General features: G+C 59.3%; 99 protein-coding genes, 1 other RNA gene and 2 pseudogenes (2 of these 102 running past the window's edge). 63 read left to right on the forward strand and 39 right to left on the reverse strand.

All coding sequences use genetic code 11. The features are described from left to right. From ACTG20_RS11020 to ACTG20_RS11070, 11 genes and pseudogenes are all read left to right on the forward strand, one after another. Positions 1-777: pseudogene (locus tag ACTG20_RS11020) on the forward strand (ABC transporter ATP-binding protein); it begins 236 nt to the left of the window's first position. Beyond that, on the forward strand, positions 774-1,742 hold the full coding sequence (locus tag ACTG20_RS11025; protein ID WP_194496110.1) for an ABC transporter permease: 969 nt from the start codon (positions 774-776) through the stop codon (positions 1,740-1,742). Before ACTG20_RS11020 ends, ACTG20_RS11025 begins: the two are co-directional and overlap by 4 nt. A gap of 35 nt (positions 1,743-1,777) precedes the next feature. Continuing rightward, positions 1,778-2,605, forward strand: coding sequence for an ABC transporter permease (locus ACTG20_RS11030; protein ID WP_019444920.1), 828 nt, complete (start codon positions 1,778-1,780; stop codon positions 2,603-2,605). A 29-nt stretch (positions 2,606-2,634) separates the two neighbouring features. Beyond that, entirely contained in the window at positions 2,635-4,065 is a 1,431-nt protein-coding gene (locus ACTG20_RS11035; RefSeq protein ID WP_040069353.1) for a gamma-aminobutyraldehyde dehydrogenase, read from the forward strand. Between the two features lie 152 nt (positions 4,066-4,217). Beyond that, positions 4,218-5,012, forward strand: a complete 795-nt coding sequence (gene phhA / locus ACTG20_RS11040; protein WP_194496111.1) for a phenylalanine 4-monooxygenase — start codon at positions 4,218-4,220, stop codon at positions 5,010-5,012. Between the two features lie 63 nt (positions 5,013-5,075). Next, the gene (locus tag ACTG20_RS11045; RefSeq protein WP_019444917.1) at positions 5,076-5,414 is read left to right on the forward strand and encodes a 4a-hydroxytetrahydrobiopterin dehydratase; all 339 of its coding nucleotides are present in this window, start codon (positions 5,076-5,078) and stop codon (positions 5,412-5,414) included. Continuing rightward, positions 5,411-5,533, forward strand: coding sequence for a 4a-hydroxytetrahydrobiopterin dehydratase (locus ACTG20_RS11050; RefSeq protein WP_320628420.1), 123 nt, complete (start codon positions 5,411-5,413; stop codon positions 5,531-5,533). Before ACTG20_RS11045 ends, ACTG20_RS11050 begins: the two co-directional genes overlap by 4 nt. A gap of 148 nt (positions 5,534-5,681) precedes the next feature. Beyond that, positions 5,682-7,229, forward strand: coding sequence for a transcriptional regulator TyrR (gene tyrR, locus ACTG20_RS11055; RefSeq protein ID WP_194496112.1), 1,548 nt, complete (start codon positions 5,682-5,684; stop codon positions 7,227-7,229). Between the two features lie 189 nt (positions 7,230-7,418). Next, positions 7,419-7,976 (forward strand): YfiR family protein, encoded by a 558-nt coding sequence (locus ACTG20_RS11060; RefSeq protein WP_139463091.1) that lies wholly within the window; start codon positions 7,419-7,421, stop codon positions 7,974-7,976. After that, positions 7,973-9,202 carry a diguanylate cyclase domain-containing protein gene (locus tag ACTG20_RS11065; RefSeq protein ID WP_026034875.1) on the forward strand — a complete coding sequence of 410 codons (1,230 nt, stop codon included), beginning with the start codon at positions 7,973-7,975 and terminating at the stop codon, positions 9,200-9,202. Before ACTG20_RS11060 ends, ACTG20_RS11065 begins: the two co-directional genes overlap by 4 nt. Before the next feature lie 35 nt (positions 9,203-9,237). Further along, positions 9,238-9,726, forward strand: a complete 489-nt coding sequence (locus ACTG20_RS11070) for an OmpA family protein (protein WP_005333642.1) — start codon at positions 9,238-9,240, stop codon at positions 9,724-9,726. A 96-nt stretch (positions 9,727-9,822) separates the two neighbouring features. On the opposite strand, the gene ACTG20_RS11075 is transcribed toward ACTG20_RS11070, so the two are convergent. Continuing rightward, a complete protein-coding gene (locus tag ACTG20_RS11075; protein ID WP_005333641.1) occupies positions 9,823-10,560 on the reverse strand; it encodes a TerC family protein in 738 nt (245 codons plus the stop codon). A gap of 120 nt (positions 10,561-10,680) precedes the next feature. On the opposite strand from ACTG20_RS11075, the gene ACTG20_RS11080 reads away from it, so the two are divergent. The 3 genes from ACTG20_RS11080 to ACTG20_RS11090 all read left to right on the forward strand — a co-directional run bounded on the left by ACTG20_RS11080 (position 10,681) and on the right by ACTG20_RS11090 (position 13,937). Next, positions 10,681-11,796 carry an ATP-NAD kinase family protein gene (locus ACTG20_RS11080; RefSeq protein ID WP_194496113.1) on the forward strand — a complete coding sequence of 372 codons (1,116 nt, stop codon included), beginning with the start codon at positions 10,681-10,683 and terminating at the stop codon, positions 11,794-11,796. 99 nt (positions 11,797-11,895) lie between these two features. Next, positions 11,896-12,174 carry a YfcL family protein gene (locus tag ACTG20_RS11085; protein ID WP_005333639.1) on the forward strand — a complete coding sequence of 93 codons (279 nt, stop codon included), beginning with the start codon at positions 11,896-11,898 and terminating at the stop codon, positions 12,172-12,174. Between the two features lie 98 nt (positions 12,175-12,272). Beyond that, complete coding sequence (locus ACTG20_RS11090) at positions 12,273-13,937, forward strand: AMP-binding protein (protein WP_439987646.1); 1,665 nt, start codon at positions 12,273-12,275, stop codon at positions 13,935-13,937. A 109-nt stretch (positions 13,938-14,046) separates the two neighbouring features. On the opposite strand, the gene ACTG20_RS11095 is transcribed toward ACTG20_RS11090, so the two are convergent. The 3 genes from ACTG20_RS11095 to ACTG20_RS11105 form a co-directional block, all read right to left on the reverse strand. Then, a complete protein-coding gene (locus ACTG20_RS11095; RefSeq protein ID WP_139494229.1) occupies positions 14,047-15,210 on the reverse strand; it encodes a trans-sulfuration enzyme family protein in 1,164 nt (387 codons plus the stop codon). Positions 15,211-15,343: 133 nt separating this feature from the next. After that, positions 15,344-16,381, reverse strand: a complete 1,038-nt coding sequence (locus ACTG20_RS11100; RefSeq protein WP_194496115.1) for an isopenicillin N synthase family dioxygenase — start codon at positions 16,379-16,381, stop codon at positions 15,344-15,346. Positions 16,382-16,806: 425 nt separating this feature from the next. Continuing rightward, complete coding sequence (locus tag ACTG20_RS11105; RefSeq protein WP_043824628.1) at positions 16,807-17,445, reverse strand: NAD(P)-dependent oxidoreductase; 639 nt, start codon at positions 17,443-17,445, stop codon at positions 16,807-16,809. Positions 17,446-17,546: 101 nt separating this feature from the next. Here ACTG20_RS11105 and ACTG20_RS11110 point away from each other — a divergent pair, with 101 nt between their 5' ends. Beyond that, positions 17,547-18,437: a LysR family transcriptional regulator gene (locus ACTG20_RS11110; protein WP_194496116.1), complete on the forward strand. Its 891-nt coding sequence runs from the start codon at positions 17,547-17,549 to the stop codon at positions 18,435-18,437. A 124-nt stretch (positions 18,438-18,561) separates the two neighbouring features. Here ACTG20_RS11110 and ACTG20_RS11115 read toward each other — a convergent pair whose 3' ends face one another. From ACTG20_RS11115 to ACTG20_RS11130, 4 genes are all read right to left on the reverse strand, one after another. Continuing rightward, complete coding sequence (locus ACTG20_RS11115; RefSeq protein WP_005352600.1) at positions 18,562-19,464, reverse strand: LysR family transcriptional regulator; 903 nt, start codon at positions 19,462-19,464, stop codon at positions 18,562-18,564. A gap of 100 nt (positions 19,465-19,564) precedes the next feature. Further along, complete coding sequence (locus tag ACTG20_RS11120) at positions 19,565-20,824, reverse strand: MFS transporter (RefSeq protein ID WP_194496117.1); 1,260 nt, start codon at positions 20,822-20,824, stop codon at positions 19,565-19,567. Beyond that, on the reverse strand, positions 20,821-21,720 hold the full coding sequence (locus tag ACTG20_RS11125; RefSeq protein WP_194496118.1) for a pirin family protein: 900 nt from the start codon (positions 21,718-21,720) through the stop codon (positions 20,821-20,823). Before ACTG20_RS11125 ends, ACTG20_RS11120 begins: the two co-directional genes overlap by 4 nt. 59 nt (positions 21,721-21,779) lie before the next feature. Continuing rightward, the gene (locus ACTG20_RS11130; protein ID WP_111900615.1) at positions 21,780-22,517 is read right to left on the reverse strand and encodes an isochorismatase family protein; all 738 of its coding nucleotides are present in this window, start codon (positions 22,515-22,517) and stop codon (positions 21,780-21,782) included. 192 nt (positions 22,518-22,709) lie between these two features. On the opposite strand from ACTG20_RS11130, the gene ACTG20_RS11135 reads away from it, so the two are divergent. Next, the gene (locus tag ACTG20_RS11135) at positions 22,710-23,645 is read left to right on the forward strand and encodes a LysR substrate-binding domain-containing protein (protein ID WP_194496119.1); all 936 of its coding nucleotides are present in this window, start codon (positions 22,710-22,712) and stop codon (positions 23,643-23,645) included. A gap of 6 nt (positions 23,646-23,651) precedes the next feature. Here the strand turns inward: ACTG20_RS11135 and ACTG20_RS11140 are convergent, their stop codons facing one another. Next, positions 23,652-24,560, reverse strand: coding sequence for a LysR substrate-binding domain-containing protein (locus ACTG20_RS11140; protein WP_115521839.1), 909 nt, complete (start codon positions 24,558-24,560; stop codon positions 23,652-23,654). 275 nt (positions 24,561-24,835) lie between these two features. Here ACTG20_RS11140 and metE point away from each other — a divergent pair, with 275 nt between their 5' ends. Continuing rightward, complete coding sequence (gene metE, locus ACTG20_RS11145) at positions 24,836-27,100, forward strand: 5-methyltetrahydropteroyltriglutamate--homocysteine S-methyltransferase (RefSeq protein WP_194496120.1); 2,265 nt, start codon at positions 24,836-24,838, stop codon at positions 27,098-27,100. A gap of 175 nt (positions 27,101-27,275) precedes the next feature. After that, the gene (locus tag ACTG20_RS11150) at positions 27,276-28,025 is read left to right on the forward strand and encodes a substrate-binding periplasmic protein (RefSeq protein WP_194496121.1); all 750 of its coding nucleotides are present in this window, start codon (positions 27,276-27,278) and stop codon (positions 28,023-28,025) included. A 36-nt stretch (positions 28,026-28,061) separates the two neighbouring features. Here the strand turns inward: ACTG20_RS11150 and ACTG20_RS11155 are convergent, their stop codons facing one another. Further along, complete coding sequence (locus tag ACTG20_RS11155) at positions 28,062-28,925, reverse strand: LysR family transcriptional regulator (protein ID WP_040069378.1); 864 nt, start codon at positions 28,923-28,925, stop codon at positions 28,062-28,064. A gap of 167 nt (positions 28,926-29,092) precedes the next feature. Here ACTG20_RS11155 and ACTG20_RS11160 point away from each other — a divergent pair, with 167 nt between their 5' ends. The 4 genes from ACTG20_RS11160 to pflB all read left to right on the forward strand — a co-directional run bounded on the left by ACTG20_RS11160 (position 29,093) and on the right by pflB (position 36,039). Then, on the forward strand, positions 29,093-30,526 hold the full coding sequence (locus tag ACTG20_RS11160; protein WP_158109222.1) for a glycoside hydrolase family 1 protein: 1,434 nt from the start codon (positions 29,093-29,095) through the stop codon (positions 30,524-30,526). Between the two features lie 193 nt (positions 30,527-30,719). Beyond that, the gene (gene ycaO / locus ACTG20_RS11165; protein WP_194496122.1) at positions 30,720-32,480 is read left to right on the forward strand and encodes a 30S ribosomal protein S12 methylthiotransferase accessory factor YcaO; all 1,761 of its coding nucleotides are present in this window, start codon (positions 30,720-30,722) and stop codon (positions 32,478-32,480) included. A 381-nt stretch (positions 32,481-32,861) separates the two neighbouring features. Beyond that, positions 32,862-33,710 carry a formate transporter FocA gene (focA, locus tag ACTG20_RS11170; RefSeq protein WP_005333620.1) on the forward strand — a complete coding sequence of 283 codons (849 nt, stop codon included), beginning with the start codon at positions 32,862-32,864 and terminating at the stop codon, positions 33,708-33,710. A 46-nt stretch (positions 33,711-33,756) separates the two neighbouring features. Beyond that, positions 33,757-36,039 carry a formate C-acetyltransferase gene (pflB, locus tag ACTG20_RS11175; protein WP_005352571.1) on the forward strand — a complete coding sequence of 761 codons (2,283 nt, stop codon included), beginning with the start codon at positions 33,757-33,759 and terminating at the stop codon, positions 36,037-36,039. Between the two features lie 166 nt (positions 36,040-36,205). On the opposite strand, the gene ACTG20_RS11180 is transcribed toward pflB, so the two are convergent. The 3 genes from ACTG20_RS11180 to ACTG20_RS11190 form a co-directional block, all read right to left on the reverse strand. After that, complete coding sequence (locus ACTG20_RS11180; protein ID WP_440008008.1) at positions 36,206-36,577, reverse strand: hypothetical protein; 372 nt, start codon at positions 36,575-36,577, stop codon at positions 36,206-36,208. Positions 36,578-36,704: 127 nt separating this feature from the next. Then, positions 36,705-37,139, reverse strand: a complete 435-nt coding sequence (locus tag ACTG20_RS11185) for a YcgN family cysteine cluster protein (RefSeq protein WP_164979952.1) — start codon at positions 37,137-37,139, stop codon at positions 36,705-36,707. Between the two features lie 412 nt (positions 37,140-37,551). Beyond that, the gene (locus ACTG20_RS11190; protein WP_005333614.1) at positions 37,552-38,037 is read right to left on the reverse strand and encodes a cell division inhibitor; all 486 of its coding nucleotides are present in this window, start codon (positions 38,035-38,037) and stop codon (positions 37,552-37,554) included. A gap of 230 nt (positions 38,038-38,267) precedes the next feature. On the opposite strand from ACTG20_RS11190, the gene ACTG20_RS11195 reads away from it, so the two are divergent. Together ACTG20_RS11195 and ACTG20_RS11200 are read left to right on the forward strand one after the other, a co-directional pair. Then, the gene (locus tag ACTG20_RS11195) at positions 38,268-38,465 is read left to right on the forward strand and encodes a DUF4250 domain-containing protein (protein WP_005333612.1); all 198 of its coding nucleotides are present in this window, start codon (positions 38,268-38,270) and stop codon (positions 38,463-38,465) included. A 375-nt stretch (positions 38,466-38,840) separates the two neighbouring features. Then, the gene (locus tag ACTG20_RS11200) at positions 38,841-41,315 is read left to right on the forward strand and encodes a glycogen/starch/alpha-glucan phosphorylase (protein ID WP_194496123.1); all 2,475 of its coding nucleotides are present in this window, start codon (positions 38,841-38,843) and stop codon (positions 41,313-41,315) included. Between the two features lie 63 nt (positions 41,316-41,378). Here ACTG20_RS11200 and ACTG20_RS11205 read toward each other — a convergent pair whose 3' ends face one another. Next, a complete protein-coding gene (locus tag ACTG20_RS11205; RefSeq protein WP_194496124.1) occupies positions 41,379-42,761 on the reverse strand; it encodes an SLC13 family permease in 1,383 nt (460 codons plus the stop codon). A 161-nt stretch (positions 42,762-42,922) separates the two neighbouring features. Next, the gene (trxC, locus tag ACTG20_RS11210; protein WP_069555989.1) at positions 42,923-43,357 is read right to left on the reverse strand and encodes a thioredoxin TrxC; all 435 of its coding nucleotides are present in this window, start codon (positions 43,355-43,357) and stop codon (positions 42,923-42,925) included. A gap of 187 nt (positions 43,358-43,544) precedes the next feature. On the opposite strand from trxC, the gene ACTG20_RS11215 reads away from it, so the two are divergent. From ACTG20_RS11215 to ACTG20_RS11230, 4 genes are all read left to right on the forward strand, one after another. Continuing rightward, on the forward strand, positions 43,545-46,349 hold the full coding sequence (locus ACTG20_RS11215; protein WP_194496125.1) for a hybrid sensor histidine kinase/response regulator: 2,805 nt from the start codon (positions 43,545-43,547) through the stop codon (positions 46,347-46,349). 166 nt (positions 46,350-46,515) lie between these two features. Next, positions 46,516-48,252 (forward strand): ABC transporter transmembrane domain-containing protein, encoded by a 1,737-nt coding sequence (locus ACTG20_RS11220; protein ID WP_194496126.1) that lies wholly within the window; start codon positions 46,516-46,518, stop codon positions 48,250-48,252. After that, the gene (locus ACTG20_RS11225; RefSeq protein WP_005361118.1) at positions 48,249-50,000 is read left to right on the forward strand and encodes an ABC transporter transmembrane domain-containing protein; all 1,752 of its coding nucleotides are present in this window, start codon (positions 48,249-48,251) and stop codon (positions 49,998-50,000) included. The genes ACTG20_RS11220 and ACTG20_RS11225 overlap by 4 nt, the downstream gene beginning before the upstream one ends. Before the next feature lie 166 nt (positions 50,001-50,166). Beyond that, entirely contained in the window at positions 50,167-50,640 is a 474-nt protein-coding gene (locus ACTG20_RS11230; RefSeq protein ID WP_162506367.1) for a DUF4442 domain-containing protein, read from the forward strand. A gap of 33 nt (positions 50,641-50,673) precedes the next feature. Here the strand turns inward: ACTG20_RS11230 and ybcJ are convergent, their stop codons facing one another. After that, a complete protein-coding gene (gene ybcJ / locus ACTG20_RS11235) occupies positions 50,674-50,907 on the reverse strand; it encodes a ribosome-associated protein YbcJ (protein ID WP_005361116.1) in 234 nt (77 codons plus the stop codon). A 260-nt stretch (positions 50,908-51,167) separates the two neighbouring features. Here ybcJ and ACTG20_RS11240 point away from each other — a divergent pair, with 260 nt between their 5' ends. The 3 genes from ACTG20_RS11240 (at position 51,168) to pdxY (ending at position 53,629) form a co-directional block, all read left to right on the forward strand. Beyond that, positions 51,168-51,731 carry a VC2662 family protein gene (locus tag ACTG20_RS11240; RefSeq protein WP_107684906.1) on the forward strand — a complete coding sequence of 188 codons (564 nt, stop codon included), beginning with the start codon at positions 51,168-51,170 and terminating at the stop codon, positions 51,729-51,731. Positions 51,732-51,815: 84 nt separating this feature from the next. Continuing rightward, positions 51,816-52,592 (forward strand): DUF429 domain-containing protein, encoded by a 777-nt coding sequence (locus tag ACTG20_RS11245; RefSeq protein WP_194496127.1) that lies wholly within the window; start codon positions 51,816-51,818, stop codon positions 52,590-52,592. Between the two features lie 173 nt (positions 52,593-52,765). Continuing rightward, entirely contained in the window at positions 52,766-53,629 is an 864-nt protein-coding gene (gene pdxY / locus ACTG20_RS11250) for a pyridoxal kinase PdxY (protein ID WP_194496128.1), read from the forward strand. 106 nt (positions 53,630-53,735) lie between these two features. Here the strand turns inward: pdxY and ACTG20_RS11255 are convergent, their stop codons facing one another. From ACTG20_RS11255 to ACTG20_RS11265, 3 genes are all read right to left on the reverse strand, one after another. After that, complete coding sequence (locus tag ACTG20_RS11255) at positions 53,736-54,854, reverse strand: glycerol dehydrogenase (protein WP_194496129.1); 1,119 nt, start codon at positions 54,852-54,854, stop codon at positions 53,736-53,738. 488 nt (positions 54,855-55,342) lie between these two features. Continuing rightward, the gene (locus ACTG20_RS11260) at positions 55,343-55,735 is read right to left on the reverse strand and encodes an NUDIX hydrolase (RefSeq protein WP_194496130.1); all 393 of its coding nucleotides are present in this window, start codon (positions 55,733-55,735) and stop codon (positions 55,343-55,345) included. Further along, positions 55,732-56,319 carry a class IV adenylate cyclase gene (locus ACTG20_RS11265; protein ID WP_194496131.1) on the reverse strand — a complete coding sequence of 196 codons (588 nt, stop codon included), beginning with the start codon at positions 56,317-56,319 and terminating at the stop codon, positions 55,732-55,734. Before ACTG20_RS11265 ends, ACTG20_RS11260 begins: the two co-directional genes overlap by 4 nt. Before the next feature lie 299 nt (positions 56,320-56,618). Here ACTG20_RS11265 and ACTG20_RS11270 point away from each other — a divergent pair, with 299 nt between their 5' ends. After that, positions 56,619-57,464, forward strand: a complete 846-nt coding sequence (locus ACTG20_RS11270) for a DUF5718 family protein (RefSeq protein ID WP_194496132.1) — start codon at positions 56,619-56,621, stop codon at positions 57,462-57,464. Positions 57,465-57,522: 58 nt separating this feature from the next. Further along, a complete protein-coding gene (locus ACTG20_RS11275; protein ID WP_194496133.1) occupies positions 57,523-57,963 on the forward strand; it encodes an acetyltransferase in 441 nt (146 codons plus the stop codon). Between the two features lie 78 nt (positions 57,964-58,041). Here ACTG20_RS11275 and ACTG20_RS11280 read toward each other — a convergent pair whose 3' ends face one another. Further along, positions 58,042-58,362 (reverse strand): DUF4377 domain-containing protein, encoded by a 321-nt coding sequence (locus ACTG20_RS11280; protein ID WP_129503911.1) that lies wholly within the window; start codon positions 58,360-58,362, stop codon positions 58,042-58,044. Positions 58,363-58,454: 92 nt separating this feature from the next. Next, a complete protein-coding gene (locus tag ACTG20_RS11285) occupies positions 58,455-59,741 on the reverse strand; it encodes a citrate synthase (RefSeq protein ID WP_005333572.1) in 1,287 nt (428 codons plus the stop codon). Positions 59,742-60,183: 442 nt separating this feature from the next. Here ACTG20_RS11285 and sdhC point away from each other — a divergent pair, with 442 nt between their 5' ends. The 9 genes from sdhC (at position 60,184) to ACTG20_RS11330 (ending at position 71,526) form a co-directional block, all read left to right on the forward strand. Continuing rightward, positions 60,184-60,561 (forward strand): succinate dehydrogenase cytochrome b556 subunit, encoded by a 378-nt coding sequence (gene sdhC / locus ACTG20_RS11290; RefSeq protein ID WP_021231296.1) that lies wholly within the window; start codon positions 60,184-60,186, stop codon positions 60,559-60,561. Next, entirely contained in the window at positions 60,555-60,899 is a 345-nt protein-coding gene (gene sdhD / locus ACTG20_RS11295) for a succinate dehydrogenase, hydrophobic membrane anchor protein (RefSeq protein ID WP_005333558.1), read from the forward strand. The genes sdhC and sdhD overlap by 7 nt, the downstream gene beginning before the upstream one ends. A 1-nt stretch (position 60,900) precedes the next feature. Next, entirely contained in the window at positions 60,901-62,667 is a 1,767-nt protein-coding gene (sdhA, locus tag ACTG20_RS11300; RefSeq protein ID WP_013723668.1) for a succinate dehydrogenase flavoprotein subunit, read from the forward strand. A 16-nt stretch (positions 62,668-62,683) separates the two neighbouring features. Beyond that, complete coding sequence (locus ACTG20_RS11305; protein ID WP_005333549.1) at positions 62,684-63,400, forward strand: succinate dehydrogenase iron-sulfur subunit; 717 nt, start codon at positions 62,684-62,686, stop codon at positions 63,398-63,400. Positions 63,401-63,515: 115 nt separating this feature from the next. Continuing rightward, positions 63,516-66,323 carry a 2-oxoglutarate dehydrogenase E1 component gene (gene sucA / locus ACTG20_RS11310; protein ID WP_194496134.1) on the forward strand — a complete coding sequence of 936 codons (2,808 nt, stop codon included), beginning with the start codon at positions 63,516-63,518 and terminating at the stop codon, positions 66,321-66,323. A 35-nt stretch (positions 66,324-66,358) separates the two neighbouring features. Beyond that, a complete protein-coding gene (gene odhB / locus ACTG20_RS11315; RefSeq protein ID WP_194496135.1) occupies positions 66,359-67,549 on the forward strand; it encodes a 2-oxoglutarate dehydrogenase complex dihydrolipoyllysine-residue succinyltransferase in 1,191 nt (396 codons plus the stop codon). Between the two features lie 171 nt (positions 67,550-67,720). Then, positions 67,721-68,887: an ADP-forming succinate--CoA ligase subunit beta gene (sucC, locus tag ACTG20_RS11320; RefSeq protein ID WP_005361097.1), complete on the forward strand. Its 1,167-nt coding sequence runs from the start codon at positions 67,721-67,723 to the stop codon at positions 68,885-68,887. Continuing rightward, on the forward strand, positions 68,887-69,759 hold the full coding sequence (gene sucD / locus ACTG20_RS11325) for a succinate--CoA ligase subunit alpha (RefSeq protein WP_005333542.1): 873 nt from the start codon (positions 68,887-68,889) through the stop codon (positions 69,757-69,759). Before sucC ends, sucD begins: the two co-directional genes overlap by 1 nt. Positions 69,760-70,173: 414 nt before the next feature. Next, positions 70,174-71,526 carry an autotransporter outer membrane beta-barrel domain-containing protein gene (locus ACTG20_RS11330; RefSeq protein ID WP_194496136.1) on the forward strand — a complete coding sequence of 451 codons (1,353 nt, stop codon included), beginning with the start codon at positions 70,174-70,176 and terminating at the stop codon, positions 71,524-71,526. Positions 71,527-71,862: 336 nt separating this feature from the next. On the opposite strand, the gene ACTG20_RS11335 is transcribed toward ACTG20_RS11330, so the two are convergent. From ACTG20_RS11335 to ACTG20_RS11375, 9 genes are all read right to left on the reverse strand, one after another. Beyond that, complete coding sequence (locus ACTG20_RS11335) at positions 71,863-72,459, reverse strand: acetate uptake transporter (RefSeq protein ID WP_021230311.1); 597 nt, start codon at positions 72,457-72,459, stop codon at positions 71,863-71,865. A gap of 224 nt (positions 72,460-72,683) precedes the next feature. Continuing rightward, positions 72,684-75,686: a DUF748 domain-containing protein gene (locus tag ACTG20_RS11340; RefSeq protein ID WP_439987651.1), complete on the reverse strand. Its 3,003-nt coding sequence runs from the start codon at positions 75,684-75,686 to the stop codon at positions 72,684-72,686. A 52-nt stretch (positions 75,687-75,738) separates the two neighbouring features. Continuing rightward, positions 75,739-76,500: a substrate-binding periplasmic protein gene (locus ACTG20_RS11345; RefSeq protein ID WP_439987652.1), complete on the reverse strand. Its 762-nt coding sequence runs from the start codon at positions 76,498-76,500 to the stop codon at positions 75,739-75,741. A 36-nt stretch (positions 76,501-76,536) separates the two neighbouring features. Continuing rightward, entirely contained in the window at positions 76,537-76,947 is a 411-nt protein-coding gene (locus ACTG20_RS11350) for a MerR family transcriptional regulator (protein ID WP_005336945.1), read from the reverse strand. Between the two features lie 2 nt (positions 76,948-76,949). Beyond that, positions 76,950-77,900: a hydroxymethylglutaryl-CoA lyase gene (locus tag ACTG20_RS11355; protein ID WP_439987883.1), complete on the reverse strand. Its 951-nt coding sequence runs from the start codon at positions 77,898-77,900 to the stop codon at positions 76,950-76,952. Positions 77,901-77,914: 14 nt separating this feature from the next. Then, positions 77,915-79,909: an acetyl/propionyl/methylcrotonyl-CoA carboxylase subunit alpha gene (locus ACTG20_RS11360; protein ID WP_194496141.1), complete on the reverse strand. Its 1,995-nt coding sequence runs from the start codon at positions 79,907-79,909 to the stop codon at positions 77,915-77,917. Beyond that, positions 79,906-80,760 (reverse strand): enoyl-CoA hydratase-related protein, encoded by an 855-nt coding sequence (locus ACTG20_RS11365; protein ID WP_194496142.1) that lies wholly within the window; start codon positions 80,758-80,760, stop codon positions 79,906-79,908. Before ACTG20_RS11365 ends, ACTG20_RS11360 begins: the two co-directional genes overlap by 4 nt. Positions 80,761-80,771: 11 nt before the next feature. Beyond that, the gene (locus ACTG20_RS11370) at positions 80,772-82,391 is read right to left on the reverse strand and encodes a carboxyl transferase domain-containing protein (RefSeq protein WP_194496143.1); all 1,620 of its coding nucleotides are present in this window, start codon (positions 82,389-82,391) and stop codon (positions 80,772-80,774) included. Beyond that, positions 82,388-83,530, reverse strand: coding sequence for an isovaleryl-CoA dehydrogenase (locus ACTG20_RS11375; RefSeq protein ID WP_100645989.1), 1,143 nt, complete (start codon positions 83,528-83,530; stop codon positions 82,388-82,390). Before ACTG20_RS11375 ends, ACTG20_RS11370 begins: the two co-directional genes overlap by 4 nt. Positions 83,531-83,835: 305 nt before the next feature. On the opposite strand from ACTG20_RS11375, the gene ACTG20_RS11380 reads away from it, so the two are divergent. The 9 genes from ACTG20_RS11380 (at position 83,836) to ACTG20_RS11420 (ending at position 92,087) form a co-directional block, all read left to right on the forward strand. Then, the gene (locus ACTG20_RS11380; RefSeq protein ID WP_194496144.1) at positions 83,836-84,993 is read left to right on the forward strand and encodes an acyl-CoA dehydrogenase family protein; all 1,158 of its coding nucleotides are present in this window, start codon (positions 83,836-83,838) and stop codon (positions 84,991-84,993) included. A gap of 140 nt (positions 84,994-85,133) precedes the next feature. Continuing rightward, entirely contained in the window at positions 85,134-85,916 is a 783-nt protein-coding gene (locus tag ACTG20_RS11385; protein WP_005336930.1) for an enoyl-CoA hydratase, read from the forward strand. Between the two features lie 18 nt (positions 85,917-85,934). After that, positions 85,935-87,047, forward strand: coding sequence for an enoyl-CoA hydratase/isomerase family protein (locus tag ACTG20_RS11390; protein ID WP_194496145.1), 1,113 nt, complete (start codon positions 85,935-85,937; stop codon positions 87,045-87,047). Positions 87,048-87,098: 51 nt separating this feature from the next. Continuing rightward, on the forward strand, positions 87,099-88,001 hold the full coding sequence (gene mmsB, locus ACTG20_RS11395; protein ID WP_194496146.1) for a 3-hydroxyisobutyrate dehydrogenase: 903 nt from the start codon (positions 87,099-87,101) through the stop codon (positions 87,999-88,001). Between the two features lie 52 nt (positions 88,002-88,053). Beyond that, on the forward strand, positions 88,054-88,833 hold the full coding sequence (locus tag ACTG20_RS11400) for an SDR family NAD(P)-dependent oxidoreductase (protein ID WP_194496147.1): 780 nt from the start codon (positions 88,054-88,056) through the stop codon (positions 88,831-88,833). A gap of 358 nt (positions 88,834-89,191) precedes the next feature. Next, a complete protein-coding gene (gene arcD / locus ACTG20_RS11405; RefSeq protein WP_005336921.1) occupies positions 89,192-90,628 on the forward strand; it encodes an arginine-ornithine antiporter in 1,437 nt (478 codons plus the stop codon). A gap of 105 nt (positions 90,629-90,733) precedes the next feature. Continuing rightward, positions 90,734-91,522: a sulfite exporter TauE/SafE family protein gene (locus ACTG20_RS11410; RefSeq protein ID WP_005360120.1), complete on the forward strand. Its 789-nt coding sequence runs from the start codon at positions 90,734-90,736 to the stop codon at positions 91,520-91,522. Between the two features lie 102 nt (positions 91,523-91,624). Next, positions 91,625-91,721, forward strand: an RNA gene (gene ffs / locus ACTG20_RS11415) — signal recognition particle sRNA small type. Between the two features lie 84 nt (positions 91,722-91,805). Continuing rightward, complete coding sequence (locus ACTG20_RS11420; RefSeq protein WP_234915344.1) at positions 91,806-92,087, forward strand: hypothetical protein; 282 nt, start codon at positions 91,806-91,808, stop codon at positions 92,085-92,087. Between the two features lie 133 nt (positions 92,088-92,220). Here the strand turns inward: ACTG20_RS11420 and ACTG20_RS11425 are convergent, their stop codons facing one another. From ACTG20_RS11425 to ACTG20_RS11435, 3 genes and pseudogenes are all read right to left on the reverse strand, one after another. Beyond that, positions 92,221-93,345, reverse strand: a complete 1,125-nt coding sequence (locus tag ACTG20_RS11425; protein WP_234915345.1) for an MFS transporter — start codon at positions 93,343-93,345, stop codon at positions 92,221-92,223. A gap of 96 nt (positions 93,346-93,441) precedes the next feature. Beyond that, positions 93,442-93,891 (reverse strand): annotated as a pseudogene (locus ACTG20_RS11430) (cyclophilin-like fold protein). Between the two features lie 82 nt (positions 93,892-93,973). Next, complete coding sequence (locus ACTG20_RS11435; RefSeq protein ID WP_194496149.1) at positions 93,974-95,110, reverse strand: alpha/beta hydrolase; 1,137 nt, start codon at positions 95,108-95,110, stop codon at positions 93,974-93,976. A gap of 209 nt (positions 95,111-95,319) precedes the next feature. On the opposite strand from ACTG20_RS11435, the gene ACTG20_RS11440 reads away from it, so the two are divergent. Beyond that, positions 95,320-96,204, forward strand: coding sequence for a LysR family transcriptional regulator (locus ACTG20_RS11440; RefSeq protein ID WP_021230264.1), 885 nt, complete (start codon positions 95,320-95,322; stop codon positions 96,202-96,204). A gap of 214 nt (positions 96,205-96,418) precedes the next feature. On the opposite strand, the gene ACTG20_RS11445 is transcribed toward ACTG20_RS11440, so the two are convergent. Further along, complete coding sequence (locus ACTG20_RS11445; RefSeq protein WP_194496150.1) at positions 96,419-98,245, reverse strand: ATP-binding protein; 1,827 nt, start codon at positions 98,243-98,245, stop codon at positions 96,419-96,421. A gap of 8 nt (positions 98,246-98,253) precedes the next feature. Next, the gene (locus ACTG20_RS11450) at positions 98,254-98,745 is read right to left on the reverse strand and encodes a molybdopterin-dependent oxidoreductase (RefSeq protein ID WP_005351410.1); all 492 of its coding nucleotides are present in this window, start codon (positions 98,743-98,745) and stop codon (positions 98,254-98,256) included. Between the two features lie 338 nt (positions 98,746-99,083). Between ACTG20_RS11450 and ACTG20_RS11455 the strand changes: the two genes are divergently transcribed. The 6 genes from ACTG20_RS11455 (at position 99,084) to ACTG20_RS11480 (ending at position 105,235) form a co-directional block, all read left to right on the forward strand. Continuing rightward, positions 99,084-99,368, forward strand: coding sequence for an STAS domain-containing protein (locus ACTG20_RS11455; protein ID WP_440008010.1), 285 nt, complete (start codon positions 99,084-99,086; stop codon positions 99,366-99,368). Positions 99,369-99,429: 61 nt separating this feature from the next. After that, positions 99,430-99,846, forward strand: coding sequence for a hypothetical protein (locus ACTG20_RS11460; RefSeq protein ID WP_139442702.1), 417 nt, complete (start codon positions 99,430-99,432; stop codon positions 99,844-99,846). A gap of 18 nt (positions 99,847-99,864) precedes the next feature. Continuing rightward, positions 99,865-101,970, forward strand: a complete 2,106-nt coding sequence (locus ACTG20_RS11465) for an SLBB domain-containing protein (protein ID WP_005360128.1) — start codon at positions 99,865-99,867, stop codon at positions 101,968-101,970. 105 nt (positions 101,971-102,075) lie between these two features. Continuing rightward, entirely contained in the window at positions 102,076-102,639 is a 564-nt protein-coding gene (locus tag ACTG20_RS11470; RefSeq protein ID WP_439987653.1) for a capsular biosynthesis protein, read from the forward strand. Between the two features lie 23 nt (positions 102,640-102,662). Next, positions 102,663-104,153, forward strand: coding sequence for a SpoIIE family protein phosphatase (locus tag ACTG20_RS11475; RefSeq protein ID WP_194496152.1), 1,491 nt, complete (start codon positions 102,663-102,665; stop codon positions 104,151-104,153). An 80-nt stretch (positions 104,154-104,233) separates the two neighbouring features. After that, positions 104,234-105,235 carry a glycosyltransferase family 4 protein gene (locus ACTG20_RS11480; RefSeq protein ID WP_194496153.1) on the forward strand — a complete coding sequence of 334 codons (1,002 nt, stop codon included), beginning with the start codon at positions 104,234-104,236 and terminating at the stop codon, positions 105,233-105,235. Between the two features lie 289 nt (positions 105,236-105,524). Here the strand turns inward: ACTG20_RS11480 and ACTG20_RS11485 are convergent, their stop codons facing one another. The 3 genes from ACTG20_RS11485 to ACTG20_RS11495 are packed head-to-tail and all read right to left on the reverse strand — an operon-like array spanning position 105,525 to position 108,497. After that, complete coding sequence (locus ACTG20_RS11485; protein WP_005333398.1) at positions 105,525-106,160, reverse strand: sugar transferase; 636 nt, start codon at positions 106,158-106,160, stop codon at positions 105,525-105,527. After that, on the reverse strand, positions 106,157-107,350 hold the full coding sequence (locus ACTG20_RS11490) for a glycosyltransferase family 2 protein (RefSeq protein ID WP_042083499.1): 1,194 nt from the start codon (positions 107,348-107,350) through the stop codon (positions 106,157-106,159). The genes ACTG20_RS11485 and ACTG20_RS11490 overlap by 4 nt, the downstream gene beginning before the upstream one ends. A gap of 31 nt (positions 107,351-107,381) precedes the next feature. Further along, entirely contained in the window at positions 107,382-108,497 is a 1,116-nt protein-coding gene (locus ACTG20_RS11495; protein WP_194496154.1) for a glycosyltransferase, read from the reverse strand. A 157-nt stretch (positions 108,498-108,654) separates the two neighbouring features. On the opposite strand from ACTG20_RS11495, the gene ACTG20_RS11500 reads away from it, so the two are divergent. The 3 genes from ACTG20_RS11500 to ACTG20_RS11510 all read left to right on the forward strand — a co-directional run bounded on the left by ACTG20_RS11500 (position 108,655) and on the right by ACTG20_RS11510 (position 112,236). After that, positions 108,655-110,070: a GumC family protein gene (locus ACTG20_RS11500; RefSeq protein ID WP_194496155.1), complete on the forward strand. Its 1,416-nt coding sequence runs from the start codon at positions 108,655-108,657 to the stop codon at positions 110,068-110,070. A gap of 295 nt (positions 110,071-110,365) precedes the next feature. Beyond that, positions 110,366-111,196: a DUF2971 domain-containing protein gene (locus ACTG20_RS11505; RefSeq protein ID WP_194496156.1), complete on the forward strand. Its 831-nt coding sequence runs from the start codon at positions 110,366-110,368 to the stop codon at positions 111,194-111,196. 395 nt (positions 111,197-111,591) lie between these two features. Beyond that, positions 111,592-112,236 carry a tetratricopeptide repeat protein gene (locus ACTG20_RS11510; RefSeq protein WP_194496157.1) on the forward strand — a complete coding sequence of 215 codons (645 nt, stop codon included), beginning with the start codon at positions 111,592-111,594 and terminating at the stop codon, positions 112,234-112,236. 85 nt (positions 112,237-112,321) lie between these two features. On the opposite strand, the gene ACTG20_RS11515 is transcribed toward ACTG20_RS11510, so the two are convergent. Next, entirely contained in the window at positions 112,322-113,167 is an 846-nt protein-coding gene (locus ACTG20_RS11515) for a DUF1194 domain-containing protein (protein ID WP_120414146.1), read from the reverse strand. Between the two features lie 157 nt (positions 113,168-113,324). On the opposite strand from ACTG20_RS11515, the gene ACTG20_RS11520 reads away from it, so the two are divergent. Both ACTG20_RS11520 and ACTG20_RS11525 read left to right on the forward strand, forming a co-directional pair. Beyond that, the gene (locus tag ACTG20_RS11520) at positions 113,325-114,092 is read left to right on the forward strand and encodes a hypothetical protein (protein ID WP_194496158.1); all 768 of its coding nucleotides are present in this window, start codon (positions 113,325-113,327) and stop codon (positions 114,090-114,092) included. Next, a protein-coding gene (locus ACTG20_RS11525) for a hypothetical protein (RefSeq protein WP_439987658.1) crosses the window boundary here: on the forward strand, positions 114,079-114,328 show its 5' portion. It continues 197 nt past the right edge of the window; the window shows 250 of its 447 coding nt (coding positions 1-250); it begins with the start codon at positions 114,079-114,081; the stop codon falls past the right edge of the window. Before ACTG20_RS11520 ends, ACTG20_RS11525 begins: the two co-directional genes overlap by 14 nt.

Here is a 114,328-nt window from a genome sequence, read left to right on the forward strand (position 1 = left end):
GTGTTTCAGGACTACGCCCTGTTTCCCAACATGGATGTGCGCGACAACATCGGCTATGGCCTGATGCTCAAGGGGGTCGCCAAGGCACAGCGTTACCGCAAGGTGGACGAGATGCTGGAGCTGGTGCGACTGCCTGGGGTCGGCAAGCGCCGCCCAAGCCAGCTCTCCGGCGGCCAGCGCCAGCGCATCGCCATCGCCCGGGCGCTTATCAACCAGCCACGCATCCTGCTGCTGGATGAACCGCTGGGGGCCCTCGATCTCAAGCTGCGCGAGCAGATGCAGCTGGAGCTCAAGGCGCTGCAACGCCAGCTGGGCATCACCTTTATCTTCGTCACCCACGATCAGCAGGAGGCGCTCTCCATGAGCGACCGGATCTGCATCTTCAGTCAGGGCAAGATCGAGCAGATTGCCGCCCCCGATACCATCTACGACGCCCCAGCGACGCCGTTTGTGGCCCGCTTCGTCGGTACCGTCAATCTGTTCGAAGGGGAGCAGGCCAGACGACTGTGCGGTGACGGCAGCCAGATGATGGTGCGCCCGGAGCGGATCCGGCTCGCTGAGGCGGGCGCGCCGGGCTGGTCGGGGGAGATCCGCGAGGTGGAGTATCTGGGCCCCTTCGTCCGTTATCGGGTTGATCTCGGGGAGCAGCTCGAGATCATCGTCAATCACCCCAACGAGGGGCAGGCCCGTCTGGCCCGTGGCTGCAGGGTCAGCCTCAGCTGGCCGGAGCAGGCCATCCATCGCCTGAGCGGCGCCCATCAGGGGGCGCAGCCATGAGTGCCCCTCACAGTGCGAGTCTTGCCATGAACCATCAGCCCGAACCTGCCCGTTTCAGGCCGCTGCGGCGCCTCTCGACCCTGCTCTATGGTCGGCCCGGCCTGCTGCTGGCGATCCTGCTGGGGCCGCCGCTGCTGTGGCTCGGCATCATCTATGTCGGCTCCTTGCTGATGCTGCTCTCCAACTCCCTGTTCGGGCTGGACGAGTTCAGCGGTCAGGTGCGCCACGAGCTGGGGCTGCAAAACTTCGTCGCCCTGCTGCGACCGGAGAATCTGGATGTGATCGGCCGCACCGTCGGCATGTCGCTGCTGGTGACCCTGGCCTGCGCCCTGCTCGGTTTTCCGGTTGCCTACTACATGGCACGCTACACCAGTGGCAAGACCCGGGCGCTGTTCTATGTGGGGATCATGCTGCCGCTCTGGTCCAGCTATCTGGTGCGGGTCTACGCCTGGAAGCTGATCTTGGCCAAGGAGGGGGTAGTGAGCTGGCTGGCGGACAGCATGGGGTTGGAGTGGCTGCTCGATGCCATCCTCTCCCTGCCGGTGATCGGTGGCCCGTCGCTCTCCTTCTCGCGGCTCGGCACCTTTGTCGTGTTCGTCTATGTCTGGCTGCCCTTCATGATCCTGCCCATTCAGGCGGCGGTGGAGCGTATACCACGATCCCTGCTGGAGGCGAGCAGCGATCTGGGGGCGACACCCGCCCAGACCTTTCGCAACCTGATCCTGCCGCTGGCGTTGCCCGGTGTGGTGGCGGGCTCCATCTTCACCTTCTCGCTGACCCTCGGTGATTACATCATCCCCGGCATCATCGGCAACTCGACCATGTATATCGGTCAGGTGGTCTACATGCAGCAGGGGACGGCGGGCAACTTGCCCTTTGCCGCCGCCTTCTCGCTGGTGCCGATCCTTATCATCGCCATCTATCTGGCGATTGCGAAACGACTGGGGGCTTTTGATGCGCTTTGAATCAATCGCTTTGAACCGGCAGCAAGGAGGCCGTCATGTCAGCTAGCTCAATGAGCCGTCAGGGAGAGCGCCCTTCGGGCCTGCTCAAGTACGCCGCCATCGGTGGCCTTCTGTTCCTGCACTTTCCCATTCTGTTTATCTTCCTCTACGCCTTCACCAGCGAGAGCAAGAGTTACCAGTTTCCGCCTCCCGGGCTCACCCTCAAGTGGTTCGAGGTGACCCTCAATCGCCCCGATGTGTGGCGCGCCATCCAGCTGTCGCTGGAGGTTGCTGGGCTGGCGACGTTGGCAGCCATGATCCTCGGCACCTTGGCGGCAGGGGCCATTGCCCGCAGCCGCTTCTTCGGTCAGGAGGTGGTGTCGCTCTTGCTGGTGCTGCCCATCGCGCTGCCCGGTATCGTCACCGGTATCGCGCTGCGCTCGGCCTACGGCCTGATGGAGATCCCGTTCAGCTTCTGGACCATCGTTATCGGCCACGCCACCTTCTGTGTGGTGGTGGTCTACAACAATGCGCTGGCCCGTTTTCGCCGCACCAACCAGAGCCTCATCGAGGCGTCGATGGATCTCGGGGCCGACGGCTTCCAGACCCTGCGCTACGTGATCCTGCCCAATCTGGCCACGGCGCTGCTGGCGGGGGGCATGCTGGCCTTTGCCCTGAGCTTTGACGAAGTGATCGTCACCACCTTTACGGCGGGCCAGCAGACCACCCTGCCCATCTGGATGTATCAGGAGCTGATCCGTCCCCGTGACAGGCCGGTCACCAACGTGGTGGCCCTCATCATAGTGGCCTTCACCACTATCCCTATTTTGCTTGCCTACTACCTCACTCGCGACACCCATGATGTCGCTGGCAGTGGCAAATGATGACTCAACGCGTGCGCAAGGATGCAACCATGAAACTCTCTACCCAACTCTTGATTGATGGCCAGTTTGTGACCGGCGAGGGGCAGGCTGAACCCATTCTCAACCCGGCCAACGGCGAACAGATCGCCGCCGTGCCCGAAGCCTCGTTCGAACAGGTGAACCGGGCTGTGAACGGTGCCCAGCGCGCCTTCGCCCAGTGGAGCCGCACCACCCCGGCAAGCCGCAGCAACCTGCTGCTGCGTCTGGCGGATCTCGTTGAGCGCCACGCCGAGGAGTTTGCGGCGCTCGAATCCCTCAACTGCGGCAAACCCTATCTGGCGGTGCTCAATGACGAGCTGCCTGCGGTGGTGGACTGCTTCCGCTTCTTTGCCGGGGCGGCCCGCTGTCTGCAAGGGCCGCTGGCGGGGGAGTATCTCGAGGGGCACACCAGCATGATCCGCCGCGACCCCATAGGTGTTGTGGGCAGTATCGCCCCCTGGAACTACCCGCTGATGATGGCGGCCTGGAAGATGGCGCCGGTGCTGGCGGCGGGCAATACGGTGGTGCTCAAACCCTCCGAGCAGACCCCGCTCACCGCCTTGCGTCTTGCCGAACTGGCCAGCGAGATCTTCCCCCGCGGCGTTATCAACGTCATCTGCGGGCGGGGGGAAAGCGTGGGGGCACCGCTGGTGGAGCACCCGCTGGTACGGATGGTGTCGCTCACCGGTGATATCGCCACCGGCCAGAAGATCCTGCAAAGCGCCGCCCGCACCATGAAGCGCACCCACCTTGAGCTGGGGGGCAAGGCACCGGTGATCATCTTCGACGATGCTGATCTGGAGGCGGTGGTAGCGGGCATTCGCACCTTCGGCTTCTACAATGCAGGGCAAGATTGCACCGCCGCCTGCCGTATCTATGCCCAGGGCAAGATCTACGACAAGTTTGTCGCCGCCATGACCGATGCGGTGGCCTCCATCAAGGTGGGAAGTCAGTACGAGGAGGGTGTGGAGATGGGGCCGCTTATCTCGGACAGACAGCGCAACCGGGTCGCCAGCTTTGTCGAGCGGGCCCAGAGCAGCGGTCATGTGGAGGTGACGGCGGGGGGCAAAATCCGTCCCGGCAACGGCTTCTTCTTCGAGCCGACCCTGATTGTCGGGGCCCGGCAGGAGGATGAGATCGTGCGCCGCGAGGTGTTTGGCCCCGTGGTGTCGGTGACCCGTTTCAACGACGCCGAGCAGGTGGTGCAGTGGGCCAACGACTCGGACTATGGCCTCGCCTCGTCGGTCTGGACCAAGGATTTGAGCCTCGCCAGCAAGGTGGCCAGCCACTTGCAATATGGCTGCACCTGGATCAACACCCACTTCATGCTCACCTCCGAGATGCCCCACGGCGGCATGAAGATGTCGGGCTACGGCAAGGATCTCTCCCTCTATGCGCTGGAGGATTACACTGTGCCGCGCCATATCATGGTCAAGCTGTAGTGGGGATTGGTTAGCGGGTTGTCACAATTTATTTACAACTGTTTCAGGCAGCCGACTCATGGGTCGGCTGCTTTTTTTGTTGCCATTTCGTTACATTGAAGCCGTGATGAAACGGCAAGGCGCCTGATGTGGCGCCAGAGGATGGAACCGCTATGGCAACCTTCTACACCGCCCACCAGCCGGATGCTGACGGGGTGATCCACTACAGCAACGAAGAGCATGGCACCTGGCAGATCCTGATCGAACGTCAGTTCGCCGCTCTTGCTGGCAAGGGGGGTGACGAGTATCTGGCCGGTCTCGACAGGCTGGGGCTGCCCCGTGATCGCATCCCCCAGCTGGCCGAGATCAACGCCGTCTTGCAGCCTGCGACCGGCTGGTCGGTGGCGGCGGTGCCTGCGCTTATCTCGTTCGATCGCTTCTTCGCCCTGCTGGCCAATCGCCAGTTTCCGGTGGCGACCTTTATCCGGCGCCGGGACGAGCTCGACTACCTGCAAGAGCCCGATATCTTTCACGAGATCTTCGGCCACTGCGCCATGCTGACCAATCCGGCCTTTGCCCACTTCACCCACCTCTACGGTCAGTTGGGGCAGCAGGCGAGCAAGGAGCAGCGGGTCTTTCTGGCGCGGCTCTACTGGTTCACCGTGGAGTTTGGCCTGCTGGCGACACCTGACGGGCTGCGTATCTACGGCGGCGGCATTCTCTCCTCCATCGGCGAGACCGCCTATGCCCTTTCCGGGAAGCCGCTGCTGCAACCCTTCGATCTACTGACCGTGCTGCGCACCCCCTATCGCATCGACATCATGCAGCCCACCTATTTTGTGCTGCCGAGTCTCGATCATCTCTACCAGTTGACCGGGGAGGAGATCATGGCTGCTCTGGCCGAGGCCAGTCGGCTTGGCCTCTATCCACCACGTTTTGAGGTTCCCGCTGGCAAACAGGCGAGCTGACCAAAAGCAAACAACCCTATTTCATTGTCATTAATTTTTCATTAATTCAAGCAGGAGTAACCCATGTCCGAACTGGCCAGCCAACAGTGTGAAGCGTGTCGCGCCGATGCCCCCAAGGTGAGCGATGAGGAGCTGCGCGAGCTGATGCAGCTTATTCCCGACTGGCAGCCGCTGGTGGAGGAGGGGGCGCTGCAACTGCGGCGGGAATTTACGTTTCGCAACTTCAAGGAAGCGCTGGCCTTTACCAACCGCCTAGGGGAGCTGGCGGAAGCGGAGTTCCATCATCCGGCCATCCTGACCGAGTGGGGGAAGGTGACCGTCAGCTGGTGGACCCACAAGATCGGCGGATTACACCGCAACGACTTTATCATGGCTGCACGCACGGATGAGCTGCTGAAGTGAACGCCACCACTCATCGAGTGAGCGATATGGTGACCGTCAGCTGGTGGATACATAAGATCGGCGGTTTGCACCGCAACGACTTCATCATGGCGGCGCGCACCGATCAGTTGCTCCGGTAATCGCACCCCACACCAGCGTCATCGGTTGACCCGGGCCTGCCTGCGAAAGCGGGGCAGGCCCGCATTTTTATGGGCTGGCGCTCGCACTGGGGGGATCGAGACTGTATTATCCGCTCATTCATAGAGTTAGCTAGGAAGTGTGTCCCGAATGCGTCTTGAAGTCAGCTGTGAAGACCGCCTGGGCCTGACCCGGGAACTGCTCGACCGCTTGGTGGAGCACAATATCGATCTGCGCGGCATCGAAATCGATACCTCAGGCATCATCTATCTCAACTTTCCCGAGCTGGAGTTCAGTGATTTTCAGCACCTGATGCCGGAGATCCGCCGCATTCCCGGCGTCCACGACGTCAAGACCATCCCTTACATGCCTTCCGAGCGAGAGCACCACGAGATCGAGGCGCTGCTCAAGGCGCTGCCGGATCTGGTCTTCTCCCTCGACAGCAAGGGCAAGGTGACCCAGGCCAACCAGTCGGCCCTCACCACCCTCGGCTTGCCGGTGGAGGAGGTGCGCGGCGTGGCGCTTGGTTCGCTGGTCAAGGGTTTTTCCTTCACCCGCTGGCTGGAGGCGAGTGAGATCAAGCCGCAGACCTGCAAGCTCAGTTTCAATGGCGAAGAGTATCTGGCAGATCTGATGCCGCTGTTCGTGGCAGAAGCCCGCGGCAAGCAGGCGCTAGCCGGTGCCGTGGTGGTGCTCAAATCTGCCCGGCGGGTCGGCCTGCACTTCAGCGCGCTCCATGCGGTGGAAGTGGGGGGCTTCGAGCATCTGCAGGCCGAGAGTCCCAAGATGAAAGAGGTGCTGTCGCAAGCGCGCAAACTGGCGATGCAGGACGCGCCGCTGCTGATTGTCGGTGAGACCGGTACCGGCAAGGAGCTGCTGGCCCGTGCCTGTCACGGGGCCAGCCTGCGCTCCAGCCACCCCTTTATGGCCCTCAACTGCGCCGCCATGCCCGATAACGTGGCCGAGAGCGAGCTGTTTGGTTATGCCCCCGGCGCCTTTGGCAACAACACCGAGGGCAAGCGCGGCGTGCTGGAACTGGCGAGCGGCGGCACCCTGATGCTGGACGAGATCGGCGACATGTCTCCCCATCTGCAGACCAAGTTTTTGCGGGTGTTGCAGGATGGGGTATTCCGCCGGGTCGGTGACGAGCAGGAGGTGAAGGTCAACGTGCGTTTCATCTGCACCACCCAGAAGCAGTTGCTGGATCTGGTGCACGAAGGAACCTTCCGCGAGGATCTCTACTATCGCCTCAACGTGCTCAGTCTGGCGCTGCCCCCCCTGCGCGAGCGCAAGGCAGACATCATGGTGCTGGCCCAGCAGTTTGTCTCCCGCTTTGCCAGCGAGTTGCAGCGACCCCGTCCGCGCTTTACCCGCAACATGGCCGACTACCTGACCGCCTACCGCTGGCCGGGCAACGTGCGTCAGCTGCGCAACTGTCTCTACCGTGCCATGACCCTGCTGGAAGGGGATGAGCTGGGGCCCGAGCAGATCGACCTGCCGGTGGCGGCCGATACCATGCCGCTGATCGACGAGTGGTTTGAGGGGAATCTCGACGATGCGGTGAAGCGCTTCGAGAGCCAGCTGCTGGCCCGGCTCTATCCCGCCTTCCCATCGACGCGCCAGCTGGCCAAACGCCTGGGCGTGTCGCATACCGCCATCGCCAACAAGCTGCGGGAATACGGCATCAGCAAGAAGTGATTTCCGTCTTGTTGCCTGCCACCTGAGAGCCCGTTACCAGACGGGCTCTCCGTTTTCTTTACACGAACTCGGTAGATGATGGCGGGGTGAGACTTGTCAGGCCAGTGTCAGCCAACTTACTATCTGGGTTCATCTACCCGAACCGCAATGCCATAGCAGCGGTATTGTCAAGGCGACTACCTCCCGATCATGCTGTTACTCTTTTCCCTTCGTTTAACTGCCCGTCTGGCGCTCCTGTTGGTTGCGTTTGGCCTGCTGTTGCCCCGCGCGCTGGCGGAAACGGCCGCAGAGAGCCGGGCGACGGCGGTCAGGGAGCTGGTGCTCGATATCATGAGTTACACCCGCTGGCCCACCGAGCCTGCGGTGCTGCGTATGTGCGTGGCGGCGCCGACCGAATATGCCGGCGCCCTCTTTACCATCGATCGTCAGGCCAATGGCCGTACCGTGCAGGTCCATCGTTACGAGGCGAGCGATCCGGCCATCAGCGATCACTGCGATGTGCTCTATCTGGGGGTACTCGACGAGCCGACCCGGATTGCGCTGTTTGCCCGCCTGCAGGGGCACCCTGTGCTCAGCATCAGCGAATATAACCACGACTGCTCCACCAGCTCGGTATTCTGCCTGCAGACCTCGCCGGACAGCGTGCGGGTGCGGTTTAAAGTGAACCTCGATGCCTTGGCCCTGAGCGGCGTGCGGGTGCATCCCGCGGTGCTCAAGCTGGCCCATGCCGACAAGGGGGTCCCATGAGACGACAGGTGAGCGCGGCTCCCCGCCGTCTGACCCTGCGTCAGAGCCTGGGGCGAACCCATCTGGTGGCCGCCATTACAGCCGTCAGCGTGGCAGGACTCTTTTTTACTCTGGTGGCCCTGCTGGTAGTGCGTTTTTACGCCGACCACAATCTGGAGCTGGTAGCCCGCGCCATCAGCTACAGCGCAGAGGCGGCGGTGGTGTTCCACGATGAGGAGGCGGCGAGCGAGGCGCTCAGTGGCATCGTTGCCAAGGAAGAGGTGGCCCAAGCCACTATCGTGCTGACCAATGGCCAGCTGCTCGCCAGTTGGGAGCGCCCCAGAAGCAACCCGCTGGTGACGCTCGAAGACTATCTGGCCCAACTGCTGATGCCGGGGCCAGTCAAACTCCCCATGCTGCGGGGTGGTGAGCAGATCGCCACCATCGAGCTGCGCGGCCACGGTGAATATCTGTTGCTGTTTTTGCTCTCGGCGCTGCTGGTGATGGTGGTTTGTCTGATGCTGAGCGCCATGGTGGCACTCTATGTGGCTGACCGGATGCAGGTCTCCATCACCGCACCGCTGCGCAAACTGGCACTTGTCGCCCACTCGGTACGCCGACAGCGCACCTTGGGGATGCGGGCGCCACCAGCCGATATCGTCGAGATTAACGAGCTGGGGGATGACTTCAACTCCCTGCTGGACGAGCTGCAAGCCTGGCAGGCCCAGCAGGCCCGCGAAAATGCCAGCCTGCTCCATCAGGCGACTCACGATGCCCTCACCGGACTGCCCAATCGCGCTCTGTTTGAAGCGCGGCTCGCGCAGGCCATCTCCCTCGGCGAGCAAGAGGGGTTTGCGCTGCTCTATCTCGACTGCGATCGTTTCAAGCAAATTAATGACACGCTGGGGCACAACGCCGGTGACGATGTGCTGATCGCGCTCTCAAGACGGGTGCAACATCAGCTGCGTCCGGATGATCTGGTGTTTCGCCTCGGTGGTGACGAGTTTGCGGTGCTGGTTGGTCCACTCCAGCGACAGCATGAGGTGGAAGAGGTGATTGGCCGCATCCAGCAGGCGATGAGCGAACCGGTGGCGCTGCGTGACGGTCGTCAGCTGGTGGCTGGGGTGAGTGTCGGCTTCGCCGTCTATCAGGCGGGTATGAGTGCCAGCGTGCTGTGTGATCAGGCCGATGCAGCCATGTATCTGGCGAAACGGGCGCGCCGCAGCGAACAGCAAACCATCGCCTGACTGGCAAGAATAACAACATAAACAAGGAGCAAACCATGAAGATCACCCACCTGTTGAAAGTGACCCTGCTGGGGTTGATGTTGTCGCTGCTGGCCGGTTGTCAGAGCGCGCCCAAGGGGTTGACCCCGGAGCAGATCGCCGTGCTCAAGGAGCAGGGCTTTTATCTGACCGATGAGGGGTGGACGCTGGATCTGGCCAACCGGGTGCTGTTTGCCAACAACGTGGGGGCGCTCAATCCCCAGACTCGCCAATCCGTTGAAAAACTCGGTAAAACACTGCTTGGCGTAGGGTTGGACAAGGCGCGGGTGGATGGCCACACCGACAATACCGGCGAGAGCAGCTACAACCAGCAGCTCTCCCTGAAGCGGGCCCAGTCGGTGGCCGATGTGCTGGTCTCGGTCGGCATGAAGCCAGCCAATCTGGAGATCCATGGCCGTGGCGAGACCATGCCGCTGGCGGATAACAAGACCAGAGAGGGCCGGGCCGCCAACCGCCGGGTTGCCATCGTCATCAGCGATCAATAACCCTTTCATCGTTTCGTTACCCATAAAAAAAGAGCGCCCGACCGGCGCTCTTTTTGATCGCGACAGCTGGGGTCGCGAGGGCATGTGGGGGCAGGGTTACTGCGCGCTATTTTGCCCGTTATTGTCGTGATGACTGCGCAGGCGGATGTTGATCATCTCCACCACCAGCGAGAAGGCCATGGCGAAGTAGATGTAGCCCTTCGGAATATGCAGGTCCATCCCCTCGGCCATCAGGGCGAAACCCACCAGGGTGAGGAAGGAGAGGGCCAGCATCTTGATGGTGGGGTGGCTGTCGACGAAATCACCGATGGATTTGGCGGCAAACATCATGATAAAGACGGCGATCATGATGGCCAGCACCATCACCGGCACGTGATCGGCCATACCGACTGCGGTGATCACCGAGTCGAGGCTGAACACGATATCGAGGATGGCGATCTGGATCAGGGTGCTGATAAAGCCCGAGGCCGCTTTGCTGACGCTCTCCGGCTCGGCCGCCCCTTCCAGGGTGACGTGGATCTCGTGAGCACTCTTGCCGATGAGGAACAGGCCCCCCAGCAGCAGGATCAGGTCGCGGCCGGAGATGGCTTCACCCAGCACGGTGAAGAGCGGATCGGTGAGGCGCATCACCCAGGCCAGCGAGAGCAACAGCAGGATCCGGGTACCCATGGCGAGCCCCAGACCCAGAATACGCGCTTTTTGACGCTGCGCCTCCGGCAGGCGACCGACCAGGATGGAGATAAAGATGATGTTGTCGATGCCCAGCACGATCTCGAGCAGGGTAAGGGTGGCGAGTGCGACCCAGGCAGAGGGATCAAGAACCCATTCCAGCATGATTGAACCTTGGTTGAAAATTGGTTGGAAAATTGAAGCAGCGCATTCTAGCAGGGGCGCCACTGCTTGTCCCAGAGGGGGGAAAAGATAAAAATAGTGGCCATCGCAAGGGAGGCAGGCATGTTTCGATTAGGGTTCATTATTAATCCGGTCGCCGGGATTGGCGGCGCAGTGGGGCTCAAGGGCAGTGACGGCGTGGTAGCCGAGGCGCTTGCTCGTGGTGCCGTGCCCAAAGCGCAGGAGCGGGCGCGGCAAGCCTTGTTGCCACTGTGCGAGCTGAGCGTCCCGTTCGAACTGCTGACGGTGGCGGGAGAGATGGGGGAGACGGTAGCCCGATCTCTGGGACTACCCTGTCGGGTCATCTATCAACCGGCCGGGGAGAGTACCTCGGCCGGTGATACCCGCCACGCTGCCGGGCTGATGCGCGAAGCCGGGGTCGATCTGCTGCTGTTTGCCGGTGGCGATGGCACGGCGCGGGATATCTGCGCCGCGGTGGGGGAGTCCTGCCATGTGCTCGGCATTCCCGCGGGGTGCAAGATCCACTCCGGCGTCTACGGGGTGACGCCCGCTGCAAGCGGGCGGGTGGTGGCGCGGATGATCGCAGGGGAACTGCTCAGCCTGATCGATGCCGAGGTGCGCGACATCGACGAGGAGGCGTTTCGCGCGGGCAAGGTGCGGGCCCGCCACTACGGCCAGCTGAAGGTGCCCGGTGATCTGCGTTACGTACAAGCGGTAAAACAGGGGGGCAAGGAGTCCGAAGAGCTGGTGCTGGCGGATCTCGCCGCCGGTGTGGTGGAGCAGATGGAGCCCGATACCCTCTATCTGATGGGCTCCGGCAGCACGGTGGCAGCCTGTATGGCTGAGCTCGGTCTGGAAAATACTTTGCTCGGTGTGGATCTGGTGGAAAATGGCCGACTTATCGGGCAGGATCTCAGCGCCGCCGAGATCCTGACCCGGATCCGCGGCCGTCGCTGCCGACTGATCATTACCCTGATAGGCGGACAGGGACATCTGTTCGGGCGCGGAAATCAGCAATTGAGTCCTGAGGTGATTCGGTGTGTCGGGCTGGAGAATATCCAGGTGCTGGCAACCAAAGCCAAGCTTGCCGCCCTTGCGGGCAGGCCGCTGCTGGTGGACACCGATGATCCCGAATTAAACCGGGCGTTGCGTGGTTATCTGCGAATAACCACGGGATACAAGGATCAGGTCATCTACCCGGTGGCCAACCCGGAATAGGACGCCAAGGACGCTGCTGGCCTGGCGCCAGAGAGCTGCAATCAACCGGATTGCGGTTCCATACCCCCGAATTTTTTGCCGCAAATGAGGCTGCGTTACATGACGATTCACGATTTTGAGCACAAGTTGTTGGGACTGATCGACAGCATGGTTGCCACCGCGACCGACGATGAGCTGTTTGCGGGGGGTTACCTGCGAGGTCATATCTCATTGGCCGTTGCCCGGGCCGAGCTGGAAGGCAAGACCCTGGTGCGGGACGTCAAGAGCTATGTGCTGCGCAGCCTCAACGAGGCGATCTTGCAAGGTGAGCTTTCTGAAGAGGATGAAAAACTGGTGCAGGCGATGTGGAGTCGTTTGCAACAAGATGCAGAAGCTTGATCGGATACACAATTCAAACTGAAGTTTGAGTTTATCCTTCCCCTGAAGTTAGTGAAAGGTTAATAATAAGTTTCGCCTTTTGTTTCAGGGATTAAACTATGGCCTCCTCCTCACGCATTGCCAATAAACTGCCGCTCGAGATGCTCTATCACTGGGAGCGGCAGTGTCCTGATCGAACCTACCTGCGTCAAACGATCAACCGCGAATATGTCGATTTCACCTGGGGTGAAGTGGCCGATGAAGCGCGGCGGATGGTGACGGCCTTGCGTCACCTCGGTCTGATGGCCGGTGACAAGGTGGCGCTGCTCTCCAAGAACTGCGCCCAGTGGTTTATCGCCGATCTGGCGATGCAGATGGGGCAGTATGTGAGCGTGCCCATCTACCCGACTGCCAACGTCGACACCATCGAATATGTGCTGCGCCACAGCGAGGCCAAGGCGATCTTCGTCGGCAAGCTGGATGACTGGAAGAGTCAGGAGGCGGGCGTACCCGCCGATCTGCTGCGTATCGCCTTCCCCTACGACACCATGCCGGCCAGCCACCAGTGGGATGACCTGCTGGAGGCGCACGAGCCGATCCCTGACAGCCCGGTGCAGGCCTCTGACTCCCTGCTGAGTCTTGTCTACACCTCCGGCAGCACCGGCAAGCCGAAAGGGGCCATGCTGAGCGTCGAGCGCTACGCCTGGTCGTGCGAGAAGCTGGTGGAGACGGTGAGCCTGAGCCAGGCCGATCGGGGCTTCTCCTACCTGCCGCTGGCCCACATTACCGAGCGGGTCTACATCTACGGCGGTAGTCTCTATGGCGGCGCTACCATCGCGTTCCCTGAATCCCTCGACACCTTTATCGAAGATGTTAAACGCTGCCGTCCCACCGTCTTTATCTCGGTGCCACGGCTGTGGGCCATGTTCCGCATCAAGATCCACGAGAAGCTGCCCCAGAACAAACTGGCGTTGCTGCTCAAGATCCCGCTTATCTCCGGTCTTATCAAACGCAAGCTACAAAAGGGATTGGGGCTGGATCAGGCCCGGGTACTCGGCTGCGGCTCCGCGCCTGTCTCCCCTGCGCTGCTTGAGTGGTATCTGAGCATTGGCCTCAAGGTGACGGAAGCCTGGGGCATGACCGAGAACCACGCCTACTCCACCATCAACTACCCATTCCGCGCCGACAAGATCGGCACCGTCGGCAAGGCGGGGATCGGGGTGACGATCAAGATCTCCGACGAGGGGGAGATCCTTTGCCGCTGCGAAGGGATGATGCTGGGTTACTACAAGGATCCCGAGCACAGTGCCGAGGCCATCGATGCCGAGGGGTGGCTCCACACCGGCGATATGGGCAAGCTGGACAAGGAGGGTTATCTCACCATCACCGGCCGGATGAAGGATGTGTTCAAGACCGCCAAGGGCAAGTATGTGGCGCCGGTGCCCATCGAGGGGCTGCTGGGGCAGGAGCCCATTATCGAACAGCTCTGCGTGATTGGTTACGGCATGCCCCAGCCCATTGCGCTGGTGCAGCTGGCCGAGAGTGCCATGAAGGGCAATCGGGAGGAGGTCAACGCCAGACTGGAAGCGGCGCGGGTACGGGTCAACGATCAGCTGGAATCTCATGCCAAAATTCGCGGCATTCTGGTAGTGAAGACTCCCTGGAATATCGAGAACTGCGTGCTGACTCCCACCATGAAGATCAAGCGTCACCTGCTGGAGCAAAAGTACGCCCAGGTCGGGGATCGCTGGCTCTCATCCCAAGTGGTGGTGTGGGAGGAGTAAATCCCATTTTTCCATAGCGCGACAAACAACAACGGCCCTTGATGGGCCGTTGTTGTGTTTGGGGCATTTCACTCGCCGCTGTTTTGTCGGCGAGTAAAAGCGCGCCCGGTTAGATCTGCGCCAGCGCGGCGGCCAGATCGGCGATCAGATCGTCCGCATCTTCCACCCCGATGCTGAAGCGGATGAGGTCGTCGTTGACCCCGGCGGCGAGGCGGCTCGCCTCGTCCATGGCGGCGTGGGTGGTACTGGCCGGATGGCAAGCGAGACTCTCGAGATCCCCCAGACTCACCGCCTGCACGAATAGCTGCAGGTTATCGAGCAGGGTGGCGCAGCGCTCAAACCCGCCTTCAAGTTCAATACTCACCATGCCGCCAAAGCCGCTGGCGAAGGCGCTGAGAGCATCGTGGCCTGGATGGTTGGCAAGCCCCGGGTAGATCACCTTCTTCACCGCCGGATGTGCCGCCAGAAACTCGGCCACTTTCTGGGCATTGTGCAGGTGGGCATCCATCCGCAGCGGCAGGGTCTTGACCCCACGCTGCAGCAGGTATGCCTCCTGCGGGCCGATGGGGGAGCCGATATGCTTGAGGGCCACGGTGCGGATCGATTTCATCAGGGCGTGAGAGCCCGCCACCACCCCGGCGATGATGTCGCCGTGGCCGCCCAGATATTTGGTGCCGCTGTGCATCACCACGTCGACCCCAAGTTCCAGCGGACGCAGCAGGTAGGGGGTGAGGAAGGTGTTGTCACATACCGTAATGGCGCCCACCTTGCGGGCCGCTTCCACCACCAGCCGCGGATCCACCACCTTGAGGGTGGGGTTGGTCAGGGTTTCGAACAGTACCACCTTGGTAGCAGGGCGGATGTTGGCCAGCAGATCCCGATCGCTCTCGTAAGCGGTGATCTTGATACCGGCGCGGCTGAAGGTCTGCTTGAGGAACGCATCGGTGCCGCCGTAGAGCGGGCCGATATAAGCCACCTCATCGCCGCTGTCGGCCAGGGCATACATGATGGCGCTCACCGCCGCCATGCCGCTCGCCACCACCAGCGCTTCGTCGGCCCCTTCCAGCGCCGCCAGTTTCTGCTCCAGCTCGGCAGTGGTGGGGTTGCCAAAGCGGCTGTAGATAAAGCCGGGGGCCTGACCTGCGAAACGATCCTTGCCCGCTTGAGCGTTGAAGTAGCTGAAGGTGCTGCTCTGGTAGAGCGGGGTGGTGAGGGCGCCGGTCTGGGGGTCGATCCGTTGGCCGCTGTGTACGCTCATGGTCTTGAATTTCATCGTGTTGCTCCGTGATGGCCAGGCTCTGGCCATGACTTGTTTTGTTGTTCGTTGCCTGTTGTTTTTGTCAGCGCGGGTATGTGCATGCGGCTTGTGGCTCATGCATATACCCACCTGTGGATCTCTGCGTTGCTTAGGCCGGTACCGCTTCGCTTTCAGTGCGCGGGAGGCGAGCGGGTTCCCCATAGTGGCGGGCCGCCACATCCGGGTGGGAGCGCAGCCGCCCTTTCAGCACGTTCTCCCCCACCTGATTAAAGAGCGGGTTGGTCGGGTCGCTCTCCGGCCCTTGCGCCTGCGCTGCCAGCGCGGGGGAGAGGGTGAGCAGTGGCACGGTGGCATCGAGCCGCGCCGCCATAAAGAAGGCGCAGGATAGGCGCGAGACACCGGGCGGCGGGCTTACCACCCGATGCAGGGTCGCCTTGAGATAGCCGTTGGAGGCCAGCTCCAGCAGCTCGCCGATATTGACCACCAGCGCTCCCGGAAGGGGGGGGGCGGAGATCCAGCCGTCGGCCGTCTCGACCTCAAGCCCCGAGTGATTATCCTGCATCACCAGCGTCAGGTAGCCGGGATCCTTGTGGGCGCCGACCCCCTGACTGCTGCCACCCGCCTCTTGCCCCGGGTAGTGAATCAGCTTCATATGCTGATAGGGGGCGCCGCGAATACTGTCGTCAAACACGTTGGCCGGTTGCTCCAGCACCTCGGCGAAGGCAGCGAGCAGGGTGAGGGTGATGTCGCTCAGCCGCTCCTGCCACGCCAGCAGATGGCCTTTCATCTCGGGAAAAGTAGTCGGCCACTGGTTGGGGCCGATCAGCCGCTGCCAGGGTTCACGGACCAGGGCCGCAGGCAGAACCTGGGCCTCATTCATGATATCGAATTGCTCCCGCAGATCCGGCCGCTGGCGCGTTAGCTCGGCACCGACCCGGTTGTAGCCGCGAAAGTGGGGGCTGTTGACCATCTGCACCGCCAGCTTCTCCTGCTCCGGCAGAGCAAAGAAGCGCTCTGCCAGCGCCAGGGTCTCTAGCATCTCAACCTTGCTCAAGCCGTGGCCGACCAGATAGAAAAAGCCCACATCGCGGGCGGCCGCGGCCAGCCTGGCCAGCATAGGGCGACGCACCTCGGGCGCCCCCTTGAGGGCAGCCAGATCGATGATCGGCAGTGGTGAATGTTCCATGTGCACCTCCTCACTCTTTCGTTATCTCTGGCGCCATCTCTTGCACTGCCTCCGCTGTTGGCAGACCTGATAAGCGGCAAACGGGATGGCGCGACAGTGTGGCGCCATCTGGGATAAAGGGGATGCTACTGTTCGGTGTTATAAGACGGAAACAACAAATTATTCTTAGTTATATACAAAATTCGAAATGGAATTCGGCGCCTGATGGGCTGAAGGTTTTTTGCGCAGCCATTGCGGGGTAAAGGGGCAACGATGAGGGAGAGAGTGATAACCAGAGGCAAGCTGCCAGCGGCAAAAATGACCAAAACAGAAAATGGCCAAAACAGAAGAGAGGCGGATGCCTCCCTTCTGGTTGAGCGGTTTTTCACCTGACCGAAAGCACAGGCGAGTGACCGCGTATTCTGGCCTTAACCGCCTGTTGGCTCTCAGTAACCCAGGGTAAAGCGCTGGCGCTGGTGAGCCGGTTTTTCCACCTCGTTCAGCACGCCATCGGCCAGATCACCGGCGGTGATCCCGGCAGGCTGTTCGCCGCTGAACAGCACCTGATCGCCACCAATCCGATAGCCGCCTCGCTTCTCGCCCGGTTCGAGGAACACCGGGGGAGAGACAAAGCGCCAGTCGAGGGTGGTTTCACGACGCAGGGCGGTAAGACCGTCGCGGGCCGCCAGTGCCCCCTGTTTCCACTCGGCCGGAAACTCAGGGGTATCCACCAGTTGCACGCCGGGGGCAACCTCCAGACTGCCGGCGCCACCTACTACCAGCAGCCAGCTGTTGGCCGCTTTGGCTGCTGCGACGATCGCGTTGGCGCCCTTGAGGTACTGGTCGTAGATATCCGGTGTGCTCCAGCCCGGGTTGTAGGCGCTGATCACCCGATCGTGCCCCTTGAGCACCTCGGCCAATGCCTGCGGGTTTTGGGCATCCACCGCCACGGCGGTGACCTGCGGATGGGCGGCCACCTTGCTGACATCGCGGACGATGGCGGTGACATGATGGCCGCGGCTGATAGCCTCGTTCAGGATGGCTGAGCCGACAAAACCGCTGGCACCGATCAGGGCAATCTTCATGGGGAACTCTCCTTCACTGTTGGAATGGGGCTATCCTACGCCGCCATTTATGATTTAATAATCACCTCAAAAATGTATTCACTTATAAGCTGGATTTAATAATGGAACAGCTCAGACGTTACGCCATCTTCGCCGCCGTGGTGGAAGCGGGCAGCATGACAGGGGCGGCCAAATCCCTTGGCATGACCCCCTCCGCCGTCAGTCAGCATATCAGCCAGCTCGAAAGCCTGCTCGGACTGCTCCTGCTCCATCGCTCCACCCGTCGTCTCAGTCTGACCGAGGCGGGAGAGGTGGTGTGGCAAGGGTGTCGGGCGTTGCAGCAGACTCTGAGCGAGACCGAGCTGCGCCTCTCGGAGGTGCGCGACGCTCTGCTCGGGGAAGTGCGGATCACTGCCCCGGTGGGGATGGCGGGCCAGCCGCTGGCTCTGGCCCTCTCACCGCTGCTGCAGGCCCACCCCGGCCTCACCATCCAGATCATCGCCGACGACGAGAAACGGGATCTCATTGCCGAGCGGATCGACGTGGCATTGCGGGTCGGCACCTTGCCCGACTCAACCCTGGTGGCCCGCAAGCTGGGCCAGACCCGGATGTTGCTCTGCGCCGCCCCCGCCTATCTGGCGCGCAAGGGAGCGCCGCGCATGCCCGACGATCTGGCGACTCACGACTGGCTTTGCGGCGACATGCTGGGCAACGGTTTGCTGCTGCTTGACGAGAAGGGGGGCGAGCATAGAGTGAGGTTCAAGGCCAAGGTGCTCTGCAATAACGTGTTGCCCCTGCGCCAGTTTGCGCTGGCGGGGCAGGGGATCTCGCTGCAACCGGAGGGGGAGATTGGCGAGGATCTGGCGCAGGGGCGTCTGCTCGAACTGCTGCCCGGTTTTCGGGTGCAGCCGATGGAGATCCACGCCATCACGCCGCAGCGGGAGATCCCGGAGAAGGTGCGGCGGGTGGTGGAGGCGCTGCGCAGCTATTTCGGCACGACGATGTCGTCATGAGCTGCGCCTTAATGGTTGAGAAAAGGCGCCCGATTATCCTGAAGGGGGATTATCCATAAGGCGGTTTGTCGAGAAAGGCGATAGCCCGGATGAGGAGATGGGCATGCTTGACTGTTAAGCATACTTAAAACGAACTAACGGCCCGCACCTGATCTTTGAGCCAATTAAGCCCGGTATCCTGACCGGAGCTCTTGTGCCAACTCATGTAGACGGGGCAATCCTCCGAGAGCCAGGGGAGGGGATAGCTGGCCAGATCCAGCGCTTGCCCCAGCTTCTCCATATGCCACTGGCTGGCGACGCAGAGCCAGTCGGTACGACTCACCAGATGAAGGGCGGTGAGCAGAGAGTCGCTCTCGTAGGCAATCTGGCGCGGCGGCAGCGGCGCCTTGGTCAGGGTGTTGAGCAGCAAGCTGTCGAGCCGCCTGGTTTGCAATACCACGTGTTTTTCGTTGAAGAAGGTGGCCATGTCGGGGGCTTGGCGGATCCTGGGGTGATCCTTGCGGCAGGCGATGCGCAGGGCCTGGGACATGATCTGCTCGTTTTCGATCCCCTGCTCCGCCATCGGCTTGGTGGCCAGCACCAGATCCACGCTGTGCAGATAGAGGCTGTTCTGGCGCAGGGCTTCGTCCTGCACCTGGGTGTTCCACTCCAGCTGACAGTTGGGGGCTTGGGTCTGCAGCAGGTTGTTGAGCTCCGGCAGGAAGAAGATATCGATATCGGGCACCCCCGCGATACGAAAGGTGCGGCGACTGGTCTGGGGATCAAAGAGATCGGTGCGCTGCAGGCTGCGCTCCATGTCGTGCAGCGGCACCATGATCTCGTGGTGCAGACTGAGCGCTCGCGCCGTGGGGGTGATGCCGCGCCCCTGGCGGACAAACAGCGGCTCGCCCACCAGGGTAGTCAGGCGGCTGATGGCCTGACTGATGGCCGAGGGGGTCATCTCCATCATCTCGGCGGCCGTGGTGACACCACCATAGCGGATCACCGCATCGAGGACGCGAAAGAGATTGAGATCGACTTGAGACATGGTGGCTACCGTTAAGCATGATTAAACAGTTAACATACTGAACAGCCTCTTGTCCGGCCAGCATTCCCTGCGATAACTGTGATGTTTCCCTCTCTATTCGTCATCTTCCATCTTGCCGCGAATGCGATCGAGCCTGTTTTGCAGTCATGCTTGAGTCCGGCAGGTGGCCCGCGGCATAGAGCAGCGCGACCAGCAGCAAGCCGCCCAGAAAGAGCCAGCGAGCGCTTCCCCAATGGCCGCTGTCCGTCATCAGGGCCGCCAGCAACAGGGGGCCAAGCAGCTGACCGAAGTTGGCGAGCTGGACAAAAAAGCCCTGCACGATGGCCAGTTGCACCGGCCCCTGACTCACTCCCTGCGCAGACGAGAGGATGGCTGGCGGCGCCATACCGCCCGCCAGGGAGAGGGCGAGGCAGAGCCCATAGGCCCACCAAGGTGACAGGCCGGGCCAGAAGGCGAGCATGCCACACAGCGCCATCAGGCCCAGTGCCCAGCTGATGAGCCGATCTCGTGCCACGCCCCGGCGCAGCAGCAATGCCCCCATCAGGTTGCCGGGAATATTGGCGACCACCGCCAGCGCCGAAAGCAGGGCGATCTGGCTTTGGCCAATCCCGGGGCTGCCTCGCAACATGGTCGGCAGCCAGACAAAGAGCGCCCAGAGCATCAGGCTGTAGAGCGTGAACGCCAACCCGTATCGCCAGAGTGCCTTCTGCCGGAGCACCGTGAGTTGGCGCAGCGGGTGACCCGAGTTGATCGAGTTTTGGGGTGCCCAGACCCGCAGTTTATCTGCTGAGCGACTGGCGAGCAGAAGCAGCAGGGCAGAGAGTTGCGGGATCATCAGGATCAGCCAGGCCAGTCGCCAGCCACCTTGTGCCGTGAGCCAGGGAGTAAGCAGCATACCCGCTGCCGCCCCGAGAGGCAGGTTGACTGCCCACAGGCTTATGGCCAGCCGTTTATCCTCCTCCCGGGTCACCGCCACGATAAAGGCGGGCATGGCCACCGAGACCAGCAAAAAGCCAATCCCCTCGACAATGCGCGACAGCAGCATCATGGTAAGCCCGGTGGCGGGCAGCGCCAACGCACCGCCTGTGACGATAACCAAAAGCCCGACAACCCCGGTTTGCCGCCCACTCCAGCGGGTCAGCAACAGGCCGAGAAAGAGACTGCAGAGGATCGCCAGCGTATTGAAAGCTGAGGCGAGATAGCTGGCTTCAACCAGTGTCAGCCCCAGCTCGTTGCGCAGTATGCCGAGTACGGCGGGCACTTTGCCAAGGCAGAGGGCGCCGCTGGCACCGGCAAAAATGGCGAGGAAGACCAGAGGCCAGCGCGTGCTTTGTGGCTGGTGGCCAGCGAGCGTGCTCATGGCCGATATTGGCCGTTGCGCAGCCACTCATCGTTGAGTTGACCAAATTCGCCGCGCTGATAGGCATGCAGCCGATCTGCAATGGCGTCGTGGCTGTTCATGACGAAGGGGCCATGTTTGACCAGGGGTTCATTGAGCGCCTGGCCTGAGAGCAGCACGAAGTGGCAGGGCTCGGTGGCCTCAAGCTGCAGAGCCACCGCCTCGCCGCCATCGGCAGAGAGGCTGACACCCATCCCGTGACCTGCCGGGATCAGGTGCCGCTCTCCCTCCGCCTGCAGGGTCAGCGATCCGGTTAGGGGATAGATCATGGCATTCCTGCCTGCCGCCAGCAGATGGGTGAAGCGGCTGCCGGGCGCGCAATGGCCATCGAGCAGGGTAAAGGGTTGGGGCAGTTCTGCCGAGTGTGGTGCCGTTATCCCGTTGCTGTGGCCTGCGACCACCCGTACTCGCCCCCCTTCGCCATGAAACTCGGGGATGGTGGCTGCGGCTGCGTGGACGGCAAAAGGCGACATCATCTTTTGACGGGCAGGCAGGTTGACGAAGATCTGCAGGGCGTGGACATAGGGCGATGCCCCTTCCGGCTGCTCGGTATGCACGGCCCCGCGCCCGGCCGCCAGCCAATGCAGCGCTCCCGGTTCGATGGGGCCCTGATTGCCGAGGGAGTCGTAGTTGACGTGGGGGCTCGTCGAATCCTCGAACAGATAGGTGACGGCAGAGATCCCGGCGTGGGGATGGGGCTCGAAGGTGGGGGCGGTCATCTGGAAGTGATCCACCATCACCACGGGGTCTATCAGACCGTTGAAAAAGTGTTCGCCAAAATGGCTGGCTGCAAAGCCGCTGCCAATGCGCAGCGGTTGGCCCTTGACGGGGGCGGAGAGAGTCAGGCGTCTGGTCATCGATATAACCTCTTGAAGACAAAAGAAGCCTTCAGTCATCTGACCGAAGGCGGGGCGAGTTACGACTTCTTGGCACCCTCTTGCATCTGCCACACCAGGGTGGCGAAAGGCATGTCGAGGGCGCTGTAGACATCGTGCGCCTTGGGGTCGACGTTGCTGCGCAGCATCTCGACCGCGGCGGAGGCGTAGTCGGTGACCGGGATACCGGCCCCCAGCAAGCGTTGCAGACCCGTGGTGCGCTTGGCTTCGTTGAAGGTGCCGGAGGCATCGAGCACCACCCGGGCATCATAGCCGGCAGCCTTGGCAGAGAGGGCCGGGAAGCTGGCGCAGATCTCGAGGGATACCCCGGCGATGATCAGTTGTTTGCGGCCGGTCTTCTCAATGGCGGCGCGCACGGCAGGATCGTCCCAGGCGTTGATGACGGTGCGGTTGATCACCTTCACATCCGGCAGGGCACTGGTCAGTTCAGGCATGGTGGGGCCCCACATGCCATCGGGCATGGTAGCGGTCACGATCACCGGCACGCCGAGGGCGCGGGCGGCGTTGGCCAGCGCCACCACGTTGTGCTTGAGCTCGCCCACCGTGGTGTCGCGCACGCCGCTCAGCAAGCCGACCTGATGGTCGACCAGCAGCAGTACCGCATTGTCTCGGGAGAGCATCTCCAGATAGCGGTTGGGTGATACTGTCGGATGGCTGGCAGCCTCGGCGGCCATGGCCGGTGTCGCTGTGGTGGTCAGCGTGGCGGTCAGGGTCGCCAGACCGAGCAGGGTGGCAGAGCAGATTTGTCGCAGTTTCATGGTGAACTCCTTGTGATATTGGAACAGTCAAACGGCCCTTGCTGGTGGGGCGGATTGCCCGCGCAGCAACCGTCTGATGGGGACAGGGCCATTATGATGGCTGCAAAAATGGCGACAATCTGGTGAAATAGGTTCTTATCGTTCTATTGGTGGAACGATGTGAATGCACCTCACCCTGACCAAGGCTGCCCGATGACACCACTGGAACTTGATTTGAATGATCTCTATCTCTTCACCCATGTGGTGCAGCGACAGGGATTCACTGCCGCCGCGCGGGCGCTTGGGGTGCCCAAGTCGCGGATCTCGCGCCGGATCCGGCTGCTGGAGGAGCGGCTGGATGCCCGGCTGCTGCAACGTACCTCACGCCAGCTCAGCTTGACCGATGCCGGTGAGGTGCTCTATCGCCACTGTCAGGCGATGCTGGCCGAAGCGCAGGCCGGAGAGGCGGCTGTGCGGCAACGGCAGCAGGAGCCGAGCGGTCTGGTGCGCATCAGCGTGCCCATTACCATTGCCGATGCGCTGCTTGCCCGCTTGCTGCCCGCTTTTATGGCGCAATACCCCAAGGTGAGGCTCGCCGTGCAAGCCAGCAATCGGCAAGTGGATCTGCTGGAGGAGGGGCTGGATGTGGTGATCCGCGGGGTGGCCTTCGAGCAGCCCCCCTCCAGTCTGGTGCAGGTGCCGCTCTGCACGGTGCAGTGGGGCGTGCTGGCGACCCCGGCGTGGCTCTCGCGCCACAATGCGCTGGCGCATCCACGCCAGCTGGAAGGAGAGGATGCCCTGCTTTTCAGCTCGCTTGAGCGTCAGGCCGATCTGCTGCGGCTGCGGCACGACAGTGGGGAGAGTGAGGAGGTGGCGGTCAATGTGCTGCTGCGCAGCGACAATGTGCAAACCCTCAAACAGGCGGCGCTGGCGGGGCTCGGGATGGTGGGCTTGCCACTTTACGCCTGCGTGAGTGAGTTGGCGGATGGGCGGCTGCAACAACTGCTGCCCGAGTGGCGTCCCAAAGATGGCAAGCTGGTGATGCTCTATCCCGCGCGGCGCGGTCTGTCACCGGCGGTCAGGGCCCTCATCGACTTTATCAAGGCGCAGTTGCCTGCACTGCTGGCAGAGGTCGGTCAGCCACGCTGAGGAGGGCTATCCCTCCATCTTGCGGCGAATGCGCTCGAACAGGCTCTGCAGGCAGGCTTGATCCCGATCGGCGGCCCGCACCGCGCCGTACATATGGCGACGGATACCGCTGCCGAGGGGGCGGGCGCAGAGCATCCCCTGTCTGACAAACTCGTCGCTGGCCCAGCGTGGCAAGGCGGCGACGCCGAGGCCGGCGGCGGCCATCTGCAGCATCACCGAGGTGTTGTCCACCGGCTTGCAGCGGGCGGGCTCCACCCCGGCGGGTTGCAAAAAGCGGCTGAAGATATCCATGCGGCTGCGCTCCACCGGATAGACCAGCAGCACCTCCGGCCCCAGATCGCCCGGCTCGATGCGGCTCTGCTGGCAGAGGGGATGATCCGGCGCCATCACCAGAGTCAGATCGAAGGCAAACAGCGGCTCGAAGTGGAGATCGCCGCGGGCCTGCACGTCCGAGGTGAGCAGCAGATCGAGCTGGCCGCCTAGCAGGGCATTGATGGCATCAAAGCCCGGCACTGACTCCACCTCCAGGTCCACCCCAGGCCACTGGCGGCGAAAATCGGGCAACAGCGGCAGCAGCCACTGTATGCAGCTGTGGCAATCGAGCGCCAGATGCAGCCTGCCCGCATCGCCGCTCTGCAGGGCCTGCAACTGCTTCTCGGTCTGGGCCAGGGCGGGCAGTACCTGACGGGCGAGGACGAGCAGCTGGCTGCCGGCTGCGGTCAGTACCAGCGGGCGGCTTTTGCGCAGGTAAAGCTCCAGATTTAGGCGGGTCTCCAGCTCTTTGAGCTGGTGGGAGAGGGCGGACTGGGTGAGGTTGAGGGTCAGCGCCGCACCGGCCAGCGAGCCCTGCTCGGCCAGCGCGGTCAATGTTTTCAAGTGTTTGATCTCTATCCCTGCATTGCTTGGCACTGCCATAAGATGGCTCCTTGTGAGATTGCGTCTGGCGCTGAGGTACGGTCGGCGGTGGCCTGCTGCGCTTCTTGACTCCTGCACCTCTTGCACCTGTAAAAATCGGCCTCTGTATCCTCGCGGTGAACCTGATTGGCGGTCAGTTGAGGATTATTTGAGAGCCACTTGAAGAGGATTCAATAGCCAGCGTCACCTTATCTTGTCATTTTGGATGTGTAAACATCTGGATGGCTAAATCATCCAGTTTCCCATCAGATGAATGAGCATAAGGAAATGAACCTATGACACGAGCACACACCCTGGGCTTCCCCCGTATCGGCGCCAAGCGCGAGCTGAAATTTGCCCTCGAATCCTACTGGCGTGGCGAGACCACTCAGGCCGAACTCGTTGCCGTGGGCAAGACGCTGCGTAAGCGCCACTGGCAGGCCCAGCACGGCGCCGGGGTCAATCTGCTGCCGGTGGGTGACTTTGCCTGGTACGATCAGGTGCTCGGTACCAGCCTGCTGGTGGATGCGGTGCCTGCCCGTCACCGTCATGGCGAGACCGATCTCGACACCCTGTTCCGGGTGGCCCGCGGCCGTGCGCCGACCGGCCCGGCGGCGGCCGCCGCCGAGATGACCAAATGGTTCAACACCAACTATCACTATCTGGTGCCGGAATTCAGCCGTGATCAGCGCTTCAAGCTGGGCTGGAACCAGCTGTTTGACGAGGTGGAAGAGGCTAAAGCACTGGGGCTGCCGGTCAAGGCGGTGCTGCTGGGACCGGTCTCTTATCTGTGGCTCGGCAAGGAAAAAGAGAGCGGCTTCTCCCGCCTTGAACTGCTCGATCGCCTGCTCATCGTCTATCAGGAGATCCTGGCCAAGTTGGCCGCCCAAGGGGTGGAGTGGGTGCAGATCGACGAACCGGCGCTGACGCTGGACTTGCCGGACGAGTGGCGGCTGGCTTACCTCAACGCCTACGAGCGCCTGAGCGGCCCCTGCAAGCTGCTGCTCACCACCTATTTCGGTTCGGTGGCCCATCAGCGCGACATCATCACCAGCCTCAAGGTAGATGGCCTGCATCTGGATCTGGTGGCCGCCCCCGAGCAACTGGAGACCCTGGTGCCGCATCTGCCCGCCCAGTGGGTCATCTCAGCCGGGGTGATCAACGGCCGCAACGTCTGGCGTGCCAATCTGGCCAAGCTGGCGCCGACTCTGAAGGCACTGAAAGCCAAACTCGGCGAGCGGCTCTGGGTGGCCTCATCCTGCTCATTGCTGCACAGCCCGGTGGATTTGACCCTGGAGCAGGAGCTGGATCCCCAGACCCGCAGCTGGTTCGCCTTCGCCTTGCAAAAATGTTTCGAGCTGGGACTGCTCAGAGAGTATCTGGATGGGGGCGAGCTCGACAAAATCACCGCCTACAGCCAGCCCATCGTGGATCGGGAGTCCGACAGCCGGGTGCACAAAAAAGCGGTGCAGTCACGGCTCGCCAGCCTCACCAACAGCGATTTTGATCGCCACAGCCCCTATCCGGTCAGGGCCGAGCTGCAGCGCTCGGATCTCAAACTGCCGCTGCTGCCCACTACCACCATCGGCTCCTTCCCGCAGACCTCGCAGATCCGGGTATTGCGGCAGGATTGGCGCGCTGGTCGCATCGATGACAGCGCCTACGAGGCTGGCATTAAGGCTGAGATCCGCGATGCCATCGCGCGTCAGGAGGCCATCGGGCTGGACGTGCTGGTACATGGCGAGGCCGAGCGCAATGACATGGTGGAGTATTTTGGTGAGCTGCTGGATGGCTTTGCCATCACCCGCTTCGGTTGGGTACAGAGCTATGGCTCCCGCTGCGTCAAGCCGCCGGTGATCACCCGTGACATCGACCGCCCGACTCCCATGACGCTCGAATGGACCCGATTTGCCCAGAGCCTGACCGACAAGCCGGTCAAGGGGATGCTGACCGGTCCTGTGACCATCCTCTGCTGGTCCTTCCCGCGCGAAGATGTGAGCCGCGAGCAATCGGCCCTGCAAATCGGGCTGGCTATTCGCGACGAGGTGGCAGATCTGGAAGCCGCCGGCATCAAGATCATCCAGATCGACGAACCGGCGATCCGTGAAGGCTTGCCCCTGCGCAAGCAGGATCATCAGGCCTATCTCGATTGGGCTGTGCGCGCCTTCCGTCTGAGCGCAAGCCCGGTGGCGGACAGCACCCAGATCCACACCCACATGTGCTACAGCGACTTCAACCTCATCATCGAGGCGGTGGCGGCGCTGGATGCGGACGTGATCACCATCGAGACCAGCCGCAGCCAGATGCAGCTGCTCGAAGCGTTCGAGCGCTTCAACTACCCCAACGAGATTGGCCCGGGCGTCTACGACATCCACTCGCCGAACGTGCCGAGCCAGAGCTGGATTGAGGGGTTGCTGCGCAAGGCGGCCAAACAGCTCCCGGCCGAGCGGCTCTGGGTCAACCCGGATTGCGGCCTCAAAACCCGCGGCTGGGAAGAGACAGAGGCCGCCCTCAAGGTGATGGTTGATGCCACCAAGGCGCTGCGGGCCGAGCTGGCGTAACCGGCAAACCGTGACCGCCATCGGTAAGGTGGCGTGCTGACAAACGAACGAGAGAGGGGAAGCCATTGCTGCCTCTCTCTTTTTTCGTTGGCCACTTTTCCACTGGATCCTGAACCTTGCCGCAGCCTGCTTTGCACTAGGCTCAGAGTTGGCAGAAGTGGATGGAGTCGCGGCCATGAGAGTCAGTCTGGGGAGCGCAATCCTGTGGGGATTGCTGATGTGGCAGAGTGCATGGGCGGCGCCAGCGGCTGAGTTGAAGCTGGTCTACTTTGACGACTTTGCCCCATATTCGTGGCGTGACGAACAGGGGAATATGCGCGGGCTGATGATCGACGTGATGGATCGGGTGGCTGCACAGATGGAACTGCGGGTACGCCATGAAGGTTATCCGTGGCAACGGGCGCAAAAACTGGTGCGGATGGCGCAGGCCGATGGCTTTGTCACCATCGCCACTCAGGAACGGCGCAGCTATACCCTGGTTGTGGAAGAGCCGGTCACCACCACTGTGCTAACCATTTTTACCCAGCGCGCCCATCCCCGCATGGTGGAGTTTCATCGAGCCAGCCGCTTGAGCGACTTCAAATCACTTACCTTTCTCGACTATTTCGGTAACGGCTGGGGCAAGGAGAATCTGGCGGGCTTCACCGTTCATCACACCATCAATGTTGATAATGTCTTCAAAATGCTGGCGGCGGGTCGGGGGGATCTGATGGTGACCGACCCACTGGTGGCACGCTTCAAACTCAACCAGCTGGGATTGTCCGGGCAGGTGGTCGAGGTGCCGCTGCAGCTTGCCTCTACCCCGTTCAATCTCTGCATCGGCAAGCACTCCCGCTTCAATACCCGGATAACCGAGTTCAACCGTGCCCTGCAACAGCTGCGACAAAGCGGCGAGTTGGCGCGTATCGTCGAACGCTATCGTTGATGCGCGGCCGCCATCTGCTGTTTGCCAACGGCGTGTTTATCTTGGCGCCATATCGGCGATGGTTGCCCAGAAGGCATCGATCAAGGGCCCCTTGCTGTGGGGCGGACGGATAAGGCCAATGGTCCAGCAGGCTTCCCCGTCTCTCAAGGGGAGGGTGAGGACATCCGGGTGCTCTATGGTGGTGGAGGAGGGAACCAGGGTCCAGGCGATCTCTGCCGCCGCGGTGGCGACGCCAGCGGCGAAGTCGTTGACGTACTGGATATCGCGAAAACGCAGCCCGCTCTGGGCCAGATAGTTCATCAGGTGATCGTAAAACGACGGGGCCTTGTCCCGACGCAGGATCGCCAGCGGCTTGTCCACCAGATCCGCCAACTCCCTCACATCGCGGTAGCTGGCGGGCAGCACGGCGACAAAGTGGGCTTCGACCACTGGCAGGGCGTGCCACCCCTTGGGGGCGGGCAGGCGGCAAAAACCGAGATCCAGCTTGCCTTCACTGAGCGCCAGTAGCTGGTGGTGGGTAGAGAGGTCGTTGAGCTCAATGGTCACTTGCGGCCGCTCGGCGCGAAAACGGGCGATGGCGGCGGGCACCAGGATTTTGGTGGCCACGCCAAAGCCGATGCGCAGGGTGCCGACATTGCCCGCCAGCACGTCGCGGGCGGTGCGCGAGAGCTGCTCGCTCTGGATGACCACAGCGCGGGCATCCTCATACAGCGCCCTGCCCAGTCCGGTGAGGCGAGTGGTACTGGCGTTGCGCTCGAACAGCTCGCCGCCCAGCTCCTCCTCCAGCCGCCTTATCTGTTTGCTCAGGGCCGACTGGGTAACGTGCTGGCGTACCGCCGCCTGGCCGAAGTGCAGCACCTCCCCCAGAGTGACGAAGGCTTTCAGATCCCGTAGCTCCATCAGGGCTCCTTTCATTCCTGTTGGGAATGTTGAGTGGTCAAATTTGTCATTGGACGGAATTTTAGAAGTGTTGGATGCTTATGCCAATTCATTTCGGATGCCCCGGCACGGGGGCGCCGAGTTATCAGAGATGGCTGACACCATCAGCGCAGAAGGAGCAACACCAGATGCATCACCACAAGTTCAACGACTTCCCGAGCGATTTTCTGTGGGGCGCCGCCTCCGCCGCCTATCAGGTGGAGGGGGGCTGGAATGCCGATGGCAAGGGGCCCTCGGTGTGGGATCTCTTCACCAAGCTGCCGGGCAAGACCTTTGAGGGGAGCAACGGCGATGTGGCGGTCGATCACTACCACCGCATGGAAGAGGACGTGGCGCTGATGGCCGAGATGGGGCTCAAGGCCTACCGCTTCTCGGTGAGCTGGCCGCGCATCTATCCCACCGGTCGGGGGGAGGTGAACGAGGCGGGGCTGGCCTTCTACGAGAAGCTGATCGATACCCTCTTGGCCCACCAGATCGAGCCGGTGCTGACCCTTTATCACTGGGATCTGCCGCAGGCGCTGCAAGATGAGTACGGCGGCTGGGAAGACCGACGCATTATCGAGGATTTCGAGCGCTACTGCGTGACCCTCTATCAGCGTTTTGCCGGCAAGGTGAAGTACTGGGTGTCGCTTAACGAGCAGAATTACAACCTGACCAATGCCTATCAGCTCGGCACTCATCCGCCGGCCGTGCAGGATCGCAAGCGCTTCTTTGCCGCCAACCATATCGCGTTTCTGGCCAACGCCCGAGTGATCAAGGCGTTTCGCCAGCATGTGCCAAATGGCCTCATCGGCCCGAGCTTTGCCTACTCCCCTGCCTATCCGGCGTCGTGCGATCCGAAAGATATGCTGGCCTATGAGAACGCCGAGGAGTTCAACAACCTCTGGTGGCTGGATGCCTACTGCTTTGGCCGCTATCCGCAGGCGGCGCTCGCTTACTTGCGGGAAAACGGTGAGGCGCCGGAGATCCTGCCGGGCGATATGGAGCTGCTGCGAGAGGGGACGCCCGACTACATCGGCGTCAACTACTACTACACCCTGACCTACACCGATAACCCCTTGGGTGGTCAGACCCTGCAGCGGATCAACACCACCGGCAAGAAGGGGACTACGCCATCGAGCGGCATCCCCGGCCTCTACAAGACGGCGCCCAATCCGCACCTTGAGACCAGCAACTGGGATTGGGCCATCGACCCGACCGGGATGCGCATCGCGTTGCGTCGCCTCTCTTCCCGCTATGGTCTGCCGCTGATGATCACCGAGAACGGCCTTGGCGAGTTCGACAAGCTGGAGGCGGGCGACAAGGTGAACGATGTGTACCGCATCGATTACCTGCGCAGCCACGTCAAGGCGTGCCAGGAGGCGATGCAGGATGGGGTGGAATTGCTCGGCTACTGCGCCTGGTCGTTCACCGACATCCTGAGCTGGCTCAACGGCTATCAGAAGCGCTACGGCTTCGTCTATGTGGAGCGTGACGAGCAGGGGGGCTCCCTTCGCCGGATCAAGAAAGCGAGCTTCCACTGGTACAGCCAGGTGATTGCGAGCCAGGGTAAGCAGCTCTGACGGTTTATCGCGTCGCGTAACAAGCGGGCCCGGGCAATCCCCGGGCCCGCGCTGTTTGTGGCGGGGGAGAGGGGGCAAGCCGGTTTCTCTCTGTGCGACTCACCCCTGTTTGCTGATTTTTGTCCTGCCAAAGCCGCCGACCCCTGCTATTATCTGCGGCCGAACATGAGCCAATAAAAATCAGGATATCGTGATGACTGACCACACTTTTATTCCCGGCAAGGACGCGGCGCTGGAAGACTCCATCGAACGCTTCCAGACCAAGCTGCAAGCCTTGGGCTTTGATATTGAAGAGGCCTCCTGGCTCAACCCCGTGCCGAACGTCTGGTCGGTGCATATTCGGGACAAAGAGTGCGCCCTCTGCTTCACCAACGGCAAGGGTGCCAGCAAGAAGGCGGCCCTCGCGTCTGCCCTTGGCGAATATTTCGAGCGTCTCTCCACCAACTACTTCTTCGCCGACTTCTATCTGGGCGAGCAGGTCGCCAACGGCGATTTCGTTCACTACCCGAACGAAAAGTGGTTCCCCATCGAGGGTGACCAGTTCCCGGCCGGTCTGCTCGACAGCTTCACCCGCAAGTTCTACAACCCGGACGGTGAAGTGACCGCCGACATGCTGGTGGATCTGCAGTCAAACAACGAGGAGCGTGGTATCGTCGCGCTGCCGTTCGAGCGTCAGTCCGATCACGAGACCGTCTACATCCCGATGAACATCATCGGCAACCTCTATGTCTCCAACGGCATGAGCGCCGGCAACACCAAGACCGAAGCGCGCACTCAAGCGCTCTCCGAAGTGTTCGAGCGCCACGTGAAGAACAAGATCATCGCCGAGGCCATCAGCCTGCCGTTGATCCCGGACGAGGTCATTGCCCGTTATCCGGGGATTGCCGCCTCCATCGCCGCCCTCGAAGCGGAAGGCTTCCCCATTTACAGCTTCGATGCTTCTCTCGGTGGCCGCTATCCGGTCATCTGTGTGGTGCTGCTCAACCCGAGCAACGGTACCTGCTTTGCCTCCTTCGGCGCCCACCCGCGCTTCGAAGTGGCCTTCGAGCGGACCGTCACCGAGTTGCTGCAGGGCCGCGGTCTCAAGGATCTCGACGTGTTCGTGCCGCCGTCATTCGACAACGAGCAGGTAGCGGATCACCACAACCTCGAGACCCACTTCATCGACTCCTCGGGCCTCATCAGCTGGGATCTGTTCAAGCAGGATGCGGACTTCGAGTTTGCCGACTGGGACTTCCGTGGCACCTCGCAGGAGGAGTTCGATCACCTGATCGGCATCTTCCATGAGCTGGAGCAGCCGGTCTATATCGCCGACTACGAGCATCTGGGTGTCTACGCCTGCCGCATTCTGGTGCCGGGTATGTCCGACATCTATCCGGCCGAAGATCTGCTGCTGGCCAACAACAACATGGGCGCTAACCTGCGCGAAGTGATCCTGGCGCTGCCATCACTGGATTGGGATGCCGAGCAGTACATGGCGTTGTTTGATCAACTGGATGAAGAGGGGCACGACGAGCGTACCCGTGTACGCGAGCTGCTGGGCATCGCCGCTGCCAAGGGGACCGCGCTGCACACCCTGCGCGTTGGCGAGCTGAAAGCCATGCTGGCGCTGGCCGCCGGTGAGCTGGAGACCGCACTGGATCTCATCGACTGGACCATGGAGTTCAACCAGTCGGTGTTCACTGCCGAGCGAGCCAGCTACTACCGCGCCCTGCGTTCCTGCGTCGAGTTGTTCCTCGACGAGGAGCGGGATCCGGAGCAGTATCGCGCCGTCTTCACCCGCATGTATGGCGAAGAGACGCTGGCACAGGCATGGGCCAACGCCACTGGCGAAGCACGCTTCCACGGGCTGGAGGCGGCCGATCTGTCGCTCTCCCAGTTCCCGCTGCACCAGAAGTTGCTGGCGGCCTACGAGAAGCTGCAGAAGGCCAAGCGAGCCCATCACTGGGCGTGATCGTTGCTGTAAAGGAAGGGGCCGTGTGGCCCCTTCTGTTTATCGTGCGACAAGGCACGGGATTGTTATTCAAAGATGAAATAAAAAACAAAAAATACCCCTAAGGGGGTTGATGGCAGGGCAGGGGATGTGCTGTCGATCTGCAAAGATATCTTGCCAATGCCACATTTCCATGCTCTAGAATAAATTCTTTAAAATCATTGCATTAAAAATGTGATATTTCTGTTTCAGCTGATACCTGGTGTAAAGTGGCGTAGCCATCGCACTAAAATATTTGTAGTAAAATTACATTCGCACTCTGATAAACTTGATCAATGTCAATTTTGGCTATTTGGCCCTTTGTTATGATTTCAACAGGCAAAACATTCAGGTAGAAAATAATTGAAAGCTGAATCTCCATTCGATTGTCTCAAGCCCGAAGCCATCGCTGCACTGGCTGAAGACATCACCTATGCCAAGGCTACCAAGCCGGCATACAAGGTCATTCCACTGGCCATCACCGCAGGCGCTTTCATCGCCATCGCATTTATCTTCTACATCACAGTGACGACCGGAACCGGCTCCATGCCTTGGGGTATGGCCAAGTTGGTGGGCGGTCTCTGCTTCTCTCTCGGACTTATTCTCTGTGTGCTGCTCGGTGCCGAGCTGTTCACCTCCACTACCCTGACGCTGGTGGCCAAGGCTGCCAATCGCATCAGCTGGGCTCAGCTGCTCAAGAACTGGGGGCTGGTTTACTTCGGCAACCTGATTGGTGGTCTGTTGATGGTGGCGCTGATCATCGTTTCTGCCGAGTACACGGCAGCAGACGGTCAGTGGGGCCTTAACGCCCTCAAAGTGGCCCAACACAAAATTCACCACACCTTCTTCGAAGCGGTGGCGCTGGGTATCCTCTGTAACCTGATGGTATGTCTTGCTGCCTGGATGGCCTTTGGTGCCCGCAGCGCGACTGACAAGGTAGTGGTTATGCTGCTGCCGGTTGCCATGTTCGTTGCCTCAGGTTTCGAGCACAGCATCGCAAACATGTTTATGATTCCGGTTGGTATCGCTATCCACAGCGTGGCTAGTCCGGAATTTTGGCAGGCCATCGGCCAGGATCCGGCAACCTTTGCTGACCTGACCGTATCCAACTTCGTCCTACACAACCTCATCCCCGTGACCATCGGCAATATCATCGGTGGTGGCGTGATGGTTGGTCTGACTTACTGGTTTATCTTCCGTCGTCATCATTAAGGATGATTGCGGGATACTACATCAATACCGTGTGAGGTAATGAAAAATGGCAGAACTTAACGAACAGTTCCAAAAAGCATGGGAAGGCTTCGCGGCCGGTGAATGGCAGACCTCTGTCAACACCCGTGACTTCATCCAGAAGAACTACACCCCGTATGAAGGTGACGAGTCCTTCCTGGCTGGCGCGACCGAAGCGACCACCAAGCTGTGGGACAAGGTCATGGAAGGGATCAAAATCGAGAACCGCACTCATGCGCCGGTTGATTTTGATACTGACCTGCCCTCCACCATTACCGCACACGATGCCGGTTATATCGATCAGAGCCTGGAGCAGATCGTTGGTCTGCAGACTGACAAGCCGCTGAAGCGCGCCATCATCGCCAACGGCGGTATCAAGATGGTTAAAACTTCTTGCGAAGTGTACGGTCGTCAACTGGACCCGATGGTCGAGAAGATCTTCACCGAATACCGCAAGACTCACAACCAGGGCGTGTTTGACGTTTACACCAAAGACATCCTGAACTGCCGTAAGTCTGGTGTTATCACCGGTCTGCCGGATGCCTACGGCCGTGGCCGTATCATCGGTGACTACCGTCGTGTTGCTCTGTACGGTGTTGACTTCCTGATGGCCGACAAACTGGCCCAGTTCAAGTCCCTGCAGGCTGACCTGGAAAACGGCGTCAACCTGGAAGCCACCATCCGTCTGCGCGAAGAGATCTCCGAGCAGCACCGTGCCCTGGCACAGATGAAGGTGATGGCTGCCAAGTACGGTTGCGATATCTCCGTACCGGCCAAGAACGCCAAAGAAGCCGTACAGTGGACCTACTTCGCCTACCTGGCGGCAGTCAAGTCCCAGAACGGTGCAGCCATGTCCTTCGGTCGTACCTCCAGCTTCCTGGATATCTACATCGAGCGTGACCTGCAAAAAGGCCTGATCACCGAGCAAGAAGCCCAGGAGCTGATGGACCACATGGTCATGAAGCTGCGTATGGTTCGCTTCCTGCGTACTCCGGAATACGATTCACTGTTCTCCGGCGACCCGATGTGGGCGACCGAGACCCTGGCTGGTATGGGCGTTGACGGCCGTACTCTGGTCACCAAGAACAGCTTCCGTATGCTGAACACCCTGTACACCATGGGCCCGTCCCCTGAGCCGAACCTGACCATCCTGTGGTCCGAGAAGCTGCCGGTCGGTTTCAAAAAGTACTGTGCCAAGGTATCCATCGAGACCTCTTCCGTTCAGTACGAGAACGACGATCTGATGCGTCCGGATTTCAACAACGATGACTACGCCATCGCTTGCTGTGTATCCCCGATGATCGTTGGTAAGCAGATGCAGTTCTTCGGTGCTCGTGCCAACCTGGCCAAAACCATGCTGTATGCAATCAACGGTGGTATGGACGAGAAGCTCAAGATCCAGGTCGGTCCGAAAACCGAGATGGTCAAGTCCGAGTACCTCGACTACAACGACGTAATGGATCGTCTGGACCACTTCATGGATTGGCTGGCCAAGCAATACGTTGCTGCGCTGAACATCATCCACTACATGCACGACAAGTACAGCTACGAAGCCTCTCTGATGGCGCTGCACGACCGTGACGTATATCGCACCATGGCGTGTGGTATCGCTGGTCTGTCCGTAGCCGCGGACTCCCTGTCTGCCATCAAGTACGCCAAGGTCAAGCCGATTCGTGACGAAGATGGCGTTGCCATCGACTTCGAAATCGAAGGCGAATACCCGCAGTTCGGTAACAACGACGCTCGCGTCGATGATATCGCCTGTGACCTGGTTGAGCGCTTCATGAAGAAGATTCAGAAGCTGAACACCTACCGTGGTGCTGTTGCTACCCAGTCTGTTCTGACCATCACCTCCAACGTGGTATATGGCAAGAAGACCGGTAATACCCCAGATGGCCGTCGTGCCGGTGCTCCGTTCGGCCCGGGTGCAAACCCGATGCACGGTCGTGACCAGAAAGGTGCTGTTGCTTCCCTGACTTCCGTAGCCAAGCTGCCGTTCGCTTACGCTAAAGATGGTATCTCCTATACCTTCTCCATCGTTCCGAACGCACTGGGTAAAGATATGGAAGCCCAGAAAGCCAACCTGGCTGGCCTGATGGACGGTTACTTCCACCACGAATCCAACGTAGAGGGTGGTCAGCACCTGAACGTTAACGTGATGAACCGTGAAATGCTGCTGGACGCCATGGAAAACCCGGAGAAATATCCGCAGTTGACCATCCGCGTATCCGGTTATGCCGTTCGCTTCAACTCTTTGACCAAAGAGCAACAGCAAGACGTCATCACCCGTACCTTCACTGCTTCTCTGTAATCGAGAGATAGTGAGCAAAAACCGGCGCCAAGGCGCCGGTTTTTTTATGCGTGCGATTCAGGGGGAGTAATCATCCCCTGTGAATCGCCCCCAGTTCCATCGCAACCACAACAGTTATTACTGGGGATTTGAAGAGGATCAAGGGGAGGGGCTCACCAGGATTGACCTAGGCACCGTCTGTAATGCGATTATGCTTTATTCGCGCTCTAAGGGGATAGGCGGTTGCTCTGCCTGCCATTGCATCAGTGTTGCTATGGCTCGTGGAACAGCTGATCAGGTTTAAGGGGTGAACAGAGGCGCCATCGCGGGTATCAAGCAATACCCATAAGCCTGTGACTATGGAATCATTCTCTGCCTCTGCCTCTGCCTCTGCCTCTGCCTCTGCCTCTGCCTCTGCCTCTGCCTCTGCCTCTGCCTCTGCCTCTGCCTCTGCCTCTGCCTCTGCCTCTGCCTCTGCCTCTGCCTCTGCCTCTGCCTCTGCCTCTGCCTCTGCCTCTGCCTCTGCCTCTGCCTCTGCCTCTGCCTCTATCTCTCTCAATGCGCAGCTGGGAGGGGGTCTGGTTTAGCCAGCCAGATATGTGTGAAGCTACAAACCCTGCTTGCAGAAACAACAAGGGCTGCACATTGTGCAGCCCTTGCCTCTGGAGAATAGCGGGTTGAGCGTGTCAGCTGGCCCAGGTGATGATGTGATCGATCCATTCACCCGCCTGATCCTCGTGAATGACTTTGCCACGGACGGATTGACCAGCCTGATGCATAGCGGAACGACTGCCGGTCAGCAGAGGATGCCACTCTGGAAGAGCGTCACCTTCAGACAGCAGGCGATATGCGCAGGTTGAGGGGAGCCAGTCATATTCGGCGATCTTGTCATGGGTGATCTGCAGACAGTCAGGCTCTTTTTTGAAACGATTGGCGTAATCAGAGCACTGACAGGTCTTGGTGTTAAGCAAATTGCAGGCGACATTGGTGAAAACCAGTTCGTCGGTATCTTCATCGATCAGCTTGTTGAGGCAGCATTTTCCGCAACCATCGCAGAGGGATTCCCATTCGGATTCAGTCATCTGCTGCAGACTCTTGGTCTGCCAAAAGGGGGTTTGCATCATACCGCTCACTTATTACACCTGATAAAACGCGTGGTTATACCCCTTGTTACCCGGTATTTCAAGGAGAGGGTCACTCCGGTGAGCAAATTGTCGTGACCAGCTCAAATGAATGCAATGACTTTCAGCCTCATCATATTGCTCAAACGGGTTCGCTGGTGGGCAGGAAGTCCCGCAGGTTTGAATACTTGGGCTGCATGATTGTCCAGTTCAGGTTTTATTTTCTGCTTCTTTATCCGTTTCATCATTTGATGTTTGTCTGCTTGCAGCAAGCAGGGTCAAATGATCTTCGATGCCTGCCGTCAGGCTGTTGCACGCTTGTCTTTCAAATAAAGCCGCTGGTCACATATTGTTTGCGCCCTTCTGTCACTGCGACCCGCGGGAGAGCCTGCGTAGGCGTTCGTCTTTTGTCTTAATGATTGAGATAGATATCTTGCTCTGCATAGGCCAGCAGAGGTGTGCCGAGGTTAGTCCGTTTCGCGCCAAAGAAGCGGGTGAGTACGCCAGATTGCTGTCCCAGTCGCTGCAGCTTGACGTGATCCAGCTCGATCTGCTCGGGTAGCCAGGTAAATACGGCGGCGCAGTGACCATTGCCCAGACTGCGCTCCAGGGTTTGCTGCCAGTTCTTGATTTTGGGGCTATGTACCACCAGCACTCTCTTGGGATCGATACCTCGCTCTTCCAGACGGCTGACTGTGGGGCGTCCCGGCGGTGCGATCAACAAGATCCAGCCGGTATGAGCCTCCCCAAGCTTTGTCAGCTCGCTCAGAAACTGATCATCAGACTGGATAGTCACACCATAATGAGCCAACTCCGCTTTGCAGGCGGTTCTGGTTGGCCAGGGCTTGCTCATGACACGATTCATCGCAAAGGGCAGTGAGTGCAGGGGCTGGTTCATATATGGGGTTCCTGTATGAATATCCAAGCTGTATGCGTATACAGTAGTTCTATCCTGTGGCAGTGACAAGGTGTTTTTGCTGAAAAATGTGATGGTGTTGGCATGTGTCGTTAGTAAGATTATGTTTTTAAACACTATTTAATATAAAGCTGGTTGGGTGTTTTTTGTACTATGGACAAACCTTGCGTAACCGCCCATGGTTATACAGGTCATTTACAGGAGGTGCCGCCATGGATATCAGTACCTTGCAACGTCTTGATGCCAACATCTTGCTGGGCATCATCAATGAGAAGCTAAGGCTTGAGTGTGACGGGTTGGAGGAGTTGCTGGCCTATTACGATATGAGTGAAGAGCAGCTGGCAGGACGTCTGGATCAGATTGGGTACCATTACGATCCATTGAGTAATCAGTTCAAGGCACATCTTTAAGGGTGCAATGATTGCTTCATATTTATACGGTAATTTTTCAGGCACATTGAAATCGGTTTCAATGTGCCGTCTTGCTGCCTATTTTCAGGGATTTTCAAGGCTTGGCAATCTCTGAAAACCTATTCATGCCAAAATATTTTTATTGTTTCATTAAGTTTATGATAATAAAGGGAATGTTTGTTTTTGTGCGATCAATTAAAGGAAAGGGTTTTCAAGCTTTTCAGGCTGTTTTTATCGGTTAAAGTGTGACTTGCGTTAACTTTTAATTCTGCCGCTTTAGTTAGTATTCTCACGCCGGTACATATTTTGAGATAACAACAGCGCCGGTCCCGCAAGCGGGATAACAATTTTATTTGTAACGAAGGAATATGGTTTATGGCTACCAAGAAGAAGACAGACCAGGATCTCCAACTGGATAAAGATCAGCTCAAGGCGAGTATCGTGCGTCACCTGCGTTCTACCTTGGGTACAAGCGAACAGAAAGCCTCTCCCGAAGCGTGGTGGAAAGCCACTGCTGCGGCTGTCAATGAACAGGTGTACGAGCGCCTGACCCGCACTCAGCAGACTCATTTCAAGAAAGATACTCGTGCGATTCACTATCTCTCTGCTGAATTCCTGATGGGACGATTGACTTCCAACAACCTGCACAACCTCTCCCTCTACAAGACTTGCGAAGAGGCGCTGGGCGAACTCGGTCTGGAACTGACCGACCTGTGCGAACAAGAGCCGGACATGGCACTTGGCAACGGCGGCCTGGGTCGTCTGGCTGCCTGCTTTATTGACTCGCTGGCCACTCTGAACTATCCGGCGGTTGGTTACGGTATCCACTACGAACACGGTCTGTTCCGTCAGGAAATCCAGGATGGCCGCCAGATCGAGCGTCCGGACTCTTGGCGTGAATATGGCAACCCCTGGGAGATCTGCCGCCCCGAGTCGGTGCAAGACGTGCCGCTCTATGGCTACGTCGAGACCGTGTTTGGTGACAATGGCGGCCTGAAGAAGGTATGGCACGCCGGTCGCAAGATTAAAGGGGTGCCTTGGGATATTCCGGTGGTCGGTTTTGGCGGTCACACCGTCAACATCTTGCGTCTGTGGGAATCCCGCGCCTCCGAGTTTTTCGACTGGGACGTGTTCAACGCCGGTGGTTACATCGACTCCCAGGCTGAGAAAGCCCAGGCCGAGACCATCTCCAAGGTGCTGTATCCGAACGATGAGACCGATGCAGGTAAAGAGCTGCGTCTGATCCAGCAGTACTTCTTCTGTGCTTGCTCCATCAAGGACATCATGCGCCGCTACAAGCGGGTCCATGGCAGTGACTTCAGCAACTTTGCCGCGCAAATTGCCATTCAGCTCAACGATACTCACCCGACTGTCGCCATCCCGGAGCTGATGCGGGTGCTGGTTGACGAGGAAGATCTGAACTGGGATGCCGCTTGGGCTATCTGCTATCAGGTCTTCTCTTATACCAACCACACTCTGCTGCCGGAAGCGCTGGAGAAGTGGTCGGTCAGCCTGTTCGAGAAAGTACTGCCTCGCCATCTGGAGGTGATTTACGAGATCAACGCCCGCTTCCTGAACGAGTTGGTGGAGCCCAAGTGGCCGGGCAACGATGCTATCAAAGCCAAGCTCTCCATCATCGAAGAGGGAGATGTGCGCAAGGTTCGCATGGGCAACCTGTGCGTGATCGGTTCGTCTAAAGTGAACGGTGTGGCCGAGATCCACTCCAAGCTGGTGAAGGAAGATCTCTTCCCCGAGTATGCCGAGCTGTGGCCGGAAAAAATGTGCAACGTGACCAACGGGGTGACCCCGCGTCGTTGGCTGCTGGCGTGCAACCCGGAACTGGCTGGACTCTACAACGAAGTAGTGGGCAAGGAGTGGCCGCTGCAACTGGACAAACTGCGTGGCGTGGTGAAGTTTGCCGACGACAAGGCGTTCCAGCAGCAGTTCATGACCATCAAGCGTCACAACAAAGAGAAGCTGGTCAAGGTCATCAAAGACGAAACCGGTATCGATGTCAGTGCCGAGGCGATCTTTGACGTTCAGATCAAGCGTCTGCACGAGTACAAGCGCCAGCAGCTGAACCTTATTCACATCATGGCGCTCTATCGTCGCCTGCTGGCCAACCCGGACTATGACATGCACCCACGCGTGTTTATCTTCGGCTCCAAAGCTGCGCCCGGTTACAAGCTGGCCAAAGACATCATCTATGCCATCAACAAGCTGGCGGATCGGGTCAATAACGATGCTCGTATCCAGGGCAAGCTGAAAGTGGTGTTCATGCCGAACTACCGCGTGAGTCTGGCCGAGAAGCTGATCCCGGCGGCAGATGTCTCCGAGCAGATCTCCACTGCAGGTTATGAAGCATCCGGTACCGGCAACATGAAGATGGCACTCAACGGTGCAATCACCATCGGGACGCTGGATGGAGCCAACATCGAGATCGCTGAAGAGGCGGGTGCCGAAAACTGTGCCATCTTCGGTCTGAACGTGGACGAAGTGAAGTCGCTGAAAGCGCGCGGTTACAACCCGTATGACTTCTACTATGCCAACTCCGAGCTCAAAGCCGTGCTGGACTGGTTTGATACCGACTACTTCACGCCTGGTCGTCCGGGTGAGCTGGCCTCCATCAAGCGCTCCTTGTTGGAAGGGGGAGACCCTTACCTGACCTTGGCGGACTTCCAGTCCTACTCGGATGCACACAAGCTGATCGATACCTGGTATCGGGATCCGGCACTGTGGGCGAAGAAGGCCATCATCAACTCGGCCACCATGGGTAAGTTCAACTCCGACCGCTCTATTCAGGACTATGTGGATCGGATCTGGGATCTGAAGGCCTGCAACATAGGCTAATCGGATTCATAAATGAGAAAACCCCCGCAATGCGGGGGTTTTTGTTTATTGGGGGGAGCTGGATCAGAGGATATCGCCAACGAAGTAGGCCAGCAGGGCGAGCAACACGGTAAAGACCACGTTCAGAGCCATACCGGCTTTCATCATCTCCCTCTGGCGGATGTGGCCACTGGCAAAGACTATGGCATTGGGCGGCGTGGCGACCGGCAGCATAAAGGCACAGGAGGCACCGATAGCGATCAACACCGACATCACCACAGGTGATACACCCAGCGCCTCGGCGACACCGGCAAACAGGGGAACCAGCAGCGCGGCGGTGGCGGTGTTGGAGACCAGCTCGGTCAGGAACACCACGAAGGCGGCCAGCATAAGCAATACGACAAAAATGTTGGCGTTGGAGAGCACGGCCGACAGATGGCTGGCCAGGAAGGCGCTGGTACCAGTGGCTTTGAGAATGGCGCTCAGGGTCAGACCGCCGCCAAACAGCATCAGTACGCCCCAGTCGGTGTTCTGGTTGACGTCATCCCAGCTGGCGACACGGCTGACCACGATGGCTACGATGGCACCCATGGCAATCAGGGTGTCGAGTTGCGGAATACCGCCAAAGGCGTTGGAGATCGGTTGTGAGCCGATCCAGAGCACAACGGTGGTCAGGAAGATTGCCAGGGTCACTTTACGCTCGCGGGTCCAGTTGATGGTGACATCCAGGATCTCGACGCGGTGGCTGAGACGCGGGCGGGTTACCAGATAGAGCAGGGCAATGCCGCAGGGCATCAGGATCAGCACTACTGGAACACCGAATTTCATCCAGTCAGTGAAGCCAATCCCCATCTGGGCGGCTGCGATGGCGTTGGGTGGGCTACCCACCAGGGTACCGATGCCGCCGATACTGGCGCTGTAGGCGATCCCCAGCAATACGAAGACGAAGGTGGCGCGCTCTTTTTTGCTATCGAGGCGTGCCAGCATACCGATCGCCAGTGGCAGCATCATGGCGGTGGTAGCGGTGTTGCTGATCCACATCGACATGGCGGCTGTGATGGTAAAGAGCAGGATGACGCCCCAACCCAGATGACCATTGGCCAGGTGCATCACCTTGCCTGCCATCAGGGTGTCCAGTCCCTGTTTTGAGAGGGCTGCCGCGAGGGCGAAACCGCCAAAAAAGAGGAACAGGATCGGGTTGGCAAAATCGGTGAGGGATTTGCTCATGTCAAACACCCCGAGCACGGTAGCCAGCAGGGGTACCAGCAGCGCGGTGATGGTGACGTGCAGTGCTTCGGTCAGCCAGAGGATGGCGATAAAGACCAGAATGCCCAGCCCCTTGTTGACCATGGGGTCAAACGGGAGCCAGGCGAGCATGGCACAAAGTAGCAAAACATCCAGGATGACGATCCCTGATTTGATGTCCAGCCAGCGAGATGGAGCAGAGGGTACAGCTGATGTGTGCATAATGTTCTCTCGGTTAATTTATGGTTGTTTTTGTGTTGCCGAGATTACATCCATTCACTTGTTTGAAACAGACTCACATGTTGAAAATCAGCCTCTACTCACATACTCATTGATAAAAATGAGGAAATGAACACATAAATAAAACATGTGCGAAATATAAATCAAACATCCATGAACTGTTCCAGCCACTGCTTGAACATGTTCTTGGGCAAGGATCCATTTATCTGGTTCACCAGTTTACCCTGTTTGAAGACCATCAGGGTGGGGATGCTGCGAATGGCGTAACGGGCGGCAATGGTGCTCTGTTGCTCGGTATCGACTTTGACAAAGCGCATCCGAGGTTCGAGTTCATGGGCAACCTCATGAAATACCGGAGCAAACTGCTGGCATGGGCCGCACCAGCTGGCCCAGAAATCGACCACGACCGGGATATCTGAGTTGATCAGGGTATCGAAGTTATCCGCCTTCCCGAGGCAAGGGGTCTGGCTGAACAGGAGGGCTTTGCAGCGCCCGCATTTGGCAGATGTATCGATATGGGTAACGGGCAGGCGGTTCCTGGTAAAGCAGTGGCTACAATAAGTAGTGATAAATGACATAATTGGTTCCTTCTAAATCAGCTCTGGCCGGGGATATGATGAGAAGCCAGAATGAAGCAATCGCGAAACAATAGCGAAATATCAGAGCAATAACGGTAACACAGTGCCCAGCGGGAGTGGATAATTCCCCCAGGGTTCATTGCCTAACCGGATAATTCAGCGACCACCAGATGAGAGTCGAGACGGGATGAATAAAGGATCACGGAAAAACCGTGCTGTGCCAGGGCTGATCGTTGCCTTGCTGCTCGCCTTTTCGGGCTACTGCTGGCAGTCGCTCAGTCAGCAGCAACAGGCCCACGACCTGAATGACGCGGCCGAGGTGGTGCTGAACCGGATCAACGCCGATACCGTCTATCTGCTTGGGCGGGAGCAGGCCAATGACAGTAATGTCCAGCAGCGCCTGAACCAGTTATCCATCACCCTTGACGGTTTTGTTCGGGAAGTCAGAAGCGATCCCGAGCTGGTGCAAGACGACCTTTCCCAGGCTCTGCTTGATGACATGGACAACTATCTGATGGCGCTGGCTAGGCTTCATGCCATTGAGATGGCTATCGAGTACCTCAATGCGCCCCTGCAGGCCCAGATTAAAAAGGTGCGGGGGATAAGCCCGTCAGACAGTGCGCTTCATCGCGACCTGGAGGAGCTGGCGCAACTGAGCAACTATCTGCAGCGCAGTTGGGACAAACGTGAACAGACTACGCTGGATCAGCTGCAACAGCAGTTGCAATCCCGTTATGGCAACTTGCCGGAGATCGCGACCCTGATCCGCCTGAGCAAGGAGATGAGCCAGCAGGTGATGGCCTATCACACCTTGCGTTACCAGCTCATCGACATGCATGTGATCGAGAGTTTGGTGCGCTGGAAACTCGACAAGCTGGAGCGCGCCTCCTCTTTGATGAATCGCTTTTATCTGATGGTGCTGTGCGGAGCTTTGATCTGCTTTGCGCTGGTGGCCTTCACCCTGTGGCGCCGTAACCAGAAGCTGAGCGAACTGTCGCGCCAGACCGGCTTGCTGGCCCAGGCCAAAAGCGATTTTCTGGCCAACATGAGCCACGAGATCCGCACCCCCATGAATGCCATCATAGGTTTTAGCTCGCTGGCACTGCAGACTGAACTGGATCAACAACAGCGGGACTATCTGGGCAAGATCAAATCCTCATCCGATACCCTGCTGCTGCTGATCAACGACATCCTTGATTTGACCAAGGTGGAGTCCGGCAAGCTGACATTGGAGGAGATCGACTTCGATCTCAGCGAGCAGCTCGATTCGCTGGCGGGCATGTTTGCCGATCTGGCGGAGCGCAAGCACGTGGAGGTGGTTATTCGCAAGTCACCGGAGGTACCGGTCTTCTTGCGTGGAGATCCCCTACGATTGGGGCAAGTACTGGTCAATCTGGTGAACAACGCCATCAAGTTTACCGAACGCGGTGAAGTCGAAGTCTGCATCGAGCTGGCCAATCCTCACCCAATGCGGATCCGCTTCAGTGTGCGCGATACCGGCATCGGCATTGCCGAAGAGAAGCAGACCCAACTGTTTCAGGCGTTTACCCAGCTGGAGGCGGGCAATACCCGAAAATATGGCGGCTCGGGTCTTGGGCTCAACATCTCCCAGCGGCTGGTGGAGCTGATGGGGGGGCGGATCACCGTAGAGAGCAAGCCTGGCGTCGGCTCTCTGTTCAAGTTCGATATTCCGATGGCGCAGGCGGTCTACGGTGTGGCTGGACGGAAAGTCTTCTTCGAAAACCAGCCGCTGGTGATGGTGATGGATGACAACGAACTGGTGCTGGATCTGGCCAGGGACATTCTGACTCGGGCGGGAGTGCGAGTGCTGCCGGTTAACTCCCTTTCCCGTGCCCGTCAGCTGCTTCGTGAAGAGGGACCGAATCTGCGGTTGGCGATCCTCGACTGGCGCATGGGTCAGGAGGATGGGCTCGATCTGGCGCTGGAGATGTATCAGCACAGCCAGTGGCGGCGGATCCCCATCCTGATGATCAGCGCCTGGGCCAGAGAGGGGCTGCACGCCCGGATGGATAGCATGGGGCTGACCCATTTTCTGCCCAAACCGATGACCGAAAATGCCCTGCTGGCCAAGGTGGATGAACTGCTCAACGGTAGCTCCTACGAGCTCAACCTGCGCAAGGCCGAGGCTCAGGGGGATCAGCAACACTTCAAATCCCTGTTGCAGGGTACCCGAGTGCTGTTGGCGGAAGACAACCGAGTCAATCAGCAGCTCATCATCGAGTATCTGCGGCGCGTCGATGCGGTAGTGTGTGTGGTCAGCAATGGTCGGGAGGCGGTGGAGCGGGTCGCCGAGCAGCCTTTTGACGTGATCCTGATGGATTTGCAGATGCCGGTGCTGGACGGACTCGATGCCACCCGCCAGATCCGCAAGATGGTCGACAAGCACGATGTGCCCATCATTGCCCTCACCGCCAGTGCCATGCCCGGTGACAAGGAGCGTTGCCTGGGGGTGGGGATGAATGGCTATGTCACCAAGCCGGTGAGCAAGCTGGATCTCTACAACAACCTGCTGCAGTGGGTAAAGCCGCAAGGGGTGGAGCAGGCGGGGATCATGGAGGTGAAACCGCCGGATATGATCGGGATCCTCGATCTGCAGGATGCCCTCAAGCGGCTGGAGCAGGACAAGGAGGCGTTGCAGATCCTTTTCAAGCTGTTCATGTCGGAACACAAGGACGACCTGTGGGAGATCCGCTCCGCCCTGCGCCGTCAGCAGCCCGAGGTGGCCAGTAAGCTGCTGCACACCCTCAAGGGGGTGTCTGCCAATATCTCGGCGGCCCGTCTGCAATTGGTGGCTGGCGAGCTGGAGTGGCGCTTGCGGCAAAACGAGGTGCTAAGCGAGACGGATCTGGAGCAGTTGCAACAGGTGTTCAGCCAGACCCGGGAAGAGGTGTCACACTTCCTGTTGACCGGTGAGCAGCATGAAAATTCGTATAATCCCTATTCATCAGGTGATGATCGCATGTCACAGTGAATTAAATAGTAATTATTCTCAACCATCCCGGTTCGGGATATGATGAGCTTTCGTTCGAATCGCCTCCAGCCGGAGGCGATTGTTTTCATTCTTCTATTTCTGCGTGGCTTCTCTGATGGCCGCTCCTTGGAGCGGTCACGGGCAGAGAGCGCTAAAGGTTGGTGGTGTGAGCGTATTTCTACGATTGAGCTGGTTTTTCAAGGAGCAGTGGCCCCGTTATCTGGCTGCCATCTCCCTGCTACTGATGGTAGCCCTGTTGACCGTTATTCCACCCAAAGTGGTGGGCTGGGTGGTGGATGGCATCACCAAGGGCGGTCTCGACAATGGTACCCTGATGCGCTATCTGGCGGGGCTGTTTGGTCTGGGTGTGCTGATTTATCTGCTGCGCTACGTCTGGCGGGTGATGCTGTTTGGTGCCTCTTACCGTCTGGCCTATGTGTTGCGCAATCGCCTGTTCAGCCATTTCACCCGGATGAGCCCAGATTTTTATCAGCGCCACCGTACCGGCGATCTGATGGCCCATGCCACCAATGACATTCAGGCTGTGGAGATGACCGCTGGCGAAGGGGTGCTGACTCTGGTGGACTCCATCATGGTCGGGGTATTGGTGCTCTCCATCATGTGCAGCCAGTACTCCTGGCAGTTGACGCTGGTCTCCTTGCTGCCGCTGCCGGTGATGGCCTATTTCATGAACCGCTTCGGCACCCAGATCTACACCCAGTTCAAGGCGGCGCAAGGGGCTTTCTCCAAGCTCAACAACAAGACCCAGGAGGCCCTTTCCGGCGTGCGGGTGTTGAAATCCTATGCGGTTGAATCGCTGGAAGATGAAGGCTTTGCCGAGCTGACCAAACAGGCGGGGGAGCGCAATATGGCGGTGGCCCGCATCGATGCCAAGTTCGATCCGGTCATCTATCTCTGTATCGGTTGCTCCTACTTCCTCGCGGTGGCGGGGGGCAGTGTGCTGGTGCTGCGCGATGAGCTGACTCTGGGTGAGCTCACCAGCTTCACCATGTACCTCGGCCAGCTGATCTGGCCGATGTTTGCCATCGCCTGGCTGTTCAACATCATCGAGCGAGGCAGCGCCGCCTACTCCCGTATCGAAAGCCTGCTGGGGGAGCGCAGCGATATCGAAGAGCCCGCCCAGTCGGCGGTGTTTACCTCTGCCTTTCCATTGCAGATCAAAGGGGTGAGCTATCAACTTGAGCAGCGCATCCTGCTTGCGGATATCGACGTTACCCTCAAGCAAGGGGGGATGCTCGGGGTGGTGGGGCGCACCGGGGCAGGCAAGAGCTCCCTGCTCAAGCTGTTGATGCGCCTTGCCAATCCGACTCACGGTTCGATTGTCATGGGGGGCGTACCGATTGACCAGTTGCCGCTCGCCACACTGCGCAGCCAATTTGCCTATGTGCCGCAGGAGCCATTCCTGTTTTCCACCACTATCGCCGCCAATATTGCCCTCGGCAAACCCGATGCGAGCCGCGAGGAGGTCGAACGGGTGGCACGCATTGCCTGTGTCCACGATGATATCGTGCGTTTCCCCAAGGGTTATGAGACCGAGGTGGGGGAGAAAGGAGTGACCCTCTCCGGCGGCCAGAAACAGCGGCTGGCTATTGCCCGCGCCCTGCTGCTGGATGCGCCCATTCTGGTGCTCGATGATGCGCTCTCGGCGGTAGATGCCCACACCGAGCAGCAAATTCTGCATGCCCTCAAAGCCCATCGTCGCACCCTGATCCTGGTCAGCCATCGCATGACGGCGGTGGAGCAGGCCGACGAGATCCTGGTGCTGCAGCAGGGGACCGTTAGCGAGCGGGGTCATCACGGTACCCTGATGGCGCACAATGGCTGGTATGCAGATATGGTGCGTTACCAGCGTCTCGAAGAAGCGGTGGAGGAGAGCCTGTGAATCCGACCATTAAACGACTGCTCGCCTACTGCGCCCAGTATCCTCGCTGGCTGATCCAGGCGGGGATCTGTTTGCTGCTTGCCACCGGCGCCGAAGTGGCCGGGCCGCTGCTGATCAAGCTCTTTATCGATGACTATCTGGCGCCTCGCAATATCGTGCTGCCCACCATAGCCCTTATTGCAGCGGGCTATCTGGGCTTGCAGGTACTCTCGGCGGCGGGCTTCTATTTGCAATCCCTGCGCTTTAACCGTATCGCCCAGGCGGTGGTGCAAACCTTGCGCGAGCAGGTATTTGCTACCGCCATCCGCTTGCCGGCCCGCTACTTTGACAAGCATCGCTCCGGCTCGCTGATTTCCCGCATCACCAACGACACCGAAGCGATCATGAACCTCTATGTGCAGGTGATTGGTTTGCTGGTGCAAAAGGTGGTGCTGCTGTGCGGCATCCTCATCTCCATGGCGCTGCTGGATCTGCGGCTGATGCTGGTCTGCTCCCTGCTGCTGCCCGCCGTGGGCGGGGTGATGTGGCTCTACCAGAAACTGAGCGTGCCGGTGGTGCGAGCGACCCGCAGCCTGCTCTCCGACATCAACAGCCGCCTCAACGAGTCGCTGCAGGGGATGCCGGTTATTCAGGCGATGGTGCAGGAGCGCCACTTTGCCAACGCTTTTGCCGAGGTGAACCAGCAACACTGGTCGGCACGGATCAAGAGCCTCAAGATCAACGGCATTTTGCTGCGTCCGCTCATCGATCTCTTCTACATGATGGTGCTGATTGGTCTGTTGGCGCTGTTTGCCCATGAGGGGGGGAGCCACGCGGGTGCTATTCAGGTAGGGGTGCTCTACGCCTTTATCAGCTATCTGGGGCGGATGATCGAGCCGCTCATCGAGATGACCAACCAGCTTAACCAGCTGCAGCAGGCGATGGTGGCGGGGGAGCGGGTCTTTGCCCTGCTCGATGAAACCCGCGAGAGCACCGAGGGCGAGCTGCGCCCGCTGGAAGGGCGGGTCAGTTTCGAGCGGGTGAGCTTCTCCTACGATGGTGAGCAGCAGGTGCTGCGGGAGGTCAGCTTTGCCGCAAAACCGGGCCAGATGCTGGCGCTGGTGGGCCATACCGGCAGCGGCAAGTCCACCATCATCAGCTTGCTGATGGGCTTCTATCCGCTGGATCAGGGGCAGATCCGCTTCGATGATCACGCACTGGATACCCTGTCGCTGGCGGCGGTGCGCCGCAGCATCGGGCTGGTGCAGCAAGATCCCTTTATCTTCGTCGGCACCCTGGCGGAGAACCTGCGTCTCGGCCGCGCCGGAATAGACGAAGCGCGGCTCTGGCAGGCGTTGAGCGAGGTGCAGTTGGCCGACTTTGTGCGCAGCTTGCCACAGGGGATCAACACCCTGATGGAGGAGGGGGGCAAGAACCTCTCCGCCGGTCAGCGGCAACTGCTCTCCTTTGCCCGGGCGCTGGTGGGGGATCCGCGCATCCTCATTCTGGATGAAGCGACGGCCAGCGTGGACTCCCAGACCGAGTTGGCGCTGTCGCAGGCGATCTCTGCTGCCCGTCGTGGCCGCACCACCATCGCCATCGCCCACCGCCTCTCGACCATCGTCGATGCGGACGAGATCCTGCTGCTCTCCCGCGGTCAGGTGAGCGAGCGGGGTACCCATGGTGAGTTGATGGCCCTCGGCGGTCACTATGCCCAGCTGTTCGAGATGCAGAGTCAGGGGGCTTGGCTCGAAGAGAAGCGCGCCTGATCGGCACATTTGCTGTAACAGCGAGATGAACGAAAAGAGGGAACCTGTGCGGTTCCCTCTGTTTTTTTGCGTTGGGCAAAGGTCGTAACCGTGATCCCTGTGCTTGTCGAATGGCGCAGATGCAGGCAACATGTTGTTTACATTAACTCATCGGATCAGTTCGCATATGGATTTGCAACGCTTCAAAGCCAATCTGGCGCTTCGGCTGTTTGCCTGGCGCTACATTCCCGTCATCGGGTTTTGTGCCCCGATCATCGAAGAGATGAACGCCAAGGCGCTGCGCATTCGCATTCCCCTTGGCTGGCGTACCCGCAACCACCTGGGCAGCATGTATTTTGGCGCGCTGGCGACCGGCGCTGATCTGGTAGGTGGTCTACTGGTGATGGAGAAGGGGCGGCAGCGGCGCAAGAAGGTGCACTTCGCCTTCAAGGATGTGCAGGGGGAGTTTTTGAAACGACCGGAGGGGGATGTGCAGTTCGACTGCGCAGCGGGGGAGGAGATTGACGCCATGATCGACGAATCGCTGGCAAGCGGTCAGCGCATCAATCGCCCCATCCAGGTGGTGGCCACCTGTCCGTCATTGAACGGGGATGAGGCGATGGCGCGTTTTGTGTTGACCCTGTCAGTCAAGGCCAGCTAGCGGGTTGCCGGAGAGTGGCTCCCCGAAACGGGTTTAGCCTATCTCCGGGCTGACGCCCTCTTTCACCACGACCTTCATGCCGTTGAAGTTGACCACCTGTTCGGCCACGATCTTGCAGCGCTTGCGGGTCTCCACCTGACCGTCCACCTCGACCAGCCCTTCGGCAACGAGGGCTTTGGCGGCGCCGCCACAATCGGCCCACCCCTGATGTTTGATAAGGTCACACAAGGCAACGAAGGGGTGACCTTCGAGCAGAAACGTCTCCATGGGAAATCCTCTAGATGGATGAATGCCGGATACAGCAGGGCGACTATTTTAGGCAGTTCGCTCAGGCAAAGAAAGGAAGAGGGGCCACTCGCTGCGAAAAAGTGGCCGATTGTCCTTGAGGTGGCGCTTTCGCAAGACCTGATGGAGAGGTTAGAGGGCCAACCGTGACGTATCGTGACGCACCTCGTCCCTGCTGGTGTGCCCACACTCTCCCTTGACTGTTAGGATCGGGCCACTCTCAATGGCCCAAGGAACTTCCCATGACACTCTCCCGCCTGCTGCTGGCATGCAGCGCCCTGACTCTGTGCGGTGTTGCGCAGGCCAGTACTCCGGTGCAGGTCTCGCTGCCCGGGGTCAATTTGCCCGCGTCCCATCAGGTGGAAGGGGCGCGCGCCTCGCTGCTCTACGGTCGGACCGGTCAGGTGAAGGGCATTGATCTGCCGATCTTCGCCCTCTCCGATGTGGATCAGTTCAGCGGCCTGCAGCTCGGGGTATTCCTGGGTGCTGGTCGGGTGCGCCACCAGTTTGGCGGGGTCGCCATCAACGCCATCAACTGGCACGAAGGGCAGGATACCGGCGTCAATCTGGGGCTGGTCAACCTGACCAACAATGTGCAGGGGCTTAACTGGGGGGCGGTCAATATCGCCAAGGGCAATGCGCTGGCCAACGTTGGCCTGGTCAACTATGCCGAGCGTACCACCTTCCAGATTGGCTTTATCAATGCCACCAAGCACCTCGATGGCTTGCAGATCGGGCTGGCCAACTATGCCGCCAACGGCGTGTTCCCCATTCTGCCACTGGTGAACTTCCAGAAATCGTTCTGACCAAGGCAGTTCGCTTTGCGTTAAAGGCATCTGCTGATTACCCTGTGCCTCTTGCAACTTGTTACAGGCGAACAGAGGTAATTGATGACGGCAGGGCAAATGAGTGCAATCGGGATCGGCTGGGATGTGCGTGGCTGGCAGGGCAGTGCCCAGGCGGTGGCCGTGGTGGGCTGGCAGGCCGAATCCAACCGCCTGCACTGGCTCGGGGTGTCGCCGCTGTTTCGCCTGAGCTCGCGGGTGGCGCCGGATCTGGCCGCCCTGCTGCGTCCGGCCCTGCAAAACGAACTGACCCTAATGCAGGTAGAAGCCTGCCCGCAACTGGCGCTCGGCATCGATGCGCCGCTCGCCTTTCCCCGTGCCTTGCGGGATCTGCTCAACGGCCAGCCACATAGCTGCGCCGTGCCCGAACGGGAGATAGACAACCCCTACGCCTATCGCGACTGCGAGCGCTGGTTGTATCAGCAGTACGGCAAGAAGCCGCTGTCGGCCACCTTCGACCGGCTTGGCAACAACGCCACTCTGGCGCTCTCCATGCTGCCGCAGCTCTCTGATCTGCAACTGGTGCCGACCGTTGCCCCGAAGGCCAGTCGTGCCGTGCTGGAGGTCTATCCGGCATTGGCCAAAGTGGGCGGCAAGGCCTCCCCGGCACGGCCCGAGCTGGCGGCGCAGCTGCCTGCGGATGTGCTGGTCAGCACCGATCGCTATGATGCGGCGCTCTGCGCCCTGATGGCGCTGCAATATGCCGCTGGTGGCAAGGTGACGGTATTGCCTGAGCTGATTTCGCCACCCAGTGACATGTTGTGTGATGAGGGATGGGTCTATCACTTTGCCCGTCATGCTGTAGAGCACAGCGGCATGTGACGACGGGGACGTGGCACATCATGGCGCCGCTCACCCTGTGGACGCGGGCCAAATGGCGCAAAAAACCTGTCTTTAGTCAGGAAATTGCCTGTTCATCCCGCGCCAAGGTGGCGCATCGTTATCTTCATCCGATATATTGCCCACCTTGCTGATCCTTTGCTGTGGTATTCCCGATGAAATCCGTTCTCTCTATTCAGTCCCACGTGGTCTTTGGTTGTGCCGGCAACAGCGCGGCCGTCTTCCCCATGCGCCGCCTCGGTATGGATGTATGGCCCATCAACACGGTGCAGTTTTCCAACCACACCCAATATGCCCAGGGGTGGCAGGGGATGGCGATGCCGGCGGGTCATATCAGTGCGCTGGTGAAAGGATTGAGCAATATCGAGGTGTTGAGTCAGTGTGACGCCGTGCTGAGCGGTTACCTTGGCTCCGCCGAACAGGGAGACGAGATCCTGACCGTGGTCAACGCCGTCAAGGCGGCCAACCCCGATGCCATCTACTTCTGCGATCCGGTGATGGGTCATCCGGAGAAGGGGTGTATCGTCGCTCCCGGCGTCACCCGTTTCCTGACCGAGCAGGCGCTGCCGGTGGCCGACATGATGGCCCCCAACCTGCTGGAGCTGGAGACCCTCTGTGATACCCATCTGGCTGATCTGGATCAGACCCGCGCGGCTGCCCATCAGCTGCTGGCCCGCGGCGTCAAGCTGGTGCTGGTCAAGCATCTCGGTCGTGCGGCGCAGGACTCCAGCCGCTTCGAGATGCTGCTGGCCACCCCGCAAGGGGATTACTTGATTGCCCGTCCGCTCTATGACTTTGCCCGCCAGCCGGTGGGGGTTGGCGATCTTATCAGCGCCCTGATGCTGGCCAATTTGCTGGCCGGTCACGATGCGGTCAGCGCGTTCGAGCGCACCAACGCCTCGGTGGATGCGGTGCTGCAGGAGACCTGGCGCCAGCAGGCTTACGAGCTGCAACTCATCGCTGCGCAAGATGCCTTCGCCCTGCCAGAGGTTGCGGTGCGAGCGGTGAAACTGCCCTGAGTCAGCGCGGACGTTCGTCTATCCCGACAAGGGATGGGATGCAAATGAAAAAGGCTTGCCAATGGGCAAGCCTTTTTACTGTTTGCCTATTTAGTGCGGCAAGCAATCAGATGCGGGGATGGCGGAGGCGATAACGCTCAGCCATGGCATTGGCCGCTACCATGGCGGCGTAGACATCCTGTTCACTCACTGTCATCGGCATGTTGCCCATGGTATCGAGGGGATCGCAGGCCAGCTGCGCCACCTTGCGCCACTCGCTTTCATCAAAGTGGGTGAGCCCCAGCTCTTGCAGCGTCATGGGCAGGCCTGCACAGTCGATGATGCGAAACACCTCATCAAGCTCATGTTGCGGGGCGCGCTCAAGCACGAGTTGGGTCAGCAGGCCGAAGACCACCTTCTCGCCATGCTGGGCGCGATGGAGCTCCGGGATCAGTGACATGCCGTTGTTGACGGCATGAGCGGCGGCCAGTCCACCGGCTTCTGCGCCGACCCCGCTGAGGTAGATGGTGGCCTCGATGACCTGCTCCAGCGCCGGAGTCGAGACATGGTGGCGTATCGCATCCATGGCCAGCTCGATGTTCTCACCAAGCAGCTCGTAACAGAGCTGTGCCAGACCAAGGCCCGTGCGTGAAGGACGCTTGCCGACCAGATTGAGCCCGTCCGACCGATAGCAGGCGCGCGCCTCGAAATAGGTGGCTAGGGCATCACCAACGCCAGCGGAAAAGAAGCGGGGAGGGGCGGCGGCAATGATGGCCGTGTCAGCCAGCACCACGTCCGGATTTTGCGGCAGGAACAGATAGCGCTCAAATTCCCCCGCCTGGTTGTAGATCACCGCCAGTGCCGTGCAGGGGGCATCTGTGGAGGCAATCGTCGGGAACAGCACAACCGGACGGCGCAGATAGAAGGCCACGGCCTTGGCGACATCCAGCGTCTTGCCGCCGCCGATCCCGACAATCACATTCGCACCATATTGCTCTGCAAGGTGGGTCAGGCGGTGGATCTCCTGTTCGGTGCATTCGTAGCGAAACTTGTCGACCACTCCCCTGAGACCTGCCTGCAGGAGTCCCGCCAAAGCTTCTTCCCGTACCCGCTCCAGAATGAACTCATCGCTGATGAGCAACGCATAGTCACCAAAATCTTTAACGTGCTCATGGAGTTGCGGGAGAAGGTGTTGACCGATGATGAACTTTTTGGGGGAGGTAACTGTACGGGGCAAAGTGGGCATCCATTATTCCTCAAGGCAGTGAACAACATAGATTTGATTATCAAATGGGTCTCTCACGATACGCCTGATGAGGCAATAGATGAAGAAGAAAAGGGGGGCGTTTTAATCATTAATTAATCTTTCTGTTTGTTTGGTTGTATTTTGGGGCGAGCAATTGGCGGTGTTGAGGCATACAGGCGCAATGGCTCTATCGTGGCAATCCGTCGCAAGCCATATTGCTGCAACAAACAGTCACGCTGGCAACAAGCAGGGCCGCTTGGTGCGGCCCTGCTGTATTTGGATAAGGGATAGGGGATGGTCAGAGCGGTTTGTAGAAGATGACGGTCGCAGTAAGAGAGCCATCGGCGTTGCGTGCACTTTGGTAGGTTGCTGCGCTCTTAACTTCCACAATGTTCATCTGACATCCTTGTCGTTGCTCTGTTATGTGGCTGATTGCCACCGTTGGTTCATATGAGGTAGGTACTTATGCTCGCCGCGAGTACGGCTTGTCAGCGGATCAGCTCCTGCTCAACCAGCCAGGTAAACAGCAAGCGGGAGACGGGGGAGAGCTCATCGAGGTGAGAGCTGTCGAGCCAGCGCAGCTCGGCAATTTCTGCCGAGGCGATTGGGGTGCCGCTTGTTTCGCCGATGTAACAGCGCAGTCTCACCTCGACTCCTGCCGGTTTGCCATCGGCCTGGGCGCTGAACTCGCAGACAAAGCGCAGGGTATCGGGCTGCAGGGTGACAGCCAGCTCCTCCTCAATCTCGCGGATCAGCGCCGCCTCGTCGCTCTCGCCCGGTTCCCGCTTGCCGCCTGGGATGTAATAGATGTCCTTGCCGTGGGAGCGGGCGCAGAGCAGCTGCTGATCTTTAAAGGTGAGCCAGGCGAGTTTGTCGATCATTGAGTTGCATCCTCTGCTTGTGTTGTGTGTATTGCCTGCATGTACCGGGTGTACAGGGTGCGGTAGGAGCGAGGCTCCTGCGCATCGGGAGAAAGTCCCAACTGATCTGCCAGCGCGAGCAGTTGCTGGCGAAACGCCGGGAGGCGTTCCTCGTCATCGGTCATGATGGCGAGCTCGGCAAAATCCCCGATCTCGGCCAGATGATCCAGGGTGACGTGAAACGGGCCAATGAAGTAGATGCTGCGCCTTTTGGTGATCACGAGTATCTGCCGGTAGTTCATGGTCAAGAGCATGCTGACGGCCTTGTCCGCATCATTGATAGTGACCGCCTCGCAGCGATCCGCCTCGGGCCCCTTGACGATCCAGAGCTGGATCCCGGAGGGCTGCATGGTGCGGATAGCCAGACTTTTGCCAGCCTGGGCAAGGGCATCATCCGGGGTGTCGAAGTAGCGATCCTGCTCCAGATTATCCTCCAGCATGATCTCCGGATTGAGGGCGAGCAGTGCCTTGAGGAAGGCGGGGCGATCTGTCAGCTGATATTTGAACTCGACTTCGAAGCGGCCCTGAAAGTGCGCCTGTGACATCAAGAAGATCCCTCTGTGAGCCTGTGTGGCAGGCAGCCTAACAAAGATGAAGTTGAGTCCCAAGGAGAAAGAGGGGAGATGCCGGAAACGCACTGTTTCCAGCGCGGTGACCGCGTAGCTGAATGAGTGCGCAATGGCTGGTTCACCACAGCCTTCTCGTCCCTAAAAAAGTGGACTGGCGCACACCACGACAGGGCCGGACTGGGCGAAGGCGGGGCCCTTGTGGTTTAATCTTGCCACTTTAGCGGTAGTGGGCGACGGGCCTGCTACCTTGCGTGGGCAAGATGCAGGTGAGCAAGATGCAGATAGCAGCAGAGAGCAAGTTTATCGGACTCGGGGTCGCGGGCAATTTCGCCGGTCATCTGGAGCAGGCGGGCGAAGCGTCGGACTTCGTAGCGGTAGTGGTGCGTGACACCACGGCGCCCAAGGCGCTGTTTCCCTTTTTCGTGCCGGGCCATCCGGGTCAGCTCGGGGTATTCCCGTTGAGCGACAAGGCGATCTTCCTGCCGGAAGCGGCGGTCAGCGGTGACGAGAAGGTGCAGATCGAGCCGGAAGTGGCCCTCTGGTGCGAGCTGGAGTATGCCGACAAGCAGGTGGTGGCGATCCATCCCCGTGCCTTTGGCGCCTATAACGACTGCTCCATCCGTCGTCCCAATGCCAAGAAGATCAGCGAGAAGAAGAACTGGGGTGAAGAGAGCAAGGGGTTGGCGGACAAGCTGCTGCCGCTTTCCGGTTTTGCCGCCGGCTGCGAGCTCGATGACTATCGCATCGCCTGCTATCTGGAGCGCGATGGCGAGCTGCACCCCTACGGGGTAGACAGCGCCGCCATCGACTACAGCTACTTCCACTGCAAGCTGCTCGACTGGGCCATCGACAAGTTCAACCATCAGCAGGATGAAGGTCCGGCGGAACACATTCAGGGGCTGCTGGCGCAGGCGGGGTATCCTCCCCATGCGCTCATCAGCATCGGCGCCACCCGTTATACCCCGTTTGGCGAGACCCACTTCCTCAAGCCCGGCGACACCTCTTGCGTGGTGGTCTATCCGGGCAGCCGTTATAGCGAAGCGGATATTCGCGAGGCGATCCGCAGCCGCCACTTTGGTGCTGATATGTCGGTGCTGCTGCAGGCGGTGCAGGCGCGCTAATCAGGTTGGCTAGCGGGGAGGCCACAGCCATCCTGCTGGCTGCAACAAAGAGTCATTGATGAAGATTGATACTGCAACGCGTGCCGATTATCCGGCCCTGATCGATCTGTGGGAGGCTTCGGTGCGGGCGACCCACCACTTCCTGCCCGAGGCCGAGATCCTCGCGCTCAAACCGCTTATTCTGGAGCACTACTTCGATGCGGTGACAATGCACTGTGCCCGCACAGAAGAGGGGCGCATTGCCGGTTTTTGCGGGCTATGCGATGGCAAGATAGAGATGCTGTTTGTGGCTCCCGAGGCGCGCGGTAGTGGCGTGGGGCGTTTGCTGGTGGCCCATGCCATCACGCAGGGCGGCGCGACGCAGGTTGACGTCAACGAGCAGAACGAACAGGCGGTGGGCTTCTATCTGAAGATGGGATTCACCGTGACGGGTCGTTCGCCGCTGGATGGTCAGGGCAAGCCCTATCCTCTGCTGCATATGGCGCTGGCGCCGACCTGATCGTGCCTGATGAGGCGCAGTACCCATAAACCAACGGGGGATGGCATCAGCCATCCCCCGTTTTTTTGATCGTGTTTGTTACTTGCTGGCGACCTTGTTCACTACCTTGATCAGCTGATAGCGCACGGAGGGGGCATCGGCCGGCACATCGGTGAGCTGCTCCTTGCTGACTGTGAGCTGATACCGGTAGCCCGGCTCGAACTGGAAACCTTCAATATTCTGGTAGAACAGCGTCCAGGGCTGCTGCTCATCACTGCGAACCTGCATGCACTGCATCGGGCCAACTCCGACGCAATCGACCAACTGGCTGTTGATATAGAGGGTCTCTTCCTGTGACGGGGCGGGGGCGCTCTGGCAGGCGGTCAGCAGCAAGGCTGCGCTGATAAACAGTGGTTTCATAATGGACTCCTTAACGCGAAAGGGGGCATTAGAGCGGCAAACAAAAAGGCGGTCAATGACCGCCTTTGTAACAAACCATATCAGCGCAGTGGTTAGCGCTGCTCGAGTGGAGTGAACTCGCGCAGCGGGTGGCCCACGTAGAGCTGGCGTGGGCGACCAATCTTGCTGTCCGGGTCTGAGTGGAACTCGTTCCAGTGGGCAATCCAGCCGATAGTGCGGGAGATGGCGAAGATCACGGTGAACATGCTCATCGGGATGCCGATCGCCTTCATGATGATGCCGGAGTAGAAGTCCACGTTCGGGTAGAGTTTCTTCTCGACGAAGTAGGGGTCGGAGAGCGCAATACGCTCCAGCTCCATGGCCACGTCCAGCAGCGGATCCTTGATCTGCAGCTCGGTCAGTACTTCGTGGCAGGTTTCGCGCATCACGGTGGCACGGGGGTCGTGATTTTTGTAGACACGGTGACCGAAGCCCATCAGACGGAACGGATCATTCTTGTCCTTGGCCTTGGCGATGTACTCGGGGATGCGATCCACCGAGCCGATCTCTTCCAGCATGCGCAGGCAGGCTTCGTTGGCACCACCGTGGGCCGGTCCCCACAGGGAGGCGATCCCCGCGGCGATACAGGCGAACGGGTTGGCACCGGAGGAGCCAGCCAGACGAACGGTGGAGGTGGAGGCGTTCTGCTCGTGATCCGCATGGAGGGTAAAGATACGATCCATGGCACGTTCAACGATGGGGTTGACCTTGTACTCTTCGGTCGGCACGCCAAACATCATGTGCAGGAAGTTACCGGCATAGGAGAGGGCGTTACGCGGCTGCATGAACGGCTGGCCGATGGAGTACTTGTAACACATGGCTGCCAGAGTCGGCATCTTGGAGAGCAGACGGAAGGCACAGATCTCGCGATGCTGCTCGTTATTGATGTCGAGGGCATCGTGATAGAAGGCTGACAGGGCGCTGACCACACCGCACATGATGGCCATGGGGTGGGAGTCACGACGGAAGCCGCGGAAGAAGAAGGCTATCTGCTCGTGAACCATGGTGTGGCGAGTGACCAGGCGTTCGAATTCGGCATATTGGGCCTTGGTCGGCGCTTCGCCGTACAGCAGGATATAGCAGACTTCCAGATAGGTGGCCTGGGTGGCCAACTGGGCGATGGGGTAACCACGGTGCAGCAAGACACCCTGATCCCCGTCAATGTAGGTAATGGCAGATTTGCAAGAACCGGTCGCCATAAAACCGGGGTCAAAGGTGAAATACCCCTGTGATCCCAATTTTCTGACATCGATGACATCCGGGCCGATGGTGCCGGAGAGGATCGGCAGTTCGACCGGATCTTTTCCGGGCAGGTGTAGGGTGGCTATCTTATCAGCCATAGCACGTCTCCTTTGCTCTTTATAATTTGGTTCCAGTCCTACTCTATTACGACTTTTATGACGCTGGCAAAGGTTGTTACCCATACCGAAGTGGCTGGAGCGCCTTATTTGAAACAGAGTTCCTTATCAATGTCAATTTTGCTGGAACCCCATTAATGGCATTAATGAAATGTTAAATTAAATATGCGATCGAGTTTGCGGTTTTGTGTTTTCTTTGTAGCTAATTGATTGTCTTCGGTTAAGGCCGCCGATATACTGCGCCACGTGGGTCATGGCTGCGGGTGTTTGAAACGCTTTGGCAAAGCCTGATGTGAAACCGAAAACTCGCGTTTTGGCTTTTTCAGAGTGTTTTGGTAACAAAAAACCAACAATCACCATTCCGTGCCCTCAAGTGTGAGTTAAAACAATAACTAACGTGCTCAATGGAGCTGAGTGGGCAAGCGTGAAAAACAAACAGAGACCGGTCAACCTCGACCTACAGACGATCAGCTTTCCTGTCACTGCCATTGCATCCATCCTGCACCGTGTTTCAGGGGTCATTACCTTTGTTGCACTGGGCATCTTGCTGTGGATGCTTGGTACTTCACTCGCCTCTCCCGAAGGGTTTGCAACCGTGGTTGCCATCATGGACAACTTCCTGGTCAAACTCGTGCTGTGGGGGATCCTGACTGCGCTGGCATACCACATTGTGGGCGGCTTGCGTCATCTGGTCATGGATATGGGCTATTGGGAAGAGCTGGAATCCGGCAATCAGAGCGCCCGCGTGGCCTTCGTGATCACCGCGATCCTGGCTGTATTGGCGGGAGTGCTTGTATGGTAACCAATTCTGCAACCTTCGGGCGCAGCGGCGTTCATGATTACATCCTGATCCGCGCCACCGCCCTCATCATGACCTGTTATGTCCTCTATCTGGTGGGCTTTGTCGCGTTCAACGACATCACCTACGAGGTGTGGGCAGGCTTCTTCGCCAAAACATTCACCAAAGTATTCACCCTGTTGACCCTGCTCTGCGTACTGATCCACGCCTGGATTGGTCTGTGGCAGGTGCTGACTGACTATATCAAGCCGGTAGGGCTGCGCGGGGCGCTGCAATTTGCCCTGGTCGTGGTGCTGTTTGTCTATCTGATGACGGGTTTCGTCGTGCTGTGGGGTGTGTAAGGTGACTATTCCAACTCGTGAATTTGATGCGGTGGTGATTGGTGCCGGTGGTGCCGGTATGCGCGCCGCGCTGCAGATTGCCCAGTCCGGCAAGAGCTGCGCTCTGTTGTCCAAGGTTTTTCCAACCCGTTCTCACACTGTTTCCGCCCAGGGCGGGATCACGGTTGCGCTGGGCAATGCCCACGATGACAACTGGCAGTGGCATATGTATGACACGGTAAAAGGTTCCGATTACATCGGTGATCAGGAAGCCATCGAGTACATGTGCAAAACCGGCCCCGAGGCTATCTATGAGCTGGAGAACATGGGCTTGCCCTTCTCCCGTTTCGACAACGGGTCTGTCTACCAGCGTCCGTTTGGTGGTCAGTCCAAGAATTTCGGTGGCGAGCAGGCTGCTCGTACCGCAGCGGCCGCCGACCGTACCGGTCACGCCCTGCTGCACACCCTCTATCAGCAGAATGTCAAGAACAAGACCACCGTCTTCTCCGAGTGGTATGCGCTGGATCTGGTGAAAAACCAGGATGGCCACGTGGTGGGTTGTACCGCCATCGATATGGAGAGCGGTGAAGTGGTCTACTTCAAGGCCAAGGCCACCGTGCTGGCGACTGGCGGTGCCGGTCGTATCTACCAGTCCACCACCAATGCCCACATCAACACAGGTGACGGTGTCGGCATGGCGCTGCGTGCCGGCGTCGGCGTGCAGGACATGGAGATGTGGCAGTTCCACCCGACCGGCATCGCCGGGGCAGGGGTGCTGGTAACCGAAGGCTGCCGTGGTGAAGGTGGCTATCTACTCAATAAAGATGGCGAGCGCTTCATGGAGCGTTACGCCCCGAACGCCAAGGACTTGGCCGGTCGCGACGTGGTGGCTCGCTCCATCATGATCGAGATCCGTGAAGGCCGTGGCTGCGACGGTCCCTGGGGCCCGCACATCAAGCTGAAGCTGGATCACCTCGGCAAAGAGGTGCTGGAATCCCGTCTGCCGGGGATCTGCGAGCTCTCTCGCACCTTCGCTCACGTGGACCCGGTCAAAGAGCCGATCCCGATCATCCCGACCTGCCACTACATGATGGGCGGCGTACCGACCAACGTGAATGGCCAATGCCTGACTCAGGACAAGAACGGCAACGACGTGCCGGTGGTCGGTCTGTTTGCGGTGGGCGAGATTGCCTGCGTCTCCGTACACGGTGCCAACCGTCTGGGTGGCAACTCCCTGCTGGATCTGGTGGTCTTCGGCCGCGCGGCCGGCATGCATCTGGTCAACACTCTGGGCGAGATGGAGCACGGTCGTGATGCTTCCGAGTCGGATCTGGATGCCGCACTGGCCCGCTTCAACCGCTGGGAAAATTGCCGTGACGGGGAAGACCCGGTGCAGATCCGCAAAGACCTGCAGCGCTGCATGCAGAACAACTTCTCCGTATTCCGCGAAGGTGCGGCGATGGCAGAAGGGTTGGCCGAGCTCAAAGTTATCCGCGAGCGCCTCAAGTCAGCCCGTCTGGATGACACCTCCAAAGAGTTCAACACCCAGCGCATCGAGTGCCTGGAGCTGGACAACCTGATGGAGACGGCGTTTGCCACGGCGGTTGCCGCCAACTTCCGTACCGAGAGTCGCGGTGCTCACTGCCGCTTCGATTTCCCGGATCGCGACGATGAGAACTGGCTGTGCCACAGCCTCTATCATCCGGACACCGAGTCCATGACCCGTCGCGCTGTCAACATGTCACCCAAGACCCGTGAGGCGTTCCCGCCCAAGGTCCGGACTTACTGATTGCGGAGCCAGCCCTATGAACGTCACATTCTCTGTCTACAGATACAATCCGGATGTTGATAACGTCCCCCATATGAAGGAATATCGTCTTGATATTCCTGAAGGTTCCGACATGATGGTGCTCGACGCACTGATCCAGTTGAAAGAGCTGGATCCCACGCTCGCCTTCCGCCGCTCTTGCCGCGAAGGGGTCTGTGGATCAGACGGTCTCAACATGAATGGCAAGAACGGTCTTGCCTGTATCACCCCGCTCTCCGACCTGCTGAAGAAGGGCAATAACGTCGTTATCCGCCCCTTGCCCGGCCTGCCGGTGATCCGTGATCTGGTGATCGACATGACCCAGTTCTACACCCAGTGGGAGAAGGTCAAACCCTTCCTCATCAACGATGACAAGTTGCCGCCGGTGCGTGAGCACCTGCAATCCCCCGAAGAGCGCGCTAAGCTTGACGGCCTGTACGAGTGCATTCTCTGTGCCTGCTGCTCCACTTCGTGCCCCTCCTTCTGGTGGAATCCCGACAAGTTCATCGGTCCGGCCGGGCTGCTCGCCGCCTACCGCTGGCTGGCTGACAGCCGCGACACCGCGACCACCGAACGATTGGGGAATCTGGACGACGCATTCAGCGTGTTCCGTTGCCATGGCATCATGAACTGCGTGAACGTCTGTCCGAAAGGCTTGAACCCGACCAAGGCGATTGGCCAGATCAAGTCGATGTTGCTCAATCGGGCTGTTTAGTATCAGGGCCGGCCAGGTGCTGGCCCGACCTCTGGATAGCCATCCGACCCGTGGCAGGATGGCTATTTGACCCCTACAAGCTGCGCAGCAGTAACAAGAAGTACAAGGGATAGAAATGCATAACGGCGTGATGAAGGCCTGGTTGGAGTCATCTCACCTGGCTGGTGCGAATGCAAGCTATATCGAGGATTTGTACGAATCCTTCCTGGAAAATCCTGACTCCGTGTCCGATGAGTGGCGCAGCCTGTTTAGCGAGCTGCCCCAGGTCAATGGTCATGCGGTTGAACAACCCCACTCCCAGGTCCGCGATTATTTCCGTCGTCTGGCCAAGGATCCCTCTCGCTACAGTGCCCCCGTCTCCGATCCGCAAGTGGATGCCAAGCAGGTGCGGGTATTGCAGCTGATCAACGCCTTCCGTTTCCGTGGTCACCAGAATGCCAATCTGGACCCGCTGGGCCTGTGGCAGCGTGAAACCGTTGCCGAACTGGATCCTGCGTTCCACAACCTGCAGGGCGCAGATATGGAGGCCACCTTCAATGTGGGCTCCTACGCCATCGGTCGCGAGACCATGGTGCTCTCCGACCTCTACGCCTCGCTGAAGAAGACCTATTGCGGCTCCATCGGCGCCGACTACATGCACCTCACCTCCACGGAAGAGAAGCGCTGGCTGCAACAGCGTCTCGAATCCATTGAAGGGAAGGGGAGCTACACCCTCGAAGAGAAGACCCGTTTCCTCGAGAGCCTGACCGCCGCCGAAGGGCTGGAGAAATATCTGGGCGCCAAGTTCCCGGGAGCCAAGCGCTTCTCGCTGGAAGGTGGCGACGCCATGATCCCCATGCTCAAGGAGCTGATCCGTCGCGCCGGTGAGCAGGGCTGCAAAGAGGCCGTTATCGGTATGGCCCACCGCGGTCGTCTCAACGTGCTGATCAACGTGCTCGGTAAACGGGCGCAGGACCTGTTCGACGAGTTTGCCGGCAAGCATGGCGAATCCTGGGGCACCGGTGATGTGAAGTACCATATGGGCTTCTCCTCCGACTTCGCCACCCCGGGTGGCAACGTCCACCTTGCGCTGGCGTTCAACCCCTCTCACCTCGAGATCGTCAACCCTGTGGTCATCGGCTCGGTCCGTGCCCGTATGGATCGTCGCGGTGACAAGGATGGCTCCAGCGTGTTGCCCATCACCATTCACGGTGACTCGGCCATGGCCGGTCAGGGCGTGGTGGCCGAGACCTTCAACATGTCCCAGACCCGCGCCTATGGTGTAGGCGGGACGGTGCGCATCGTCATCAACAACCAGGTTGGTTTCACCACCTCCTATATCCGTGACCTGCGTTCCACCGAATATTGCACCGACATCGCCAAGGCGGTGCAGGCACCGGTGCTGCACGTCAACGGGGATGATCCGGAGGCTGTGGTGCTGGTGACCCAGATTGCACTGGATTACCGCAACACCTTCAAACGCGACGTGGTGATCGAGCTGGTCTGCTACCGTCGTCACGGTCACAACGAAGCGGACGAGCCGAGCGCGACCCAGCCGCTGATGTACCAGAAGATCAAGCAGCACCCGACTCCGCGCAAGATCTACGCCGATCAGCTGGTTGCCGAGGGGAGCCTCGCTCAGGAGCGGGCGACCGAACTGGTCAACGAGTATCGCGAAGCGCTGGATCGCGGCGAGCGGGTGAGTAAGGAGTGGCGGCCGATGGAACTGCACTCCGTCGACTGGACCCCTTATCTGGGCCACGACTGGAACATGGCCTATGAGAGTGCCGTGCCGATGGATCACCTCAAGAGCCTCGGCGAGCGGGTGAGCCAGTATCCGGCGACCCACGTGCTGCAGCGTCAGGTCGAGAAGATTTACGAAGACCGCCGTCTGATGGCCGCGGGTGAGAAGCTGGTGGATTGGGGCTTTGCCGAAACCCTGGCCTACGCCACCCTGGTGGACAAAGGGTCCCGCATCCGCTTTACCGGTGAAGACTCCGGTCGAGGCACCTTCTTCCACCGCCACGCCGTGCTGCACAGCCAGACCGATGCCAGCACCTACACCCCGCTGTGCAACCTGCACGACGAGCAAGGTCCGTTCGAGGTGTATGACTCTGTGCTGACCGAGAACGCGGTACTGGCCTTTGAATATGGTTACGCCAGCGCCGAGCCGGCTGGCCTCACCATCTGGGAAGCCCAGTTCGGCGATTTCGCCAACTGTGCCCAGGTAGTGGTGGATCAGTTCCTCTCCTCCGGTGAGCAGAAGTGGGGCCGGATGTGCGGCCTGACCATGTTGCTGCCGCACGGTTACGAGGGGCAGGGCCCGGAGCACTCCTCCGCTCGTCTGGAGCGTTATCTGCAGATGTGTGCCCAGCACAACATGCAGGTGTGCGTGCCCTCTACCCCGGCGCAGGTGTTCCATATGCTGCGTCGTCAGGTAGTGCGCCCGATGCGCCGTCCGCTGATCGTCATGACGCCCAAATCTCTGCTGCGCCATCCGCTGGCGGTGAGCAAGCTTGAAGAGCTGGCGGAAGGTACCTTCCAGAACGCCATCGGCGAGATTGATGCGCTGGATCCGAAAGCAGTCAAGCGTGTGGTGTTCTGCTCCGGCAAGGTCTACTACGACCTGCTCGATGCCCGTCGCAAGGCGGAGCAGCAAGATGTGGCACTGGTGCGAATTGAGCAGCTCTACCCCTTCCCGGAAGAGGAAGTGCGCGCCATTCTGGCCGATTACAGCCATGTCACCGACTTTGTCTGGTGCCAGGAAGAGCCGCAGAACCAGGGCGCCTGGTACTGCACCCGTCACAACTACGATGACGTGCTGCCGACCGGAGCCACCCTGCGTTATGCCGGTCGCCCCGCGTCAGCCTCACCGGCCGTCGGTTACATGTCTGTCCACGCCAAGCAGCAAAAAGCCTTGGTGGAAGATGCCCTTACCCTGTAAAGCCTCTGGCATAGAAGTAAAAAGGAACTGATTGGATGACTATCGAAATCAAGGTACCGGATCTGCCGGAATCAGTGGCCGATGCCACTATCGCCACCTGGCACAAAAAACCGGGCGATCTGGTCGCCCGTGACGAAGTGCTGGTCGACATCGAGACCGACAAGGTGGTGCTGGAAGTGCCGGCACCGCAAGCCGGTGTGCTGGGGGATATTCTGCAAGGGGAAGGGGCGACTGTGTTGTCCCGTCAACTGATTGCCATCCTCACCGCCGCCCCGGTGGCCGGTGAAGAGACCAAAGAGAAACCCGCTGAAGCGGTGGCCGATGATGGAGCCGATGGCTTGAGCCCCTCGGTGCGCCGCCTGATTGGCGAGCACGACATCGATGTGACCAAGCTGACCGGTACCGGCAAGGGCGGTCGCATCACCAAGGATGATGTGGAAGCCTTCATCAAGGCCAAGAGCCAGCCTGCGGCAGCCGCAGCGGTCGCAACTGCAGCCCCGGCAGCCAAGGTTGCCCCGCTGGGTGGTCGCACCGACAAGCGGGTACCGATGACCCGTCTGCGCAAGCGCATTGCCGAGCGTCTGCTGGAAGCGAAAAACACCACCGCCATGCTGACCACCTTCAACGAGGTCAACATGAAGCCCATCATGGATCTGCGCAAGCAGTACGGCGAGATCTTCGAGAAGAAGCACGGCATCAAGCTCGGCTTTATGTCCTTCTACGTGAAGGCGGTGGTGGAGTCCCTCAAGCGCTATCCGGAAGTGAACGCGGCGCTCGATGGTGATGACGTGGTTTACCACAACTACTTCGACGTCAGCATCGCCGTATCTACCCCCCGTGGTCTGGTGACGCCGGTGCTGCGCGACTGCGACAACATGAGCCTGGCGGACATCGAGAAGGCCATCAAGGATCTGGCGGGCAAGGGCCGTGACGGCAAGCTGACCGTGGATGAACTGACTGGCGGCAACTTCACCATCACCAACGGTGGCGTGTTCGGCTCCCTGATGTCCACCCCGATCATCAACCCGCCCCAGAGCGCCATTCTGGGCATGCACAAGATCCAGGATCGCCCGATGGCCGTTGACGGCAAGGTCGAGATCCTGCCGATGATGTATCTGGCGCTCTCCTACGATCACCGTCTCATCGACGGGCGCGAATCGGTAGGCTTCCTGGTCTCCGTCAAGGAGCTCCTGGAAGACCCGACCCGTCTGTTGCTGGACGTCTAAGCCTGTGGCACCCGGGCAAGGGGTTTGCGCCCCGAGCCGGATGTGCTGCTGGACGTTTGAGTAATACCCGAGCGATTGAAAGATAACGAGGGGCCGCCCAGGCCCCCATTCACAGGGGATTGAGAAACACCAGCCCCGGACGGAAATACCTACAACACGGATAGAGCATCTATGAATCTGCATGAATATCAGGCAAAACAGCTGTTTGCCGAGTATGGCCTGCCGGTCTCCGAAGGTTATGCCTGTGCTACCCCACAAGAAGCGGCCGAAGCGGCCGACAAGATTGGCGGCAATACCTGGGTCGTCAAATGCCAGGTACACGCCGGTGGCCGCGGCAAGGCGGGCGGTGTGAAAGTGGCCAAGAGCAAGGATGAGATCCGTGCTTTCGCCCAGAACTGGCTGGGCAAGAATCTGGTGACCTACCAGACCGATGCCAACGGCCAGCCGGTCACCAAGATCCTGGTGGAATCTTGCACCGACATCGCCAAAGAGCTCTACCTGGGCGCCGTGGTTGACCGTGGTTCGCGCCGCGTGGTCTTCATGGCCTCGACTGAAGGTGGCGTGGATATCGAGAAGATCGCCCACGAAACCCCCCATCTGATCCACAAGGCGGCCATCGATCCGTTGGTGGGTCCGCAGGCTTATCAGGCCCGCGAACTTGCCTTCAAACTGGGTCTGGTCGGCGATCAGATCAAACAGTTCACCAAGATCTTCATGGGTCTGGGCCAGATGTTCCTGGATTGCGATTTCGCGCTGCTGGAGATCAACCCGCTGGTGATCACCGCGCAGGGCAACCTGCACTGCCTGGATGGCAAGATCAACATCGACGCCAACGCCCTGTATCGTCAGCCCAAGCTGCGCGAGATGCACGACCCGTCACAAGATGACCCCCGCGAAGCGCACGCCGCCCAGTGGGAGCTCAACTATGTGGCCCTCGATGGCAACATCGGCTGCATGGTCAACGGCGCGGGTCTGGCCATGGGCACCATGGACATCGTCAACCTGCACGGCGGCAAGCCGGCCAACTTCCTTGACGTCGGCGGCGGCGCCACCAAGGAGCGCGTAACCGAGGCGTTCAAGATCATCCTCTCCGACAGCAACGTCAAAGCGGTGCTGGTCAACATCTTTGGCGGCATCGTGCGCTGCGACATGATCGCGGAAGGCATTATCGGTGCGGTCAAGGAAGTGGGGGTCAAGGTGCCCGTCGTGGTCCGTCTGGAAGGCAACAACGCCGAGCTGGGTGGTATCAAGCTGGCCGAGAGCGGCCTCAACATCATTGCGGCCAAGAGTCTGACCGATGCCGCGCAGCAAGTCGTAAAAGCAGCGGAGGCCAACTGATGAGCGTACTGATCAACAAGGACACCCGAGTCATCTGCCAGGGCTTTACCGGCGGTCAGGGTACTTTCCACTCCGAGCAGGCGCTCTCCTACGGCACCCAGCTGGTGGGCGGCGTCTCCCCGGGCAAGGGCGGCACCACCCATCTGGGCCTGCCGGTGTTCAACACCGTCCGTGACGCGGTCGAAGCGACCGGCGCTACTGCCTCCGTCATCTATGTTCCAGCGCCGTTCTGTAAGGATGCCATCCTGGAAGCGATCGACGCGGGCATCAAGCTCATCGTCACCATCACCGAAGGCATCCCTACTCTGGATATGCTGGACGTCAAAGTGAAGCTGCAAGAGACCGGTGTGCGGATGATCGGCCCCAACTGCCCGGGTGTGATCACTCCGGGTGAGTGCAAGATCGGCATCATGCCGGGCCACATCCACAAGCCGGGCAAGGTGGGCATCGTCTCCCGCTCCGGCACCCTGACCTACGAAGCGGTCAAGCAGACCACTGACGAGGGCTTTGGCCAGTCCACCTGCGTCGGTATCGGTGGCGACCCCATCCCGGGCTCCAACTTTATCGACATTCTGGAGATGTTCCAGAACGACCCGCAGACCGAAGCGATCGTGATGATCGGCGAGATCGGCGGCAACGCCGAGGAAGACGCGGCCGCCTATATCAAGGCCCACGTCACCAAGCCGGTGGTCTCCTATATCGCCGGTGTTACTGCGCCTCCCGGCAAGCGGATGGGCCACGCTGGCGCCATCATCTCCGGTGGCAAGGGTACCGCCGCCGAGAAGTTTGCCGCGCTGGAAGATGCTGGCGTGAAAACCGTCCGCTCCCTGGCCGATATCGGCAAGGCCCTGCGCGAAGTGACCGGCTGGTAATTCCTGTTAGCCCGTTATCTCTAATAAAAGTGCCGCCCGATGGGCGGCATTTTTTATGGGTTTTAAAATGGTTTGATTTAATCAATCATCGCGATTCAGGCGCTAAACGAATTTTATTACAGGAGACCAGAAACAGTGTGGATACTAAAATAGTCTGCGATTTGAACTTGTCAGATTGACTGGTTCCTTTACCCATTGAATCGAGTGACCTGTTTGTGGGTAATGCTAAAAGTCATGCAAGGATGTCAGTGAGATAACGTAGTGTCAGGAGGACATAATGATTTCACGTATTTTGGGAATTGGCTGCCTTACCAGTATCTGCTTGCCAACAGCATGGGCGGCGGATTGCCCGAACAGGCAACCGGGGCAGCATCTAGAGTTTCTTGGGCGTTCGGCTGACAATTCGGTATCACTATGGCTTTCAAGTCCAGGTTCCGGGGGAATTTTCGCCTCTCTGCTCCCGGGGTATCTGAAATCGATAGTTGGAATGCAAACCTCGCGTCGTTGCACTTGAGTGTCTCACCTGTAGTACATGATGACCTTAACGGGACTCACAAACTGGATTTCCTCAATGCGGATGGTTCTTTCAACTGCTTCCTCGATTCGAGAAACCAGACCAATCCGGTATTTCCAAATATTCCCCCGATCGATGGGGGAGATAGTAACGGTGGCACTGGTGGCGGAACCAGAGGTGGTGGCGGCAGCAATGGAGGAAGTGGTGGCGGAACCGGAGGTGGGGATGGCGGCAATGGTGGAACTGGTGGCGGAACCGGCGGTGGGGATGGCAGCAATGGTGGTAGTGGTGGTGGCACCGGTGGTGGGAGTGACCCGATCCGCAATATTGTGACCAGTATCAGTGCAGATGCCTTGATGGGCTATTTGAGCGGCTCCCTCAGTATTTCAGATCGTGTCGTTGTCGGGCTTGACCAATTTGAAGATATTGCCGGTCAAAAGGGGTTGTGGCAGGTATGGACTGATGTACGCCATACCGGAGTCTCCGATGATCGTAACGAGATAAACACATCCGGACATGCCAACAGCTTTTTGATCGGTATACACAGATCCCTTGGTAAAGACGGGCTGGGCGGTATTGCATTTGCCAATAGCAAAACCTCTCTTGGCACGTTTGGCAGTTCGGTACGAAATGAGGGGGACAGCTTCTTTGTTGGGCCATATGGCGGCTATAGGCTAGATACGCACTGGCTGCTGGATGGCTGGGCTGCATGGGGACGAACTGATAACGATACCGAACTCGATGTACTTAAAGGGAGTTTCAAGACAACGACCGGGTTGATCTCAGCCAACCTGACCGGTGGCTACGATGTTGGTGAATATCTGCTGCGGCCCAAGCTTGCCCTCTTTTACAGTCACAATAAATCCGATGCGTTTGATTACACAGGCTCATTGCCTTATGCAAACCAGATTTATAACGTGACATTGCGGGTTAATGAAAACTCTTTTGAATATGCCACCAGTGAAGCATCAGGGGATATCAGTCGTATTTTCACCACCACCGATGGTGTTCAAATTATACCGGCCCTGCGTCTTGGGGTTCGTTATGATATTGAGCGTCCCAATGATGGTCAGATCCTGAATGAAAATCTGACAATGGAAAGTACGACTCCGTGGAGTGGATCTGCACGGATTGCACTGGCGGTAGCCCCTCAGCGTCATCAGCGTTTTGAAGTGATTACCGGTTATTACAGTATCGGGCGTCAGGACCTTGACCTCTGGGATATTAGATTTAACGCCGCAGTGAATTTTTAACTTACATGGGGAGATAAAAGTACCGATAACTTGGTCGGCACTTTGATTTAAATTACTTGTATGGAGATGGTATTCACCTGACAGTTGCCAACAAAAGGGAGTGGTCATACGGCTTCATACCGAATAACAAACTGCATCCCTTGTGGTGGCCCGTGAGAGCCTTATTTAGTTGATGGATATATCCACAAATGGGTGTGTCAGGAGTGCCGAATAGCTAGAGACGGATATCCGGATGTAGGGCTGAAAAGGGAAAATGTGTGCGCAGGAACGTCAGCTTTGCGAAATAGCAAAAAGGCACCCGAGGGTGCCTTTTTCACAATCTGAGTGGCTTGCCTATCAGGCAGCTGCTTTCAGCTGTACGGCGGCGGCTTTCTTGTGATCGCCGATCGGCATCACGGTGCGGCCGAACTGCTCGTTGATCACGGTGGCCATGGCCAGGTAGATGGCGCTGGCGCCACAGATGATGCCTTCGAAACCGGCGATGGTGCCGATCAGGGTGCTGCCGGTGAAGTCACGGGCGGCCAGCAGGAAGAACAGCACGGTCAGGGAGGCGAACACGAACTGCTTGGCGCGCGGGTAGTTGATGGTACCAACCAGCATGAACAGGGTGAACATGCCCCACATCAGCAGATACCAACCCATATAGGCGTGCGGAGTCGCTTCGGCCAGACCCATGGTCGGCATGACGAGCAGGACAACCAAGCTCAGCCAGAACAGGCCGTAGGAGGTGAACGCGGTCACACCGAAGGTGTTGCCACGCTTGTACTCCATGATGCCAGCGATGATCTGGGCGATGCCGCCGTAGCACAGGCCCATGGCCAGGATCATGGCGCTGATGGGGAAGAAACCTGCGTTATGGATGTTCAGCAGGATGGTGGTCATACCGAAACCCATCAGACCCAGAGGGGCAGGGTTGGCCAATTTTTCGCTCACGTGGCGTTCTCCAAAAATAGAGGTGGGGGTTAACAAAAGACGCGCGATTTTAGGCAGGCTGTGGCGCGCCCGCAAGGGGGCAAGGGGGATAAATCGTAAAAAAACTACGTGATTATTTGCATCAGAGGCCAAATGCTCACCAGGATAGGCTGTTTGGTGAGCAAAAGGTGTCAAAATAGTTGAGAGGTTGTATTTTTATTACGCATTTGCGCAGTGCGGCGGCCTTACTGATCAAGTGTCAGGATCACTTTGGCTTCCTTGTCTTCTTCTTTGACCTGGCTGTCGAGCACGAACAGCCGCTCCGGGGCGATCCCCTGGCTGTCGACCAGAAACTCCTTGGTATTTTGCGCCCGGCGCATGGCGAGATTGCGCAGGGATTTGGCGGTGATGAGCTGCTGATCCCGCAGCAGGATCACCGCCTGGGCCCGCAGTGCCGCGCTCTCTTCATCCAGATGGAGCCGATCGGCCAGATCATCCAGGTCTTCGCCAAAGCGCTCTTCATAGGCCCGGGCCAGCGCCTCTTGCAGGGCTGAGTCCTGTTCCAGCAGGTCGAGATCCGCCTGATTGCCGGTGAGCTTGGCCAGTACCCGCTCCAGCTTTTGCCGTTGCAGGATGGGGCGCTCCTCGTTGAAGTTGACCTTGCCGCGAATGTTCATGCTGAGCTTGGGTCTATCCTTAAGGGCCTGCGCCAGCTTGACCAGTTTCTCCTGCTGGGTGGGGGTGAGATCGGGATCCCCCAGCAGGAAGGGGAGCTCGTCGAGATCTTCGGTGCCATCGGCCAGCGAGGCGAGCAGGGAGAAGGGTGAGGTGATCGCCTTGCTCAGGGTGTTGCCCAGCACATCCCAGAAGATATTTCCGATGCTGAAGTCCGGTTGATCGAGATCGCCCTTCACCTTGAGGTTCATCTGTATCACCCCGTTGGCATCGCTCAGCAGGGCGATGGCCAACCCCAGCGGGAGATCCTTGGCCTGCTCGCTCTTGATCTTCTCGCCCAGTTGCAGCTTCTTGATGGTGATGTCGTTATCCCCCTCCAGCCGGTTGCCCTCCAGCTTGTAGTGCAGCTTCATGGAGAGCTGCCCCTTGTCGATGGCATAACCGGCATAGGTGCCCGAATAGGGGGTAAAGGTGGTGAGTTCCAGATTGTGGAAGGCCACCGCGATGTCGAGGATCGGGTTGGCGACCAGCAAGTTGGTACCGCCGCGAATGGTCACCGGCGCATAGCGATCCACCTTGCCGTTGAAGGCGAGATCGGAGCGTTGCCCCGGAATATTGCTGATATGGCGGCTCTGGCCGCCCAGCGAGGCGATATCGGCCACAAAATCCTGACTCAGGCTGCGATCGGCAAAGCGCAGGTTGCCCTGCTCGGTGCGCAGCTGGTCGATGGTGAAACGAAAGTCGGGAGCCTTGCTGCCTGCCGCCGCTTGAGTGCTGTTGGCTGCCGCCGGTTGCGGCAACAGCAGCTGTTGCAGGTTGGTGGTGCCATCTTCGTTGATCTCGATGCGGGCGAAGGGCTTGTTCAGAGCAATGTCCTTGATCCGCATCTGCTGGCTGATGCCGTCGTACGTCAGACCGGTGAGAGCCAGGGTGTTGAACTCCAGCAGCCGCTGATTGTCTGCCCGATCGACTACTTTGAGCCCGTTGATATCGAGCCCCCCTTGCAGGGTCAGCTTGCTCAGATCTCCCTGTGCGGTGGTGGCGAGATCAAGGCGGGTCTTGCTGCTCAGCAGCCCGTTTTGCACCTTGATGCGTACCAGGTCGGCCAGATAGGGCTGTGCCAGCGTCAGGGGTAGCCCCTGCTGGTTGATGTCGCCGCTTAAGGTGAAAGGAGTCAGGGTCAGTTGGCCATCAAAGGCGAGGGGGCTGCTCTGGTTGAACTGGGTGGCCAGAGTCAGTTTGCTCGGTTGCTCCCCCTTGCTGCCCAGTGGCCCCAACGCCAGCTTGAGGCCGGAGAGCTGGCGTGCCTGCGGTTTGCCGCTGCTCGATTCGGTGAGAGTGAGATCGCCCTTGTCGATAAGGATCTGCTTGATCTGCCACTGCCAGGGTTTGTCTGGCGCATGCTTCTTGCCGTTACCGGCTGTCTTTGCTTGTTGTGCCGACTTGGGCGCCGCATTGTTGGCCACCTCGTTTGCGGCGTGGGCCCCTTTGACGGGCTTGGCGGGGGCCTGTTCAATCAGCAAGTCAGCCAGATCCAGCTCCTGCTGTGGGTTGAGGGTGGCCTTGAGCAGGGGCTGTTGCAGGGTCACCTTGCCGATCTGGAGCGACTGTTTCTGGCCATCGGCTGCCAGCTCGCTAAGGGCCAACTGGCCGAAGCGGGCAAATTCGTCGCCCTTGTGTTTTTTAAGCTGCCAGTTGTCTAGCGTCAGCTTGCCTTTGGACAATTGCCACAGCACTCCTTGCTTGCCCTCTTTAAGCTGGTACTCCACCTCTGCATTGGCGTGGCCCTTGGCCAGATCCAGCTTGAGATAGGGTGCCCAGAGCGGGGCGAAGGGTTTCAGCTCGACCTGCTTGAGGCTCACCTTGCCCTGACCCATGCCGCTCATCACATCGAGTTTGCCGTGAGCGGCGAGGCTGCTTTTGCCGTTGATGGCGGCGTTCAGCTGATAGGCGGTCGGGTGATTTGCCTCGGTGCGCAGGTTATCGAGCTTGAGGGTCACTTTCTCCAGATTGAGGAGCGGCAACCAGCCGGGTTCGCTCTCCTTGCGCTGATCCTGATAGCGCACATGCCCGTCAGTGACATTGACACTTGCAATGTCGACCAGCAGCGGGGCTCTGGCTGTTTCGGGCTCGGGGGAGGGGGCAGGAGTGAGCAGGGTCGCTAGCGCATCGGTCAGATTGAGTCGAACCTCCCCTTTTTTGTCTGCCAGCCGTTGCAGCAGCACCACGGGTTTGGTCAGGGTGACGGCGGAAAGCACGACCCCTTTCTGCTGCCAGCTGGCTTGCAGGTTTGGGGTGATAAAGAGCTGTTCAAAACCGATGATAGGCTGCTGTTTGGCATCGAGCAGGGCAGTCGCGCCGAGGGTGAGAGAAGGGTTGCGCAGTCCTACATTAATCTCCCCCAGCATCAGTTGCAGGCCGTAGTGCTCGGCCAGCCAGCCGGGCAGATAGCGCTGGATCAGACGGGGGGTTTGCCACAGCAGCAGGGTGATCAGGATAAGAAGCAGCAGGAAAGCGTAGGCAAGGTAGCGCAGCAAGCGGAGCTTGGGGGACGCGGGCTCGGTGGTGTTCATTTGGTGCACTCCCATTTGGTTCCCGCCATGGTACAGAAAAGCTGGATAGTAATCATGGGGTTGCGTGCTGTTGTACGCCGTACTTTGTCCAAAGGCGATCCAGTTCACCCTTTTGTTGCAGCGCTGCCAGCCACTGTTCCAGCTGGGCAGGGGTAATGGGGGCCTCAGGGTGAAGGATGGCGCGGTGTTGATACTGTTGATCCCATTTTTGCGAGATCAGCAGCTGGTCGGCTGTGTCGGGATTGGCCTGCAGATACTGGTTAAGGTATGAAACGTTGAGAATGGCTACCTCGCCGCGCCCTTTGAGTAGTGCTTGCAGGGCGCTGACGTTGTCTTTGACCAGGGTGATATTGAGCTTGCGCTGCAGGTAGATAGGATCGGCATTGAACTGGCCGACGCCGTAGTGATAGCCGGTCACCCCGATGAGGTGATGGCTGGCAGGATCGTCAAAAAAGCGCTGATCCCGGCCCGCTTTGTTCAGGGCCACATAGACCTCGCCACCACCGAGGAAGGGGGTTGTCATCTTGAATTTATCGGTGTCCCAGCCCCACTTGGTGTCTTCAAACAGCATCAGCGAGAAACGGCCCAGATCGAGCGCCTTGTAACGGTTGGCGGCCGAGGTGGGAACAAAGACGAAGGTCACCTCTTTCTGTACGGCATTGAGCTGGTCGATAAGCTCCAGGGTCAGTCCTTCATAGCGGGAATCGGGGAGTTTGACCACAAAGGGGGCATAGGGGTATCCACCAACCTTGATGAGGGGATGGCTCCAGCCAAAGAGGCTGAACAAGAGCAAAAACCAGCACCAATATCTCATGGGATCCCCAAGGCAATAGCTTGCTCCCAGATTCGGTTAATCTGCGCCAGTTTTCAAGCTGTTAAGGGAATTAACACAGCGCTGTTCGGCGGCCTCCAGCTCGGCCATCACCATCTGGATATCCTCCAGTTGCTGGCGCAGGGCGCCGCGTTTTGCCTCGATCAGCTGGATCATGGAGTGGAGCTGGGTTTTGCTCGATTTGTCGGTGTCGTACATATCGAACAGCTCGCGGATCTCGGCCAGGCTAAACCCCAGCCGTTTGCCGCGCAGGGTCAACTTGAGCCGGATCTTGTCCCGGTGGCTGTAGATGCGGGTTTGCCCCTCCCGCAGCGGGGTGAGCAGCCCCTCATCCTCGTAGTAGCGGATGGTGCGCGGCGTGACATCGAACTCGTGGGCCAGCTCCGAAATGCTGTAGGTGATCTCCTTGCCGGGCAGGGAACGGGACATGGTCATGACTCCTGTTGCTGGGAGTGTGGCTGGCAGAGGCGGGCACGCAGCCGTTCGGCATTGGCGTGCAAGGCCTGACCGACCCGCGAGCCGTTGGGGCGACCGAGCTGCTCGCTGACCCACTGGCCGGTGGCCGCCAGTTTGTCGAGATCCACCCCGGTCGTCATGCCAAGGCCGCGCAGCAGGTAGACCACCTCTTCTGACGCCACATTGCCGGAGGCGCCCGGCGCATAGGGGCAGCCGCCAAGCCCCGCCACCGAGCAGTCGATGGTGCGAATACCCCGCTCCAGCGCGGGCAGCAGGTTGGCCAAGCCTTGACCGTAGGTGTCGTGAAAATGGACCGCGAGCCGCCCCGCCGGGATCTCGTGCAGCACCGCATCCAGCATGGTCGCCACCGTGCCCGGGGTGCCGACGCCGATGGTGTCCCCCAGCGAAATTTCGTGGCAGCCGAGATCCAGCAACTGCTCGGCCATGGCGGCGACCCGTTTCGGGCGGGTCGGGCCATCAAACGGGCAGGCGATGACGGTGGAGAGATAGCCGCGCACCTTGATGCCGAGGCGGCGTGCTTCCTGCACCAGCGGGGCGAAGCGCACCAGCGACTCCTCCACGCTGATGCCGATATTGGCGCGGGTAAAACCGTCGGAGCAGGCGGTAAAGAGGCCAATCTCGTCGGCACGGGCGGCAATGGCAGCCTGCAAGCCTTGCAGATTGGGTACCAGAGCGCCGTAACGGGTCGGCCCCTTGCGCGGCAGTGCCTGAAAAAGTGCGGCGGAGTCTGCCATCTGCGGCACTTTTTTCGCAGAGACAAAGGCGCCGACCTCGATGCGCTGCAGACCGCTGTCGGCCAGTCGCTGGATCAGCTCCAGCCGCTGTACCAAGGAGAGGGGGGCAGCTTCATTTTGCAGACCATCTCGCGGCCCCATCTCCACCAGACTGACCTTGTCATCCGGCATGGCTGCTCCTCTGTTCATGACCTACTCGCTTGTTGGTTGATGGTGTTATGCTCCGAGGCTGTATCGGTATCGGCAAAGCGCACCAGCACGGCCCCCTGACTTACCTGCTCGCCCTGTTTGCACTGCAGGGCTTCAATTACCCCGTTCCGCTCTGCACACAGCTGGTGTTCCATCTTCATCGCCTCCAGCACCAGCAGAGGTTGCCCCTTGTTGACAGCTTGCCCCTGCTCGACCAGCACGGCTACCACGATACCGTGCATGGGGGCGATGGCGCCCTGCGCCTTCTCATTTTCCTGATCATGGTGGTGACTGTGCTGCTGATCATCAGCAGTGAAACGGATGCGCTGGCCCCCTAGGGGCATGATGAAGGTTGCCTCCGAGCCTAGGACCGTCTGAATGGGGATCTGCTGCCAGCAGCCACCCTGTTGCAGCCGGATATGCTCGTCACCTCGCTGGTAGCAACGGTTTTCCCCTTGCCACTCAAACTGGCCGTCACGATCGCGAAGGGTCAATACCCGGCGCTCATCACCGATGCGCACCGACGCTGTCCAGCAATGATCCGGCCCCAGTCGAAATCCGCAGATTTGCTGCCAGGGGGAGGTGCCGGCAGAGCGGCTCGCCAACCAGAGGGTGGCCAGCGGCCAGGCGAGCTCAGGAATGGGCTGTGCTGAGGTGGGAATGGGCCACTGGGTATGGTGGCCCATGGCCAGGACGTCGGGCTCTTCACACAGGCGCAGCAGCAGCTGGCCGTTGTGGACCAGCGGCCCGAGATCCAGTGCCGCCAGCGCATCTGCCAGTTTGGCGAACGCCTCGGCGCGGTTCTGGCCGTGGGCGATCAGCTTGGCGATCATGGGGTCGTAATATGGGCTCACCTCATCGCCAGCGGTAACGCCGGTGTCGATGCGCACGCCAACGGGCCAGTGGAGCCAGTGGATAGGCCCGCTGGCGGGCAGAAAACCGGCCGCCACATCTTCGGCGTAGAGGCGCGCCTCCACTGCATGGCCGCGCAGCACCACTTCCTCCTGGGTGAGTGGTAGCGGCTTGCCTTCGGCTACGGCCAGCTGCCAGGCCACCAGATCCTGCCCGGTTACGGCTTCGGTGACCGGATGCTCCACCTGCAGCCGGGTGTTCATCTCCATAAAGAAGAACTCATCCTTGCAGAGCAGAAACTCGATGGTGCCCGCCCCCTGATAGTGGATGGCTTTGGCAGCTGCCACGGCCGCATCCCCCATGGCGCGGCGCAGAGCCGGAGGGATGTCGGGGGCTGGCGCCTCTTCGATCACCTTCTGATGGCGTCGCTGCAAGGAGCAATCCCTGTCCCCCAGATAGATGGTGTTGCCGAGGCTATCGGCAAAGACCTGTACTTCCACATGGCGAGCCTGGGGCAGATAGCGCTCGAGCAGTACCAGATCATCGCCAAAGGCAGCCTTGGCCTCCCGCTTGACTGCCGCCAGCGACTCGTCAAAGTCAGCCAGCTGATCGACCCGCCGCATCCCCTTGCCACCACCGCCGCTGGCCGCCTTGATAAGTAGCGGGAAGCCCACCAGGCTTGCCTGATCGCGCAAGAAGTCCGGCTGCTGATCCGTGCCGTGATAGCCAGGCAGCACAGGTACACCGGCAGCCTGCATCAGCGCCTTGGCGCCCGATTTGTCGCCCATAGCGAGAATGGCGGCGCCGCTTGGGCCGACAAAGCGCAGGCCGCGCTGTTCGCAGGCGGTGGCAAAATCGCTGTTTTCCGACAGAAAGCCGTAACCGGGATGGATGGCATCGGCGCGCGCCTCTTTGGCAATCTTCAGCACCCTGCCGGTGTCGAGATAACTCTCTCTGGCCGGTGCTGGCCCCAGATGCCAGGCCTCATCGGCCAGACGGGTGTGCATGGCGTGGGCGTCGGCATCGGAGTAGAGGGCGATGGTGTGGATGCCGAGGCGTTTCGCCGTCTTGATGATGCGCACGGCGATTTCGCCGCGATTGGCGATCAGCAGGCGCTTGATCAGAGTGTGATGGGTCATGTCTCATCCTTGAAAGGGGGACGCCAGGCGGGAGGGCGTTTGTCGAAGAAGGCCTGCATCCCCTCCTGAGCTTCGAGCCCCACCCGAACCCGGGCAATGATCTCGACGGTTTTCTCTTCGTGCAGGCGGGAAGGATGGTCTTCTATCGCCGCCAGCAGCCGTTTGGTCTCTTTCATCGCTTCCGGCCCATTGCGGCACAGACGAAGGGCTTGCGCCCGTCCCTCCGCCAGCAGTTGATCCGGTTGGCAGAGTTGATGCGCCACATTGAGCCGACAGGCGGTAATGGCATCGAACGGTTCGGCACTGAGCATGTAGCGGCGCGCCTGACGCATTCCCATGGCGCGTACCACGTAGGGGCTGATCACCGCAGGTACCAGACCTAGGCTCACCTCGGAGAGGCAGAAGCGGGCGTCGTCGCTGGCCAGCACCAGATCGCAAGCGCAGATGAGGCCCAGCGCCCCGCCGTAGGCGGCCCCTTGCACCAGCGCTACCGTGGGGAAGGGAAGTTCGTCGAGGGTCTGCATCAGCCGCGCGAGTACCCGGGCGTCTTCGCGATTGTGTTCGAAATCAGCGTGGGCCAGATTGCGCATCCAGTTGAGGTCGGCGCCCGCGCAGAAGTGTTTGCCCTCGGCCCGCAGCAGCAAAGCATGAGGACGTTCGGCGAGAGCATGACCATGGAGATGGGCCAGGTCATCGAGGCAGTCGAGCAGCCCTAGCATCAGGTTGGCATCAAAGGCGTTATGGCGGGCCGGTCGCGACAGCACCAGCTCAGCCAGCGGGCCGTGCCGCTCCAGCCGAAACGGGCCCTGTGTTGAAGAGCCAAGTGCTGAGGAAGTAAGTGGATCTGACATAGTTTTGCTCCTTACATCCGGAAGATGCCGTACTGCTCGGGAGCAATGCGGGCACCCTGACATGCGGCGAGCGCCAGCGCCAGCACGATGCGGCTCTGGGCCGGGTCGATGACGCCATCATCCCACAGGCGAGCGCTGGCGTAGTAGGGGTGACCCTGCCGCTCATACTGCTCGATCACCGGAGCGCGGATGGCGGCTGCCTCCTGCTCGCTCAGACTCTTGCCCTCGGCGGCCAGCTTGTCCCGACGCACCTGTACCAGCACTCCGGCAGCTTGCTCGCCCCCCATGACGGAGATGCGGCTGTTGGGCCAGCTAAAGAGAAAATCGGGTTCATAGGCGCGGCCGCACATGCCGTAGTTGCCGGCACCGAAGCTGCCACCGACTATCAGAGTGATCTTGGGCACCCGGCTGCAGGCCACGGCGGTGACCAGCTTGGCGCCGTGCTTGGCGATCCCCTCTTTTTCCGCGCTACTCCCCACCATAAAACCGGTGATGTTCTGTAAAAAGAGCAGCGGGATAGAGCGGCGGTTACAGAGCTGGATAAAGTGAGCCCCCTTCTGGGCACTGTCGCTGTGCAGCACGCCGTTGTTGGCGAGGATCCCCACTTCCATGCCGCAAATACGGGCAAAGCCGGTCACCAGTGTGGTGCCGAACAGCGCCTTGAATTCGTCAAAGTCAGAGCTATCCACCAGTCGTGCAATCAGTTCGCGGGCGTCGTAAGGGCGTTTGAGGCTGGTGCCCACCAGACCGTAGAGATCCTCTATGGGGTAGGTTGGCTCATCGTAACTTGGGCTGCCGGATGCCAAACCCGAGAGCGGAACATGGTCACTGCCCAGATGGGTGAGCAGGGTTCGGGCGATGGCTAGCGCGTGGGCATCGTCACGGGCCATATGATCAGCCACCCCAGAGTGGGCGCAGTGCACCTCGGCGCCGCCCAGTGCCTCGGCGCTGATCTCCTCGCCGGTGGCGGCCTTGACCAGCGGCGGGCCCGCCAGAAAGATGGTGGCCTGTTCCCTGACTATGATGGATTCGTCCGCCATGGCGGGCACATAGGCGCCGCCTGCGGTGCAGAGCCCCATCACCACCGCCAGCTGGGGGATGTTCTGGGCCGACATGCGGGCCTGGTTGTAGAAGATGCGACCAAAGTGATCCCGGTCGGGGAAAACCTCGTCCTGCATCGGCAGAAAGGCGCCGCCGGAATCCACCAGATAGAGGCAGGGGAGGCGCAGCCGCTCTGCAATGGCCTGGGCGCGCAGATGTTTTTTCACCGTGAGCGGGTAGTAGGTGCCGCCCTTCACTGTGGCATCGTTCACCACCATCATGCAGAGCCTGCCCGAGACCCGGCCGATGCCGGTGATGATACCGGCGGCGGGCACCGGCTCGTCATAGACCTGCCAGCCAGCCAGCGCCGAGAGTTCGAGAAACGGGGAGCCCGGGTCCAGCAGCTGATTGATGCGCTCGCGGGGCAGCAGCTTGCCTCGAGCCTGATGGCGGGCGTTGTTGGCCGCGCCGCCTCCTTGGGCGCTCTCGGCAATGCGTGCATGGAGATCATCGACCAGCACCTGCATGGCGGCCCGATTGGCTGCATATTCCGGGCTCGCCGTGTCGAGGCGGGAGTGGATCCTGCTCATGCGTTCTCTCCCATCAGCTCGCGACCAATCAGCCAGCGGCGGATCTCCGAAGTGCCGGCGCCGATCTCGTAGAGCTTGGCGTCCCGTAGCAGGCGGCCGGTGGGGTATTCGTTGATATAGCCGTTGCCGCCCAGTAGCTGGATGGCATCGAGCGCCATCTGGGTGGCATTTTCGGCGGCAAACAGGATAGCAGCGGCGCAATCCTTGCGGCTGGTGCGACCCTGATCGCAGGCGCTCGCCACCGAGTAGACCAGCGCCCGGCTGCTGGCGAGGCGGGTATACATGTCGGCGAGCTTGCCCTGCACCAGCTGGAACTCGCCGATGGCTTGACCAAACTGCTTGCGCTCACGCACATAGGGCAGCACTACATCCATGCAGGCCTGCATGATGCCAAGGGGGCCCGCAGCCAGCACCACCCGCTCGTAATCGAGCCCGCTCATCAGCACCTTGACCCCGCCGTGCAGGGTGCCCAGCAGGTTCTCCTGCGGCACTCGGCAGTTGTCGAACACCAGCTCGCAGGTGCTGGAGCCGCGCATCCCCAGCTTGTCGAGCTTCTGGGCGGTAGAAAAACCGGGAGTGCCGGCTTCAACGATAAAGGCAGAAATTCCTTTGGGGCCCGCACTGGTATCTGTCTTGGCATAGATGACGAAGGTGTCGGCATCGGGCCCGTTGGTGATCCACATCTTGTTGCCGTTCAGCACGAAGTGATCGCCCTCGCGCTCCGCGGTGAGGCGCATGCTCACCACATCGGACCCGGCGCCCGGCTCGCTCATGGCTAGCGCCCCCACATGCTCGCCGCTCACCAGCGGGGGGAGGTAGCGCGCTTTTTGCTCCGCCGTGCCGTGGCGGTGGATCTGATTGATGCAGAGATTGGAGTGGGCGCCGTAGGAGAGGCCGACCGAGGCGCTGGCGCGGCTTACCTGTTCCATCACCAGCACGTGGGCCAGATAGCCGAGGTTCACCCCATCATACTCCTCCGCCACCGTGATGCCGTGCAGCCCCAGTTCACCCATCCGGGGCCAGAGATCACGGGGAAAGGCGTTGCTCTGATCGATCTCGCTGGCGCGCGGGGCGATCACTTTCTGGCAGAAGGCCGCAACCTGTTCGGTCAGGGCATTCAGGGTCTCATCCATCTGCATCCATGCTCTCCTTGCGGATATGACAATCGGGTAGGAAGGTGGGTTCGACCGGCTGACTCGGCGTTACGGCTGGCAGTGGTCGGTCCATTTTGTACTTCACTTCTGCCATAAGTTTACGTTAGCGTAAACGTAAATCAATTGTTAATCTGTTGTGTGTCGATAAAGCGGTGGTAGTGAGAGTGTCATCAGCTACCACGACAACAGCGCCATAGTGGCAGATCCGACTGACGCAGCGTGTGGGCGCCGCGTCATAAAGCACTAACTCAGGAAAATAAGCGCGGGGCAACAAGGGAGCGAACGACAAGATGGATTTTACCCTGACCGATGATCAACAGGCGTATGTGGAGGCGGCCGCCGCCTTTGCCGATGAGGCGCTCAAACCTCATGCCGCGCGCTGGGACAAGGAGCATGAGTTTCCGATCCCGACCATCAAGCAGGCGGCCGGGCTAGGTTTTTGTGGTCTCTATACCCCGGAGCCGTTTGGCGGATTGGGGCTGCCGCGCCTCGATGCGAGCCTCATCTTCGAACGCCTCGCCATGGGCTGTACCTCGACCACGGCGTATCTGACTATCCACAACATGGTGAGCTGGATGCTGGGTAGCTGGTTGCCCACCGAGGTTGCCAAGGAGTGGGTGCCCAAACTGGCCAGCGGCGAGCTGCTGGGCTCCTATTGCCTCACCGAGCCGGGGGCGGGTTCCGATGCGGCGGCACTCAAGACCCGAGCCACTCGCGAGGGTGATAGCTACCTCATCGAGGGAACCAAGGTCTTTATCTCGGGAGCGGGCAGCACTGACGTGCTGGTGGTGATGGCCCGTACCGGTGGTGAAGGTGCGAAGGGGATCTCTGCCTTTATGGTGCCGGCTAATGCCCCCGGCGTGAGCTATGGCAAGGCAGAAGAGAAGATGGGCTGGAACAGCCAGCCGACCCGGGAGGTTGTTTTCAACGGGGTTCGCATTCCTGCCTGTTATCGGTTGGGCGAAGAGGGGGAAGGGTTCAAGTTCGCCATGCAGGCCCTCGATGGGGGGCGCATCAATATTGCCACCTGTTCGGTGGGCACCGCCCAGCAGGCGCTGGACGATGCGCTGGCTTATGTGCAGCAGCGCCAGCAATTTGGTCACCCGATCAGCGAATTCCAGAGCGTGCAGTTTCGCCTGGCCGATATGGCGACCGAGCTGGCTGCCGCCCGTTTGCTGGTACGTCAGGCCGCCGACAAGCTGGATCGCGGGGCACCGGACAAGAGTGCCTGGTGTGCCATGGCCAAACGGTTTGCTACCGATGTGGGTTATCGAATCTGTGATGAGGCTCTGCAACTCTTTGGCGGCTATGGTTATATCCGCGAGTATCCGCTCGAGCGCTATCTGCGCGATACCCGGGTACACCGCATTCTGGAGGGCACCAACGAGGTGATGCGACTCATCATCGCGCGCCGCATGCTGGCCGATCCCGGTTTGTCGCTGGGCTAACCGGTGGTCGCATCAAGGGTGTGTTGCCTGCCACCCGATTTGCACCATGCCATGCCGGTTTCGGCTTTGTGAGCCAGCCACAGGTTGGTGTCATTCAAGCCTGTCATCATGGCGGCAGCTTCATCGACAAGGACAATGCTATGACAAGGATCAGACTCGAATATCATGGCCACGTGGCCTATATCACCCTCGACCATCCCCCTGCCAACACCTGGACCCTCGCCAGCCTGCAGGCCTTTTTGCAGATGATGGTGGAGCTCGACAGTCGTCCCGACGTGGTGGCGCTGGTGATCCGTGGTGCGGGCGACAAATTTTTCTGCGCCGGTGCCGACCTCAATATGTTTGTCGAGGGGAATGTCGAGCTGGCCCGTGAAGTAGCCGAGGCCTTTGGCAAGGCCTTCGAGGCGCTGGCCCGTTTTCACGGCGTCAGTATCGCCGCCATCAATGGTTATGCCATGGGCGGTGGCCTGGAAGTGGCGCTGGCCTGTGATATCCGCATCGCCGAGCAGCAGGCGTTGCTGGGACTGCCGGAAGCCTCGGTGGGCTTGCTTCCCTGTGCCGGTGGCACCCAGCGCCTGACCGAGCTGGTGGGGCCGGGCTGGGCCAAGCGGATGATCCTCTGCGGTGAGAAGGTGAGTGCCTCGCTGGCCTACGAGATGGGGCTGGTGGAGGAGGTGGTGAAAACCGGTCAGGCGTGGGAGGCCGCCCATCAGATGGCCCATCTGGTAGAGCGTCAGAGCCCGAGCGCCCTGCGCGCCTGCAAAACCCTGATCAATCAGGGCCGCAGTGGCCCGCGGGATGCCGCCTTGCCCCTTGAGCGGTCGCTGTTTCTCGATCTCTTTAGCGATGCCAATCAGCGTGAAGGGGTGGCAGCTTTCCTGGAGAAACGCTTACCGCGCTGGCAATATGGCCCAACAGAATAAATCCATACGGAGCCGTTTATGAGTGAGCCGGTCAAGGTTAGCTGTTATCCCACCGAAGATGGCCATCAGATCGGGGTGTTGACCCTCGACAGCCCTGCGTCTCTCAACGCATTGAGCCTGCCGATGATCCAGATCCTGCAACAGACGCTGACCCGTTGGGAGCAGGATCCCGCCATTGTCTGTGTGCTGCTGCAGGGGGCGGGTGAGAAGGCTTTTTGTGCCGGTGGCGATATCCGCTCCTTCTATTACCGCAAACAGGAGACAAGCGGATCGGAACTGTTCGAATATGCCCGCGACTTTTTCGAGCAGGAGTACCGGCTCGACCACCACATCCATTCTTACCGCAAGCCCCTGATCTGCGTGGCGGACGGTATCTGCATGGGGGGCGGTATTGGCCTGTGTGCCGGAGCCGATTTTCGGGTTGTCACCGAAAGAAGCCTGTTCGCCATGCCGGAGGTGACTATAGGACTCTACCCCGACGTGGGGGCAAGCTGGTTTTTAAGCCGGATGCCGGGGCGACTCGGGCTCTGGCTCGGTCTGACTGGCGCCCGCTTCAACGGGAGTGATGCCATCGGTCTTGGGCTGGCGGATCACGCCATCGCCAGTGGCGAGCGCAGTGCGCTGCTGTCACACCTCGCCGTACTCGACTGGACTGGCAGTGGTGATCCCCGTGAGCAGATCGATCTGCTGTTCAGAGGGTTACATGGTGAGGTGGCGGCCCGCTTGCCTGCGCCTGTGCTGTTACCCCATCAACAGAGGATCGATACCCTGCTGGTGGGGCGCACGTTGCAAGGGGTATTGGCGCGGTTGTTCGAGGCTCAGTTCGATGAACAGGAGGCGGTACTCCAGCAGGCGCAGCAGCTCTGCCGCACCGGCAGCCCCATCAGCCGCGCCATTTTGTGGCGTCAATATTGGCAGGCTCGCCGCAACTCACTGGCAGAGGTATTTGCCGAGGAGCTGACCCTCTCGGTCAACTGTGTGCTCAAGGGGGATTTTGTGGAAGGGGTACGGGCACTGCTGATCGACAAGGATAAAGATCCCCGCTGGCAACAGTTGCCACCGGAGGGGGAGTGGCTGGACGAGTTCTATCGCTGGCCGCAGGGGCGCAATCCGTTGGCCTGCAAGGAATAACATCTTGGCAACCGGCGGACGCCGCCATCAGCAACGCAAGGAGCAAGCGGGATGACAAGGATAGGGTTTATCGGGCTCGGCAACATGGGGGGGCCCATGGCGGCCAATCTGGCCAGGGCCGGGCACAGGGTGCAGGTGTTTGATCTGGTTGCCCAAAACATTGAGCGCGCCATCGCCGCTGGCTGCATCGCAGCGGGGGATGCCCGTGAGGCGGTGACCGGCTGCGAGGTGGTGATCAGCATGCTACCTGCGGGGGAGCATGTGCGCGATCTTTGGTTGTCTGAGGGGCAGGATCTGCTGGCGGCCCTGCCGGTTGGTGCACTGGTGATCGACTGCTCCACTATCGATGTCGACTCTGCCCGTCAGGTCGGGGAGGCGGCCCGCGCGCGCGGTTTGCGCTTTATTGATGCCCCCGTATCGGGCGGTGTCGCCGGTGCGGCCGCTGGGACGCTCACCTTTATCGTTGGCGGCGACGCGGCAGATTTCGAGGCGGCGAAATCCCTGCTCGCCTGCATGGGGCAGAACCTGTTTCACGCAGGGACGCTGGGGGCGGGGCAGATCGCCAAGATGTGCAACAACATGCTGCTTGCGATCCATATGGCGGGTACCGCCGAGGCGCTGGCCCTCGGGGTGAAGGAGGGACTGGATCCCGCCGTGCTCTCTACCATCATGGGCAAGAGCTCCGGCAACAACTGGAGTCTGGAGCGCTACAACCCCTGGCCCGGGGTGATGGAGAATGTCCCTGCTGCCCGTAACTATCAGGGGGGCTTTATGACCCGTTTGATGGTGAAAGATTTGGGATTGGCCATGGCGCTGGCCGAGCATGGCCACAGCGCTGTGCCCATGGGGGCGCTCGCGCGTAACCTGTTCAACCTGCATGCCGCTCAGGGGCAGGGGAGCCGCGATTTCTCCAGCATCGTCGAACTCTATCTGGATAAACAGGATCCCGCCTGACGGGCCACCTCTCTTCAAGGCATCTCCCTTCGACCAGCTACAAGGAGCATTGATGGATATCAAAGATAAGGTCATCGTTATTACCGGCGCCGGACGTGGCTTGGGACGGGCCATTGCGCTGGCCCTGGGCGCACAGGGGTCGACGCTGGGGCTGCTAGACATCAATCGCGCCGATCTGGAGGCTACCGCAGCCCTGGTGCGCAGTCAGAATGATCAGTGCGATCAAGATAGTCAGTGCGAGCTGTTTGTCTGCAATGTGGCGAGCGAAGCCGAGGTAGAAGCCGCGTTTGCCGCCATCAAAGGGCGTTTTGGCGTGCTGCACGGTCTTATCAACTGCGCCGGCATTCTGCGCGATGGCATGCTGATCAAGGTGAAAGAGGGTGAGCTGGTGGAGAAGATGACGCTGGCCCAGTGGCAGAGCGTGATTGACGTCAACCTCACAGGTACCTTCCTCTGTGGGCGCGAAGGGGCGGCGCTGATGGCCCAAGGGGGGCAGGGGGGCGTCATCATCAACATCTCCTCCATCGCCCGCGCTGGCAATATTGGCCAGAGCAACTATGCCGCCAGCAAGGCGGGGGTTGCCTCGCTGGTGGTGACCTGGGCGCGGGAGTTGGCGCGCCATGGCATTCGGGTGATGGGGATTGCCCCCGGGGTGTTTGCCACCGACATGACGGCGGCGATGAAGCCGGAGGCGATGGCGCGGATGCAGCAGGCCATTCCGGTCGGCACCCTTGGCGATGCGCAACAGCTGGCCGAGACGGTGAGCTTTATTTTTGCCAACGACTATCTGTCGGGAAGGATGATAGAACTGGATGGCGGTTTGCGTTTATAGGGATTTACATAATGGGCCCCGGTGTTTCCACCGGGGCTTTTTTATGCAGATTATTTATACAGAGAGTGCCTGAATGGCGATGCATAGGAACCATGCGAGTCAGGTTGTGTTGGCAGAAAAATGAGAAATATCAATGGGTCTTGGTTAATTTGAGCCAGCTCACAGGCCATATGGGTCAGTGCTGTAAAATTGCGCGCGGTCAAGGCGGTGCATGATTGACGAGACGAGGGATTGCGGTCGGAATAGTCATGCAATATAGTTGCCGCCTTTTTCACGGGGTCAGGATTCCCAGCCCCTCCCATATTGCGCGCAGTATGAATACGGACGCTCTGCCGCCGCCTAAATAAACAGGATTGAAATGGACAAGAAACTAGGGCTGGGCGCCCTCATTTCGCTGGTGATCGGCTCCATGGTCGGCGCCGGGGTCTTCAGTCTGCCACAAAACATTGCTGCGCATGCCAGTGCCGGGGCGGTCGCCCTGGGTTGGGCCATCACCGGTCTGGGCATGATCTGTCTCGCGCTGGTTTATCAGAACCTCTCCATGCGCCGCCCCGATCTCGATGGCGGTATCTTCAGCTATGCCAAAGCCGGTTTCGGCGATTTTATCGGCTTCAACGCCGCCTGGGGTTACTGGCTCTGCCAACTGCTGGCCAACGTCTCCTACGCCATCGTAGTGTTTAGCGCCCTGAGCTACTTCTTCGATACACCTGACAACGTCATCTTCGGTGACGGCAATACGCCGGTGGCCATCACGCTGGCCTCCATCCTGATCTGGTCGGTGCATGCGCTGGTGCTGCGCGGGGTACAGGTTGCTGCACTGGTGAATATCGTCACTACCATCGCCAAGATGGTGCCGCTCATCGTCTTCTGTGTTGCGATCCTGCTGGCCTTCAACATGGATACCTTCACTCTGGATATCTGGGGCCAGAACAACATGGAGCTGGGCTCCGTGATGGATCAGGTCAAGTCCACCATGAAGGTGACCCTCTGGGTCTTTATCGGGATTGAAGGGGCCGTGGTGGTCTCTGCCCGTGCCCGTCATCGCAAGGATGTGGGCCGCGCTACCGTGCTGGCGTTGCTCGGCGCCCTGACGCTTTACGTGATGGTGACCCTGTTCTCGCTGGGTGTCATGAGCCAGCCGCAACTGGCGGCGCTCAAGAACCCTTCGACCGCCATGATCCTCGAGGCCGTGGTCGGCCCCTGGGGCGCCTGGCTTATCAACATCGGTCTGGTGGTGTCGGTGATGGGGGCTCTGCTCAGCTGGACCGTGCTGGCCGCTGAAGTGCCCTACATCGCGGGCAAGACCGGTGTGTTCCCGGGCTGGTTTGCCAAGGAGAACAAGAACGGCTCGCCGCAGGTGTCCCTCTGGTGCTCTACCTGTCTGGTGCAGATCTTCCTGATCATCATCTACTTCCAGAGCAGCACCTATCTGGCGCTGGTCAACATCGCAACCTCGGCGGCGCTGGTGCCCTACGTTTTCTCCGGTGCCTATGGCCTGAAGCTGGCATTGAAAGGGGAGACCTATCAGGGTCAACCTCATCAACGCAAGCGTGACCTGCTGCTGGCCCTGGTGGCGACGGTTTACGGCTGCTGGCTGGTCTACGCAGCCGGTGTGGAGTACCTGTTGCTGGTGGCGCTGCTCTATAGTCCGGGCATCTTCATCTACTGGAAGGCGCGTCAGCATCACGGTCTGCGCGGCCTTAACCGGTTGGAGCAGGGGATGACGGCGGCCCTGCTCGGCTGTGCCGTACTGGCCTTCTACAAGGTGATGGACGGTACCATTCCACTGCACTAACCGGCACAATGAAGAGATGGCCCTCGCGCCATCTCTTTTTTTTCATGCAGATATCCACTGTTGCTCGGCCGTGTTGGCCAGTTTTTGTTTAACACAGGAATTTTTATGCTGTTTATGGGTTACCTCCTGCTGGGCGCCTTTGCCGGTATGCTGGCGGGACTGTTCGGGATCGGCGGCGGTCTTATCATTGTCCCCGTGCTGGTCATGACCTTTCGCGCCCAGGGCATCGACCCTGAAATCATTACCCATCTGGCCCTCGGCACCTCGTTGCCCACCATGATCTTTACCGGATTCAGTTCGCTGCGGGCCCACCGGGAGGCGGGCGCCGTCGATTGGGTGATGATCCGCCGACTCGGCGCCGGCATGCTGATCGGGGGCTGGCTTGGCGGCATGACCGCCAATCTGCTCAGCACCAGCACCCTCAATATCATCATCGGTTGTTTCGCCTGGAGCATGGCGCTACAGATGGGGCTTAACCTTAAACCCAAAGCGGAGCGCCATATGCCGGGGCCGCTCGGCACAGGCATTGCCGGTACCATCATTGGCTGGATGTCAGCCCTGTTTGGTATTGGCGGTGGCTCGCTCACGGTCCCTTATCTGAGCTGGAACTCGGTGCCAATGCGCAATGCGGTAGCGGCCTCTGCAGCCTGCAGCATGCCCATCGCGCTGGCGGGGAGCCTCAGCTACCTCTATGCGGGTTGGGATCATGCCGATCTGCCCGAGTGGAGTGTGGGCTACATCTATCTGCCCGCCCTGCTGGGCATTGTGCTGACCAGTACCCAGTTCGCCCGCATTGGCGCCAAGCTGGCACACCGCCTGTCACCCACACGCCTCAAGCAGGCCTTTGCCCTGCTGATGCTGCTGGTAGGGGCGAAATTTATGTTGTTTAGCTGATTCATTCGGCAGATTGTTGAAAAATAAGGCAAACGATCTGTTGGAGGGTAGAAAGCCGTTGCATTGAACGCCCAGTTTGCCTATTCTCCTCGCCGGTGGTCCTATTGGTCCTCTCGCATTGATAACCCGTCGACCTGGTCAGGACCGGAAGGTAGCAGCCAAGGCGGGGGACTCGAGTGCCGGGATGTGGCTGGTAGGGCCACCACTTTTTTCTGCAATTCAATAAGTTAGCTTCCTAAAGCCCTTGGTCATCCACTTTGTGTGGACGACGAGGAGCTCATCGATGAATCTCTGGCTCAGTCCCCACGGCCTCTGGTATTACCGGAAAGTCACCACGCTCCCCTGTGGTCGTCGTAAAGAGATCAAAAAATCCCTGCATACCCGAGACAAACCGACGGCCCGTGCAGCTGTTGCGAAGTGGCTTGCCTGTGTGCGTTCTAAAGCTAAGCCAGTTGTGCAACCCACAAGCGAGCCAGATAACCCTCAACCTCAGCCGAATATCAAGCCTGCTGTTCCGGCGGCCAAACCGCTTGCTTCGCTGTTGTCGGTCTCGTGTGACCGCTAGCAAAAAGAGAAGGCCCTCTCCTGGGCACCGAAAGAGCTCAGCAACCAGAAGAACTACATCGGCTGCTTCATCAAGGCGCTGGGTGAAATTGCACTGTGCGATGGCGAATGGATTTGCTAACGGATGGGTCAACTTACTGGTCAAGCGTGACGGGCCTTAGTCGGCTGCCATTGCCGACCACCATGGAGGCGGCGGTCAGTAACAGGGCGCTGCCCATAAAGGTGGCGCTGATAGAGAAAGAGTCCAGCAACCAGCCCCCCACGGCGGCCCCCAATGTGATGGATAGCTGAATGGCGGCGACCATCAGACCACCGCCGCTCTCTGGCGTGTCGGCGATGCCCTGGGTGATCCAGGCGGACCAGGCGACCGGAATGGCGGAGTTGAGCGTCCCCCAGAGGATCAGCATCAGGGCCACCCCCCAGAAGTGATGCGCCACCGTCAGCAGCGCCAGGGTGATAACGCCGAGCACCAGCGGCAACCAACGCAGCATCCGGTAGAGATGGCGGTGCAGCAGCATGCTTACCGCTGTGGTGCCGACAAAACCGGCTAGCCCCAAAGCCAGCAGCAGCGCCGAGAGTTGTGGCAGGTCGACCTGGGTGCGTGTTTCCAGGAAGGGGCGAAAATAGGTAAAAGCACTGAAGGCGCCGGCAAAGGTCAGCGTCACGCCCATGATGGCAATGGCGACGTTGGGTCTGCGCATAAGGCGAAATGCGCTGTGCGGGCGTGCTTGGGGGTGCATGGAAGGCAGGCAAAGTACCATCCACAGCAGGTTGATCACTACCAACGGTACCAGCAGCCAGAACACGCCTCGCCAGCCGATCAGTCCACCCAAGTAACTGCCAATGGGGGCCGCAAAGGCGGTCGCGACCGCATTGCCGGTATACAGGATGCCCAACGCTTTGGGGACGGATTGGCTGGAGACCAACCGCATGATGGTGGCGGTTGCCAGCGCCCAAAACCCGCCGATAACGATCCCGAGCAGAGCGCGTGCCACCATCAGCACGGTAAAGTTGGGGCTTAGGGCGATCACGATTAAAGAGGTCAGCATCATGACGACTAGCCCCATGAGCACATGACGTCGGTCCAGCCTGTGAGATAGAGGTGCGATCAGCAAACTGGTCGGGACGGCAAACAGGCCGGAGATGGCAATAGCAAGACCGGCCATGCCATTGCTGGCACCTAGATCGGTGGCGATCGGCGTCAGCAGGCTGACCGGCATAAACTCGGCGGCAATGAGCAGTGCCACACACAGGGACATGGCAGCAACCGCAGACCAGTGTTCGTTGACGACAGCGGATGTATGTGATGATAACAATGTTACGTTCATGGCATGACCTGAAAGTGAAATATGGGCTTATTCGATTGCTTCGATCGTGATGCTGGCGGCCGAGGTTGTGGTCAGGTGGGAGAGACCCGATTCAATGCGCCCTAACTTAATCAGTCCGGTCGAATAGCCAAAGTCCCGATAGAAGATCGCCAGATTGCCCCACGGGGCGTAATAGGTGAGATCCCCCACGTTCGGGTCAATGCCTTTTGGGGCGCCCTATGTGGTCAATTTCCGGGGCAGATAAGCAATCTTCTCGGTGTCGGCGTAATCCTCGAGGGGCAGTGTCAGGGGGAGCATGGCAAAAAAGTCCCGGGCGCTGTGACTATCTTCCAGGGTGGCCGTGATGATCTGGCTGGCTATCGTCATCTTGATGTTCATACTATCTGCCTTGTTCTGAGCCTTAGCACTTGTAGCGGTTGCTGTGCTGGTCACCCCCAGCAACAGAGCCATCGCGCCAACAAACACTCCTCTGATCATTGAGCTTCTCCCTATGTGACGTGAATAGTGGCGTCGAAACCAGTGAGAAAACGCGGCGAAGAGGCCGCCGCGTTTTCGACGCTTACTTCATGTTGGTCTTGAAGAACTGCTCGAACTTGGCGAACGGGATCTTGCCAGCCTGGTTGTCATACAGGTCGACATGATTGGCGCCAGGCACAACGACCAGCTCTTTTTGCTTGCTGCCAACGGCCTTGAAGGCATCTTCGGCAAAGTAACGAGAGTGAGCCTGCTCACCGGTCACGATCAGGGTGGGAATGGATATTTCGCTTGCATAGCTCAGCAGCGGCATATTCATGAATGACAGCGGCATGGTAGTGGTCCAGGCCCCGTTGGAGTTGACAGAACGGGCATGGAAACCACGCGGTACACGGTAGTAATCGAAGAACTCCTTGAGTACCGGGTGCGGGTTTTCCGGCAGAACCTCTGGCAGGGTACGGGCGGCAGCGGTGACATTTCCCTTGTCATCGACATAGAGGTCGTGATTGCTATGGGCATAGGTGCCACTTTCCGCATCTTTCCAGCGTTGTTCATTCAGGTATGCCAGCACGGCGCGGCGATCGGCGGTGGAAAATCGATCCTTGCCATCGCCCACCCCATGCCCCATGGCCCGGCTCATGTCATACATCACGCTGGTTGCCACCGTCTTGATGCGGGTGTCGCCAGCGGCGGCATTGAGGGCCATGCCACCCCAGCCGCAAATCCCCAGTAGACCGATACGGTTGCGGTCGACCTCTTTTTGCAGGCCGAGAAAATCGACGGCGGCGCTGAAATCTTCGGTGTTGATGTCTGGCGAGGCCACATCACGGGGCTGGCCGCCACTCTCACCGGTGTAAGAGGGGTCAAACGCCAGCGTGACAAAACCACGCTCAGCCAGGGTCTGGGCATAGAGGCCGCTCGACTGCTCTTTTACGGCACCAAATGGGCCGCTCAGAGCAATGGCCGCCAGCTTGGCGTCTCCCCGGTTTTTCGGCAGATAGAGGTCAGCCACCAGAGTGATGCCGTAACGGTTCTTGAAGGTGACCTTGCGATGATCGACCTTGTCGCTTTGGGTGAAAGTCTTGTCCCATTGGGTGACCATGGAGACAGGTTCAGTGGGGTTGGTTGTTTGGGCATGAATCAATGTAGAGACTCCGGTTAATGCGGCGCCCAGCAGCAGGGTAGACGCGATAGCTGTCAGTTTCTTGGGGAGAACATTCATGGCAAAGTTCCTCGAAATCGGATTTCTGATGCGTGGTCCTGGTGGTGGAGGGCTGGTTTTGTGAACCACGACACACAGTCTAGTTAGAACGAATAGTGATGATTAGAGGCGGTTTTTTGATAACTTTAATGCTTATTTGTTCTAAATTAAGACGTCTGACGCGCACCTGACTCAGGTCATGGCGGACAGGAACATAGGGGGTGAACAAAATGACAGGCCGCGAGAATTACAACGATCTCCACGTCTTTATGCTGGTCGCTCGGGAAGGGAGTTTTACCAAGGCCGCAGCCAGGTTGGGGCTTGCCCAGTCCGGGGTCAGCCGAACGATTCGGGATCTCGAGGCCCGGCTCGGGGTGCAGCTTCTGATGCGCACCACCCGCAGCCTCTCCTTAACCCAAGCGGGTGAGCAGTTGTACCGCACGGCGCAGGGCTGTTTTCAGTCCCTTGATGCGGGTCTGGCCACGCTCGCCCACTATCGTGATACCCCTTCAGGCACGGTACGGATCAACGCCAGCCAACATGCCATCGACAAGGTGCTGCTTCCCAAGCTGACCATCTTCAGACAGCGTTATCCCGATATTCGGCTGGAACTCATCAGTGAAAGCCGCTTCGTGAACATCATCGATGAGCGCTTTGATGCTGGCGTGCGGCTGGGTGACGAGGTGGATGAGGGGATGGTGGCCGTGCGCATTACGCCCGATCTGGAGATGGTGATGGTAGCCACACCAGATCATTTTCTTCAATACGGATTTCCCCAGGCGCCTGCCGATCTGGCGGGACACCCCTGTATCGCTTACCAATTTGCCGATGGCAGCCTCTATCAATGGGAACTGTGGCAAGAGGGGAAGGCGATTAAGCATCGACCACAGGGGCAGTGGGTCTTCTCTGACAGTTATATGGAGGCGGCTGCTGCCAAAATGGGGCTGGGACTGGCCTATGTGCCAGAGGAATTGGTGAGCGATGAACTTGAGCGCGGCATCTTAATCCAGGTATTGAAACCCTATAGTCACCGTTTGGCTGGTCTGTACCTCTATTATCCCCACCGGAATGTTTCACCCGCATTAAGAGTGGTTATTGATGCATTAAAAACATAAATATAGTCATTCACTCTGGTCTGGACGTTGTAGGGAGGGGATTACTAGATCTGTACAGATCAAAAAATCTCTGCATACCCGAGATAAGCCGACGGCCCGTGCAGCTGTTGCGAAGCGGCTTGCCTGTGTGCGTTCCAGACCCAAGCCCATTCAGTTGCCTGCAGAGGTCAATGTTGCCCCACATGAGCAATCAGTAGCCCGGAATCAGGGGGGGTTATTGCTTGGTGACACGCAGGGTGGCGTTGTATTTGAGCCGACCATGGGAAATATGTCTGTTTATCTCGCTTAGCAGCGTCTCTTTATTGATGGGCTTGGTGATATACCCGTTCATGCCATGGGAGAGATAGTATTGCTTGGATTCCGGCATCGCATCCGCCGTCAGGGCGATGATGGGGATATCTGCCCAAGGCATCTGGGAGGTGCGGATCCGGGTGGTGGCCACCAGGCCATCCATCACTGGCATCTGGACATCCATCAACACCAGATCAAATTCGGTGTGACCCAGTTTCTCCAGCGCCTCTTCTCCCTGAACGGCCAGTGTGACCTGATGGCCCACGGAGTCGAGCATGGCGCCGATCACCTTGCGGTTGGTGGCATTGTCATCAACCAGCAAGATGCGATAACTCTCCTGATCCAGCGGTTTGGACGGCAGGCAAACAATCGAGGGGGTCGTGGCTCTGGCGGGCCAGATGTAGGTAAAGGTACTGCCATGTCCCTCGCTGCTCTCTACCGAGATATCGCCGCCCATCAGGCGTGCGAGGTTACGGGATATTTCAAGTCCCAGGCCCGATCCGCCATATTGGCGGGTGATCGAGACATCCGCTTGGGCGAAACGTTGAAACAGGTTCTTTAGCTGACTTTTGCTCATGCCGATCCCTGTGTCCTGGATCGAGATGCGTATCGAGTGGCGATCCTGCTCCAACAGGGTGCTATCAACATGGATCTTTACTTCCCCCTGATGGGTGAACTTGATGGCATTGCTCACCAGGTTGAAGAGGATCTGGCGCACCCTCAGCGGGTCGATCATCAACCACTCCGGCGTATCGGGGGCAACAGTCAGGGTCAGTGTGATCCCTTTTGCATCGCAGTTGCTCTGCATCAGGGCCCGGATATCCTCCAGCAGCTGGGGCAAGTGATGGGGGGCCAGTTGCAGCTCGATCTTGCCCTCTTCCAGCTTGGATACATCCAGAATGTCGTTAAGCAGACCGAGCAGATGATTTGCCGATTCCCGCGCCGTCTCCAGATAGTCTCGCTCCCTCGGATCCATATCCCGGTCGGCCAGCAGTGAGAGCATGCCGAGAATGCCATTCATGGGGGTGCGAATTTCATGGCTCATGTTGGCCAAAAAGCTGCTTTTGGCTCTTGTGCCTGCCTCTGCTGCCTGATTTGCCCGCAGCAGTTTGTCATTGAGCTGCTGCATCAGTTTGTGTTGCAGAAACGAGATATTCATTTGCCGCCAGATCAGCAGGGCGAGCACAAAGAGCAGCGCAAATTGCAGGGTCGCGATGAGTGTCGTCGTGATGATCTGCTCCCTCACGCTGTCGCGACGCGCCACATCAAACAGGGTCGCCTGCTGGTTCACCTCCAGGGTCAGCTGATGGAGCAGGGGGAGTAGGGAGGCAAGCTGTTGGCGCAGCTCCTGATGGGCAAGATTGTCGAGCGGCTTGGTGGCTTCCGGGCCGAGCCAGATATCCGCCAGAGAGATGTAGGATCGAATGGCTTTGCTTGCCTGCTGGTAGATCTCTGTTTGCTGAAGCAGGCTGCGATCCTTGCTCTCCAACACCAGATCCATGCGGCTGACCAGAATATCGTATCTGAGCTGGAAGGTCGGTTGCGACTCATGGAGCAGCGAGCTTTGAAAACGCAGCGCTTCATTATAGAGCTGGAAATAGTTCCACATCACGTTGTCTTCGCCCTGGCTGGTACTGCGCTGCAGATCCTGAAATTGCCGGTACTGAATGGTACCAATACCGGCAAAGGCTAGGAGCAGCACACAAAGCACCACAAACAAGAAACGTTGACTGGCCGCCATGGAACGCATGATGGGATCTACTCCACTTTTATCGCACTGATCTGCCAGATAGCCCGACCGTAATAGAGCTTGTTTTGCAGTTCGGGATATTGATCAAACGGATAGACAAGGAACAGCGGCCCTTTGTCGCGCACCGACAGTGGCTTGCCATTGATCGTGCGGGCGAGGATGACCCGATACTGCTCGGCATCGCTTGTCGGCACCTGTACCGAGTAGTCATTGAGCGCGGTAATGGTTAGCTGTTTGCCGGTTGCCCCGACCTTGGCCAATACATCTTGCAGCAGCGGGCCGCGAAAAGTCTTGGCTTCGTCATACCAGGGGGTATGGGTTTTGATTTCGTGTACCGGCAGTTGATCCAGCATGGCGCTGTCCCACAGGGCCAGAGCCTGATGAGTGGGGCTGCTGATGGCGCCTTCAACCTTCAACACGGCGCTGTCAGGGGAGGGGGCTGCGTATGCGGTGCCGCAAAGGGCTGCCAGCAGTGGTGCGATGTAAAGGCCTGCTTTCATGATCTCTCCTTCCTGGAAAATGGCGGCATGGTGGCCGAGCCAACGGTGGCTTGTGAAGTGTGTACAAAGGCAAGCAATAATCGGGCCCAGTCTAATGGGCTTGAATTATCAGCCATTTAGCCTGTTATCGGGCGATCTCGGCCCAGGTGAATTGCAGTTTGCAACGTTCGGGGGAGGTTAATTGCAATTTGGCAATCAAAACGAGGAGTGGGTGTCGGCGAATAAGGCGCAAAGAGTATCATTTGGAGAACAAGTGCCGTGGCACTGTCCGGCATAACATTTGCAACGTGCTGAATGCCGTGACAGCAAATAGTCTGAGAATCGACAAGGAGCTAGCGATGGAAAGCATGACTTACACCCTTAATGATATCCAGGTAGTGGTACTGGAAAACGAGTTTGACGCGATGGCCGTCAGTGAGCTCCGCCCGTTGTTTGAAACCCTCTCGACCCACCCGGGAGATATCCTGGCCGATATCAGCGATGTTCATTTTATCGACTCATCGGGGATCGGAGCCTTGGTATTTCTCTATAAAAGATTGATTATGAACGGGCATCAGATGGCCCTTGTTGTGGACCCGGTCAACCTCATGACCTGCTGGAGATGTTGCATATCGACCGGGTGATCCCCTGCCATGAGAGCATCAAGGCCTATATGCGTTCCCGTGGCATGATGGCCGCTGCATCATGAAACGGGTTGGTATCCTGCTCTCGTCCATTCTGCTGTCGGGTTGTGCGCAGTGGCCGCCGGAGGGGTATGGCGGCATGGCAGAGGCAAGACCCACCCGTATTCCGGTCAATGAGGATGAACGGCGGGTCTGGTCTCGTTATGATGAGCGTCAGAAGGAACTCGACTTGCAGCTGACGGAATTAAAGCAAGCGAGTCTGCAGGGGTGTATGCCTGCCGAGTTGAAACGACTACAATCTCAACGTATTGATATCGAACGGGATATGCACGGACGGCTCTGGTCGGATGTAGCCTGGCGTCAGACCGTGTTGGCACAATCACTACAACAAGTACGTTTGCGGCTGCAACAGACAACAGCGGATGGCTGTCGTGCTGATTGGTCAGGGCTCCCCTTACGCCAATGGGGGCAGACGTAACAGACGAAAAGGATGTCTATGAAACGGGGCGCTCTCGAAGGATTGATCTGTGTTCTCTTGCTGTTGTTCACCTGCCCGTTACTGGCCTCCACCTTGTTGGCTCCCGGTGATCGGTTGGCCATAGTGCAACCCGGTGAGCCTGCTTTTGATCAGCCTTTCCAGATCAACAAGCAGGGGGAAATTGCACTGCCTGAAGTTGGAAACGTCGTGGTGGGGGGGAAGACCCTGCAACAGGCGGATGAGCTGATCCGCACCGCCCTCAAACCTGTTTACAACAACCTCTCTCAATTGACCGTCACCTTGCTGGAGAAGCGGCTGCTGATCAGCGTGATGGGCTATGTCAAGAAACCCGGCAGTTATGATCTGGCGCCCGATGGCAACGTGCAGATGGCCCTCGATGCCGCTGGCGGTCTGGTGCCCGGTGCCCAGCTCAACAATATGCAGGTGCGGCGTGGCAGCACGGTCTCTAGCTTCGACTACAAGCGTTATCTCGATACCGGCGATGCCAGCGTGTTGCCGCCATTGCAATCCCTCGATGTGGTGTTCGTACCCGCCTCTCCGCTGATCGGCAACGTGCAGATTGATTTTGATGCGGCAACCCTGGCGGCAGGCGGGGATGGCGATACCGGCAAGGCGATCAAGGTGTTTGGCGAGGTCAACAGCCCCGGCGCCTTCAGTTTCAAGAGTGGCAACTCCATCGTGGATCTGCTGATGCGAGCCGGTGGGGTGACCCGTTTTGCCGGGGTGGAGCGGATCCGGGTGATCAATGGTGATGCCCCTGAACTGTTCGATCTCAAAGCCTATCTCGACTCCGGCAACAACAAGCTGCTGCCCAATCTGGCGCCGGGCGCCACCATCTTCGTGCCCAAGGATGAAGAGCAGATAAAACGGGGAGCACGCACCATCTACATCATGGGCGAGGTGTTCAAACCCGGCGCCTATGAGGGGCGGGAAGGGGACTCCTTCCTCGATATTCTGGCCAATGCCGGCGGCCCGACCCGCTATGCCGAGAGTCGCCAGATCCGTTTGCTGCGCACCGATGGCACGATCGAGCCCATCGACTTGCAGGCCTATACCGAAGGGATGCAAAAGGCGCTGCCCCAAGTTAAACCCGGTGATGCCATTTTTGTGCCGGAAAAAACCGATATCAACGAGAAGTCTTGGTTGAAAGTGGCACCCGGGCGGGCGGTGATGGTGATGGGGGCGGTGCGGATCCCGGGCCGCTATGAATGGTCTGACGAAATGTCGCTACTGGATCTGATCGCCCACGCCGGAGGGCCCAACGAGCGGGCCGATATCGCCAAGGTGCAGATCCTGACCGCCGAAGGGGGGCAGGCCACGCCAACCCTGTTTGATCTCGACAAGTTCCTTCATCAGGGCGGGGCGCTGGCCAGCCTGCCGAAGATCCGGGCCGGATTCACCATCATGATCCCCGAGCTGCCCACCGATCCCAGTGACAACAAGTCCCAGTGGGTGCGCCAGTCACCGGACAGTTCCATCTATATCTTCGGTCAGGTCGGGGCCCCTGGTCGCTATGCCTTCAATGAGCAGATGGGCTTTATCGACATCCTGTCGGCCGCCGATGGTCCGACTGCGGCGGCGGATCTGCGCAATGTGCGCATCGCCCATCGTAGTGGCAGCACTGCGCGGGTCAGCAAGCTCGACCTTGCTCTCTACTTTGAAACCGGCGATGAAACCTTGTTGCCCAAGGTGCTGCCCGGCGACTCCATCTACCTGCCGGAGAAGAATCGTCCCTGGCTCGATGAGCCGAAGGAGAACACCATTCGGGTGCTGGGAGCGATAGCCCGCCCGGGTCGCTACCGCTTTGACTCCTCCATGACCCTGCTGGATCTGCTGGCAGAGGCGGGGGGCCCGACCAGCAGCGCCTATATCAAGAAGATTGTGGTGATCAACATGGCTACCAGTGGTCAGGGGGATCAGGCCCGCAGCTTCGATCTCGACGGCTTTGCCAAAGAGCCCGACTTTAGCCAGTTACCGGTGCTGCGCGCAGGGGACACCGTCTTTATCCCTGACAGCAAGAGCAGCAACTGGGCCATCTTCATGGATGGTATGCGCGACATTTTGACCACGATTTCGGTGGTGGCCCTGGTCGGAACGCTTTGATATGAGCATCCCCATTCAATATCTGGAGCTCGAATCCCTCTATGCGGCGACGGTCGCCCGGGGGATCCGCTCGCTGGCGGTCACCTCGTCGGAAGGGGGGAGGGGGTGAGCTCCATCTGCGATGCGCTGGCAAGGCGCTCGGAGGCGGATGGGCTGCGCACCCTGCTGGTGGATCTCAACCTCTATCATCCCGGCCGCGTCACGGCGGTTGCCTGGGGGCCCAATGATGTGCCCGAGCCGGTGGCCACTGGTCGCTCCTTGTCGCTGCTCCCGGCGCCGGGCAAGGATCTGATGGCCTTTCGCAACAAGGATACCTTGCGCCAATTGCTGGTTCGCTGGCTGGAACATTACGATGTGGTGATCTTCGATACCTCGCCGCTCACTGCCCTCAATCGGGGTAATATTCCGGCCGATCAGGTGTGTGGAGCCTGTGAAGGGGCGCTGCTGGTGGTATTGGCCGGGGTGACCCCGACGACCGTGGTACAAAGTGCGGTGGATAAACTGACCCGTGCCGAGGCCAATCTGATTGGCGCAGTCTATAACGACAAGCTCAACCCGGGGCTGGCCAGCGAGATCCTGCGCGAGCTCAACCGGCTGCCCAGTAACCGGGTGACCGAATGGCTCAAGCGCTGGTGTCGGCGCAGTGCCTTGCTCAATTTCCGGATCTGATCGCCCGCTGATGGAGGCCCGATATGGATGACTGGTTGCGATCTGCTCCGGCAACCCTGCAGGCGGTGCGCGAACTGCGCAACCGGCTGGCGCAGGGACTCTCCCTGTTTCAGGTCTCCCCAAAGGATCAAGCCAACTGGCTGCTCTGTTTCAGTGAGCTGGCCACCAATAGCGTCAAACACACAGCGCCTCCCGCGACCCGGCTCTGGCTCACGCTGAAAGAGGATGAAACGGGCTTGAGTCTGATACTGGAGGATGATGGCGGCCCGCAACCCGGTCTTGCCAGTGCGCCGTTACCCGATGAGCTGCAGGAGGGGGGATACGGGCTGGCGCTGGTGCACCAGCTGTTTGCCGAGGTGCACTTCTCTCGCGACGGTGAGCGCAATCGCGTGACCCTTCGCCAGCAGGGCCCAGTCAACCAACTGCCGGTGATCGCGGTGATCGATGATGACAAGGTGATGCGTGCCCTGCTCACCGCCTATCTCCATGAGCACTACCGGGTTGAAAGCTATGCCGACTCCCATGCCGCCCTGCTGGCGCTCGGGAAGCAGCCTCCCGCGCTGGTGCTCTCCGATATCGAGATGGAGGGGATCGATGGCTTTGGGCTGCGCCAGCAGTTGATGAAGGATCCCAAGATGAAGGGGGTGCCCTTTATCTTCCTGACCGGTCATCAGGATCAGTGGACCCAGAGTCGGGCGGGGGCGCTGGGGATCGATGACTTTCTGGTCAAACCCATCACCAAGCAGGACCTGTTGCTGGCGGTTTCGCGGGTGCTGCAACGCTCGCAGCAGCTCAAGTCGCAATGGGGCGAACAGCTGGATCAGCGCATGACCTCGGCGCTGCGCCCGTTATTGCCCGCCACCTCCATAGGGGGATACCAGCTGGCGCTGCAAACCCGCGCGGCCACCGTGGGGGGCGGGGACTTTCTGCTGGTCAAGGATCGGGTGCTGTGGCTCGGGGATGTGATGGGTCACGATGCGGAAGCCAAGTTTTTTGCCCATGCCTATGCCGGTTATCTGCGCGGTTTGCTGACGGCGCACGATCTGGAGCGCGCCCCCGCCCGTTTGCTGACCATCTTGTCCAATGCTGTTCACAGTGATCCGCTCCTTGGGGCTACCCTGCTCACCACCCTCTGTATTGAGCTCGGCAACGAGGGACGGGTGCAGTGGGCCAGTGCGGGCCACCCGGCGCCCTGGCTGGTCGGGCCCGGCACCATCCGTCAGGTCGGCGTGACCGGCCCCTTGCCCGGTTTGCGCCCGGATCCCCACTTCGTGACCAATGAGCGTCAGCTCAAGCCCGGCGAGATCCTGCTGTTCTGGACCGACGGTCTGCTCGATAGTCGTGATGCCGCAGAGCGCCAGCGCTGGGAGGCGCAGCTCAAGGAGATCTGCCTGACCTCTGGGCCCGGTCTTGAGCAACTGGCTCATCGCATTGCCCGCTGGTTTGATGAGCGCATCAATGATGCCGCCCTCGATGACATGACCCTCCTGCTGGTCGCCTGTCCCGGCGCCTGATCCTGCCCCTCTTTGCCTGACTGGCCCGCTCTATGCAGCGCCTCATTTCAGGTGGCATGGAGCCACGGGAGGAGGTGCCTATGTTACCCATGCAGCAGATATGGCTGGCCATCGATGCGCGTCAGGTCGGTGGAATAGAAGTTCACATTATCCACTTGGCCAACGATCTGCTGGCCAGAGGATTTCACCCCACCATAATGCTGGTGAGCAACCACGGTATGACCCCCTTTACGACCCTGCTCAAACAACAGGGCTTGCCCTACAAGGTGTGCCAAAACAGCCGCGACTTTATGCGCCGTCTGGCCCGCCAGCCTGCTTCTGTGCTGATCCATACCCACGGCTATAAGGCCGGGGTGCTGGGGCGGCTGACGGCCTGGTTCACCGGTAAATCGGTGGTCTCGACTTTTCACAGTGGGGATGACGGGGAGGGGTTGCTGAAGTTTTACAGCTGGCTGGATCGCACCACAGCGCGTTTTGCGAAGTGTATTGCAGTGAGCGAGCCCATCGCTCGCAAATTGCCTGTGCCAAGCACGGTGATCAGCAACTTTGTCCCCATGCCTGCGACGCCGGCATCGGTAACTGGCAACCGGATCGCCTTTGTCGGCCGCCTCTCGCCGGAAAAGGGGCCGGAGGCGTTCTGCCAGCTGGCCGCCTTCTGCCCGGACGGGGCGTTTCATCTCTACGGGGATGGCCCCATGAAAAGTGCCTTGTTGCAGCAGTATGGTGATCGCGTCCAGCTTCATGGTTTCCAGAACATGGCCAATGAGTGGCACAACATCGACCTGCTCTGCATCACTTCCCGCTTTGAAGGGTTGCCGCTGGTGGCCCTGGAGGCGATGGCCCACGGCATACCGGTTTGTACCTTTGCAGTGGGGGGCCTGGTCAATCTGATCGACCATAAATCCAATGGCTGGCTGGTGGAGCCCGGCCATGTGCGGGATATGGCGGAGCTGGTCAACTACTGGCTGCGCAGCGATGGGGTGGTGCGCAGCAAAATGAGTCAGGCGGCCCGCAACACCATCGCCCGCGGGTACAGCGTCAACAACAGGGTGACCGATATTCTGGCCGTCTACGGCGCCTGAATCACCAAGGGAAAACTGCCAAAACGAGTAGCCGCTGGCTACTCGTTTTTTTATGTGCCGGTGTTAGGGGTTGCAGGGGGCGGATTGCTTCTGTGATCACGCAACGCTTGGGTTTCTGCTGTTGGTCAAACTGGCATCAGGCCTTTGGATGGATGGGGCCAGATGATGGCGATCAGGCCGCTGGCTTCTCTGTGATCACCCTTGATGTGCCACAACGATGCGCCATAAAAAAAGGCCATTGCAGTGGCAATGGCCTGATGGTCTCGAGGTGTGGCTGAGATTGGCGGGATTAGCGCCCCTTTTTGCCAACCATGATGGCGATCGTCTTGCCGATGATATGTACATCCTGCACCAGCCAGCGCCAGGGGTGGAGCAGGGCAACCGAGTAGGCCAGGTCGAACGCCAGCTTGCTGCGCACATCATCCAGCGACTCGTCGTAACCCTGATTGACCTGTGCCAGACCGGTAATGCCGGGGGCCACTTCATAGGTGCGTTCGATAAAGTACGGCACCGCATCTTCCAGCCGGTTGGCGATCCCGGGTCGCTCCGGGCGGGGGCCGATCAGCGACATCTCCCCCTTGAGCACATTGATAAACTGCGGCAGCTCATCGAGCCGGGTTTTGCGCAGAAAGTCGCCGCTGCGGGTGATCCGGCTGTCCCCCTTGCCACACCAGACCGGCCCGGTGGCCGCCTCGGCGTCGGCGCGCATGGTGCGAAACTTGATCATGAAAAAGAGCTCGGTATGGGTGGCGTGGCTACGCCCGATCCGCAGCTGACGAAAGAACACAGGCCCCGGGCTATCGAGCCGGATGGCCAACATGATCAGCGGCCACAGCGGCAGCGTCAGCAGCAGGCCAAGAGTGGCACCGAGCAGATCCATGCTGCGTTTGACCACCAGGGTCAATCTTGGAATGGGGTGTGTCATACGGCTTTCTCCTGTGACATGAAACGTATGGGGGCGCGCAGGCAGTAGCGCAGGGTGCCCATGCCGTTGTACCAGTGTCCGAGTACCAGATAGTGGATCTTGCGAAACAGATTGGGCCAGGGGTGCACAGGGGTCAGCTGGATCAAGATGACCAGCAGATACCCCAGCAGTTGCAGCCCCAGCAACAGCTGAAACAGCAGGGATTGGGTGGCAAGCGGGATGGCGCAGAGCCACAGCAGGGTCAGGCAGAGCGGCATCAACACCCGCAGCCCCTTGCCACTGGCAAAGTTGAAGGCAACCCAGCCGAACTTGGGGTGCAGCAGGGGCAGTAACCGCAACAGCTGCTGGGTGTTGCCAGCCCCGATCCGTTTGCGCCGTGTCGCCTCCAGCGCGGCATTGGAAACTTCCAGCTCCAGTGCGGCGCAGCGATTGTCATAGACCGCCCGATACCCCTTGGCGATGGCCTGCATCGGCAAGATGAAATCGTCGTTGATGGTATCGGCGGCCAGCGGGGTGAGGCACTCCCGGCGCATCATGTAAAAGGCCCCGTGGGCCCCCAGCATACCGCCAAGGGCCGATTCGCAGAGCTTGATCTGGCTTTGATAGTGCCAGTAACTCTCCTCGCCCTGTGAGCCCGGTTGCCAGAAGCGGTACGCTTCCCCGACCACCCCTACCTTGGGATCGGCAAAATGGGCGACCGCCAGCAGCAGGCTGTCGATGGGCAGCAGGGCCGAGACATCGGTGAGGGCCACCAGATCGCTGTGCACCCGGGTCATGGCCTCGTTGAGCACGGCGACCTTGCCGCGATTGCGGGGGTGATCAAACAGCCTGATCTGCAACTGCTGCAGGGCGGGATCACCGAGCTGGCTGAGCGCAATGGGGTAGCTGTTGTCGCTGCAGCCGTCGAAATGCACATGCACCCACAGCTTGTCGGCGGGGTAATCGAGGCTGGCGAGGTTTTGCAGCTTGGCCGCGATGGTCGCCGCCTCGTTGTAGACCGGCATCAGCAGGGTGATGGTCGGCAGCGCCTCATCGGCGGCCTCTGTTTTGAATCCCCGATCCAGAGGGCGGGGTGGATTGGCTACCTTGCGCGCCTGCCGACCACCAAATTTGAGCAGCAGGGGATAGCCGACATGGTGGTAGACCACCAGTACAGCGCACAGCCAGAACACGATCATGATCCATTCCATGGGATGCTCCTCTGGTCATCGGGTCGCTTGATCAGCGGCTGTAAAGCTGCTGATAGGCCTGAGCCATCCGGCTCAAGCTGCTTTGCTGGCACACAAACTCACGGGTGACGGCACGCAGGCTATGGCACTGCAGCAACCCTTGTGCCAGAAGCTGGGCAAGGCGGCCGGGATCCCGCTCCGACAGGATATGGCCGCTGGCCTGACAGACGATCTCTCTGGCCGCCCCCACGTCGCTCATCACCACCGGCACCCCGCACGCCTGTGCTTCCAGCACGCAAAGCGGCATCCCCTCCGCCAGCGAGGGAAGGCAGAAGAGATCCAGCCCCTGATAGAAGCGCGGCATGTTTTCGACCAGCCCCAGAAAATGGACCCGATGGGCGATCCCCAGCTGCTGACACTGTTGTTGCAACGCATTTTGCAAACTGCCGACCCCAGCCAACGCAAGATGCACCTCCTCCGGCAGGGCGCGGATCGCCTCCAGCAGCAAGGTGTGACCCTTGACCGACTCAAGGCGGGCGGCGCAGCCAATCAACTTGACCCCTTGCGGCAGCCCCATCTCCTGACGGGCAAGGGCGGCGGCGCCCGGGGCAAAGCGCCGCTCATCGATGCCGTTGGGGATCACGGTTGGCGACAGCTGGCCCAGCTTGGCCAGCAGCTGGTTGGCCACCGGCGTGGCATCGGCCACCAGAATGGGTTTGAAGGCGCGCAGCCCCCACAGGGCCAGCATGCGCTGATGGGGATCATCGAGATACCAGGCATCGTGCTCTGTATGTACCAGGGTGGGCACCCGGGCCAGCCGACTGGCGAGGCCGCCATAGAGCATGGGCCCCAGATGGTGGGTATGTACCGCGGCGGGCTTGAGTTGGCGCAGCAATCGGGTGAGCCGCCAGAGGGTCGCCAACGACCAGCCCGCGGGCTTTTCCAGACAGTGAATATTGCCAGCAAAGGGATGCAGGGCGGGCCACGCCCTTAGCACATCCCCTTTGCGCCCTTCGAGGGAGATGATATGCACCGGTTGCTCGGCAGGGCTCGCCTGCGTGAGGTTGAGCACCATGGTCTCCAGCCCGCCGGGCTGCAGGTGCTGCACTATTTGAACGATGGAGCTTCTGCGGGGATAGGGTCTGTGCGACGGGGTTGGTGACAACATGGTTCGCGCTCCGGCAAGGGAAGGGGTAACACCCCGGATAGCGGGAGAATGCGAATCTTGTACCACTCTTGCGATCTGCCCACAGAGGCGATCAGCTCCTCTGGTGGCATTGCCTTTGCATCGTGCGGGGGGAGGGCTTTTCTCAGGGAGTGATGCCATGCCTGTCCAGTTCTATTACAACCTCTACATCATTCTCTTTGCCGCCTGGCGCCGTCGTTATCTGCTGGTGATCCCGGTACTGGTGATGCCGCTGGTGGGCGTGACGGTCGGCCTGCTCACCCCCAAGGAGTATGAGAGCCGCACCACCTTTATGGTGCCGCAAGATGCCAACCAGACCCCGACCCTCAAGGATCTGATCACTCAGGAGAGTCTCAAGGATCGCTTTGCGGTGCTCGAAGCCCTATTGCGCAGCCGTTATGTGCTGGATGGAGTGGCGCGGGATCGCGGTCTGGTCAATGACGAGACCCCGCCAGCTCAGCGCGATGCCATCATGGACTGGCTCTCGAGTGCCGTCTCGCTGCGGCTGATCGGCGATGAGGTGATCGAGATAAAGGTAAAAGCGGATTCGGCGGCCAACAGCGCCGGTTTGCTCGAAGCCATTTCGCGGCGCTTTTTCTTCAACCTGCTTAGCAAGGGGCGCCAGTCGGCGGAATCGTCCGAACGTTTCCTGCAAAGCCAGCTCGACAGCCGCCGCAGCGAACTGCAAGAGGCCGAGCAGCTGCTCGCCGACTTCAAACGGGAGCATGCCAGCGCCTTGCCCCAGCAGCAGAGTACCAACGTCGCCCGTCTCTATGGTTTGCAGGAGCGTTATGCCGAGAGCCTGATCACCTTGCAGCAGGCCAAGGCTCGGGTCGATCAGCTATCGCTGGGGCAGGAGAGCCAGCTGGCCCGCCAACTGGATGAGAAGCTGCAGCTGATGCGCACCGAGCTGGTGTTGCTGCGTGCCCGCTACAGCGACGAGCACAGCAAGGTGCAGAGTCTGCGCTATCAGATTGATCAGTTGCAGCAGGAGTTCGAGCAGCTCAAATCCCAGCCGGATATGGCCCGTGGGCCCGAGTGGCAGCTGGCCCAGACGCAACTGACGGAGGCGGAGCAAAACGCCGCCGGCTTGAAGAGCCAGCTGGATGGGCTGGACAAGGTGGTCGACTCCCAGGGAGATACCGAGCGCCAGCTCGCCGAGCTGGAGCGGGATCTGGCGGTCAAACGCACCCTCTATCAGGACCTGCTGCTGCGCTATGAGAAGGCCAAGGTGACCGGCGATCTGGGCAACTTCGAGCAGGGGGAGCGGATCAAGGTGATCGACAAACCCTTTGCCCCCAGCAAGCCGAGCAACTACCCGCTCTGGCTGTTTCTGCTGGCGGGCATTGTTGGCGGACTGGGGCTCGGCTGCGGTCTGGCGCTGGTGGCCGAACTGGCGGATGCCAGCCTGCGTCGCTCCGATCAGCTGGCCGCCCTGGTCAAGGCACCGGTGCTAAGCCGGATTCCCTACTGCGAGCCGGTGCCGGACTATCCATCCCACAGTGATCAGGCGCTGGATGGGCAGGTGCTGCCCTTGTCACCAGAACCGGGTTGATTGCCACAAAAGCTGGCTGCCAGCCGGAATCTGGATATTTCTTAAAAGGCCTTGTGATAAGGCCTTTTTTATATTGTACGGATGGCGGAGTAAACATCGCGGCAAGCCAATAAAAGAGGATATAGGCTTCATTTTCTGCTTACGTTTCTTGACTACGTTTTACCTCGCTAGGTTCGATTAGCCGGTAGGCATACAAATTGACGTGATCATCATTGAATCAAATACCCTTATGGGCTTTTGATTAAAGATGCTGTATATTGAAAATATGAAAATGTAACTTTAAGTGACAAAATAAATGCTATATAAATTTTACTCATTCAATGATAACAACGTTTCAGCATTTGAAAAAAATTCTGCATGGTTTTCAACGCCTGCATCATTTAATGATCCTTTTGAAGGAATATATAGTCGGAAGTCGTGCAATTTGACCGATGATGAGTCGATTAAAATATTTCGGGATATGTGCAAAAATGAAGATTTCAAAAAGTATATAATATTAAATGAAAGTGCTGATGAGTTTCTAACCAAGGTATATATAAAAAATCAAGGATACATTCTTTCAGAAAGAATTTCTAGATTCGCTATCCATCAGTTGGATAATCAACAAAAATACTTCCATCAGTCAGGTATTTCCTGTTTTATCAAAGATGGCAATGGGATTTTACCTTACGAAGACCAATTAATGTGGGGGCACTATGGAGATGGGTTAAAAGGATACGCGTTAGTGTTTGGTGATGAATATTTTTTATTCGAAGATGAGAATTTAATAGTTACCGATGTAATCTATAAAGAACATCCTCCGAAAATTGATCCAATTCATCTTTTGAAAACTTATGCAAGAGGAACGGATACAGACTCAGCTGTCATTGAGCAATTACGACTAATGTCGACTAAAAATATAAAGTGGAAATATGAATGTGAGCGCAGATTTATTAACTATCGTAATGGTGATGGATTGAAATCCTTTAAAAAAGGAGCCATTAGCGCACTTATTATTGGTTCAAAAATGCCTACTTGGCAAAAAACTGCTCTCATAGAAATCGCCAAGTCAAATAATATATTTAATATACAAGAAGCAACAACAAGGACTGACTCATACAAAGTTGAACTACGTTCTTTATACTGAAACAATCGGGAGGTAATGACATCGCCATTTTGACAATATCTTGAGCCTGTAAATAGCTCTGTGTAACTGCCCACTCCATTACAGGTGACCGTTCAGGCGATCACCGAACTCGATAATAAAGCGATTCAGCTCGTAGGTTCGATTAGCCGGTAGGCGTAATCGGACGATCGCGGTGATACTCCACGTCAATATGGCAATAACGTTACGACCGTTGCCAGTTCGAGAGTGAGTTTTGGGGCAGAGAAGTGGCAAGATGGAAGGGTTTTGGCGAGTTAAAGAAACATATTACAGAAAGGCCGCGAACGTCCGATTACGCTTCGCTAATCGAACCTACAGTCCTTGCTTGCTGCAAGTATCGAATGTTGCAAGGCAGCTTATTTCAAACGTGAGGATCGATGAATCAACCCATGGCGCTCACTGATGGCTACACGTTTTGCATCGCAGGCACCGGTACGGAATACCGCTTGTGCGCTCCTTTTCTGCTCCCCGAAGCGGTAGACCCAGTAGCCATGCTGGCTGTTGTCAATCAGTCCCTCGACCTACATCCTTGTGCTGCATTATCACAAGATGCTTCAAGAGCTCGGAGCGCTGCCGCCTTTATGTTGCTATGTGTGGGGCGAGCCGCGCAGGCAGAAGCCATTCTCCGAGAGGTGATCTCCGCGCAGATGGTTTCAGGGGTCGATGCTGTTCGCGTTAGCTCAGAACTACGCCTGGTGCAGGTTTTGCAGCGGCTCGATCGTGCAGATGAAGCTGTCAGCTTGGCCTCCCAAGTAGTTGAAGGGTTGCAACAAAGCTCCCTTATGCGGCATTTCGCACTGCATCACCTTGGCAAGGCTCTCGTACAAACTGGTGCCTATGATAATGCTCGCGCCGTGCTGTCAGAGGCGCTCTCTCTACGCCAGGCGCTGGGCAAGAGTGAACTTATCGCATCAACTCTGGAGGCGTTATCGTTGTTGCCCTCAGAAGAACAAGCGGCGCATCATCCATATGGTCAGACTTGGCATATTGGTCAATCGGGCGAATTTCGTCAGGGCGACTAGCCTTTTCGCTCTGTATTCAGGTCATCACCGCCACAAAAAAATCAGGGAGCCATAGCTCCCTAATCGCGACACACGGGGTGATAAATCAGCCGATGGCGGGTGCCAGTTGCCCGTTGGCGGGCTGCGGACGTCCTTGAGTTCGGCGTTGATAGCGCCAGGCCAGCAGTAGCGGCATACCGAGCAGCAGTTGGGCGGCCAGCGGGATCTCCTCGATGGGGGCGGCCAGTGCCCCTTCCGGAATAATGCCCCCCTCAATTTCGGCCGCCAGTTTGAGCTCCAGCGCATTGCCAAAGTCGGCGAAGGTGGTGGCATTGATCACAAACGCATCCTGACCGCCCGCCACGTTCTCCACATACCACTCTTGCAGCACCCCATCGGCATAGTCCTGACCTATGGTGATGCCGTTGATGGTATCAATGCCGGAGGCGAGCAGTTGATCCCGCACGGTAGAGGTATCCAGCCCGTTGTTCTGGATACCGTCACCTGACACATCCATCACCTGGCGGGCGGCGGTGTAGTTGTTGGTATCAAACTGTTGGGCACCAAAGGCCATGGCCGAACCGGGGGCCGTCATCCCCGCATAGGGGCGTACCAGGGCATCCAGGGTGGCGGCGAAGTTGTTGATGGAGGTCATATCGTAGAGGTGGAACCAGTCGGTCATCACGCTCTGCTGGGTCGAGCCGCTCCACATCACCATCTGTACCGCAATGGACCCCAGCTTGTCGCCACTGGTGTCGAGGATGGCGCTCTGTACATCCTGACTGTAAAAGGCGTCCACATAGCCCTGTAATTGCAGATTGAATTCCGATGAACTGACGCTGCCCGACACATCCATCAGCAGTTGCAGTTCGGTATCGACTTCGGTCAAGGCGTATGCGGGGGAGGTTACCAATAACATCCCCAGCAGCCCTGCCAACGGTTTGAGTTTCATTGCTCACTCCTTCTCCCTGGCGCTAGTGCCAGCAGGGGGAATGAATAAAGCGTGCCAGCTTTGGCGAATCCTCTGACTTGGCTTGATCCGGGTGAGGTCGGGCAGGCATGGAACTTGCGACAGAGGTCAAAAGCGCTGATAACCGGCAGGAGTTGCGATGGAGATCCGTCCCTGGCAGTGGGCACCCAACTGGCTGCTACTTGGTTTGGCCAATCAGTGGGGCATGGTGTGGCTCAATATGGGCCACTTCAACCTGCTGGTGGTGTTGCTGATTGCTATCTGGTGGCAAATTGCATCGCGGGTTGCACCGAGCTGGCGCCCGCATTCACTGGCGCTCGCCCTCTTTATCCTGCTGATCCTGATCCCCAGCGCCAGTTGCAAGGCGCTGGCCTGTCTGTTGCTGGTAGCCTCGCTATGGCGCCGTCATCAGAGTGGCGATGAGCGGGCGGTGTTGCAGATTGTGCTCGCCTTTACCGTGGCGGTGTTGTGGGGGCAGCAGGTGTTTGCCCTGCTCTCCGGCCCTGTGCTGGCGCTCGATGCCTGGGGGGTGGGCCAGTGGTTGCAGCTGCTGGGCTGGGAGACTCGCCTTGATGGCAATCGCATCGAGCGGTTGGGGGGCCATGCCCTGATTGTGCTCAAGGGGTGCTCCTCGTTTTCTCAACTCTATCTGGTGGTGCTCTCCTGGCTGGTCTCCTGTTGCTGGCTGGCACCGGAGCGCCCCCTCTACCGGCAGTGGCCCATGTTGCTGCTGGTTTGCCTGCTCTATATCGGGGCCAATCAGCTGCGGTTGGTGCTGATGAGCCTGGATCTGCGCTGGTATGGCTGGCTGCATACCGGCTCGCTGGCCCAGCTCTACCAGTGGGCAATCATGTTGCTGGTGATGACCATCCTCTTTATCCGGGGGCGCCGTGATGGGTCTATCTAGGGGATATCTGTTGCTGTTGCTGGTGGCACTGCTCAGTGCTGCCGCCATGGGCTGGCGTTATCAGAACCGGGCCGTTAACGAGGGGGCCAAACCCATGCTAATGGAGCTGGTCCAGTTGGGCTGGCGCTTGCGGGTGGCCACGCAGGTATTGGGCGGCACCTATGTCAGCTATCAGCTGGCCCATCCCCGCTGTGACGGTCTGCTGCAGGCCATGCTGGTGGCGCCGGATAGCGAGG

It is taken from the genome of Aeromonas sp. 84A, from assembly GCF_051919345.1.
Lineage (GTDB): Bacteria > Pseudomonadota > Gammaproteobacteria > Enterobacterales > Aeromonadaceae > Aeromonas > Aeromonas veronii.

What these genes read in the sequence shown, in the direction of transcription:
- ACTG20_RS11025 (WP_194496110.1), top strand. Translation starts at nt 774, where the DNA reads ATGAGTGCCCCTCACAGTGCGAGTCTTGCCATGAACCATCAGCCCGAA.
- ACTG20_RS11030 (WP_019444920.1), top strand. Translation starts at nt 1,778, where the DNA reads ATGTCAGCTAGCTCAATGAGCCGTCAGGGAGAGCGCCCTTCGGGCCTG.
- ACTG20_RS11035 (WP_040069353.1), top strand. Translation starts at nt 2,635, where the DNA reads ATGAAACTCTCTACCCAACTCTTGATTGATGGCCAGTTTGTGACCGGC.
- phhA (WP_194496111.1), top strand. Translation starts at nt 4,218, where the DNA reads ATGGCAACCTTCTACACCGCCCACCAGCCGGATGCTGACGGGGTGATC.
- ACTG20_RS11045 (WP_019444917.1), top strand. Translation starts at nt 5,076, where the DNA reads ATGTCCGAACTGGCCAGCCAACAGTGTGAAGCGTGTCGCGCCGATGCC.
- tyrR (WP_194496112.1), top strand. Translation starts at nt 5,682, where the DNA reads ATGCGTCTTGAAGTCAGCTGTGAAGACCGCCTGGGCCTGACCCGGGAA.
- ACTG20_RS11060 (WP_139463091.1), top strand. Translation starts at nt 7,419, where the DNA reads ATGCTGTTACTCTTTTCCCTTCGTTTAACTGCCCGTCTGGCGCTCCTG.
- ACTG20_RS11065 (WP_026034875.1), top strand. Translation starts at nt 7,973, where the DNA reads ATGAGACGACAGGTGAGCGCGGCTCCCCGCCGTCTGACCCTGCGTCAG.
- ACTG20_RS11070 (WP_005333642.1), top strand. Translation starts at nt 9,238, where the DNA reads ATGAAGATCACCCACCTGTTGAAAGTGACCCTGCTGGGGTTGATGTTG.
- ACTG20_RS11075 (WP_005333641.1), bottom strand. Translation starts at nt 10,560, where the DNA reads ATGCTGGAATGGGTTCTTGATCCCTCTGCCTGGGTCGCACTCGCCACC.
- ACTG20_RS11080 (WP_194496113.1), top strand. Translation starts at nt 10,681, where the DNA reads ATGTTTCGATTAGGGTTCATTATTAATCCGGTCGCCGGGATTGGCGGC.
- ACTG20_RS11085 (WP_005333639.1), top strand. Translation starts at nt 11,896, where the DNA reads ATGACGATTCACGATTTTGAGCACAAGTTGTTGGGACTGATCGACAGC.
- ACTG20_RS11090 (WP_439987646.1), top strand. Translation starts at nt 12,273, where the DNA reads ATGGCCTCCTCCTCACGCATTGCCAATAAACTGCCGCTCGAGATGCTC.
- ACTG20_RS11095 (WP_139494229.1), bottom strand. Translation starts at nt 15,210, where the DNA reads ATGAAATTCAAGACCATGAGCGTACACAGCGGCCAACGGATCGACCCC.
- ACTG20_RS11100 (WP_194496115.1), bottom strand. Translation starts at nt 16,381, where the DNA reads ATGGAACATTCACCACTGCCGATCATCGATCTGGCTGCCCTCAAGGGG.
- ACTG20_RS11105 (WP_043824628.1), bottom strand. Translation starts at nt 17,445, where the DNA reads ATGAAGATTGCCCTGATCGGTGCCAGCGGTTTTGTCGGCTCAGCCATC.
- ACTG20_RS11110 (WP_194496116.1), top strand. Translation starts at nt 17,547, where the DNA reads ATGGAACAGCTCAGACGTTACGCCATCTTCGCCGCCGTGGTGGAAGCG.
- ACTG20_RS11115 (WP_005352600.1), bottom strand. Translation starts at nt 19,464, where the DNA reads ATGTCTCAAGTCGATCTCAATCTCTTTCGCGTCCTCGATGCGGTGATC.
- ACTG20_RS11120 (WP_194496117.1), bottom strand. Translation starts at nt 20,824, where the DNA reads ATGAGCACGCTCGCTGGCCACCAGCCACAAAGCACGCGCTGGCCTCTG.
- ACTG20_RS11125 (WP_194496118.1), bottom strand. Translation starts at nt 21,720, where the DNA reads ATGACCAGACGCCTGACTCTCTCCGCCCCCGTCAAGGGCCAACCGCTG.
- ACTG20_RS11130 (WP_111900615.1), bottom strand. Translation starts at nt 22,517, where the DNA reads ATGAAACTGCGACAAATCTGCTCTGCCACCCTGCTCGGTCTGGCGACC.
- ACTG20_RS11135 (WP_194496119.1), top strand. Translation starts at nt 22,710, where the DNA reads ATGACACCACTGGAACTTGATTTGAATGATCTCTATCTCTTCACCCAT.
- ACTG20_RS11140 (WP_115521839.1), bottom strand. Translation starts at nt 24,560, where the DNA reads ATGGCAGTGCCAAGCAATGCAGGGATAGAGATCAAACACTTGAAAACA.
- metE (WP_194496120.1), top strand. Translation starts at nt 24,836, where the DNA reads ATGACACGAGCACACACCCTGGGCTTCCCCCGTATCGGCGCCAAGCGC.
- ACTG20_RS11150 (WP_194496121.1), top strand. Translation starts at nt 27,276, where the DNA reads ATGAGAGTCAGTCTGGGGAGCGCAATCCTGTGGGGATTGCTGATGTGG.
- ACTG20_RS11155 (WP_040069378.1), bottom strand. Translation starts at nt 28,925, where the DNA reads ATGGAGCTACGGGATCTGAAAGCCTTCGTCACTCTGGGGGAGGTGCTG.
- ACTG20_RS11160 (WP_158109222.1), top strand. Translation starts at nt 29,093, where the DNA reads ATGCATCACCACAAGTTCAACGACTTCCCGAGCGATTTTCTGTGGGGC.
- ycaO (WP_194496122.1), top strand. Translation starts at nt 30,720, where the DNA reads ATGACTGACCACACTTTTATTCCCGGCAAGGACGCGGCGCTGGAAGAC.
- pflB (WP_005352571.1), top strand. Translation starts at nt 33,757, where the DNA reads ATGGCAGAACTTAACGAACAGTTCCAAAAAGCATGGGAAGGCTTCGCG.
- ACTG20_RS11185 (WP_164979952.1), bottom strand. Translation starts at nt 37,139, where the DNA reads ATGCAAACCCCCTTTTGGCAGACCAAGAGTCTGCAGCAGATGACTGAA.
- ACTG20_RS11190 (WP_005333614.1), bottom strand. Translation starts at nt 38,037, where the DNA reads ATGAACCAGCCCCTGCACTCACTGCCCTTTGCGATGAATCGTGTCATG.
- ACTG20_RS11195 (WP_005333612.1), top strand. Translation starts at nt 38,268, where the DNA reads ATGGATATCAGTACCTTGCAACGTCTTGATGCCAACATCTTGCTGGGC.
- ACTG20_RS11200 (WP_194496123.1), top strand. Translation starts at nt 38,841, where the DNA reads ATGGCTACCAAGAAGAAGACAGACCAGGATCTCCAACTGGATAAAGAT.
- ACTG20_RS11205 (WP_194496124.1), bottom strand. Translation starts at nt 42,761, where the DNA reads ATGCACACATCAGCTGTACCCTCTGCTCCATCTCGCTGGCTGGACATC.
- trxC (WP_069555989.1), bottom strand. Translation starts at nt 43,357, where the DNA reads ATGTCATTTATCACTACTTATTGTAGCCACTGCTTTACCAGGAACCGC.
- ACTG20_RS11215 (WP_194496125.1), top strand. Translation starts at nt 43,545, where the DNA reads ATGAATAAAGGATCACGGAAAAACCGTGCTGTGCCAGGGCTGATCGTT.
- ACTG20_RS11230 (WP_162506367.1), top strand. Translation starts at nt 50,167, where the DNA reads ATGGATTTGCAACGCTTCAAAGCCAATCTGGCGCTTCGGCTGTTTGCC.
- ybcJ (WP_005361116.1), bottom strand. Translation starts at nt 50,907, where the DNA reads ATGGAGACGTTTCTGCTCGAAGGTCACCCCTTCGTTGCCTTGTGTGAC.
- ACTG20_RS11240 (WP_107684906.1), top strand. Translation starts at nt 51,168, where the DNA reads ATGACACTCTCCCGCCTGCTGCTGGCATGCAGCGCCCTGACTCTGTGC.
- ACTG20_RS11245 (WP_194496127.1), top strand. Translation starts at nt 51,816, where the DNA reads ATGACGGCAGGGCAAATGAGTGCAATCGGGATCGGCTGGGATGTGCGT.
- pdxY (WP_194496128.1), top strand. Translation starts at nt 52,766, where the DNA reads ATGAAATCCGTTCTCTCTATTCAGTCCCACGTGGTCTTTGGTTGTGCC.
- ACTG20_RS11255 (WP_194496129.1), bottom strand. Translation starts at nt 54,854, where the DNA reads ATGCCCACTTTGCCCCGTACAGTTACCTCCCCCAAAAAGTTCATCATC.
- ACTG20_RS11260 (WP_194496130.1), bottom strand. Translation starts at nt 55,735, where the DNA reads ATGATCGACAAACTCGCCTGGCTCACCTTTAAAGATCAGCAGCTGCTC.
- ACTG20_RS11265 (WP_194496131.1), bottom strand. Translation starts at nt 56,319, where the DNA reads ATGTCACAGGCGCACTTTCAGGGCCGCTTCGAAGTCGAGTTCAAATAT.
- ACTG20_RS11270 (WP_194496132.1), top strand. Translation starts at nt 56,619, where the DNA reads ATGCAGATAGCAGCAGAGAGCAAGTTTATCGGACTCGGGGTCGCGGGC.
- ACTG20_RS11275 (WP_194496133.1), top strand. Translation starts at nt 57,523, where the DNA reads ATGAAGATTGATACTGCAACGCGTGCCGATTATCCGGCCCTGATCGAT.
- ACTG20_RS11280 (WP_129503911.1), bottom strand. Translation starts at nt 58,362, where the DNA reads ATGAAACCACTGTTTATCAGCGCAGCCTTGCTGCTGACCGCCTGCCAG.
- ACTG20_RS11285 (WP_005333572.1), bottom strand. Translation starts at nt 59,741, where the DNA reads ATGGCTGATAAGATAGCCACCCTACACCTGCCCGGAAAAGATCCGGTC.
- sdhD (WP_005333558.1), top strand. Translation starts at nt 60,555, where the DNA reads ATGGTAACCAATTCTGCAACCTTCGGGCGCAGCGGCGTTCATGATTAC.
- ACTG20_RS11305 (WP_005333549.1), top strand. Translation starts at nt 62,684, where the DNA reads ATGAACGTCACATTCTCTGTCTACAGATACAATCCGGATGTTGATAAC.
- sucA (WP_194496134.1), top strand. Translation starts at nt 63,516, where the DNA reads ATGCATAACGGCGTGATGAAGGCCTGGTTGGAGTCATCTCACCTGGCT.
- odhB (WP_194496135.1), top strand. Translation starts at nt 66,359, where the DNA reads ATGACTATCGAAATCAAGGTACCGGATCTGCCGGAATCAGTGGCCGAT.
- sucC (WP_005361097.1), top strand. Translation starts at nt 67,721, where the DNA reads ATGAATCTGCATGAATATCAGGCAAAACAGCTGTTTGCCGAGTATGGC.
- sucD (WP_005333542.1), top strand. Translation starts at nt 68,887, where the DNA reads ATGAGCGTACTGATCAACAAGGACACCCGAGTCATCTGCCAGGGCTTT.
- ACTG20_RS11330 (WP_194496136.1), top strand. Translation starts at nt 70,174, where the DNA reads ATGGCTTTCAAGTCCAGGTTCCGGGGGAATTTTCGCCTCTCTGCTCCC.
- ACTG20_RS11340 (WP_439987651.1), bottom strand. Translation starts at nt 75,686, where the DNA reads ATGAACACCACCGAGCCCGCGTCCCCCAAGCTCCGCTTGCTGCGCTAC.
- ACTG20_RS11345 (WP_439987652.1), bottom strand. Translation starts at nt 76,500, where the DNA reads ATGAGATATTGGTGCTGGTTTTTGCTCTTGTTCAGCCTCTTTGGCTGG.
- ACTG20_RS11350 (WP_005336945.1), bottom strand. Translation starts at nt 76,947, where the DNA reads ATGTCCCGTTCCCTGCCCGGCAAGGAGATCACCTACAGCATTTCGGAG.
- ACTG20_RS11355 (WP_439987883.1), bottom strand. Translation starts at nt 77,900, where the DNA reads ATGCCGGATGACAAGGTCAGTCTGGTGGAGATGGGGCCGCGAGATGGT.
- ACTG20_RS11360 (WP_194496141.1), bottom strand. Translation starts at nt 79,909, where the DNA reads ATGACCCATCACACTCTGATCAAGCGCCTGCTGATCGCCAATCGCGGC.
- ACTG20_RS11365 (WP_194496142.1), bottom strand. Translation starts at nt 80,760, where the DNA reads ATGTCAGATCCACTTACTTCCTCAGCACTTGGCTCTTCAACACAGGGC.
- ACTG20_RS11370 (WP_194496143.1), bottom strand. Translation starts at nt 82,391, where the DNA reads ATGAGCAGGATCCACTCCCGCCTCGACACGGCGAGCCCGGAATATGCA.
- ACTG20_RS11375 (WP_100645989.1), bottom strand. Translation starts at nt 83,530, where the DNA reads ATGCAGATGGATGAGACCCTGAATGCCCTGACCGAACAGGTTGCGGCC.
- ACTG20_RS11380 (WP_194496144.1), top strand. Translation starts at nt 83,836, where the DNA reads ATGGATTTTACCCTGACCGATGATCAACAGGCGTATGTGGAGGCGGCC.
- ACTG20_RS11385 (WP_005336930.1), top strand. Translation starts at nt 85,134, where the DNA reads ATGACAAGGATCAGACTCGAATATCATGGCCACGTGGCCTATATCACC.
- ACTG20_RS11390 (WP_194496145.1), top strand. Translation starts at nt 85,935, where the DNA reads ATGAGTGAGCCGGTCAAGGTTAGCTGTTATCCCACCGAAGATGGCCAT.
- mmsB (WP_194496146.1), top strand. Translation starts at nt 87,099, where the DNA reads ATGACAAGGATAGGGTTTATCGGGCTCGGCAACATGGGGGGGCCCATG.
- ACTG20_RS11400 (WP_194496147.1), top strand. Translation starts at nt 88,054, where the DNA reads ATGGATATCAAAGATAAGGTCATCGTTATTACCGGCGCCGGACGTGGC.
- arcD (WP_005336921.1), top strand. Translation starts at nt 89,192, where the DNA reads ATGGACAAGAAACTAGGGCTGGGCGCCCTCATTTCGCTGGTGATCGGC.
- ACTG20_RS11410 (WP_005360120.1), top strand. Translation starts at nt 90,734, where the DNA reads ATGCTGTTTATGGGTTACCTCCTGCTGGGCGCCTTTGCCGGTATGCTG.
- ACTG20_RS11420 (WP_234915344.1), top strand. Translation starts at nt 91,806, where the DNA reads ATGAATCTCTGGCTCAGTCCCCACGGCCTCTGGTATTACCGGAAAGTC.
- ACTG20_RS11425 (WP_234915345.1), bottom strand. Translation starts at nt 93,345, where the DNA reads ATGTCCCTGTGTGTGGCACTGCTCATTGCCGCCGAGTTTATGCCGGTC.
- ACTG20_RS11435 (WP_194496149.1), bottom strand. Translation starts at nt 95,110, where the DNA reads ATGAATGTTCTCCCCAAGAAACTGACAGCTATCGCGTCTACCCTGCTG.
- ACTG20_RS11440 (WP_021230264.1), top strand. Translation starts at nt 95,320, where the DNA reads ATGACAGGCCGCGAGAATTACAACGATCTCCACGTCTTTATGCTGGTC.
- ACTG20_RS11445 (WP_194496150.1), bottom strand. Translation starts at nt 98,245, where the DNA reads ATGCGTTCCATGGCGGCCAGTCAACGTTTCTTGTTTGTGGTGCTTTGT.
- ACTG20_RS11450 (WP_005351410.1), bottom strand. Translation starts at nt 98,745, where the DNA reads ATGAAAGCAGGCCTTTACATCGCACCACTGCTGGCAGCCCTTTGCGGC.
- ACTG20_RS11455 (WP_440008010.1), top strand. Translation starts at nt 99,084, where the DNA reads ATGGAAAGCATGACTTACACCCTTAATGATATCCAGGTAGTGGTACTG.
- ACTG20_RS11460 (WP_139442702.1), top strand. Translation starts at nt 99,430, where the DNA reads ATGAAACGGGTTGGTATCCTGCTCTCGTCCATTCTGCTGTCGGGTTGT.
- ACTG20_RS11465 (WP_005360128.1), top strand. Translation starts at nt 99,865, where the DNA reads ATGAAACGGGGCGCTCTCGAAGGATTGATCTGTGTTCTCTTGCTGTTG.
- ACTG20_RS11475 (WP_194496152.1), top strand. Translation starts at nt 102,663, where the DNA reads ATGGATGACTGGTTGCGATCTGCTCCGGCAACCCTGCAGGCGGTGCGC.
- ACTG20_RS11480 (WP_194496153.1), top strand. Translation starts at nt 104,234, where the DNA reads ATGTTACCCATGCAGCAGATATGGCTGGCCATCGATGCGCGTCAGGTC.
- ACTG20_RS11485 (WP_005333398.1), bottom strand. Translation starts at nt 106,160, where the DNA reads ATGACACACCCCATTCCAAGATTGACCCTGGTGGTCAAACGCAGCATG.
- ACTG20_RS11490 (WP_042083499.1), bottom strand. Translation starts at nt 107,350, where the DNA reads ATGGAATGGATCATGATCGTGTTCTGGCTGTGCGCTGTACTGGTGGTC.
- ACTG20_RS11495 (WP_194496154.1), bottom strand. Translation starts at nt 108,497, where the DNA reads ATGTTGTCACCAACCCCGTCGCACAGACCCTATCCCCGCAGAAGCTCC.
- ACTG20_RS11500 (WP_194496155.1), top strand. Translation starts at nt 108,655, where the DNA reads ATGCCTGTCCAGTTCTATTACAACCTCTACATCATTCTCTTTGCCGCC.
- ACTG20_RS11505 (WP_194496156.1), top strand. Translation starts at nt 110,366, where the DNA reads ATGCTATATAAATTTTACTCATTCAATGATAACAACGTTTCAGCATTT.
- ACTG20_RS11510 (WP_194496157.1), top strand. Translation starts at nt 111,592, where the DNA reads ATGAATCAACCCATGGCGCTCACTGATGGCTACACGTTTTGCATCGCA.
- ACTG20_RS11515 (WP_120414146.1), bottom strand. Translation starts at nt 113,167, where the DNA reads ATGAAACTCAAACCGTTGGCAGGGCTGCTGGGGATGTTATTGGTAACC.
- ACTG20_RS11520 (WP_194496158.1), top strand. Translation starts at nt 113,325, where the DNA reads ATGGAGATCCGTCCCTGGCAGTGGGCACCCAACTGGCTGCTACTTGGT.